Source organism: Brevundimonas sp. NIBR10 (assembly GCF_027912515.1).
Lineage (GTDB): Bacteria > Pseudomonadota > Alphaproteobacteria > Caulobacterales > Caulobacteraceae > Brevundimonas.
The window spans coordinates 221863-334028 of sequence record NZ_CP115464.1 but is presented as its reverse complement, the minus strand read 5'-3'; the positions used below and the strand labels follow the sequence as shown (position 1 = coordinate 334028).

General features: G+C 67.8%; 107 protein-coding genes, 1 tRNA gene and 2 pseudogenes (2 of these 110 only partly in view). 50 read left to right on the top strand and 60 right to left on the bottom strand.

All coding sequences use genetic code 11. The annotated features are described in order from the left end of the window. The 3 genes in view from O5K39_RS01700 to O5K39_RS01690 are tightly spaced (at most 48 nt apart) and all read right to left on the bottom strand, a layout consistent with a single transcriptional unit that may run on beyond the window. Nucleotides 1–943, bottom strand: partial view of a trypsin-like peptidase domain-containing protein gene (locus O5K39_RS01700; RefSeq protein ID WP_271145581.1) — the 5' portion only. It extends 524 nt beyond the left edge of the window; 943 of the gene's 1467 nt are visible here — the first part of the coding sequence; it begins with the start codon at nt 941–943; the stop codon falls past the left edge of the window. A gap of 48 nt (nt 944–991) precedes the next feature. Further along, nucleotides 992–2437: an ATP-binding protein gene (locus O5K39_RS01695; RefSeq protein WP_271145580.1), complete on the bottom strand. Its 1446-nt coding sequence runs from the start codon at nt 2435–2437 to the stop codon at nt 992–994. 6 nt (nt 2438–2443) lie between these two features. Next, entirely contained in the window at nt 2444–3265 is an 822-nt protein-coding gene (locus O5K39_RS01690; protein ID WP_271145579.1) for a response regulator transcription factor, read from the bottom strand. 123 nt (nt 3266–3388) lie between these two features. Between O5K39_RS01690 and O5K39_RS01685 the strand changes: the two genes are divergently transcribed. Then, nucleotides 3389–4162: a DUF3313 domain-containing protein gene (locus O5K39_RS01685; protein ID WP_271145578.1), complete on the top strand. Its 774-nt coding sequence runs from the start codon at nt 3389–3391 to the stop codon at nt 4160–4162. Between the two features lie 30 nt (nt 4163–4192). Here O5K39_RS01685 and O5K39_RS01680 read toward each other — a convergent pair whose 3' ends face one another. Beyond that, nucleotides 4193–5383: an acyl-CoA dehydrogenase gene (locus O5K39_RS01680; protein ID WP_271145577.1), complete on the bottom strand. Its 1191-nt coding sequence runs from the start codon at nt 5381–5383 to the stop codon at nt 4193–4195. A gap of 135 nt (nt 5384–5518) precedes the next feature. Between O5K39_RS01680 and O5K39_RS01675 the strand changes: the two genes are divergently transcribed. Further along, on the top strand, nt 5519–5797 hold the full coding sequence (locus O5K39_RS01675; protein WP_271145576.1) for a DUF6356 family protein: 279 nt from the start codon (nt 5519–5521) through the stop codon (nt 5795–5797). Here O5K39_RS01675 and O5K39_RS01670 read toward each other — a convergent pair. After that, nucleotides 5794–6204 (bottom strand): hypothetical protein, encoded by a 411-nt coding sequence (locus tag O5K39_RS01670; protein ID WP_271145575.1) that lies wholly within the window; start codon nt 6202–6204, stop codon nt 5794–5796. The two genes, O5K39_RS01675 and O5K39_RS01670, sit on opposite strands and share 4 nt — an antisense overlap. 89 nt (nt 6205–6293) lie before the next feature. Between O5K39_RS01670 and mmcB the strand changes: the two genes are divergently transcribed. After that, nucleotides 6294–6740 (top strand): DNA repair putative endonuclease MmcB, encoded by a 447-nt coding sequence (mmcB, locus tag O5K39_RS01665; protein ID WP_271145574.1) that lies wholly within the window; start codon nt 6294–6296, stop codon nt 6738–6740. A gap of 89 nt (nt 6741–6829) precedes the next feature. Here mmcB and O5K39_RS01660 read toward each other — a convergent pair whose 3' ends face one another. After that, complete coding sequence (locus O5K39_RS01660) at nt 6830–7387, bottom strand: ActR/PrrA/RegA family redox response regulator transcription factor (RefSeq protein ID WP_271147207.1); 558 nt, start codon at nt 7385–7387, stop codon at nt 6830–6832. Nucleotides 7388–7481: 94 nt separating this feature from the next. Then, nucleotides 7482–8960, bottom strand: a complete 1479-nt coding sequence (locus O5K39_RS01655) for an ActS/PrrB/RegB family redox-sensitive histidine kinase (protein WP_271145573.1) — start codon at nt 8958–8960, stop codon at nt 7482–7484. 59 nt (nt 8961–9019) lie between these two features. On the opposite strand from O5K39_RS01655, the gene O5K39_RS01650 reads away from it, so the two are divergent. From O5K39_RS01650 to O5K39_RS01640, 3 genes are all read left to right on the top strand, one after another. Next, on the top strand, nt 9020–9646 hold the full coding sequence (locus O5K39_RS01650; RefSeq protein ID WP_271145572.1) for an SCO family protein: 627 nt from the start codon (nt 9020–9022) through the stop codon (nt 9644–9646). 75 nt (nt 9647–9721) lie between these two features. Continuing rightward, nucleotides 9722–11002 (top strand): polyhydroxyalkanoate depolymerase, encoded by a 1281-nt coding sequence (gene phaZ, locus O5K39_RS01645; protein ID WP_271145571.1) that lies wholly within the window; start codon nt 9722–9724, stop codon nt 11000–11002. A 61-nt stretch (nt 11003–11063) separates the two neighbouring features. Then, nucleotides 11064–11723, top strand: coding sequence for a SprT family zinc-dependent metalloprotease (locus tag O5K39_RS01640; RefSeq protein ID WP_271145570.1), 660 nt, complete (start codon nt 11064–11066; stop codon nt 11721–11723). 4 nt (nt 11724–11727) lie between these two features. On the opposite strand, the gene O5K39_RS01635 is transcribed toward O5K39_RS01640, so the two are convergent. Both O5K39_RS01635 and dapF read right to left on the bottom strand, forming a co-directional pair. Continuing rightward, entirely contained in the window at nt 11728–13401 is a 1674-nt protein-coding gene (locus O5K39_RS01635) for an MFS transporter (RefSeq protein WP_271145569.1), read from the bottom strand. A 103-nt stretch (nt 13402–13504) separates the two neighbouring features. Next, entirely contained in the window at nt 13505–14338 is an 834-nt protein-coding gene (gene dapF, locus O5K39_RS01630) for a diaminopimelate epimerase (protein ID WP_271147206.1), read from the bottom strand. A gap of 56 nt (nt 14339–14394) precedes the next feature. Here dapF and O5K39_RS01625 point away from each other — a divergent pair, with 56 nt between their 5' ends. Next, on the top strand, nt 14395–15216 hold the full coding sequence (locus O5K39_RS01625; protein WP_271145568.1) for a potassium channel family protein: 822 nt from the start codon (nt 14395–14397) through the stop codon (nt 15214–15216). Between the two features lie 24 nt (nt 15217–15240). On the opposite strand, the gene O5K39_RS01620 is transcribed toward O5K39_RS01625, so the two are convergent. The 5 genes from O5K39_RS01620 to O5K39_RS01600 form a co-directional block, all read right to left on the bottom strand. After that, on the bottom strand, nt 15241–16623 hold the full coding sequence (locus O5K39_RS01620; RefSeq protein ID WP_271145567.1) for a hypothetical protein: 1383 nt from the start codon (nt 16621–16623) through the stop codon (nt 15241–15243). A 116-nt stretch (nt 16624–16739) separates the two neighbouring features. Next, on the bottom strand, nt 16740–17258 hold the full coding sequence (locus O5K39_RS01615) for a hemerythrin domain-containing protein (RefSeq protein WP_271145566.1): 519 nt from the start codon (nt 17256–17258) through the stop codon (nt 16740–16742). Between the two features lie 36 nt (nt 17259–17294). Beyond that, nucleotides 17295–18707, bottom strand: a complete 1413-nt coding sequence (locus O5K39_RS01610) for a hypothetical protein (RefSeq protein ID WP_271145565.1) — start codon at nt 18705–18707, stop codon at nt 17295–17297. An 88-nt stretch (nt 18708–18795) separates the two neighbouring features. Next, nucleotides 18796–20211: a hypothetical protein gene (locus tag O5K39_RS01605; RefSeq protein WP_271145564.1), complete on the bottom strand. Its 1416-nt coding sequence runs from the start codon at nt 20209–20211 to the stop codon at nt 18796–18798. Nucleotides 20212–20263: 52 nt separating this feature from the next. Then, nucleotides 20264–21034: a YebC/PmpR family DNA-binding transcriptional regulator gene (locus tag O5K39_RS01600; protein ID WP_271145563.1), complete on the bottom strand. Its 771-nt coding sequence runs from the start codon at nt 21032–21034 to the stop codon at nt 20264–20266. Nucleotides 21035–21261: 227 nt separating this feature from the next. Here O5K39_RS01600 and O5K39_RS01595 point away from each other — a divergent pair, with 227 nt between their 5' ends. Then, the gene (locus O5K39_RS01595; protein WP_271145562.1) at nt 21262–21462 is read left to right on the top strand and encodes a hypothetical protein; all 201 of its coding nucleotides are present in this window, start codon (nt 21262–21264) and stop codon (nt 21460–21462) included. Here the strand turns inward: O5K39_RS01595 and O5K39_RS01590 are convergent. Continuing rightward, nucleotides 21459–21890 (bottom strand): thioesterase family protein, encoded by a 432-nt coding sequence (locus O5K39_RS01590; protein WP_271145561.1) that lies wholly within the window; start codon nt 21888–21890, stop codon nt 21459–21461. The two genes, O5K39_RS01595 and O5K39_RS01590, sit on opposite strands and share 4 nt — an antisense overlap. 199 nt (nt 21891–22089) lie before the next feature. On the opposite strand from O5K39_RS01590, the gene O5K39_RS01585 reads away from it, so the two are divergent. Together O5K39_RS01585 and O5K39_RS01580 are read left to right on the top strand one after the other, a co-directional pair. Continuing rightward, the gene (locus O5K39_RS01585; RefSeq protein WP_271145560.1) at nt 22090–22503 is read left to right on the top strand and encodes a BLUF domain-containing protein; all 414 of its coding nucleotides are present in this window, start codon (nt 22090–22092) and stop codon (nt 22501–22503) included. A 61-nt stretch (nt 22504–22564) separates the two neighbouring features. After that, nucleotides 22565–23563: a D-cysteine desulfhydrase gene (locus O5K39_RS01580; protein ID WP_271145559.1), complete on the top strand. Its 999-nt coding sequence runs from the start codon at nt 22565–22567 to the stop codon at nt 23561–23563. A gap of 1 nt (nt 23564) precedes the next feature. Here O5K39_RS01580 and O5K39_RS01575 read toward each other — a convergent pair whose 3' ends face one another. Continuing rightward, nucleotides 23565–24077 carry a hypothetical protein gene (locus O5K39_RS01575; protein WP_271145558.1) on the bottom strand — a complete coding sequence of 171 codons (513 nt, stop codon included), beginning with the start codon at nt 24075–24077 and terminating at the stop codon, nt 23565–23567. Nucleotides 24078–24188: 111 nt separating this feature from the next. Between O5K39_RS01575 and O5K39_RS01570 the strand changes: the two genes are divergently transcribed. Both O5K39_RS01570 and O5K39_RS01565 read left to right on the top strand, forming a co-directional pair. After that, nucleotides 24189–24851, top strand: coding sequence for an amino acid racemase (locus O5K39_RS01570; protein ID WP_271145557.1), 663 nt, complete (start codon nt 24189–24191; stop codon nt 24849–24851). 145 nt (nt 24852–24996) lie between these two features. After that, complete coding sequence (locus O5K39_RS01565) at nt 24997–27459, top strand: PhoX family phosphatase (protein ID WP_271145556.1); 2463 nt, start codon at nt 24997–24999, stop codon at nt 27457–27459. 59 nt (nt 27460–27518) lie between these two features. On the opposite strand, the gene O5K39_RS01560 is transcribed toward O5K39_RS01565, so the two are convergent. After that, the gene (locus O5K39_RS01560; protein WP_271145555.1) at nt 27519–30410 is read right to left on the bottom strand and encodes a pitrilysin family protein; all 2892 of its coding nucleotides are present in this window, start codon (nt 30408–30410) and stop codon (nt 27519–27521) included. Between the two features lie 127 nt (nt 30411–30537). Between O5K39_RS01560 and O5K39_RS01555 the strand changes: the two genes are divergently transcribed. Then, the gene (locus O5K39_RS01555; RefSeq protein ID WP_271145554.1) at nt 30538–31491 is read left to right on the top strand and encodes a nucleoside hydrolase; all 954 of its coding nucleotides are present in this window, start codon (nt 30538–30540) and stop codon (nt 31489–31491) included. Continuing rightward, nucleotides 31488–32333, top strand: a complete 846-nt coding sequence (locus O5K39_RS01550) for a ribokinase (protein WP_271145553.1) — start codon at nt 31488–31490, stop codon at nt 32331–32333. The genes O5K39_RS01555 and O5K39_RS01550 overlap by 4 nt, the downstream gene beginning before the upstream one ends. Nucleotides 32334–32337: 4 nt before the next feature. On the opposite strand, the gene O5K39_RS01545 is transcribed toward O5K39_RS01550, so the two are convergent. Then, the gene (locus O5K39_RS01545) at nt 32338–32586 is read right to left on the bottom strand and encodes a zinc-finger domain-containing protein (protein ID WP_271145552.1); all 249 of its coding nucleotides are present in this window, start codon (nt 32584–32586) and stop codon (nt 32338–32340) included. A gap of 101 nt (nt 32587–32687) precedes the next feature. Here O5K39_RS01545 and O5K39_RS01540 point away from each other — a divergent pair, with 101 nt between their 5' ends. After that, entirely contained in the window at nt 32688–33662 is a 975-nt protein-coding gene (locus O5K39_RS01540) for an ABC transporter ATP-binding protein (RefSeq protein ID WP_271145551.1), read from the top strand. A gap of 12 nt (nt 33663–33674) precedes the next feature. Here O5K39_RS01540 and O5K39_RS01535 read toward each other — a convergent pair whose 3' ends face one another. Together O5K39_RS01535 and O5K39_RS01530 are read right to left on the bottom strand one after the other, a co-directional pair. Beyond that, nucleotides 33675–34067, bottom strand: coding sequence for a YidB family protein (locus O5K39_RS01535; protein ID WP_271145550.1), 393 nt, complete (start codon nt 34065–34067; stop codon nt 33675–33677). Nucleotides 34068–34180: 113 nt separating this feature from the next. Continuing rightward, a complete protein-coding gene (locus O5K39_RS01530; protein WP_271145549.1) occupies nt 34181–34318 on the bottom strand; it encodes an entericidin A/B family lipoprotein in 138 nt (45 codons plus the stop codon). A 93-nt stretch (nt 34319–34411) separates the two neighbouring features. On the opposite strand from O5K39_RS01530, the gene O5K39_RS01525 reads away from it, so the two are divergent. From O5K39_RS01525 to rplS, 4 genes are all read left to right on the top strand, one after another. Further along, nucleotides 34412–36070, top strand: a complete 1659-nt coding sequence (locus tag O5K39_RS01525; protein ID WP_271145548.1) for a thiamine pyrophosphate-binding protein — start codon at nt 34412–34414, stop codon at nt 36068–36070. A 34-nt stretch (nt 36071–36104) separates the two neighbouring features. Further along, nucleotides 36105–37049 (top strand): DUF5655 domain-containing protein, encoded by a 945-nt coding sequence (locus O5K39_RS01520; RefSeq protein WP_271145547.1) that lies wholly within the window; start codon nt 36105–36107, stop codon nt 37047–37049. A gap of 246 nt (nt 37050–37295) precedes the next feature. Beyond that, the gene (gene trmD, locus O5K39_RS01515; RefSeq protein ID WP_271145546.1) at nt 37296–38045 is read left to right on the top strand and encodes a tRNA (guanosine(37)-N1)-methyltransferase TrmD; all 750 of its coding nucleotides are present in this window, start codon (nt 37296–37298) and stop codon (nt 38043–38045) included. A 6-nt stretch (nt 38046–38051) separates the two neighbouring features. Next, complete coding sequence (gene rplS, locus O5K39_RS01510) at nt 38052–38480, top strand: 50S ribosomal protein L19 (protein ID WP_271145545.1); 429 nt, start codon at nt 38052–38054, stop codon at nt 38478–38480. Nucleotides 38481–38561: 81 nt separating this feature from the next. Here rplS and O5K39_RS01505 read toward each other — a convergent pair whose 3' ends face one another. From O5K39_RS01505 to O5K39_RS01460, 10 genes and pseudogenes are all read right to left on the bottom strand, one after another. Beyond that, a complete protein-coding gene (locus O5K39_RS01505) occupies nt 38562–39041 on the bottom strand; it encodes a PA2169 family four-helix-bundle protein (protein WP_271145544.1) in 480 nt (159 codons plus the stop codon). 83 nt (nt 39042–39124) lie between these two features. Next, nucleotides 39125–39943, bottom strand: coding sequence for a tryptophan 2,3-dioxygenase (locus tag O5K39_RS01500; protein WP_271145543.1), 819 nt, complete (start codon nt 39941–39943; stop codon nt 39125–39127). A 47-nt stretch (nt 39944–39990) separates the two neighbouring features. Beyond that, the gene (locus O5K39_RS01495; RefSeq protein ID WP_271145542.1) at nt 39991–41631 is read right to left on the bottom strand and encodes a TadG family pilus assembly protein; all 1641 of its coding nucleotides are present in this window, start codon (nt 41629–41631) and stop codon (nt 39991–39993) included. Between the two features lie 2 nt (nt 41632–41633). Beyond that, complete coding sequence (locus tag O5K39_RS01490) at nt 41634–42068, bottom strand: TadE/TadG family type IV pilus assembly protein (RefSeq protein WP_271145541.1); 435 nt, start codon at nt 42066–42068, stop codon at nt 41634–41636. Between the two features lie 239 nt (nt 42069–42307). Next, nucleotides 42308–42643 (bottom strand): annotated as a pseudogene (locus O5K39_RS01485) (cytochrome ubiquinol oxidase subunit I); the annotation flags it as partial. A gap of 44 nt (nt 42644–42687) precedes the next feature. Next, nucleotides 42688–44418, bottom strand: coding sequence for a sulfate permease (gene sulP / locus O5K39_RS01480; protein ID WP_271145539.1), 1731 nt, complete (start codon nt 44416–44418; stop codon nt 42688–42690). Between the two features lies 1 nt (nt 44419). Continuing rightward, nucleotides 44420–46078: a bifunctional protein tyrosine phosphatase family protein/NAD(P)/FAD-dependent oxidoreductase gene (locus O5K39_RS01475; protein ID WP_271145538.1), complete on the bottom strand. Its 1659-nt coding sequence runs from the start codon at nt 46076–46078 to the stop codon at nt 44420–44422. 34 nt (nt 46079–46112) lie between these two features. Further along, nucleotides 46113–46541, bottom strand: coding sequence for a DUF6691 family protein (locus tag O5K39_RS01470; protein WP_271145537.1), 429 nt, complete (start codon nt 46539–46541; stop codon nt 46113–46115). Further along, nucleotides 46538–46981 (bottom strand): YeeE/YedE thiosulfate transporter family protein, encoded by a 444-nt coding sequence (locus O5K39_RS01465; protein WP_271145536.1) that lies wholly within the window; start codon nt 46979–46981, stop codon nt 46538–46540. The genes O5K39_RS01470 and O5K39_RS01465 overlap by 4 nt, the downstream gene beginning before the upstream one ends. Further along, a complete protein-coding gene (locus O5K39_RS01460) occupies nt 46981–47907 on the bottom strand; it encodes an MBL fold metallo-hydrolase (protein ID WP_271145535.1) in 927 nt (308 codons plus the stop codon). Before O5K39_RS01460 ends, O5K39_RS01465 begins: the two co-directional genes overlap by 1 nt. Before the next feature lie 262 nt (nt 47908–48169). Here O5K39_RS01460 and O5K39_RS01455 point away from each other — a divergent pair, with 262 nt between their 5' ends. After that, complete coding sequence (locus O5K39_RS01455) at nt 48170–48820, top strand: peroxiredoxin (protein ID WP_271145534.1); 651 nt, start codon at nt 48170–48172, stop codon at nt 48818–48820. Then, nucleotides 48817–49212 carry a metalloregulator ArsR/SmtB family transcription factor gene (locus O5K39_RS01450; protein ID WP_271145533.1) on the top strand — a complete coding sequence of 132 codons (396 nt, stop codon included), beginning with the start codon at nt 48817–48819 and terminating at the stop codon, nt 49210–49212. The genes O5K39_RS01455 and O5K39_RS01450 overlap by 4 nt, the downstream gene beginning before the upstream one ends. A 98-nt stretch (nt 49213–49310) precedes the next feature. Here the strand turns inward: O5K39_RS01450 and O5K39_RS01445 are convergent. Both O5K39_RS01445 and O5K39_RS01440 read right to left on the bottom strand, forming a co-directional pair. Further along, nucleotides 49311–49966, bottom strand: a pseudogene (locus O5K39_RS01445) (integrase core domain-containing protein); the annotation flags it as partial. 241 nt (nt 49967–50207) lie between these two features. After that, a tRNA-Arg gene (locus O5K39_RS01440) sits at nt 50208–50284 on the bottom strand. A gap of 183 nt (nt 50285–50467) precedes the next feature. On the opposite strand from O5K39_RS01440, the gene O5K39_RS01435 reads away from it, so the two are divergent. Beyond that, on the top strand, nt 50468–52264 hold the full coding sequence (locus tag O5K39_RS01435; protein WP_271145532.1) for a gamma-glutamyltransferase family protein: 1797 nt from the start codon (nt 50468–50470) through the stop codon (nt 52262–52264). A gap of 21 nt (nt 52265–52285) precedes the next feature. Here the strand turns inward: O5K39_RS01435 and O5K39_RS01430 are convergent, their stop codons facing one another. Together O5K39_RS01430 and O5K39_RS01425 are read right to left on the bottom strand one after the other, a co-directional pair. Next, the gene (locus O5K39_RS01430; RefSeq protein ID WP_271145531.1) at nt 52286–53758 is read right to left on the bottom strand and encodes a HAMP domain-containing sensor histidine kinase; all 1473 of its coding nucleotides are present in this window, start codon (nt 53756–53758) and stop codon (nt 52286–52288) included. Between the two features lie 52 nt (nt 53759–53810). Further along, entirely contained in the window at nt 53811–54533 is a 723-nt protein-coding gene (locus O5K39_RS01425) for a VTT domain-containing protein (protein WP_271145530.1), read from the bottom strand. A gap of 170 nt (nt 54534–54703) precedes the next feature. On the opposite strand from O5K39_RS01425, the gene rpmH reads away from it, so the two are divergent. Genes rpmH through yihA form a run of 4 tightly spaced genes read left to right on the top strand, consistent with a single transcriptional unit; the run spans nt 54704 to nt 57820 of the window. Beyond that, a complete protein-coding gene (gene rpmH / locus O5K39_RS01420) occupies nt 54704–54838 on the top strand; it encodes a 50S ribosomal protein L34 (protein WP_271145529.1) in 135 nt (44 codons plus the stop codon). A gap of 41 nt (nt 54839–54879) precedes the next feature. Continuing rightward, complete coding sequence (locus O5K39_RS01415; RefSeq protein WP_271145528.1) at nt 54880–55305, top strand: ribonuclease P protein component; 426 nt, start codon at nt 54880–54882, stop codon at nt 55303–55305. Between the two features lie 5 nt (nt 55306–55310). Beyond that, nucleotides 55311–57149, top strand: coding sequence for a membrane protein insertase YidC (gene yidC / locus O5K39_RS01410; RefSeq protein WP_271145527.1), 1839 nt, complete (start codon nt 55311–55313; stop codon nt 57147–57149). Continuing rightward, a complete protein-coding gene (gene yihA, locus O5K39_RS01405; protein WP_271145526.1) occupies nt 57146–57820 on the top strand; it encodes a ribosome biogenesis GTP-binding protein YihA/YsxC in 675 nt (224 codons plus the stop codon). The genes yidC and yihA overlap by 4 nt, the downstream gene beginning before the upstream one ends. A gap of 1 nt (nt 57821) precedes the next feature. Here yihA and O5K39_RS01400 read toward each other — a convergent pair whose 3' ends face one another. Next, nucleotides 57822–58322, bottom strand: a complete 501-nt coding sequence (locus tag O5K39_RS01400) for a surface-adhesin E family protein (RefSeq protein ID WP_271145525.1) — start codon at nt 58320–58322, stop codon at nt 57822–57824. A gap of 116 nt (nt 58323–58438) precedes the next feature. On the opposite strand from O5K39_RS01400, the gene O5K39_RS01395 reads away from it, so the two are divergent. Beyond that, entirely contained in the window at nt 58439–59323 is an 885-nt protein-coding gene (locus tag O5K39_RS01395; RefSeq protein ID WP_271145524.1) for an alpha/beta hydrolase, read from the top strand. Here O5K39_RS01395 and recQ read toward each other — a convergent pair. Together recQ and O5K39_RS01385 are read right to left on the bottom strand one after the other, a co-directional pair. After that, entirely contained in the window at nt 59304–61199 is a 1896-nt protein-coding gene (gene recQ, locus O5K39_RS01390; protein WP_271145523.1) for a DNA helicase RecQ, read from the bottom strand. The two genes, O5K39_RS01395 and recQ, sit on opposite strands and share 20 nt — an antisense overlap. Before the next feature lie 728 nt (nt 61200–61927). Then, entirely contained in the window at nt 61928–64237 is a 2310-nt protein-coding gene (locus O5K39_RS01385) for a TonB-dependent siderophore receptor (protein WP_271145522.1), read from the bottom strand. Nucleotides 64238–64385: 148 nt separating this feature from the next. Here O5K39_RS01385 and O5K39_RS01380 point away from each other — a divergent pair, with 148 nt between their 5' ends. Then, on the top strand, nt 64386–65069 hold the full coding sequence (locus O5K39_RS01380; protein ID WP_271145521.1) for a Fe2+-dependent dioxygenase: 684 nt from the start codon (nt 64386–64388) through the stop codon (nt 65067–65069). Between the two features lie 3 nt (nt 65070–65072). On the opposite strand, the gene O5K39_RS01375 is transcribed toward O5K39_RS01380, so the two are convergent. The 4 genes from O5K39_RS01375 to O5K39_RS01360 all read right to left on the bottom strand — a co-directional run bounded on the left by O5K39_RS01375 (nt 65073) and on the right by O5K39_RS01360 (nt 69753). Beyond that, the gene (locus tag O5K39_RS01375; protein ID WP_271145520.1) at nt 65073–66542 is read right to left on the bottom strand and encodes a S41 family peptidase; all 1470 of its coding nucleotides are present in this window, start codon (nt 66540–66542) and stop codon (nt 65073–65075) included. Nucleotides 66543–66566: 24 nt separating this feature from the next. Continuing rightward, complete coding sequence (locus O5K39_RS01370; protein ID WP_348637121.1) at nt 66567–68711, bottom strand: protein-disulfide reductase DsbD domain-containing protein; 2145 nt, start codon at nt 68709–68711, stop codon at nt 66567–66569. 118 nt (nt 68712–68829) lie between these two features. Next, on the bottom strand, nt 68830–69261 hold the full coding sequence (locus O5K39_RS01365) for an OmpA family protein (protein ID WP_271147204.1): 432 nt from the start codon (nt 69259–69261) through the stop codon (nt 68830–68832). Nucleotides 69262–69411: 150 nt separating this feature from the next. Then, nucleotides 69412–69753: a glycine zipper domain-containing protein gene (locus O5K39_RS01360; protein WP_271145519.1), complete on the bottom strand. Its 342-nt coding sequence runs from the start codon at nt 69751–69753 to the stop codon at nt 69412–69414. A gap of 184 nt (nt 69754–69937) precedes the next feature. Between O5K39_RS01360 and O5K39_RS01355 the strand changes: the two genes are divergently transcribed. From O5K39_RS01355 to O5K39_RS01345, 3 genes are read left to right on the top strand one after another with little or no spacing between them, the layout of a single operon-like run. Then, on the top strand, nt 69938–70306 hold the full coding sequence (locus tag O5K39_RS01355; protein ID WP_271145518.1) for a hypothetical protein: 369 nt from the start codon (nt 69938–69940) through the stop codon (nt 70304–70306). Between the two features lie 47 nt (nt 70307–70353). Continuing rightward, nucleotides 70354–71340 carry a diacylglycerol kinase family protein gene (locus tag O5K39_RS01350; protein WP_271145517.1) on the top strand — a complete coding sequence of 329 codons (987 nt, stop codon included), beginning with the start codon at nt 70354–70356 and terminating at the stop codon, nt 71338–71340. Between the two features lie 4 nt (nt 71341–71344). Then, nucleotides 71345–72202 carry a metallophosphoesterase gene (locus O5K39_RS01345; protein WP_271145516.1) on the top strand — a complete coding sequence of 286 codons (858 nt, stop codon included), beginning with the start codon at nt 71345–71347 and terminating at the stop codon, nt 72200–72202. A 5-nt stretch (nt 72203–72207) separates the two neighbouring features. On the opposite strand, the gene O5K39_RS01340 is transcribed toward O5K39_RS01345, so the two are convergent. Together O5K39_RS01340 and O5K39_RS01335 are read right to left on the bottom strand one after the other, a co-directional pair. Continuing rightward, the gene (locus O5K39_RS01340; RefSeq protein WP_271145515.1) at nt 72208–72615 is read right to left on the bottom strand and encodes a GFA family protein; all 408 of its coding nucleotides are present in this window, start codon (nt 72613–72615) and stop codon (nt 72208–72210) included. Between the two features lie 75 nt (nt 72616–72690). Beyond that, nucleotides 72691–73461, bottom strand: a complete 771-nt coding sequence (locus O5K39_RS01335; RefSeq protein WP_271145514.1) for a phosphatase PAP2 family protein — start codon at nt 73459–73461, stop codon at nt 72691–72693. Nucleotides 73462–73718: 257 nt separating this feature from the next. On the opposite strand from O5K39_RS01335, the gene O5K39_RS01330 reads away from it, so the two are divergent. Next, nucleotides 73719–75602, top strand: a complete 1884-nt coding sequence (locus tag O5K39_RS01330; RefSeq protein ID WP_271145513.1) for a ribonucleoside-diphosphate reductase subunit alpha — start codon at nt 73719–73721, stop codon at nt 75600–75602. 113 nt (nt 75603–75715) lie between these two features. Here the strand turns inward: O5K39_RS01330 and O5K39_RS01325 are convergent, their stop codons facing one another. Then, a complete protein-coding gene (locus O5K39_RS01325; RefSeq protein ID WP_271145512.1) occupies nt 75716–76603 on the bottom strand; it encodes an alpha/beta hydrolase in 888 nt (295 codons plus the stop codon). Between the two features lie 47 nt (nt 76604–76650). Beyond that, the gene (locus tag O5K39_RS01320; RefSeq protein WP_271145511.1) at nt 76651–77133 is read right to left on the bottom strand and encodes a Fur family transcriptional regulator; all 483 of its coding nucleotides are present in this window, start codon (nt 77131–77133) and stop codon (nt 76651–76653) included. 102 nt (nt 77134–77235) lie between these two features. Between O5K39_RS01320 and O5K39_RS01315 the strand changes: the two genes are divergently transcribed. Next, nucleotides 77236–79290: a TonB-dependent receptor gene (locus O5K39_RS01315; protein WP_271145510.1), complete on the top strand. Its 2055-nt coding sequence runs from the start codon at nt 77236–77238 to the stop codon at nt 79288–79290. Nucleotides 79291–79520: 230 nt separating this feature from the next. Next, a complete protein-coding gene (locus tag O5K39_RS01310) occupies nt 79521–80318 on the top strand; it encodes a SapC family protein (RefSeq protein WP_271145509.1) in 798 nt (265 codons plus the stop codon). Nucleotides 80319–80429: 111 nt separating this feature from the next. On the opposite strand, the gene O5K39_RS01305 is transcribed toward O5K39_RS01310, so the two are convergent. Together O5K39_RS01305 and O5K39_RS01300 are read right to left on the bottom strand one after the other, a co-directional pair. Next, on the bottom strand, nt 80430–80837 hold the full coding sequence (locus tag O5K39_RS01305; RefSeq protein ID WP_271145508.1) for an acyl dehydratase: 408 nt from the start codon (nt 80835–80837) through the stop codon (nt 80430–80432). Nucleotides 80838–80848: 11 nt separating this feature from the next. Then, a complete protein-coding gene (locus O5K39_RS01300) occupies nt 80849–81868 on the bottom strand; it encodes an NADP-dependent oxidoreductase (protein WP_271145507.1) in 1020 nt (339 codons plus the stop codon). 350 nt (nt 81869–82218) lie between these two features. Here O5K39_RS01300 and O5K39_RS01295 point away from each other — a divergent pair, with 350 nt between their 5' ends. After that, nucleotides 82219–82575 carry a hypothetical protein gene (locus O5K39_RS01295; protein WP_271145506.1) on the top strand — a complete coding sequence of 119 codons (357 nt, stop codon included), beginning with the start codon at nt 82219–82221 and terminating at the stop codon, nt 82573–82575. A gap of 75 nt (nt 82576–82650) precedes the next feature. Here O5K39_RS01295 and O5K39_RS01290 read toward each other — a convergent pair whose 3' ends face one another. Further along, complete coding sequence (locus tag O5K39_RS01290; RefSeq protein ID WP_271145505.1) at nt 82651–83451, bottom strand: response regulator; 801 nt, start codon at nt 83449–83451, stop codon at nt 82651–82653. Between the two features lie 232 nt (nt 83452–83683). On the opposite strand from O5K39_RS01290, the gene O5K39_RS01285 reads away from it, so the two are divergent. From O5K39_RS01285 to O5K39_RS01270, 4 genes are all read left to right on the top strand, one after another. Further along, nucleotides 83684–83893 (top strand): NepR family anti-sigma factor, encoded by a 210-nt coding sequence (locus O5K39_RS01285; protein WP_271145504.1) that lies wholly within the window; start codon nt 83684–83686, stop codon nt 83891–83893. Next, nucleotides 83890–84510, top strand: coding sequence for a sigma-70 family RNA polymerase sigma factor (locus O5K39_RS01280; protein WP_271145503.1), 621 nt, complete (start codon nt 83890–83892; stop codon nt 84508–84510). The genes O5K39_RS01285 and O5K39_RS01280 overlap by 4 nt, the downstream gene beginning before the upstream one ends. 101 nt (nt 84511–84611) lie before the next feature. Beyond that, nucleotides 84612–86303 (top strand): sensor histidine kinase, encoded by a 1692-nt coding sequence (locus tag O5K39_RS01275; protein WP_271147203.1) that lies wholly within the window; start codon nt 84612–84614, stop codon nt 86301–86303. 52 nt (nt 86304–86355) lie between these two features. Next, the gene (locus O5K39_RS01270) at nt 86356–86496 is read left to right on the top strand and encodes an entericidin EcnA/B family protein (protein WP_271145502.1); all 141 of its coding nucleotides are present in this window, start codon (nt 86356–86358) and stop codon (nt 86494–86496) included. A 6-nt stretch (nt 86497–86502) separates the two neighbouring features. On the opposite strand, the gene O5K39_RS01265 is transcribed toward O5K39_RS01270, so the two are convergent. From O5K39_RS01265 to putA, 3 genes are all read right to left on the bottom strand, one after another. Beyond that, nucleotides 86503–87699, bottom strand: coding sequence for an NAD(P)/FAD-dependent oxidoreductase (locus O5K39_RS01265; protein WP_271145501.1), 1197 nt, complete (start codon nt 87697–87699; stop codon nt 86503–86505). Then, a complete protein-coding gene (locus O5K39_RS01260) occupies nt 87696–88382 on the bottom strand; it encodes a DUF4893 domain-containing protein (protein WP_271145500.1) in 687 nt (228 codons plus the stop codon). The genes O5K39_RS01265 and O5K39_RS01260 overlap by 4 nt, the downstream gene beginning before the upstream one ends. Before the next feature lie 95 nt (nt 88383–88477). Next, nucleotides 88478–91603 (bottom strand): bifunctional proline dehydrogenase/L-glutamate gamma-semialdehyde dehydrogenase PutA, encoded by a 3126-nt coding sequence (gene putA, locus O5K39_RS01255; RefSeq protein WP_271145499.1) that lies wholly within the window; start codon nt 91601–91603, stop codon nt 88478–88480. Nucleotides 91604–91718: 115 nt separating this feature from the next. Between putA and O5K39_RS01250 the strand changes: the two genes are divergently transcribed. The 3 genes from O5K39_RS01250 (at nt 91719) to O5K39_RS01240 (ending at nt 94640) form a co-directional block, all read left to right on the top strand. Then, a complete protein-coding gene (locus O5K39_RS01250; RefSeq protein ID WP_271145498.1) occupies nt 91719–92804 on the top strand; it encodes a glycosyltransferase family 1 protein in 1086 nt (361 codons plus the stop codon). A gap of 74 nt (nt 92805–92878) precedes the next feature. Continuing rightward, nucleotides 92879–94189, top strand: a complete 1311-nt coding sequence (locus O5K39_RS01245) for a histidine kinase dimerization/phospho-acceptor domain-containing protein (protein WP_271145497.1) — start codon at nt 92879–92881, stop codon at nt 94187–94189. Further along, complete coding sequence (locus tag O5K39_RS01240) at nt 94173–94640, top strand: response regulator (protein WP_271145496.1); 468 nt, start codon at nt 94173–94175, stop codon at nt 94638–94640. The genes O5K39_RS01245 and O5K39_RS01240 overlap by 17 nt, the downstream gene beginning before the upstream one ends. A 4-nt stretch (nt 94641–94644) precedes the next feature. Here the strand turns inward: O5K39_RS01240 and O5K39_RS01235 are convergent, their stop codons facing one another. From O5K39_RS01235 to phnC, 4 genes are all read right to left on the bottom strand, one after another. Next, nucleotides 94645–95703: a substrate-binding domain-containing protein gene (locus tag O5K39_RS01235; RefSeq protein WP_271145495.1), complete on the bottom strand. Its 1059-nt coding sequence runs from the start codon at nt 95701–95703 to the stop codon at nt 94645–94647. A gap of 184 nt (nt 95704–95887) precedes the next feature. Beyond that, nucleotides 95888–97732 carry a phosphonate ABC transporter, permease protein PhnE gene (gene phnE, locus O5K39_RS19540; RefSeq protein WP_348637120.1) on the bottom strand — a complete coding sequence of 615 codons (1845 nt, stop codon included), beginning with the start codon at nt 97730–97732 and terminating at the stop codon, nt 95888–95890. Between the two features lie 67 nt (nt 97733–97799). Further along, nucleotides 97800–98807 carry a phosphate/phosphite/phosphonate ABC transporter substrate-binding protein gene (phnD, locus tag O5K39_RS01220; protein WP_271145494.1) on the bottom strand — a complete coding sequence of 336 codons (1008 nt, stop codon included), beginning with the start codon at nt 98805–98807 and terminating at the stop codon, nt 97800–97802. Further along, entirely contained in the window at nt 98804–99613 is an 810-nt protein-coding gene (gene phnC, locus O5K39_RS01215; RefSeq protein ID WP_271145493.1) for a phosphonate ABC transporter ATP-binding protein, read from the bottom strand. Before phnC ends, phnD begins: the two co-directional genes overlap by 4 nt. A gap of 310 nt (nt 99614–99923) precedes the next feature. Here phnC and O5K39_RS01210 point away from each other — a divergent pair, with 310 nt between their 5' ends. Both O5K39_RS01210 and O5K39_RS01205 read left to right on the top strand, forming a co-directional pair. Beyond that, the gene (locus O5K39_RS01210; protein ID WP_271145492.1) at nt 99924–101189 is read left to right on the top strand and encodes a type III PLP-dependent enzyme; all 1266 of its coding nucleotides are present in this window, start codon (nt 99924–99926) and stop codon (nt 101187–101189) included. Nucleotides 101190–101301: 112 nt separating this feature from the next. Then, entirely contained in the window at nt 101302–102354 is a 1053-nt protein-coding gene (locus O5K39_RS01205) for a deoxyhypusine synthase (protein ID WP_271145491.1), read from the top strand. Nucleotides 102355–102370: 16 nt separating this feature from the next. Here O5K39_RS01205 and mutM read toward each other — a convergent pair whose 3' ends face one another. Next, the gene (gene mutM / locus O5K39_RS01200) at nt 102371–103234 is read right to left on the bottom strand and encodes a bifunctional DNA-formamidopyrimidine glycosylase/DNA-(apurinic or apyrimidinic site) lyase (RefSeq protein ID WP_271145490.1); all 864 of its coding nucleotides are present in this window, start codon (nt 103232–103234) and stop codon (nt 102371–102373) included. A gap of 182 nt (nt 103235–103416) precedes the next feature. On the opposite strand from mutM, the gene O5K39_RS01195 reads away from it, so the two are divergent. Together O5K39_RS01195 and O5K39_RS01190 are read left to right on the top strand one after the other, a co-directional pair. Continuing rightward, entirely contained in the window at nt 103417–104265 is an 849-nt protein-coding gene (locus O5K39_RS01195) for a phosphatase PAP2 family protein (RefSeq protein ID WP_271145489.1), read from the top strand. 70 nt (nt 104266–104335) lie between these two features. Continuing rightward, a complete protein-coding gene (locus tag O5K39_RS01190; protein WP_271145488.1) occupies nt 104336–106393 on the top strand; it encodes an oligopeptide transporter, OPT family in 2058 nt (685 codons plus the stop codon). Here the strand turns inward: O5K39_RS01190 and O5K39_RS01185 are convergent, their stop codons facing one another. The 3 genes from O5K39_RS01185 to O5K39_RS01175 are packed head-to-tail and all read right to left on the bottom strand — an operon-like array spanning nt 106394 to nt 107620. Beyond that, the gene (locus O5K39_RS01185) at nt 106394–106729 is read right to left on the bottom strand and encodes a transcriptional regulator (RefSeq protein WP_271145487.1); all 336 of its coding nucleotides are present in this window, start codon (nt 106727–106729) and stop codon (nt 106394–106396) included. Beyond that, nucleotides 106726–107064, bottom strand: coding sequence for a type II toxin-antitoxin system RelE/ParE family toxin (locus tag O5K39_RS01180; RefSeq protein WP_271145486.1), 339 nt, complete (start codon nt 107062–107064; stop codon nt 106726–106728). The genes O5K39_RS01185 and O5K39_RS01180 overlap by 4 nt, the downstream gene beginning before the upstream one ends. 25 nt (nt 107065–107089) lie before the next feature. Then, complete coding sequence (locus O5K39_RS01175) at nt 107090–107620, bottom strand: prolyl-tRNA synthetase associated domain-containing protein (RefSeq protein ID WP_271145485.1); 531 nt, start codon at nt 107618–107620, stop codon at nt 107090–107092. A gap of 51 nt (nt 107621–107671) precedes the next feature. On the opposite strand from O5K39_RS01175, the gene O5K39_RS01170 reads away from it, so the two are divergent. The 4 genes from O5K39_RS01170 to O5K39_RS01155 all read left to right on the top strand — a co-directional run bounded on the left by O5K39_RS01170 (nt 107672) and on the right by O5K39_RS01155 (nt 111789). Beyond that, a complete protein-coding gene (locus O5K39_RS01170) occupies nt 107672–108412 on the top strand; it encodes a DUF6065 family protein (RefSeq protein ID WP_271145484.1) in 741 nt (246 codons plus the stop codon). Nucleotides 108413–108510: 98 nt separating this feature from the next. Beyond that, nucleotides 108511–109359, top strand: a complete 849-nt coding sequence (locus O5K39_RS01165) for an oxidoreductase (RefSeq protein ID WP_271145483.1) — start codon at nt 108511–108513, stop codon at nt 109357–109359. Between the two features lie 75 nt (nt 109360–109434). Then, on the top strand, nt 109435–109845 hold the full coding sequence (locus O5K39_RS01160) for a DUF3597 domain-containing protein (protein ID WP_271145482.1): 411 nt from the start codon (nt 109435–109437) through the stop codon (nt 109843–109845). An 84-nt stretch (nt 109846–109929) separates the two neighbouring features. After that, a complete protein-coding gene (locus tag O5K39_RS01155; protein ID WP_271145481.1) occupies nt 109930–111789 on the top strand; it encodes a DNA polymerase III subunit gamma/tau in 1860 nt (619 codons plus the stop codon). 7 nt (nt 111790–111796) lie between these two features. Here the strand turns inward: O5K39_RS01155 and O5K39_RS01150 are convergent, their stop codons facing one another. Further along, nucleotides 111797–112166: the 3' portion of a malonic semialdehyde reductase gene (locus O5K39_RS01150; RefSeq protein WP_271145480.1), read on the bottom strand. It continues 242 nt past the right edge of the window; only the last 370 of its 612 coding nucleotides appear in the window; its start codon lies beyond the right edge, outside the window; the stop codon is at nt 111797–111799.

Here is a 112166-nt window from a genome sequence, read left to right as displayed (position 1 = left end):
TCCGGGTGATGATGTCGCGACGACGCAGGCCCGCCCGCTCGGCGGCCGAGCCCGGGGCCACGTCCTCGACGACGGCACCGCGCACGATGCCCAGGCCGAAGTCCCGCGCCCGCTCGGCGGTCAGGGAGCCCATGATCGCACCCGTCCGGCCGCGCTTGACCTCGCCGTTCTCGCGGATCTGGCCGACCACATAGTTGAGGATCCGGGTCGGCACGGCGAAGGCGATGCCGTCGTTTCCGCCGCCGCCGCCGAACATGTCCGACCCGCCCGACAGGATGGAGGTGTTGATACCGATCAATCGCCCCCGGCTGTCCAGCAGCGGCCCGCCGGAATTCCCCGAGTTCACCGCCGCATCGGTCTGGATATAGTCCTCGACAGCATCGCCAAGCCCTGTGCGACCCAGGCCCGAGATCACCCCCATGGTCAGGGTCTGGTCCAGCCCCAGCGGATAGCCGACGGCGAACGCCAGATCACCGGTGCGCAAGGTGTCGGAATCGACCATCTCGACCTCGGCCAGACCGGTCGCCTTGATCTTGAGAACGGCGACGTCGGTGGCCTTGTCGGTGCCGATCAGTTCGGCGTCGAACAGCCGGCCGTCGCTCATGTCGACCGTGTATTTGGTGCCGCCGTCGATGACGTGGTTGTTGGTGACGATGATGCCTTCGCCTGCGTCGATGATCACGCCCGAGCCGGTCTGCAGAGGCTTGGCCTCGTTGTCGCCCGAGGTCGGCCCGCGCGAGCTTCCCAGGGTCGTCACCTGGACCACGGCGGGAAGCGCATCCTCAAGACCGTTGGCGAAGCTGAACACCCCGCGCCGCTCGTCATAGGGGATGGCGAACCGGGGCAGTCCGCCCGTCTGGGCCTGGGCGAGACTGGCCGAGACCGGCACGAGGGTGAGCGCCAGCGCCATCGCCGAACCCGCCAGAAACACAGTGCGCCGCATCGTCATCCCCCGGGCCGCGCTGGCAATTCCGCGCGCCGATGCGGCAACCTAGCGTGTGAAATGCGCCGTGACGATGGCTCCCGGCGCGGCGTCATCAATCATCATCTCGGCTCCGTGCCGCCGCAGGATGGCCCGCACGAAGGTCAGGCCCAGCCCATGGCTTTCGCGACCCTCGGCATCCGCCGCAGCGGACCTCAGCGCGGCGTCGGCCAGCCGTTCCGGATCGATCCCCGGCCCCTGATCCGCCACCGACAGGGCCGGCCGCTCGCCGTCGTGAAAGGCGCGCAGCGTCACCGTCCCGCCCGGCGGCGAGTATTTGATCGCATTGTCCACCAGGTTGGCGACCGCCCTCTGCAACAGCGAGGACACGCCCAGCACGCTGACCGCCTCGGCCTCGACCACCAGACGGACGCCCTGTTCCTCGGCCAGCGGCTCGTACAGATCGGCGACCGAGGCCAGCATCCGGTCCAGCGCCACCGTCTCGAACCGCCAGGCCTCGCCTTCGCGCAGGGCCATCGCTTCGTTCATGGCCCGGGTCAGGGCGCGCAAATCCTGGGCCGCCTCCAGCCCCAGCCGACTGCGCTCCGCCGTATCCCCGGCCTCGGACAGCCGTTCCAGCCGGGCCGTCGCGCGGGCCAGGGGGGTGCGGAAGTCGTGGGCCAGTTGATCGGCCGAATCCCGCAGCCAGCTCAGCAGTTCCTCGAGCCGGTCGAGGGTGCGGTTGGCCTGAACGGTCAGTTCGGTCAGTTCGGGCGCGACCCCGACCTCGGGCGCGCGTCGGGAAAAGTCACCCACGGCGGCGCGGTCCAGGGCCTGTGACACCTCGGTGATGGCGTGGGTCAGGCGACGCCGCGCATAGGTGGCGGCGGTCAGGCCCGAGATCAGAATCACCGCCCCGGTGATCAGAACCGCCAGCACGGCCCAGCCCCAGGCCTGGCCCGAACGGTCCACGACCCGCCCCACGGCGATGTCGAGCGAGCCCACGCTGCGCCGGACCATGACCACCTCGACCGCTCGGCCGGGACACAGCACGCCCCGGTGCAAGGTGACGCGATAGGTGTCCGGCCCCAGCCCCGGCATCCGGGCGGTGGGCGCGGTTTCCAGCGCCGCCAGACCCGCGGGCTTGCCGACCGGGGCCCTGATGAAGCGCACGCCCGCCCCGCCCCGACCTGTGCGGCAGGTCTGTTCCAGGGTCGCCCCGTCGCGCTCCGGCCCGCTCTGGAAGACGCTGAGCCAGGCCGACAGATAGGCTGCGTCCCCGGCCGTCAGACTGGATGCCGTCAGACTGGATTCGGCCCCCAGCTTGGACACCATGGCGGCATAGTCGGCGGAAGCGGCGAGGGCCGCCTGCTGGCGTTGGTCAGTGCGGACGGCATGGCCCGTGGCGAACAGGGAGCCGGTCAGGGCCACGGCGGCCATGACGGCCAGGGCCGAGGCAAGCTGGGTCGAGGTCCGCTGCCCCAGCCAGTCCCGGAACCCCTGCCACAGCGCCATCGGCGGTCAGCGCCCGATATCGAGATCGCGGAACACCAGGCTCTGGCTGCGCGCCGAGACGATCAGCGGATGCAGGTCCTCGCCCAGTTCGGGGGCCTGTTCCTTCAGCCGACGCCGCAGGGCGCTGATCCGGGCGTCGATGATGTTGACGAAATTATCGGGCAGGAAATTCCACTCGACCCAGCACCGGTCCCACAGCATCTGTTTGGTCACCGGCTGACCCCGCGCGCTCATCAGCTCGCAGACGATGGCGAACTCCAGCGGCGACAGGTCGATCAGATGCGGTGCCTGTCCCGGCATCTCCAGCTTCAGGGTGCGGGCACCCGGCGACAGGCGGAAAGGCCCGTTCAGAATGTCGGCGCCCGCAGGCTTCGCGTGGCGCACCGTGCGCCGCAGCTGGGCCGCGATCCGGGCCAGAAGCTCTTCGTCGCCGACGGGTTTCGACAGATAGTCGTCGGCCCCGCCCAGCAGCCCCTCGACCTTCTGACGTTCACCGCCCAGCGCCGTCAGCATCAGGGCCGGCGCGTCGGACGAGGGTCCGGACGTGCCCCGCAGTCGCTTCAGCGTCTCCAGCCCGTCCAGCCCGGCGGTCAGCCGATCCAGGATCAGCACGTCATAGGCGGTGGCGGCGGCGGCCTCCAGCGCTGCCTCGCCGCGATCGACCCGGTCCACGGCCGCGAACCCGGCCTTCAACAGACGTTCGGCGACGTGTTCCGACAGGGCCGGATCGTCCTCGAGCAACAGGACGTTGCGGCCGGCGAACATGGCCGACAGCGCGATGAACGGATCGCCGTCGGCGTCCGGTCTGAAATCCTGTCCGCTGTCCATCGCCCCGATCGTCTCCGCCCGGTGCTACGATAAATCCCTGAACCGGAATGACAATGCTAAGCTGGCTGATCCTTTCTGACGGTCGCGCGTTCGACGCGGTCTGCCTTCTTGCCGGAATACGCCATGAAATCCTTGCCGCTCATCCTCGTCGCAGGCCTCGCCGTCACCGCCTGCCAGACGGCGCCGGTCGCCAATGCGGGATTCCTGAGCCGCTACGACGGGCTGGTGACACGCGAAGACACCATCCGGGCCTCGATCCGCCAACGCCGCGACGATGCCGAGGCCGCCAAGGTCGAGACCGTCTTCCTGGAACCGTCCGTCCTGGTCGGCGAGGCGAGTGCCGGCCTGAGCGAGGCGGAGAAGGCCCAGGTCCTTCGCGAGGTCGATCGCCAGATCTGCTACGAGGTCAGCGAACGGTTCACCCTCGCCGACGCCCCGGCCGGTTCGGCCCGGCTGCGCACCGCCGTCGTCGGCATCCGTCCGACGGGCGGCGCTGCGGGTGGCGTCTCGGCCGTCGCCAATGCCTTCATCCCCGGCCCCGGAACCTTCCGTGTGCCCGGCACGACCGGTGGTCTGGCCGTCGAGAGCGAACTGCTGAGCCAGAGCGGATCCCAGATCGCGGCCCTGGCTTGGGCACGCAATGCCAACGTCGTGGGCACCGACACCCCGTCCCTGTCGCGCATCGGCGATGCCCTCCAACTGGCCGAACCCCTGGGCGACACCGTCGGCGACACCATCTCCCAGCACGACCGGCCAGTACGCGACATCGCCGATCCCGACCCCTGCGCCGCCTACGGCCCCCGCACCCAGCCCGCCGGCTTCGTCGCCCGCATGGTCACAGGCCTCTATGTGCCCCAGATCAACACGGGCACGGCGGCGGAGAAGCCGAAGGAATAGCCACTCCGTCAGCGCGGCGCGCGGCGCTTCCTAGAACGCACTTTCTCCGGTGATCGCCCGGCCCAGGATCAGGGCGTGGACGTCGTGTGCGCCTTCATAGGTGTTGACGGTTTCCAGGTTCATGGCGTGGCGCATGACGTGCAGTTCGCCGGTGATCCCGGCCCCGCCGTGCATGTCGCGAGCCTCGCGGGCGATGGCCAGGGCCTTGCCGCAGTTGTTGCGCTTCATCAGGCTGATCGCCTCGGGAACCCAGGCGCCCGTGTCGATCAGCCGGCCCAGGGCATAGGCCCCCTCGAAGCCGAGGAAGATTTCGGTCTGCATGTCGGCCAGCTTCTTCTGCACCAGCTGCCGGCTCGACAGCGGGCGGCCGAACAGCATCCGCTCGGCGACATAGTCGCGCGTCGCGTGGAAACAGAACTCGGCGGCCCCCATGGCCCCCCAGGCGATGCCGTACCGCGCCTTGTTCAGGCAACTGAACGGCCCGCGCAGACCCTTGACCCCCGGCAGCAGATTGGCCTCCGGCACGAAGACGTCGTTCAGCCCGATATCGCCGGTGATGGAGGCGCGCAGGGACAGCTTGTCGCCGATCTTGGTCGTGGTGAAGCCGTCGAAATCCCGCTCCACGATGAAGCCGCGGATCACGCCCTCAAGCTTGGCCCAGACCACGGCCAGGTCGGCGACCGGCGAGTTGGTGATCCAGTATTTGCCGCCGTTCAGCCGATAGCCGCCGTCCACGGCGACCGCGTTGGTCTTCATCGAGGCCGGGTCCGAACCGCCGTCGGCCTCGGTCAGGCCGAAACAGCCGATCAGTTCGCCCGCCGCCATCCGGGGCAGGAACCGCATCCGCTGCTCCTCGGACCCGAAGGCATAGATCGGATACATGGCCAGCGAAGACTGCACCGACATGGCGCTGCGGTAGCCGCTGTCGACCGCCTCGATCTCGCGCGCGATCAGTCCATAGGCCACATGGCTGACGCCCGATCCGCCGTACTGTTCCGGCAGGGTCGCCCCGAGGAACCCCATCTCGCCCATCTCGGTCATGATGGCGCGATCGAAGGTCTCGTCGCGGAACGCTGCGACGACGCGGGGCAGCAGTTTCTCGCGCGCATAGGCCCGGGCCGCATCCTGGATCGCCCGCTCGTCCTCGGTCAGCCGGCCGGTCAGGTCGAAGGGATCGTCCCATTTGAAGGTCTGAACAGGGGCGGTGGCGCCGTCGGCCATGAGGTCTTCCCGAGATTGCGGGGGTCTTTCGCCGTCGTCACGCGATGGTGACGGCCGCCCCCTGTTTCAGCGGCCGGTTTAGGCCAGAATGGACCGATGCGGTAGGGGTCGGCCCGGCCGCGAACGGAGGCGCTCTTGATCCGCACCCTGATCCAGACCTCGGCCCGCCTGTTCGCCGACCACCCGCGCGAGGTCGGTGAAAGCTACATCGACCATTTCGCCACGGCCGCCCGCTGCGGTCTGCGGCTGGCGCGGCTGTCGGGAACCGCCTTCCTGCACGCGGTGGTGCCGGGGGTTTGCAAGACCACGGTGTCGGACGAGATCAAGCGGATGGCCGACGACCTCGGCTACCGCGCCCAAATCGCCCGCGAATGCCGGATGCAGGACACCGGCGCCTTCGATCCCGGCCTCTAGCGCAGAACCGCGATGTGTCCGAACACCAGGACCGCGCCGGTGGCGACGCTGTAGACGGCAAAGGCGTTGATGGTCTGGCGTCGCCCCCGGGCGATCTCCTCGGTCTCCGGCGAGTACCAGCGCTGGGCCCAAAGCAGATAACCGGCCTGCAACCCCCAGCACGCCAGAAACGCCGGAACCGCCCAGCGTGTCAGCAGCACCAGAGCGATGCCGGAAACCAGCACCAGCATAGACCCGACGGTCAGGATGATGTCGGCGGCCCGCTCGTTCGCCGGCGTCGGGAAGATCTTGCCGAACGCGGCCTCCAGCCGCCAGTTGAACACCATCTGCCGCAGGGCGACGAGGCCCGCGAACACATAGAAGACCCCGATCGCACGCGCCGCCCATTCCATGATGCCACGGTGCAATGCGGCCCGTTCGGCGGCTACCTACGGATTCTGATAGGTGGTTACCGCGCTGCGTTGATTCGAGAACACACCCGGAACATACTGACCGCATGCCCGCCGCCGCCGTCCACCTCGAACTCGTCTTCAGCCGTCCCGAGACCACCCAGTCGGTGACCCGGGGCGCAGCGCGGTTGCTGGCCGACATGGGCTATGCGCCGTTGCTCGAGGTCTGCCTGCCGAACGGTCGGCGTGCCGACGTCATGGCCCTGGGGCGCAAGGGCGACATCGTGATCTGCGAGGTGAAGTCGGGGATCGAGGACTACCGGGTCGATCGCAAATGGCCCGAGTACGCCCCCTTCTGCGACGCCTTCTTCTTCGCCGTGGCCCCCGAGTTTCCCCAGGACGTTCTGCCGCTGGAACCGGGGCTGATCGTCGCCGACGGCTTCGGCGGGGCGGTGGTCAGGGACGCGCCGGTACTGGCCCTGGCCCCGGCGCGCAGGAAGGCGCTGACCGTCGCGTTCGGACGACTGGGGGCGATGCGGCTCCTGAGAGAGTGATTGGTGATTGGTGACTGCCAGCCCGCAAGCCGGTTATCGCCGGGCATGCCGTGCAGTATCAACCACTAACCACTAGCCACCAATCACCCCTACCGCGGCGCGCGCTTGGCCAATATCCGCTGCAGGGTCCGACGGTGCATGCCCAGCCGCCGCGCGGTCTCGGAGACGTTGTTGTCGCACAGCTCATAGACCCGCTGGATATGCTCCCAGCGGACCCGGTCGGCGCTCATCGGATTTTCGGGCGGTTCGGGCGTGGCGTCGCCGATGGCCAGCAGGGCCTTGACCACGTCGTCGGCGTCGGCGGGCTTGGACAGATAGTCGACGGCGCCGGCCTTGACCGCCGCCACCGCCGTGGCGATCGCGCCGTATCCGGTCAGCATGACGATGCGGGCGTCCTCGCGCCGCTCGCGCAGGGTCTCGACGATCTTCAGCCCGTTGCCGTCGTCCAGCCGCATGTCCAGCACGGCGAAGGCGGGCAGGAGGGTCCTGAGCACCTCGGTCGCCTCTGCCACCGACCCGGCGGTCGTGACCTGGAACCCTCGCGAGTCCAGCGCCCGGCCCAGCCGCGTGCGCAACGCCTGGTCATCGTCCAGCAGAAGCAGGGTGCGATCCGACAGACCGGCGATGCGGTCTTCGATGCTCGACATTTCAATGGTCTCCATCACGCTCAGGTCGGTCGTCGCACGGCCAAGGTCAAGCGGCGCGGCGATCTGTCGCTTGTCCACCTGCCCGCTCCCGGGATCAAGCGGGCGTCAACGCCGCACGGGGCCAGCGCACGGTGACCCGCGCCCCCCGGTTCGGCCCGTGTCCGGCCTCGCCCGTTCCCACCGTGACCACCCCGCCCGTCCGTTCCAGCAGGGTTCGGGCGATGAAGAAGCCCAGGCCCATCCCGCCCTGGCTGGGGATGACCGGTTCAGGCGGGGGAGGCGGGGCCTTTTTGCCCTTGCCGACGGTGATCTTGGGTGGCCGGGTCGCGTCGCGAATCTGGGCGGCCAGGGCCCGGCGCGCCTTGCCCTGCGGCCGACTGGTCACATAGGGCTCGCCCAGGCGCGGCAGGATGTCGGCCGCGAAGCCGGGGCCGTCGTCGATCACCTCGACCTCGATCCAGTCGGCGGCGACCGTGGCGTCGATCTTCACCTCCGAGGTGGCGAAGTCGGCGGCGTTCTCGACGATGGCCGACAGGCCGTGGATGATTTCGGGCAGTCGCAGCACACGCAGTTCCGCCGCGCCCGGCTGTCCCCCGACATAGACCGACATCTCCAGATCGAAGCCGGCGTGGGGTTCGACCACCTCGTTCAGCAGGGCCTTGAGCCCCACGTCGGCATAGAGGGCGTCGCCGTCCTCGGGCCGCTGGGACAGGCGTTTCAGGATTTCACGGCACCGGTCGGCCTGTTGCAGCAGCAGGGTGGCGTCCTCGGCCACCGCCCCGCCGGCCTTGGCGTCCCGCAGCAGCTCCTTGGCCACCACCTGGATGGTCGCCAGCGGCGTGCCCAGCTCGTGCGCGGCCGCCGCCGCCAGACCGCCCAGGGCCGCCAGCCTCTGTTCGCGTTGCAGCACATCCTGGGTGGTGGCCAGGGCCAGCTCCAGCTTCTCGGCGTCCGCCGCGACCCGCCAAGCATAGGCCGAGGTAAAGACCACCCCCGTGATCAGGGCCAGGCCCGTGCCGAACCGGTACAGGATCGGCAGTTCCAGCTCCGTCCCCGATTGCCAGGGCAGGGGCAAAGACCATTTGAACAGTACCCCCGTCGCGATCAGCACCAGCAGCCCCAGGCCGATCGCCTGCCGTCCGGGCAGGGAGGCCGCCGCCACCGTCACCGGGGCGACCAGCAACAGACAGAACGGGTTCTCCAGCCCCCCGGTCAGGGCCAGCAGCACCGACAGTTGCAGGATGTCGAATCCCAGGTGGATCGCGGTCTGGCGTCCGTCCGGCAGGCGGCTGTCGGTCTGACGCAGCCGCGCCACCGAGGTCATGTTGACGATCACGCTGGCCGCGATGACCAGCAGGCACTGCCAGATCGGCAGCGGGAAATGCAGCATCCCGGCGGCGACCACGACGGTGGCGCTCTGGCCCAGGATCGCCAGCCAGCGCAGGATGATCAGGGTCCGCAGCGTCAGACCCCGCCCACGCCGGGGCAGATCGCGCCAGTTGGCGATCGAATAGTCGATCAGGCCGGGTGCCTGACCCGATTGCGACGATGAAGCGTTTTCCAGGATGCTCACCTGCGTTCTATAGACCGCTCGCGCCGTCGTGTCGGCGATCCTGTCGAAGAGAAGCCAAGATGCCGCGTCGTTCCATCCTGCTGTTCGCCGCAGCCTGTATCGTCATCGCCGCGACCCTGGCCGTCATCACCGTCGTGGTCGTGACCAGCCGCGAGCGGGCGACGGTCGAGGCCTCGGGCGGGGCATCGTCCGACGCGGCCCAGGTCGGCGGGCCGTTCCAGCTGGTCGACCAGGACGGTCGGGCGGTGGATCAGACCCTGCTTGACGGCAAATGGAGCCTGGTCTTCTTCGGCTTCACCTATTGCCCGGACTACTGCCCGACCACGCTGAACGGCCTGGCGGCGACCAAGGCGCAGATGGGCGAAGCTGCGAAGGACCTCCAGATCGTCTTCATCTCCATTGATCCGGCCCGCGACACGCCTCAGGCGCTCAAGGACTACCTGGCCTCGGACGGGTTCCCCGAGGGCGTCATCGGCCTGACGGGCACGCCCGAACAGGTCGCCGCCGCCGCCAAGGCCTACCGCGCCTATTACGAGAAGGTCGGAGAGGGTGACGCCTACACCATGAACCATTCCCTGACGGTCTATCTGATGGGTCCCGACGGCCGCTTCCGCTCGGCCCTGGCCTACGATCTGGGACCCGAACGGTCGGCACAGCTGATCGAGCGGGTGATGAAGCGGGGCTGAGGAATAAATCCTTTTGCAGTGCGGCGCGTTCTATGGTGCCCTGCCGCATTCGGTGGGGACCGTCGACAGGATCCTATGCTCTACGCACTTCATGAGATGGCCTACACTTCGGCCCAGCCCTTTCGCCTCGCAGCACAACTGGCGCGGGGCTTCTGGAAATCGCCGCTGAACCCGGCCAGTGAGACGGCGATCGGTCGCACGGCCTATGCCTCGGCCGAACTGTTCGAGAGCGTGACCCGCCGTTACGGCAAGCCGGACTGGGGCCTGGAAACCATCACCATCGACGGCAAGCCGGTGCGGACCGTCGAACAGGTGGTCTGGTCCACACCCTGGGTGCGTCTGGTCCGGTTCGCGCGCAATGTCGGTGATCTGAAGCGCGCCAAGAAGCCGGTCGCCGCCCCCAGCGTCCTGATCGTGGCCCCCCTGTCGGGCCATTACGCGACCCTGCTGCGCGGCACGGTCGAGACCTTCCTCCAGGACCACGACGTCTATGTCGCCGACTGGGTCAACGCCCGCACGGTGCCGGTGCTGGAGGGTCGCTTCGACTTCCACGACTATATCGACCACGTCCGGATGATGCTGGCCCAGATCGGTCCGCGCGCCCACGTCGTCGCCGTCTGTCAGCCCGGCCCGCCGGTTCTCGCCGCCGCCGCCGTCATGGCCGCCGAGAACGACCCAAACCGCCCGGCCTCCATGACCTTCATGGGCTCGCCGATCGATGCCCGCCTGTCGCCGACCGTGACCAACCAGCTGGCCGAGGAAAAGCCCTTCGCCTGGTTCAAGTCCAACATGATCCACACCGTGCCCTGGCCCTATCCGGGCTTTGGCCGCCGGGTCTATCCGGGCTTCGTCCAGCTCTACGCCTTCATGTCCATGAACGAGCAGCGCCACAAGGACGCCCACTGGGACTATTTCAAGAACCTGGTGAAGGGCGACGGCGACGGCGTCGAGAAGCACGACCAGTTCTATGACGAATACCTGTCGGTGCTGGACCTGACCGAGGAATTCTATCTCCAGACCATCGACATCGTCTTCCAGTCGCACCTGCTTCCGCGCGGCCTGCTGGAACATGACGGCAAGCTCGTGGACCTCTCGGCGGTGACCGACATCGGCCTGATGACGGTCGAGGGCGAGAACGACGACATCTCCGGCGTCGGCCAGACCCAGGCCGCCCACATCCTGACGCCGAACATTCCCGTCGAGCGCCGCGTGCTCTATGTCCAGCCGGACGTGGGCCACTACGGCGTCTTCAACGGCCGCCGGTTCCGCGAAGAAATCTATCCGCGCGCCCGGGACTTCATCGCCGCCAATGAAAAGCTCTGCGCCGTACCGAACCAATCAGCGTCTGCCGCTTAACCCGGGCCAAAGCCTTGATAAGGGGGCCGGGGGCGAGGGCGATCAGAGGTTGGTTCTGAGATTGTCCGTCAATCCGCGGGCGCGGCGGATTTCGATACGGATCGATGCGAAGTCGGGTGAGGTCGTCGCCGTCGCACCGTCGGAGCGGCGACTGAGCGAGGCCGTGGCCTTCGCCCGGTCAAAGGCCGGCTGGATCGCCGAACGGCTGGAGGCGCGCGCCCCGTGCGTGCCGCTGGAGCCCGGCACCGTCGTCAGCCTGCATGGCCGCGAGGTCCGACTGGAGGCGACGGGCACGAACGGCGCGGCTCGCCTGACGGAGGATGCCTTAGGCCCGGTGATCCGTTCCGGCGGCGAAGGCGTGGCCTTCGGACGTCGTGTCGAGGCCCTGCTCAAGCGCGAGGCCCGTACCGCCCTCATCGCCCGGACCGATCACCATCTGAAGACTCTGGGCCAGAAGCCGGTCAGGGTCTCGATCGCCGACACCCGCTCGCGCTGGGGCTCATGCAGCCCGCACAACCGTTCGATCCGCTATTCCTGGCGCGTCGTCCTGGCCCCGCCTGCCGTGCTCGACTACCTGGCCGCCCACGAGGTCGCCCATCTGGTCCACGCCGACCACAGCCCAGCCTACTGGTCGGTCGTCCACCGCCTGGTCGGAGATCACCGGCCCTTTCGCGCCTGGCTGAGGGCCAACGGCCAGGCCCTGCATGTGGTGGGGCGGTGAGGGATCAGTCCCCGACCGTATCCAGGTCCCGCCCCTTGGTCTCCGGCAGGAAGAAGATGGCGACCAGGACGGCCACGGCCGTGAAGAAGACCGAATACCAGAGCCCGAAATAGATGTTCCCTGACCAGGCCACGAGCGCGAAACTGGCGGCCGGTAGCAGCCCTCCGATCCAGCCGGTGCCGACGTTGTAGGGCAGGCTCATGCCCGTATAGCGCACCCGCGTGGGGAACAGCTCGACCAGGGCCGCAGCCTGGGGGCCGTACAGGGCGCAGGCCGCGACGATGAAGATCATCAGGATGGCGAAGACCAGCGGCCGGTTGATCTGCGCCGGATCGGCCTTGGTCGGATAGCCGGCCTGGACCAGGGCGGCCTTGACCTGGGTCTCGACGCCCGCGCGGGCGGTCTTCAGATCGGCCTTCGACATCGCCAGCCCGTCGATGGAGGCGATTTCGGTCGAACCGACGCGGACGCTGGCGACCGTGCCGGCCGGGGCCCCGACATTGGCGTAAGAGACCCCGGCGTTGGACAGCACGCTCTTGGCGATGTCGCAGCTGGAGGCGAAGCTGGTCTTGCCGACCGGATCGAACTGCAGCGCACAGGTCGCCGGATCGGCCGTCACCGTCACGGGCGAGGACGCCTGGGCCTGGGCCAGGGCCGGGTTGGCCGCCTTGGTCAGGGCCTGGAAGCCGGGAAAGAAGGCGACGAGCGCCAGGATCATGCCGCCGATCATCACCGGCTTGCGCCCCACCTTGTCCGACAGCCAGCCGAAGAAGACGTACAGCAGGGCCGAGGCGACGGTGATCATCAGCACCAGCTGATCCACGATGGCGACGTCGATCTTGAGCACCCGCTCCATGAAGAACCGGGTGTAGAAATAGCCGCAGTACCAGACCGCCCCTTGCGCGATCATGATGCCGAACAGGGCGATGAGGACGAATTTGCCGTTCTTCCAGGTGCCGAAGGCCTCGCGGAACGGCGCGCGCCGCTCACCACCCTCGGCCTCCATCCGCTGATAGGCCGGGCTCTCGTGCAGCTTCAGCCGGATCCACAGCGACACGGCCAGCAGGAAGGCCGACAGCAGGAAGGGGATGCGCCAGCCCCATTCGTCGAACGCCTCCACGCCGACGATGGCCCGGGTGATCAATATGGCCGACAGGGCGCCGATCAGCCCCAGGGCCGCCGTGGTCTGGATCCAGCCCGTCAGCAGGCCGCGCTTTTCACGCGGCGAATGTTCGGCGACATAGATGGCCGCCCCGCCGTACTCGCCGCCCAGGGCGAAGCCCTGGAGCATCCGCATGACCAGCAACAGGATGGGCGCGAGGATGCCGATCTGGCCGTAGTCGGGCAGCAGGCCGATGGCCACGGTGGCGACGCCCATCAGGGTGATGGTCACCAGAAAGGTCGTCTTGCGCCCCGTCCGGTCCCCGAACCAGCCGAACACCAGAGCTCCGGCCGGCCGCACCACGAAGCCGAGGCCGAACGTCAGCAGCGCCAGGATATAGGCGACCGTCTCGCCCGCATCGGCGAAGAAATGCCGCGCCACGATGGTCGCCAGGGATCCGAAGACGAAGAAGTCGTACCATTCGAACGCCGTCCCCGCCGCCGAGGCGATCACCACGGTCTTAAGGCTCGGACCGTCCTTGGCGGCTTCGGTCGTGGCGGTGTCGGCGGTCGTCATGCGCATCGTCTCCCCCGCGCCGTCTGCGGGCGCGCTGGGTCAGGCTTAGCAGGCGAAACGGCGCGGCGAAAAGCCCGCAGACGATGCGATCGGCGCGGCCTGTTCAGAAGGGCAGCGTGCCCGTGCGCTCGATCTCGACCGGGCCGGTCATGAAGACGTGGTCGGTGGCCTCGTCCCAGCGGATGTGGAGTTCGCCGCCATCGACGTCGATCCGCGCACTCCGGCCCGTCAGCCCGCGTCGTGCGCAGACCACCAGGGCGGCGCAGGCCCCGGTACCGCAGGCCCGCGTCAGGCCTGCGCCCCGCTCCCACACCCGCAGGCGGATGTGGTCGGGTGCCAGAACATGGGCGAAGCCGACATTGACCCCTTCCGGGAACAGGGGGTGATGCTCGACCAGCGACCCCGACCCGCGCACGAAGGCATCGTCCGGCGTCTGGTCCACGAAGAAGACCACGTGCGGATTGCCCATCGAGACCGCGCCCGGCGTATGCAACAGCGGCGCGTCGATCGGCCCGACCTGAAGCTCGATGTTGCGGGTGTCCATCTCTTCGGACAGCGGAATCTCCGACCAGTCCAGCCGGGGCTTGCCCATGTCGACGGTGACGCGGTGGTCGCCCGCCCGGCTGGCCGTGGTCATGCCGCCCAGGGTGTCGATCGCGACCCGCTCGCCTGATCCCGCCTCCAGCAGCATCCAGCCGACGCAGCGCAGGGCGTTGCCACAGTTCTCCACCATGGCCCCGTCGCTGTTCCACACCCGCATGAAGGCGTCGCCTGTTTCCGACGGTTCTATGGAGATCAGTTGGTCGAAACCCTCGCCGGTCTTGCGGTCGCCCAGAGCGCGCACCTGTTCGGTCGTCGGCGTGAACGGCCGATCCAGCGCATTGACCACGACGAAGTCGTTGCCGGCGCCGTTCATCTTGACGAAAGGGCGGGACATCATGGCGACCATATACGCATGGCGCGCCCGGTTCCCAACGTCTAACGATGGCCGTGATGAAGGCCCCCGCCAGAACCCCGCCGCCCCGGACCATGAAGCGTCACGGCCTCGAACTGCGCGCGCGGCTGCGTTACCTCTACCACGGCGCGTCGCCCCTGGCCGTGCGGTTCCGGCTGACCGTCGTCGTGATCGACTTCGCCATCATCGCCTTCTTCATCGCCGCCCCGCTCCTGAAGGAGCAGGGGCGCAGCTTCTATATCATCGACTATGCCATCGCCGCCTTGCTGGCCGCCGATCTGGTGGCGCGGATCGCGGCCTATTCGGACTGGAAGGACTGGTTCAAACGGCCGATCAACTGGATCGACATCGTGGTGCTGGCCACCCTGCTGTTCCCGGCCTGGGCGCTCAATTTTGGCTTCCTGAGGATTCTCAGGCTCTGGACCCTGCTGAATTCCGACCTGTTCTGGCGCACGGTCGGCCACCGGTTCGACAACACCAAGGTGGAGGCGGTGACCCGCGCCCTGGCCGCCCTGGTAACCTTCATCTTCGTGGCGACGGGGTTCGTCTACACCAGCTTCCGCGGCGGGCATCCCGGCCTGGTCGGTTATATCGACGCCCTGTATTTCACCGTGGCGACCCTGACCACGACCGGGTTCGGCGACGTCACCCTGCCGGGGCCGTGGGGACGGCTGCTGTCCATCGCCATCATGCTGGTGGGGATCACCCTGTTCCTGCGCCTTGGCCAGACCCTGTTCCGGCCGCACAAGGTCACCTATCCGTGCGAGGATTGCGGCCTGACCAAACACGACCCCGACGCCGTCCACTGCAAGGCGTGCGGCAACATTCTCTGCATTCCCGATCACGGGGCCGACCACTGAGCCGAACCGATCTGTGGTGCGACTTCAGCGTTTCCGGGCCGATTGGGAGGCCAGCTCTCGTGCCGTCAGAAAGCCCAACAGTACCTGCGTCCGGTATATGCTGGACTGGCCGGCCAGGGTCTCGCGCGCATCGTCGCGGCGTTCGGGTGCAAGCGCATAGGCCTGCAGATTGAGCCCCGCGGCGCGCAGCGTCAGATAGCTGTCGCCCAGCCTCAGATCCCTCATCATGATCGAGGCACGCGACACGTCGAGGATGCCGCGACGTTCGCGAGACATCAAACCGGGTGCCGCGTCGGCCCTTGCGGCCATGGCGTCCATGATCTTCAGGGCCTGATCTCCCTGGTTCGCCACCGAGAGCCAGACCGCATAGTCGACCCGCGAGCCCACCGCCGCCGGGTTGTCGATCCCCAGCAACTGCTCGCGCCGTTCGGCCACCGTCTTCAGCAGGTCGAGGCCCTCCAGGGTCGAGGCCGATGTCGGGCTTTCGCCTGCGCCCGCCAACAGGGTCATCCCCAGCGCCTCCTGGAGGCTGACGTTCATCAAGGGCGTGTCGGCGGCCAGCCCGGCAGCGAGGGCTGAGCGCAAGGATCGTTCGGCCTCGGCGAGATCGGGCGACGCCCCCGGCCCGGACCCTTGCCGGGCCCGTCGCGTCAGCATCCTGGCCCGCTCGGCCAGGGCATAGGCGCGCAGACTGTCTGGGAGATCCTGGCGACGCGGCAAGGCGATCAGGGCGTCGGCGGCGGCGATGGCCGCGTCCGTGTCGCCGCTGTCCGCCGCCTGGCGCAGCCGTGCGAGGTCGGTCATCGGCCCGGTGGGCAGGGTGGCCACGGCCATGGCGTCGATGGCGTCCTGGTTTCGGCCCAAGGTCCGGTATGCCGCCGCCAGCATGACCGACACCTGACCCGCCGTTTCCCGATCGTCGCCGGCCAGGGCCATGTCGACCAGTCCCTTCAGCCGTTCGGCCGCCTCCAGGTACCGCCCCTGGGTGGCAGCGGCGATGGCCAGGACGAAGCTGGCGCGCTGGCGCGCGGCATGGGCGGGCGGCAGGCCACCGAGGTCGATCGGCCGCGCCAACGCCTCTGCCTCCGCTGTCCGTCCGGTCGAGGCCAGCAAGAAGGCCAGCATGCTCGTCACCGCCTCGACCTGATCCGACGGGGTGGAGGGCCGGGTTTTCAGGATGTCCAATGACCGGCGAAACCCGGCCTCGGCCTCTGCGTTTCGGCCTGCCGCCATATCGTTCTGGGCCCGGGCCAGAATCGCGTTGGCACCGCCGTCATCGGCGGGCGGACGGGGTGCGACTGCCGACTGGTTGAGATAGGTCCGGATGCGTACGGGTCCGGCTGAAGCCCCCGTCGGTGTCTGCTGAGCCGCCGCCGGTGCCGGCAGCGCCGGTGGGACAACCGCCACGGTTGCGGCCAATAGTGCGGCGATCGCCGACCGCCCCGCTCGTCTCATGCCGCTCGTACCCATGATGTCGGATACAACGGCGAGGCCGTATGGGCACTGTCGAAATCTGATCCGGATCAGCCGTGCTTTTCGATATAGGCCTCGGGGTCCTTGTTGACCGGCTTGATCCCGAGCAGGTGATCGGCCTCGAAGGCGGCGAACTTGACGGCCAGCTCATGGCGCACGGCGATCGGTGCGCGGCGGCGGAAGTCGGTCAGCCCCTGACGTTCCTCCTCGCCCATATGTTTTGAGTTGACGACATTGGCCTTGCCCACGGCCTCGATCCAGGCACCGGATCCGACCGGCAGACGGTTGGCGGCGGCGACCGCGTCGCGCAGCTTGTTGTGGTCCTCGATGGCGTCCTCGGTCTCGCCCTCGACCGTGCCGTCCTCGGCGTCGTTGGCGCCTTCGCCGCGCTTCAGCAGTTCAGGATAGAAGAACCGTTCCTCGGCCTCGGCATGGACGTCCAGAAACGCCGACAGCCGGCCCCAGACCTTGGTCAGGGCGTCCACATCCGTCGCGTCGATCTGTTCCAGAATGGCGAACAGGCGGCGCTGTTCGGCGTGGTCGTCGAGGATCAGCTGGGTGATATCCATGGGGCGGGGTCCAGGCTTGGCGGTATCGGGCCTGCCTTAATCCGCCTGTGCCGTCGGGGTTCCGGTTGCAGACGCGACGGGCCCGCCGTCCAGAGCGTCGGAATACCGCCACGCCCATTTGACCTGGACCTGGAACAGTCGCCCCCAGTGGTCGAGGTAGGCTCTGCGGCTGTGGTCGATCCGCTCCAGTGCGACGCTCTGCATCGCCCCGGTCGCGCGCGCCATGGCGCGATAGGCACCACCGAGATCCTTCTTCTCACCCAGGACGGCTGCGCGCGCCATCGCGGCGAAGGCGACCGTCTGGGCGTCGAAGGCCCCGGGGTTGGCCTCGATCCAGGCATCCACAATATCGAGCTCCGCCAGGACGATCTCCGGTGGAAGCTGCAGACTGGCCATCATGGCGTAGTAGAGACGGGCGTCGATCGTGCTCTTGTGGTTGTCGCCCATAGTACGCCGTGCGGTCTCCAGACGCTCCAGGGCGATCGCCCGGGCCTGTTCTCCTGCGGCGGCATCCTCATCATCGAGAAGCGCCAGCCCCAGGGCCAGGATCTGGTTTGCCTGGTCCCTGAGTTCCGTCAGCCCGTTTGCCTCGGCATGAGCCAGCAGGGTCCGTGCGCGGGCGACGGCTTCTCGCGCGGGTCCGGGATCCTCCGCACTGCCCGACATGGCCAGGGCGAAGGCCAGTTTGACCTCCACATCGGTCCGTCGCGCGTCGTCGGCCGGCAGGGCGTCGAGAACCCGTTGCCAGGCCCGGGCCTCGTCGGCCGGATCCTCGGTTCGCTCGGCGTCGTTGAACAGCCGACGTATGGGGTCGTCGCCCTCGACGAGCCGCATGACCGCCCGGGCCTCGTCGGGCCGGTCCAGACGATCGTAGATCAGGGCCAGTGTGGCCGCGATGTCGGCCGCGTCCTGATCGCCGCCCGTGCGCCTCAGATAGTCGAACCCGGCCCGGGCATAGGGTTCGCTTTCGGCGTAGCGTTCCAGATTGGCCAGGCTGCTGGCCATCGCCATGCGCAGGTCGTGGGTGGTGGCGTGGTCTGGGCCATACAGGGCCAGAGCACGCTCATAGGCCGGCAGGGCGATCTCGGCCGCTTCCGCCCACTTTTCCTGTCCCAGTCGGGCGTTGGCGATCTGGGACTGGATCGCGATCAGGTTGCGGTCATCCGCGCCGAGTCTCGGCAGCAGGATCGCCTCAAGGCCGCGAAACTCGGCCTCACCCTCTGCGAACAGGCTGTTCTCGACCAACTGGGTGGCCAGGGTCCAACGGGCGTTGATCGCCGCCGTCCCCTGTTCGCCCTGCGGTTCTTTCAAGGCCTTGGCGTACAGCCGGCGCGCCGCCATCAGGGCGGGGGTTTCGGCGGGCGCGACGGCCTGAGTGGCCGCAAGGGCGCCGGATGGGATTAGCGTCCCGGCGGACAGCAGAACGATCAGGGCCGGCAGGGCGCGCATGCCGCAGTCATGCCTCCGCCGGATCAGCCGATCAACCGACCGGACCTGACGTCTCCGGACCGGCCGTTCCTGCCCGGAAGGCCTCTGCTCATCCTGCCTTCGCAAGACGACCGGAATATCCCCAGGCCGCACTGACCTGAGCGCGATAGACCTCGTTGAACCCGTCAAGCGAGGATCGCGCCTCCCGCCTTTGCGCAGGTTGGCGGACGTAGTCGAGATAGTCGCGACCTGCAGACCTCAGGACCGCATAGGCCCCTGGCGGATCCCCGGCGTCGGCGCGCAGGATCGAGACGCCGATTGACGCGTACATTCGATCCTCGGCGGTGGTCAGATCGCGCGGAGCCCCCAGCACGGTCCGAAAGACGCGTTCCGCCATGTCCGCACGGCCGGCGTTCTTGAGCGCGATCGCCTGACCCAGTCGCGCCGACCAGGTCAGTCGAGCGTTGTCGCCCAATGTGTTTCTTCTGAGATCGACGATGGCCGTCCAGACCTCAACGGCGCGATCCAGGTCCTGGTGTCCCGGCCATAGGGCGTAAACATCGGCCTGATGTGTCAGTGTGCCGGTCAGACCCGATTTCGTCGGGTCGGCCTCCTGCTCCGTGCGGACCCGATCCAGCACCGTCACCGCCGTCGCGTAGTCTGCCGGTCGTCCGCGCCGGGCCAGATGGATCATGGCGTTAACTCGCGCCAGATCCGCCGACTGGGCGTCGGAAATCGCGGCAGGCGTTGCGTCCTGGCGGCGTTTCGCGGAATAGGCGGCCGCTGCCGACTCAAGAGACTCCCAGTCCTCTTGAAGCTCCAGGAGTTTCAGCCGGTTGGCCTCCGTATAGGGCCCGCCCTCCGGTCCCGCGCTACGGATCAGGATGGCGCGCGCATCTGCGGGCCTGTTCGCCTCGATCAATATGTCGGCGGCCGAGCCGCCAAAGCCGGCTGTGCGATCGCTCGGGCCGGTATCCGCGATCTCGGCTTCCACGGTCTCGACAAGCCATCGCGCCGCCGCGTCGAAATCTCCAACCCTCAGGGCCTGTTCGGTGAGCGCCCCCCGGATACGGTCGGTATACCGCTGGTCCGAGACGCCGAACATCCGCACCGACTCCTCGTAAGCGGCCTGGGCCAGGGGCTCGCCCCGAACCCTGTCGCCCAGCTTCAGCATCGCCTCGGCCAGGAAGATGCGCGCCAGGGTCAGCATGCGGGGGTCTTGCGGCGCGGTCGCCGGCTTTGAGAACACCCCCACCAGCCGTCTCCAGCGAAACATCGCCGTGTCGAAGTCCCCCGCGTCGCTAAGGGTCATGGCGAAGATCGCCTCACGGTCCAGGCTCACCGGATGGTTCGGTCCCAGCTCGTCCACCGCCGCCATCCAGGAGAGCTGCTCCTCACTGAGGTCCAGCGCCGCCGCCACGTCGAAGCCGGAACGCTGCTGCTCCGTCTGGCCGAGGGCAGGCGATCCGAGGGCGAGGGTGGTGACCAGCAGGAGGCCGGCGGCCCAGCAGTGCGACGTTGTCATCGTCGCAGCCTGCGCCGAACCGCCGGCCGCCACCAGCCCACGGGACCTGACGTCAGCCCAGCTTGGCCAGGTCCTCGTCCGAGATGCTTTCGTTGGAATAGACGTTCTGCACGTCGTCCTCGGCGTCCAGGGCGTCCAGCAGCTTCATCAGGGTCGTGACGTGCTCGCCCGTGATCGGCACCTCCGACTGGGGCTTCCACACGATGGCGGTGGACTTGGCGTCGCCCAGGATCTTGGACATGGCCTCGGCGACCTCGTTCAGGTCCTCGAAGGCGGTCCAGATGGTGTGGCCTGGCGCGTCCTCATAGATGTCGGGCTTGACCAGATCGCTCTCGACGTCCTGGGCGCCGGCCTCGATGGCGGCCTCCATCACGGCGTCCTCGGTGCCCGCTTCGGCGCGGTAGATGATCTGGCCGACCTTGTCCCACATGAAGGCGACCGAGTTCATCTCGCCCAATGCCCCGCCGTTCTTCTTAAAGGCCGTGCCGATGTTGGAGTTGGCGCGGTTCCGGTTGTCGGTCAGGGCCTCGACGATGATGCCCACGCCGCCGGGGCCACGCCCCTCGTAGCGGACCTCTTCCATCGTATCGACGTCGCCGCCGGCCGCCTTGTTGATGGCGCGCTGGATCACGTCCTTGGGCAGGCTCTCGGCCTTGGCGTTGTTGACGGCCAGGCGCAGGCGCGGGTTCAGGGCCGGATCGGGCATCCCCGACTTGGCCGCCACGGTGATGTCGCGCGACAGTTTGGAGAACAGCTTGGACCGCACCGCGTCGGCGCGTCCCTTGCGGTGCATGATGTTCTTGAATTTGGAATGACCGGCCATGCTTGTCTCTTTAGGGCGCTATCGCTCGCGACGCGGTCGCTCGCTGCTTGAGCGCGTTCCGTGTTTGGATCAGGCAGCGCGTCTAGCCGATGGCCGTGCGCCTGTCACCTTTGCGGAACCGCCAAGCCTGACGTGGATTAAGCGAGGACGACCACACTACCGCAAAGGGCGCTCAAGCAGCGAGCGACCGCGTCGCGAGCGGTAGCGCCTCCCGAAGGGAAGAAACGATGTCCGCACCCGATTACGCCTCCGAAGCCGACAACTACGCCGACGACGACCTCGATGAGGCCGACATCGTCGAATGGTACGAGGCCAGGCCCATCAACGTCTCCACCGCCGTCGCCACCGGCTCCATCGTCGCGGCCTTCGCTCTGGGCGTGCTGACGGCCGTCGGGGCGCTGACCCTGATCGGCTATCTGGACGACTAGGTCAGGCGAGTTAGGAAGGCACGCATTGCCTCCCCCAGCGCCTTGGGCCTCCGCGTCTCGCGATCCACATAGACGTGGACGAAGAAGCCGACCGCCGCCGCCTCGTCCTCGTCACCCCGGAACAGGCCTATCTCGTAGCGGACGCTGCAGGTGCCCAGCTTGGCCACCCGGATCCCGGCCGTGATCGCGTCGGGAAAGGCGGTCGAGGCGAAATACCGACAGCCCGTCTCGACCACGAGGCCGATGCTTTCGTCGCCGCCCTGGATATCCAGCAACCCCTCGGCGATCAGCATCCGGTTCACCGCCGTGTCGAACCAGGCGTAGTAGACGACGTTGTTGACGTGGCCATAGACGTCGTTGTCCGACCACCGCGTCTCGATCGGCTCGAAGCGGCGATAGTCGGCGCGGCGTGTGCGTTCCAGCGTCATGGCGGGCTCCGTGGGTCTGCGGCCACGCTAGCGGCGAAACGGGTCCAACGTCACCTCGCGCCTTCAAGCGCTAGGATTTGCGCCCGTGTCAGCCGCCGTACAGACTGGACACCCTGCATTTTTCCTCTTGGAAACAGCTATTTGCGAGGTCTAGTCTCGCCGCCAGTAATTTCCGTTTCTGTTCAGTCCGAGTGAGTCCATGCCCCACCGCCTCGAACGCCTCGTCTACGAAAGCCGTGCCACGGGCTCGACGGGATCGCTGCTCAACCTGGCGACCATCCTGGCGGAGTCGCAGCGCAACAATGATCGGGACGGCCTGACCGGTGCCCTGGCGGCGCACGAGGAGAGATATGTCCAGGTCGTCGAGGGTCAGGGCGAAAGGCTGGATGCCCTGCTGCGTCGGCTTGAAAGCGATCCCCGTCATCGCGATCTGAAACTGCTCGACCGCTATCCGATCGAGGCCCGAACCTTCGCCGGATGGAGCATGGCCAGCCCCCGGATCGAGCCCGCGACCGGTCGGGCCCTGACCGATCTGATGGCCGAGAATGCGCCGTCCGCGGCCCGGGTCGTGGAACTGCTGCGTGACGCGCTTACGGCCAAGGGCAGCGCCTGAAAGGCCTTCGCGCCGCCCTCCTGACGGGCTAAGCACGGGGCCCCGACCCGGAGCGTCCCCCATGCATCTCGCCCGCTTTCCCCGCGTCCGCCTGGCTCATCTGCCGACCCCGCTGGAGCCTCTGCCGCGTCTGTCCGAGGCGCTGGGCGTAGAGCTCTGGATCAAGCGCGACGACTGCACCGGCCTGGCCGGGGGCGGCAACAAGACCCGGAAGCTGGAGTTCCTGCTGGGTCAGGCCATGGTCGAGGGTGTCGACACCCTCGTGACCCAGGGCGCGGTCCAGTCCAACCACGTGCGCCAGACGGCCGCGGCCGCCGCGGCCCACGGCCTGAATTGCGAGATCATCCTGGAGGAACGGACGGGGTCGAAGGCCGAGGACTATGTCTGGAACGGCAACGTCCTGATGGACCGGCTGTTCGGGGCCACGATCCGGCGCGTGCCGGGCGGGTCCGACATGGTCGCCGAGCTCGAAACCACGGCCGCCGATGTCAGGAAGCGCGGCGGGAAGCCCTATGTGATCCCCGGCGGCGGATCGAACGCCATCGGTGCCCTGGGCTATGTCGATTGCGCGCGCGAGATCGTGGTCCAGGCCGATGAACTGGACATGCCGATCGACCGGATCGTGACCGCGACCGGCAGTGCCGGAACCCACGCCGGACTGGTGGCCGGTCTGGCCGTCATGGGGGCCGACATCCCGGTGCTGGGCATCGGCGTCCGGGCACCGAAGGAAAAGCAGGAGGCGAACGTCCTCAAGCTGGCGCGCGAAACCGCAGCCCTGCTGGGCCGCCCCGATGCGGTGACCGATGACATGGTCGTCGCCGACTGCGACTATGTCGGCGAGGGCTACGGCCTGGTCGATCAGGCGGTGATCGACGCCCTGGTGCTGGCGGCGCGCACCGACGCCATCGTGCTGGACCCCGTCTACACCGGCAAGGCGATGAAGGGTCTGATCGCCCTGGCCCGCGCCGGCCGTTTCGAGAACGAGACCGTCGTCTTCCTGCACACCGGCGGGGCCCAGGGCCTGTTCGGCTATGGCTCAGAAATCGGTCCGCAGCTTTAATCTACTGTCCGATCGCACCGTCCAAAGCCCACGCTATGCGCGCAGAGCCGAGGGCTATACCCCAGCTGGAGGCGGGTTCGGGCTTGCGGAAGGCCTCGGGATCACAGGCGGCTTCGACGACCACAGCCGGCCAAGTCTCAGCGGCGGGCGCGGCCATCGAGACTTCCAGCGGGCCGCTGTCCGACACGATCTCGAACGGGCGCGGAGACTGAAACGGGTCGTCGCCCGACATCATCAGCAGGATGTGGCTCGCGCCCAGGGTCCGCGCGCGGCAGTCGACCTCGACCTTCTGACCCACGGCGTCAAACACATGGCCATTGGATACGAGCGGACTGGGCATCAGATCCAGCCGGTAAACGGTCGTGACGCCGGCCCGACCGGGCTGTGGGTCGCTGATCAAGAGTGACCGATCAGCGGTGTCGCTCACACGATGCATCCCGATGTTGAACCATGGATGCTCCGCGCGGACCTGAGCCACGGCGAGGGCTGACAAGGCGAGAAGTTCGACGACCATTCTGCTGACTCCGAGATTGGCGACACTCTAGACTTGGCTCCCGCGCCGATGGACAGACGGTTCCTGACGGCGATAGACCGGCGTCGGCGATGATCGCCCGGAGACGCGACCGTGAAAACTCTCGGGGTTCTAGGCGGCATGGGCCCGGCCGCGACGGTGGCCTTTTTGGCCCAGGTCCAGGCCCTGACCCCGGCTCAGGGCGATGCCGACCACATCCGCGTCCTGATGGACATGAACCCCCAGGTGCCCGACCGAAACACCCGGCCGGGCGAGGCCGAGGCGGAACTGGCGACCATGGCTCTGCGTCTCAAGGCGGCCGGTGCCGATATCCTGGCCATGCCCTGCAACACCGCCCATGCCCAGAAGGCGGGCGTAGAGGCCGCCGGCCTGCCCTTCATCGACATGATCGCCGAGACGGTGGCGGTCGCGAGCGCGACCGGGGCGACGCGGATCGGCATCCTCGCGACGCCGGGTGGCGAGGCTCTGTATCGACAGGCCCTCACCGACGCGGGTCTGGAGCCCGTGCTGATGCAGGGCGACGCGCGAACCGGCTTCATGGACTGCATCTATGCGGTCAAGAGCGGCGATGCCGGCACCGACCAGCGGGCAGCGATGCGGTCCCTGGCCCAAGGGCTGATCGATCTGGGTGCACGTTCGGTGATTGCGGGGTGCACGGAGGTTCCGCTGTTGCTGGCCGCCGCAGATGTGACTGTTCCCCTTGTGGATTCCGCCGAGGTACTGGCCAGGATCTGCGTCGATCGCTGCTTGAGCTGACTGTGACGATGTTCCGGCCACGGAATGACTGTATTCAAAGCCTTTTTTGAGAATTGTTCGCAATACAAAACAGTAAGAAACCTGACGCATCTTCCTCAAACACTTCGGATACCCGTGACCTCCTGACATCCAGGGGGAGACCACCATGACCGAGCTGAAGCGCGCCGGAACCCACGACGACGGCGACATCTGCGTCAATTTCTCGTCCAATCCGCACATCGACGACATCATCCACGCCCGGAACTCGCGTCGCCAGATCCTGGGCGGCATGGCGGCGGTGGCGGGCCTGTTTGGCTTGTCGGCCTGCGACAGCGACGGCGGCGAGCCTCAGTCGAACGTCACTGTGTCGGCCGGGGCCGCGGCGACGACCACGACGGGCAAGAACGTCAACCTGATGGGTACGGCGACCAATGCCACCAGCGTCCAGTGGGTTCAGGTCTCAGGCCCCACGGTCACCCTGACCAACCCGAACACCAACAACGCCAGCTTCATCGCCCCGGCCGTGGCCACCTCGACCCCGCTGGTCTTCGCCTTCACCTCGCCGGGCAACAACAATCAGCTGGCCATCGCCAGCACCACCGTGACGGTCAATCCGGCGACCCTGGACTTTACGGCCGTTCCCAAGCTTCTGAACGACGTGGTCACGGTGCCGGCCGGCTATACGGTCTCGGTCCTGTACGCGCTCGGCGACCCGATCGCCCCGGGCGTCCCCGCCTTCGGCAACCAGGGCAATGACACCAACTTCGCCCAGCGCGCGGGTGACCACCATGACGGGATGTATTTCTTCGGCTTGAGCGCCGCCGGGACGCGCGACGACAGCGCCAACGGTCGCGGCATCCTGTGCATCAACCACGAGAACGTCACCGAGCAATACCTGCACGCCGGCGGAACCCTGACCGTCGTCGGCGGCGCCCGGACCAGCCAGGTCGAGGTGGACCGCGAGATCGAATGCCACGGCGTCGGCATCATCGAGGTGTCTCGCGGCACGACCGGCACCTGGGCCTACAGCCAGACCTCGACCTTCAACCGGCGGATCACGCCCAACACGCCGATGGCGATCAACGGCCCGGCGCGCGGCTCGGCCCAGATGCGGACCCTGTATTCGCCGACGGGCGTGGCGGGGCGTGGCACGGTCAACAACTGCGCCAACGGCTATGCGCCCTGGGGCACCTATCTGACCTGTGAAGAGAACTGGGCCGGCTATTTCAACCGCGCGACCGGCGACAACGCCAGCCGCCCGGCCAAGGTCAGCCAGGCCTTCACCCGCTACGGCGTTGCGGGCGGCCCGGTCGCCGGGCTTAACTGGGGTACGCTGGTGGTCTCGGACCCGGCCGAGACCAAATACCGCAAGTGGAACGCTTCGGCGATCGCCGGCCAGCCGGCCGACGGCACGGGTGACTTCCGCAACGAGCCGAACCAGTACGGCTGGGTCGTCGAGATCGATCCTTACGACCCGGCCTCGACGCCGCGCAAGCGGACGGCTCTTGGCCGCCTGGCGCACGAAGGCGCCTGGCCCGCCAACTTCGTCGCCGGTCGCCCGCCCGTCTATTACATGGGCGACGACTCGCGCGGCGAGTATTTCTACAAGTTCGTCTCGGCCACGCCCTGGGATGCGGCCGATGCTCTGCGTACGGATCGTCTGGCCGTTGGCGACAAGTATCTGGACAACGGCACCATCTATGTCGCCCGCTTCGACGCCACGGGCCAGGGCGTGTGGATCCCGCTGGTGTTCGGCACGGGCGTTCTGACCGCCGCAAACACCCTGTACAGCTTCGAGAGCCAGGCCGACGTCCTGATCAACGCGCGTCTGGCGGGCGACGCCGTCGGGGCGACCAAGATGGATCGTCCGGAATGGTGCAGCGTCAATCCGGCCAACGGCGAGGTGTATCTGACCCTCACCAACTCCAACGCCGCCTTCCGGCCACTGGCCGGCACGGACGCCGCCAATCCGCGCCACTACAACGACCCGCGCGGCGCGACCAACACCGCCCAGACCGGCAACCCGAACGGTCACATCATCCGGCTGCGCGAGACCGGCGACAATCCGGTCGCCCTGACCTTCCAGTGGGACATCTATCTGTTCGGGGCCGGGTCCGATTTGAACGCCAACATCAACCTGTCGGGCCTGGACGCCACCAACGACTTCGCCAGCCCGGACGGCCTGTGGTTCGGCCGGCCGACCAATCCGTCGGGCCAGATCAACCCCCTGCTGTGGATCCAGACCGACGACGGCTCCTTCACCGACCAGACCAACAACCAGATGCTGCTGGCCCTGCCGGGACGCGTCGGCGACGGGGCGGCCCGGACCATCACCAACACCGACGTGGGCGGCGCCACCCGTCAGCAGGCGACGTTCGTCGGCAAGACCCCCGGTCTGACGCTGAAGCGGTTCCTGGTCGGTCCGCGCAACGCCGAGATCACCGGGATCGACTCGACTCCCGACGGCCGCACGGTGTTCGTCAACATCCAGCACCCCGGCGAGGGCGGCCCCACGGCGACCCCGTCGTCCAACTGGCCGACCAGCCAGTCCGGCGCCGGCAACAACGCCCGTCCGCGCTCGGCGACCATCGTCATCACCAAGAACGACGGCGGGGTGGTCGGCCTCTAGGCCGCCAACTCTCTACGGAAACGGCCGAGGGCGCGTCGGCGACGGCGCGCCCGCTTCCGTTAGCGGTCCGCCGCCTCCAGCCGCTCGTTCATCATCACCGGCGCGCCATAGCCCAGCCCTTCCAGCCGCGCCGCTTGCGTCGCCGCATCCCCGACGACGACATAGATCATGCGGTCGGTGTCGATGTAGCGGTCGGCCAGGGTTCTGATCTGGTCGATCGTCATGGCGTCGATGACGGCGGCCTCGCGGGTCAGATAGTCGGCGGGCAGGCCGATCTCTCCGACATTGGCCAGGACGCCCAGCTTTGCCCCGGCCGTCTCGAAGGCGCGAGCGCGGCTGCGGCTCATGGCGGCGCGTGTGACGTCCAGGTCCTCGGCCGTGAAGGTCCCGCCATAGTCGCGCATGATGTCGCGAGCCAGGGTCGAGGCTTCCAGGGTCACGTTTGACCGCACCGGGCTGGACAGGGTGAACTCCCCGAACCGTTCCGCCCCGGCGAAGCCCGACCGGACACCGTAGGTATAGCCCTGACCTTCGCGCAGCTGCTGGGTCAGGCGCGAGGCGAAACCGCCCCCACCCAGCCGGTAGTTCATCACGGTCGCGGGATAGAAGTCCGGATCGCCGCGCCGCAAGGCCGGGCCACCGAACACCAGCACCGACTGTTTCGCGCCCGGCACGTCGTAGAAATAGACCTTCGACGCCGCAGGCGCCGCAGGCGTCGGCCAGGAGGGAACGGCGACCTCGCGCGGGGCCCAGGCGCGACCCAGGCCGGCGACCGCTTGCGTCACCGCCGCCTGGTCCAGCGGCGAGACGATGCGGAAATGGGCCAGGCCGGGGGCCAGGTTCCTGGCGTGGAAGGCCTTGAGGTCGTCCATGGACAGGGCCGCGACCGAGGTCTCGGTGCCCAGGGCGCTGGTCGCCAGCACATGGTCGGGGCCGTATTCGACCAGGTCGAAGACACGGCCGGCGATGGCGTTGGGCTGGGACTTCTGATCCTGGATATCGGACAGGGCGGCGGCGCGGGCCAGTTCGAACTCGGCCGGATCCCAGCGCGGATGCAGCAGCATCTCCTCGACCAGGGCCAGGGTCGGCGCCAGGTTGCGGTCCAGCGTCCGGCCAGAGATCGAGAACCGCTCGTCGCCCGCCGACACCGCGATGGTTGCCCCGAGCGCCTTGAACGCATTCTCCAGCTCGGCCGGGGTCCTGGTCGCCGTGCCGCGATCGAAGACGCGGGCCAGCAGCGAGGCCGCGCCGGGTTTATTGGGATCATCGAACAGTCGCCCGCCCTCGATCGACAGTTCGAAGGTGGCGAGCGGAACCTCGGTCGAGACGATGCCGGAAACATTCAGGCCATTGGGCAGGGCCGCGGTCCACAGGGCGGGCGGGGTCAGGACCGGTGCCGGCCCGGACGGCGGCTCGACCGTGCGGTCGAAGCTGGAGGCCGTCCGCTCATAGGGCTTGTCGTCGGCGCGCTGGTTCACGGCGGGTTCGGCGCCCGCGACGATGACCTCCTCGGCGACCACAGCGACCTCTGACCTCTCGAGCGCCAGTTCCGGCTTGCCCTTGGGCACGAAGGAGGTGGCGATGTGGGGCTTGCCGGCGACGTACTGGCGATAGACCCGCATGACGTCGGCGGCCGTGACCGCGCGGATGGCGGCCAGGTCGGCGTCGGCCGAACCCCCGGCATAGTCATAGAAGGCCAGGGTCTGGGCCTTGGTCAGGACGCTGTCGATGCCGGCATAGAAGCCGGCCTCCATCATCGTCTTGATGCGGGCGACCGTCTCGGGGTCCACGCCCTCGGACTCGAACCGGGCGAAGCCCTCGTCCAGGGCCGCCTGCACAGCGTCCAGATCGACGCCGTCGAAGGCCCGAACCGCGAGGCCGAAGGTCCCGGCGATCAGTTCGTTGTCCGTGTAGCTGCTGACCTCGGCGGTCAGTTTCTTGTCATCGACCAGGATCTGGTTGAGCGGGGCATCCTTTCCGTCGCTGAGCAAGGTCGCCAGCACATCGAGGGCGGCCACGTCGGGATGGTTGCGTTCCACCCCGGGCCAGGTCAGCGTCAGCTGGGGCAGCTGGGCGAAATTGTCCTCGTGCATCAGCCGTCGGGTCTCGGCCAGGCCGGACGCGCGGGGAGCGGGTCGCGGGGCACCGGAGCCGCGCGCGATCTCGCCGAAATATTTCTGGATCCAGACGCGGGCCTGGGCCGGGTCGAAGTCGCCGGAGATCACCAGGGTCGCGTTGTCCGGGGTGTACCAGCGCGCGTAGAAGGCCCGCACATCCTCGAGCGTCGCCGCGTTCAGATCGGCCATCGAACCGATGACCGGCCAGCTGTAGGGGTGGTCCGCCGGATAAAGGGCGGCGGCGGTGACCGGCCATTCCTGACCATAGGGCTGGTTGTCGTAGGACTGACGCTTCTCGTTCTTCACCACCTCCTTTTCCTTGGTCAGGACGGCGTCGGTGACGGTGTTGATGAAATAGCCCAGCTTGTCCGCCTCGGCCCAGATCATCTTCTCCAGCGCGTCGTTGGGCACGGTCTGCAGATAGACGGTGATGTCGTTGGTGGTGAAGCCGTTGGCCCCCGACCCGCCGATCCGCGCGCTCATCCTGTCCAGGCCGCCCGTGCCGAGGTTCTCCGAATCCAGGAAGAACAGGTGCTCGAACATGTGGGCGAAGCCGGTGCGCCCCGGCGTCTCGCGCGCCGAACCCACCTTGGCGGCCAGGGCCACGGCCACCACAGGATCGGAGCGGTCGATGTTGAAGATCACCGTCAGGCCGTTGTCGAGCCGATAGCTCTCCTGCGGGATCAGGGTTCCGGTCGGGGCGGCGGGCGCGACGGCGACGGCCGCAGCGGGCTCCGACGCCTGGGCGGCTCCGGCTCCGGCTCCGATCCCGGACAGGAGCGCGGTCGCGGCGACCGAGGCGAACAGGGTACGGGCGGTCGGACGGGCAATCATCAGCGAAACTCCTGAGGGTTGTGACGACGTTAGAAGGGTTGCGCGGCCTCGGTAAAGACGGTTTGGCGTTACAGTCCTGTCATGGTGCGGCTTGCCCAGGCCGGGTCACCGCGCCTATCGAGGGGCGATGACGCGACAGGCCCTCATCATCGATTGCGACCCCGGCGTGGACGATGCGGTGGCCCTGATGCTGGCCTTCGCCTCGCGCGAGCTGGAGCTGCTGGCGATCACGACCGTGGGCGGTAACGCGGGGGTCGAGAAGACCGCGCGCAATGCCCGGATGATGCGCCAGATCGCCGGGCGCGAGGATGTGCCGGTCTTCGCCGGGGCGGCGCGGCCTCTGGTGCGCGATCCGATTGACGCGGGAGACTTCCATGGGCCGGAGGGGCTAGGGCATCTGGCACCGTTCGAGCCGGAGGCCCCCCTGGCCGAGGGCCATGCAGCGGACGCCATCGTCGATCTGGTCATGGCCCGGCCGCAGGGGTCGGTCGCCCTGGCGGTCATGGGGCCGATGACCAACCTGGCCCTGGCCCTGCGCCAGGCCCCGCATCTGGCCGAGCGGCTGGGGCCGGTGGTGGTCATGGGCGGGGCGCGCAGCGAGGGTGGCAACATCACCCCCTCGGCGGAGTACAATATCTGGGCCGACCCGGACGCGGCCGCCGAGGTGTTCGCCAGCGCCTGCCGGATCACCGCCATCGGCCTGGACGCCACCCATGTGGTCCGCGCCACCGAAGACCGGATCGCCCGGATCGAGGCAATCGGCACGCCGTCGTCCGTTGCGGCGGCGGCCATGCTGAGGTTCTCGCAAGGCGTCGAGCGCACCATCGTCGGCTGGGACGCGGCACCCCTGCATGACCCCTGCACGATCGCCTTTCTGCTGCGGCCCGACCTGTTCGAGACCCGGCCCTGTCGGATCGCGGTCGAGACGACCTCGGACCTGACGCGGGGCCATACGGCGGTCGAGTTCCGCGTCGATCCGGACACGGCCCGGCATCACTGGGCCCTGTCGGCGGACGGGGAGGGCGTGTTCGATCTGATCGCCACAACGCTGGAGGCGGCAAGGCTCGAGGCGGCGCGATGAACATCACCGTGGTGGGCTCGATCAACCTGGACCTCGTCGCCTCGGCACCGTCCCTGCCGGCGGCCGGGGAGACGGTGACGGGGGCCACCCTGGCGCGTCATCCCGGGGGCAAGGGTGCGAACCAGGCCCTCGCGGCCGAGAAGCTGGGGGCCGAGGTCTGTCTGATCGGCCGGGTCGGCGACGACGCCATGGCCGGCGAGGCCCTGGCCCTGCTGGAAGAATTCGGCGTCGATCTGTCCGGCGTCGAGACCGATATCGCTGCCCCCACCGCCGTCGCCCTGATCGCCGTGGACCCCTCGGGCGAGAACCAGATCGTGGTCGCCGCCGGGGCCAATCACCTGGCCACGCCCGAACAGCTCCCCGCCCGGATCGAGACGGCCCTGGTCGTCCAGCTTGAACTGCCCATTGCGACGGTCGAGGCGGCGGTGGGGAGGGCCACGGGCTTCGTCTGCGCCAACCTGGCCCCTGCCGCCCCGGTGTCGGAACAGTTGCTACGCCGGGCCGACCTGATCGTCGTCAATGAGGTCGAGGCCGCCTTCTATGGCGAGATCCTGCACCACGGCGGCGGCCGGGTGGTGGTGACGCAAGGGGCCAGGGGCGCGGAGATGTATCATCGCGGGGTCAAGGTCGCCTGGGCCACCCCGCCCGCGATCGTGGCCGTCGATGCCACGGGCGCGGGCGACGCCTTCGTCGGCGCGATCACCGTGGCCCTGCTGGAAGGGATGGAGCCGGCCGACGCCCTGCGCTTCGCCTGTGCGGCCGGTGCGGTCGCGGCCACCCGCGCCGGGGCCCAGCCGTCGCTTCCGACCCGCGCCGAGGTCGAGGCCCTGCTGGCCGTGTGAATCCTCAGTGCGCCTCGGGCGGACGTGCCGCAGGGTCCAGGTATTCGCTCTCGGAATGGGCGTCGGCAGACAGCACGAAGCGGCGGTCGCAGTATCCGCATTCGACGAAATCGTCCTCGCCCATGTCCAGATAGACCAGGGGATGGCCCAGGACCGCTCCGGTATGACCGTTGCCGCCGTCGCAGGCGACGCGCTTGGAGCTGACGACCACTTCTTCGGGCGGGGCGATGACGGAGGTGGCGGACTGGACCATTTTCGACGCGTGACCTTGGCGGGACGGGGAGGTGCGCATAACTAGGGCCGAGGCCCCGCCCCCGTCAAACGAACCTCTGCGTGGCTCTACCGAAAGACCGCATGACCGACACCGAAGCCCTCCCCGTCAACGCCATCGAGGTGCGCGGGCTGGAAAAGACCTACGCCGGCACCAAGAAGGCGCCGCCCAAGACGGCATTGCGCGGCGTCGACCTGGTCATCCCGCGCGGCTCGATGTTCGGCCTGCTGGGCCCCAACGGCGCGGGCAAGTCGACCCTGATCAACATCCTGGCCGGTGTGGTCAACAAGACGGGTGGCACCGCCGCCGTCTGGGGGCGCGACATCGACCAGCGCCCGCGTGACGCCCGCGCCGCGCTCGGCGTCGTACCTCAGGAGATCGTGTCCGACGTCTTCTTCACCCCGCGTGAATCGCTTGAGGTCCAGGCGGGGTTCTATGGTGTGCCGGCCTCCGAGCGCCGCTCCGACGAACTGCTGGCCGCTCTGGGTCTGTCGGACAAGGCCCATGCCTATGTCCGCGCCCTGTCCGGCGGCATGAAGCGGCGGCTGATGGTGGCCAAGGCCCTGGTCCACAACCCGCCCGTGCTGATCCTGGACGAGCCCACGGCCGGTGTGGACGTCGAGCTGCGTCGCCAGCTGTGGGACTATGTCCGGCGCATCAATGCCGAGGGCGTGACCATCCTGCTGACCACCCACTACCTCGAAGAAGCCCAGGCGCTGTGCGACACGATCGCCATCATGAACCGGGGCGAGGTCGTGGCCTGCGAGCCGACCCCTGTGCTGCTGCGCCGGCTGGATACGAGGAACGTCATCGTTACCCCCGAGGGTGAACTCAGTGCCCTGCCGACCGTGCCCGGCTTCGACGTCGTCGCCCGCCCGAACGGCGCGTTTTCGATCACCTACAAGAAGGGCCAGTCCTCGGTCGAACAGGTGCTGGCCGCCGTGCGCGCAGCCGGTGTCACCATCGCCGACATCACCACCGAGGACCCGGACCTGGAAGACGTCTTCCTGGCCCTGACCTATGGCGACACCAGCCGCGTCAGCCCCACGAAGGACTGACGCGGCCGGCGGCTATTTCTTGAGGAAGCCGCCGATCATGTCGCCCAGACCGCCCGGCAGCTGATCCAGCAGGCCGCCGGCCTCGGCGGCATTGCCGTTCGGGGTCAGACGATCGATCGCCTCGGGCAGAAGACCGGCCAGGGTCTGGCTGGCCTGTTCGGGCGACACGCCCAGCTTTTTCGCGAAGTCGGCGATTGGGCCCTGGCCGATCACCGACTGGATCTGTTCGGGCGTGATGCTGATGTTGCCGCCCGTGCCGATCCAGGACGCCGCGACGTCGCCCAGACCCTTCTGGCCGAATTTTTCGGCGATCCCTGCGACCCCGCCCTGACCCTTCAGCAGGTCGGCGATCCCGCCGCCCGCCTGTTCGCCCAGTCCGCCCAGGACGCTGTCCAGAATACCCATCTTCGTGCTCCACAGAAGGTCAGGGCCGCGACCCTATCCCGATACTGTGACGCTTGAAACGCAGAAAGGCCCGCCGTGGGGCGGGCCTTTCCATCCTCGAACCGGGTCGAAGATCAGTTCTTGGCGGTCTCGGCACCCTGGGTCACGGCCGAACCGGCGGCGGAGACGTCACGGCCGACGCCAGACACGGTGTTGCAGGCCGAAACGGCCAGGGCGGCGGCGACGATGGAGAGGGCGATGATCTTGCGCATGGGGAGAACTCCTGAATGGTGACGCTTCCACAACGGCGAGCTTGGCCGCAGGTTCCATCGCCAAGCCGTCCGGTCCTCTGCTAATCCTGCTTCATGTCCGAGAAAGCACACGTCACCACCGCCCGCCGCCTGGTCGAAACCCTCGTCATGAACGGTATCGACCGGGTCTTCTGCGTGCCCGGCGAGAGCTATCTGGCCGTCCTGGACGCCCTGGCTGACGTCACCGACCGCATTCAGGTCATCACCTGCCGCCACGAGGCCGGCGCGGCCAACATGGCCGAGGCCTATGGCAAGCTGACCGGCCGCCCGGGCGTCTGCATGGTCACGCGCGGGCCGGGCGCCACACACGCTTCGATCGGCGTCCATACGGCGCATCAGGATTCGACCCCGATGATCCTGTTCGTGGGCCAGATCGCCATCTCCGATCGCGGTCGCGGCGCCTTTCAGGAGGTAGACTACCGCGAAGTCTTCGGTGGCCTGGCCAAATGGGCGACCGAGCTGGAAACGAGCACGCGCACGGTCGAGGTCGTCGAGCGCGCCTTCGCCACCGCGCTACAGGGCCGAATGGGCCCGGTCGTCATCGCCCTGCCCGAGGATGTGCTGGAGGCCGACGGAGGCCCCGCCGCGATCCGCCCTGTGACCCCCGCCCGGTCGGCGCTGGATCCCGCCTTCGTCGCCGAGGTTGGCTCGCATCTGGCGAAGGCGGAAAGGCCGCTGCTAGTTCTTGGCGGCTCTGGCTGGACGCAGGAAGCCACGACCGCCATCGGCGACTGGGCCGAGCGGATCGGCCTGCCGCTCGCCCTGTCGTTCCGCAGGAAGGACCTGATCTCCAACGACCGGCCCAACTATGTCGGCGACCTGGGCCTGGGTCCCAATCCGGCGCTGGTCCAGCGGGTCCGGGACGCCGACCTGATCATCGCCGTCGGGGCCCGGCTGGGGGAGAACCCGACCCAGGGCTACACATTGCTGGATCGCGAGGTGACCCCGACCTCCCTGATCCACATCCACCCGGGCCCCGAGGAACTGGGCCGCGTCTGGCCGCCCCTGATGAGCGCCGCCGCCGACGTGTCGCTGGCCGCCCTGGCTCTGTCGGAAATCGAGCCCGGCCGCACCTGGCACGATCAGGCGAACGCGGGCCACGCCGCGTGGGAAGTCTTCACCACGCCCATCCCGGTCACCGGCGCGGCGAACATGAGCGAATGCATGGCCCATCTGCGGGCCGTCCTGCCCGCTGACGCGATCATCACCAACGGCGCCGGCAACTACGCCGCCTGGCTGCACCGGTTCTTTCCGCACACCGCCATGCACACCCAGCTGGCACCGACGTCGGGGGCCATGGGCTACGGCTACCCCGCCGCCGTCGCCGCCAAATGCCTGTATCCGGATCGCGACGTGATCTGCGTCGCCGGCGACGGCGAATATCTGATGACCGGCCAGGAGCTGGCTACGGCGGTCCAGTACGGGATCAACACCGTCACCGTCATCGTCGACAACGGCACCTACGGCACCATCCGCATGCACCAGGAACGCGACTATCCCGGCCGCGTCATCGCCACCGACCTGAAGAACCCCGACTTCGTCCAGTACGCCCGGGCCTTCGGTGCCTTCGGCATCCGATGCGAAACCACGCAAGGCTTCCCCGCCGCCCTCGCCGCCGCCCGCAACGCCGGACAACCCGCCATCGTCCACCTGATCACCTCGGCCGAGGACATCGCACCGGGCCGGACGATCACGGGGTTGAGGGGCGGATGATCATGTCTCATGAGGTCGAAGTGGGGAAAACATCATGAGCGATATCAAACTATTTCGGCTTGGCCAGCCCGGCGTGACCGAGTTGCCGACACAAAGTCCGCAAGTCGAGAAATCACTTCAAAACCTGTTTGAGAAGAATCTCGAAACGATACTCGGGGTTCGCTTCCTTGCGTCCGAATACAGCACCGGCCCCGTGCACGGCGGCCGGATCGACTCGTTGGGAATCGACGAAGACGGCAGCCCCGTCATCATCGAATACAAGCGTTCCCTCAATGAGAACGTGATCAATCAGGGCCTGTTCTACCTCGACTGGCTGATGGATCACAAAAAGGAGTTCCAGTGGCTCGTCATGGACGTTCTCGGCCAGGATGTGGCGACCAAGGTGGAGTGGAGCGCGCCGCGCCTGATCTGCATCGCGGGCGACTTCACCCGCTATGACGGCCACGCCGTGAAGCAGATCAATCGAAGCATTGAACTGATCCGCTATCGGCGATTTGCGGACGAGCTATTGATGATCGAGCAAGTCCACACGCCTCGGATAGCCAAGATCACTGTGCCGGCATCGAGTTCAGTTGAGGTGGCGTCCGTTCCCGCCAATGCGATCAGCAAAGGTCCATCACAATCGCAACTGATCGCCTACCGGATTGGCAATGCCTCCCCGGAACTGCGGGAGATTTACGATAGCTTGGCCGCGTCGCTGCTTGGCATGGGCGACGACGTTCAGATGAAGGAAGTGAAGCTCTACGTTGCCTTCAAGCGGATCAAGAATTTTGCGTGCGTTGAAGTTTTTCCTCAAGCCAAGGTCGTTACCGCCTTCCTCAAGCTCAACCCTGACACCGTGGTGTTGGAAGAAGGGTTCACACGCGATGTCCGCAAGATCGGCCACTTCGGCACCGGGGACCTGGAGGTCTCCATGCGCACTCTGGATGACCTCGCTAAGGCCCAGCCCCTTCTCCAACGCGCTTACGAGGGCGGGTAGTCTCGGGCCGATCAGATCATGATGACTGCCCAGTCGCGCACCCAGCCTCGATCAACAAGCCAAAGCTGCTGGATTTTCTGTTTATAAAACAAAGCTTGAGCAGAATTCTGGTGCCTTCGACATAGCGTAGCTTCCGGCTCGACTATAATGGCGTCTCGCGCCTGAGTGGACCGGGGCCGCCCGGCGATTTCAGACTATTCGGACCATTCAGACCCTGTTTTTCTCTTCGGCTCCCCGATCCTCCCCATGCCCTTCACCGCCACCGTCCTGACCATGTTCCCGGAGGCCTTTCCGGGGCCGCTCGGCGTGTCGCTGATCGGCACGGCCTGGCGCGAGAAGGGGCTGTGGAGTCTCGATCTGGTTGACATTCGGGCCTTTTCCGAGGATAGGCGCGGCTTCCTGGACGACACCCCTGCGGGTGGCGGCCCAGGACAGGTTCTGAAGGCGGACGTGGTGGCCCGGGCACTGGACAGTGTCGAGGGGTCGTCCCGGCCGCTTTTGTACATGAGCGCACGCGGTCGGCCCATGACCCAGGCGAGAGTGAAAGAGTGGGCTGCGGCGGACGGGATCACCGTCCTGTGCGGCCGGTTCGAGGGGGTGGACCAGCGGGTGCTCGACGCACGCGGGTTCGAGGAGGTCTCTGTCGGAGACGCGGTTCTCGCCGGTGGCGAGGCGGCGGCGATGCTGGTGATCGAGGCGTGCGTACGACTGATCCCCGGAGTGCTCGGCCAGGCGGACAGCCTGTCCACCGAAAGCTTCGAGGACGGCCTTCTGGAACACCCGCAGTACACGCGACCACGGACGTTCGAGGGGCTGGAGATCCCCGAGGTGCTGTTGTCCGGCGACCATCGCAAGATGGCCGCGTGGCGGCAGCAACAAAGGGAGCAAACTACGCGGGAGCGTCGGCCGGATCTCTGGGCGGCGCATCTGGCAAATCAACCTGCGGAATCTTCCGCCAAATCAAAGCTAAAGGGCGCCAAAGCCCGAGGAGAATAGAAGACCATGGCCAACATCCTTCAGACCATCGAAGCCGAAGAAAAAGCCCGCCTGATCGCCGTCCGCGCGATCCCCGACTTCCAGCCCGGCGACACCCTGCGCGTCATGGTCAAGATCAAGGAAGGCGAGCGCGAACGCATCCAGGCCTTCGAAGGCGTCTGCATCGCCCGCGACGGCGGCGGCGTGAACGAGAGCTTCACCGTCCGCAAGATCTCGTTCGGCGAAGGCGTCGAGCGCAAATTCCCCATCCTGTCGCCGAACATCGACGCGATCGAAGTCAAGCGTCGCGGCGTCGTCCGGCGCGCCAAGCTCTATTACCTGCGTGACCGTCGCGGCAAGTCGGCCCGGATCGCCGAACGCCAGACCGTCCGCCCCGCCAAGGGCGCCGTCGTCCCCGTCACCGGCACCGCCGACAAGTCGACCGACGAAGCATGATGTTGCGGGTCGCGTGACCCGTCCAAATGACAGAGGCCCCGATCTCGCGATCGGGGCCTTTTTTCATTGCACATCAGTGAGTTACTGAGGGTAGAGGCCCGAACTCACATCCCTCTGGCTCTCCAGGCTGGTGTGCAGGTCGTGGACCTCGCGGGTCTCGCGGTGGATGGCTGCGTGGGCCCGGCGCAGGGTCTCGCGCGTGGTCGCGGCCAGCCGCTCGTCCTTGATGGCGGCCTCGAACCGGCGGTCCAGCTCGGTCTCGCCCCGGTCGGCGGCACCGACGATCCCGGCCTCGGCGGGCATGATCGCCTGGCTGATGTCCATCACGGCCCGCTGCGCCTTGGCCAGGATCGACCCGCCGTCGTGCGGCTGGCCCCCCAGGGCCCGCACCGTATCGGCCAGGCTCTGGGCCATCTCGCGCCGCTCGGACGCCAGGCTCGCGAACAGAGTGCTGTGCCCCGTGCTGTCACTGTCGCCGGAGACCTTCTCCAGCCGCTCTGCGCTGTCGAGGGTCGCCCCGATCAGCTCGTTCAGAACATGAATGTCGTGCTTGTTGGACATCGTAACCTCCGGTCTTGATGACGGTAACGGTCACGCTGGCCCTCGGTTGCGGCGGGATCGGGGCTGCGACGATCAAGCCGCCATCACAGCTTCGTGCGGAGCGACCACAGTTCGGGGAAGCACCGCTTCTCCAGCGTCGAGGTCAGATAGGCCACGCCCTCGGTGCCGCCCGTGCCTCGCCTGCGCCCGATGATCCGCTCGATGGTGACCACATGCTTGTGCCGCCAGGTCAGCAGGGCGTCGTCCAGGTCCACCAGCTTCTCGGCCAGCTGATAGAAGGCCCACCACCGCTCGGTGTCGCGATAGACCTCAAGCCAGGCCGCCTCGACCCCTTCCGACGGCTGGTAGGGCCGGCTGACGTCCCGGCCCAGTACGTCGGGCGGAACCGGCAATCCCGCCTTGGCCAGCTGTGCCAGGGTGTCGTCATACAGGCTGGGGGCGGCGATCGCCTCGGCCAGAGCGGCATGCGCCTCGGGCCGGTCCTCCTGAAAACTCAGGAACCTCGCGTCCTTGAGCCCCAGCATGGCCTCGAAGCGCCGGAACTGGTCGCTCTGGAAGCCAGAACTCGACCCCAGCACGCCCCGGAACCGCAGATAGTCGGCGGGGGTCATGGTGGCCAGGATGTCCCAGCTCTGGGTCATCACCGACTGGATGCGGCTGACCCGGGCCAGCGACTTGTAGGCCGGAACCAGATCGCCGTTCCGCACCAGCGACTGGGCCAGGGCCACCTCATGCAGGATCTGCTTGAGCCACAGTTCCTTGGTCTGGTGGATGATGACGAACAGCATCTCGTCGTGTTCGTCCGAGAATGGGTCCTGGGCCGACAGCAGACGGTCCAGCCCCAGATAGCGGGCATAGGTCATGTCGGACGGTGTCGCCGGGGGCGTGTCGATCTGGGTCATGCCCGTCTATCGCACCCAGCCGCGCCCTGCCTCAAGCCTTGGCCACCTCAACCCACCAGCGCCGCGCGTCCCCCGGCCTTGGGACAGGTCGCGCCATGCACCGTCACGTCAGCTTCACCGAACGACAGGCCCAGCAGGTCCAGGACCGGATTGATCGCCGCGTCCAGCACCGGGCCCAGCGGTGCCAGCAATGTGCCCAGCGCCTGCACGATACCTGCCAACCCCAGGCCGAGGCCGACGACCTGAACGTTGACCTGAAGCCGCTGCAACAGACTGACCACGATCCCGTTCAGGGCCCCGGTCGTCCGCACGGTCCGGGTCGTTTGGGCCGTGATGTCGGCGTCCGAAAAGGGCACTGCCGTGAACCCCTGATCCGCCGCCTCGACCTCGGCCGAGCCGGTCAGGCTGACCAACCCCAGGACCGACATCAGGGTCGCGGGGGTAGGGTCCAGGATCTGTTTGAAATCCCCCAGCCGGGTCTCGTCGATCACCCCGATCGAGGCCCTGGCGATCCCCGGACGCACGCCCAGCGTCACCGAGCGCCCGGGCGTACAGTCGATGGCGTCCAGCCGGGCCTCCGACGAGGCCAGCTCGATCAGAATGGGCAGGTTGACCTGGGCGAGGCCCGACAGCTTCTGCGATGTGCGGGCCTTCAGATACAGCCGCGCCTGGGCGGTGCGGACGATCGGCGATCCCTCCCCCGTGACCGTCAGCCAGGGCGACCGGTTGGGCCGCTCCCCGATGGCCAGCGAGACCTTCAGTTCGGCCAGCCCTGTCTGGGCTCCCAGATCGAGTGCCACCTGCCGGTCTCCGCCGCCGATCTCGGCCATGGCCACGACCAGATCCAGGGCATTGACCGAGGCGTCGAGCGCACCGGCCAGACCGTCTTCGGCACCGGCCTCCGCACCGATCAGGTCGCCCAGCTTCACCTCCACTCCGGCGCCTGCCGACGTCAGTCTCGACAGGGCGCTGGACGCCTGGCTGCCGACCAGGGGCCGCATGACGTCCAGCGCCCGCCCGAGGTCGACGCTCTGTTGCAGCAGGCCGTCATAGTCGCCCGCTTGGAGATGCAGGTCGGCGATCATGGCGTCGCCGAGGGTCTTCAGATTGACGTCGGCCTTGGCCAGGGCGTCATAGTCCATGACGCTCAGCGAAACCGATCCGCCGGTCAGCCCGCCTAGCAGCTGGTTGGCCAGCCCCCCGTTCAGGGCCGCCAGCCGCGATCCGATCGAGAACATCGCGCGCGGCGGTTCCGCCGTCGCCGCCGAGGTCGCGGACCGGGTCAATGTCACTGCGTCCCGGCCCATCACGAACCGCCCGAAATACAGCGGCGACGGCTGGCTGAGGGTTACACGCACGGCGTTCGGATCGACGTCACCGGCGCTGAACCGCGCCGCCGGGGCCACCGCACGATCGGCCGTGTAGCGCCCCCGGACCACCGCCACACTGACCGTACCACCGGTGTTCGCCGTCGCCGTCGCCTGGGCCGCCGCCTCCGCACGGGGAATGTCCATGGCCGCCGACATCGCCGCCAGATCGGCCGCCCCCTGAAGGTTCCTCGCATGGAGCGCCAGGGATCCGACATCGACCGTCAGGGCCGCCAAAGCGCACGCAAGTCCTCCGCCGAGGGCCGCAATGATCGCCACCCCGCCCCGCCGGTCGGCCCGGAATGTGGCGAGGCGGCGCATTCTCAGTAGCCCCCGATCCGCACCACGGCCGTCCGCTCGATCAGGGTCGGCGGCTTGGGCAAGGGTCCGGCCAGTTGCAGGATCGGATGCGCCTGCGCGTCATAGGCGACGCTGACCCTCACCGCCTCGGCGTCGCTGGTGACCGTGGTAGTCACCAGAGCGGGATCGAGTCCCGACCCCGTCGTGGCCTCGCGGGCGACAAAGGCGGCCGCCAGGTCCCGGCGTTCGGCATCGTCCATTCCCCCCAGCGCCGCCCGCGCACTCTCGGTCGCCAGCGACTGCACCGACTGCGCCAGCCAGAACCAGCCACCATAGACGACCATCCCCGCCAGCAGCAGAACCAGCATCGGTGCCACCAGCGCGAACTCGATCGCCGCCGATCCCTCGCGAGGACCTGCCGGTCGGCTGCTTCCTATCTGGATGGAGTTTCGCTTCATAACAACGATAATAAATACATGATCGTCATTAAATGATCGTTTAGCCGCATGCCGAAGTTGACGGGACCTCATACCCGGCCCGCTTTTCCTTCCGTCCTTCCCTGATCGGAAACAGGATGCCGATCCCGAGATCGAAGCCGTCCATGACGACATGGGCGAAGACGATGATGAAGGCCCAGATGACCGAGCAGCCGGAAGGGAAGCTGGAATTAAAGATGATCGCCAGCCATGACACGAGGACCGGCTTGGAGGAAGAAGGCCATCAGAACGTCATAAGCCATCAGCGGGCCGAGCACCGGCCCGGCCTTCACAGCGAAGACCAACCAGTTTGTGCCGAACTGGCAGGACATGACGATGCCAGACACGACGCCCGTTGCGAACACGACGGCGAAGATCTTGAGCCAGTATTGGGACAGGTCCAGATGAACGGGCTTTCCCGTTCTCAGCCAGAGCCCCTCCAGCGCTGCCAAATAGCCGGCGAGGTCGATCGAGAAGGAGTGAAAGATGAGGTGGAAGCTGACGGTGAAGGCGAACTGGATGCGCGCCAGCAACACGGCGTCCAGATGATCAAACATGGCCGGTCGCCTCGATTGTCGGCTGAGACCAGCGGGATTGCGCGTTATGGCGCGCGGAGAAAGGCTCCAGCGGTCAGTTCGTCAAAGGCCTGATGCTGCGACAGGAAGACCTTGCCGCCGAGGGCTTCCAGCAGATGTGAACGTTGCAGCGCGTCCATGACCGGTCCCTTCACCTCGGACAGATGCATCCGGACGCCTGCGTCGATCATGCGGTGATTGATGGCTTCGAGGCTTTCGAGCGCCGAGGCGTCGATGCCGTTCACCGCCGAACACATCAGGATGAGGTGCCGCAGGTCGGGATGTTCGGCGACCTGCTCCAGCACGAACTCCTCCAGCCACCGGGCATTGAGGTAGGTCAGGCTTTCGTCGATGCGGATCGTCAGGACGTTCGGATCGGTGATCACGGCGTGGCGCTTCACATTGCGGAAATGTTCGGTGTCGGGCACCCGCCCCACGATCGCCGCGTGAGGCCGTGAGGCGCGCCAGAGGTAGAGCGCCAGACTGAGCACCACGCCGGTCACGACGCCTGGCTCGACGCCGGCCAACAGGGTGACCGCGATGGTCGCCGCCAGGGCGGCGAAGTCGGGCTTCGAGAATCTCCAGATCGCGCGAGGGGTCTTGAAGTCGACGAGGCTGAGAACGGCCACGATGATGGTCGCCGCAAGTGTCGCGATAGGCAAGGCGTAGAGCAGCAGTGTCAGAAGCAGCGCAGCGATCAGGATGCCGATGGCGGTGAAGGCTCCGGCGGCCGGCGTCTCGGCGCCGGCGTCGAAATTGACGACCGATCTCGCGAAACCGCCCGTGACGGGATAGCCGCCCGAGAATGCGGCGGCGACATTGGCGGCGCCGAGGCCGATCAGTTCCTGGTCCGGATTGATCCTCTGCCGACGCTTGGCGGCCAGGGTCTGGGCGACCGAGGCGGACTCGACGAAACCGATGACGGCGATCAGCAGGGCCGGCACGGCCAGTTGCTGCCAGAGCGCGAGATCGATCAAGGGCACTGTGAAGGGCGGCAGGCTCTGGGGGATAGTTCCGACCACCTTCACGCCCTGGGCCTCGAGATCGAACAGGATCACGGCGAGGGTGGACGCCGCGACGGCCGCGATCGGGCCGGCCTTGGCGATCAGATCGGCCGGACGAGCCGCCAGGCCGAGGCGCATCAGGAGCGGCTTCAGGCCCTTTCGGACCCAGAACAGAAAGGCCGCGCTGGTCACCCCGATGATCAGGGTTGGAACGTTGATGTCGCCGAGATTGGCGATCAGGCTGGTCACCAGCTCAGGCATCGCCTCGCCGTGCGCGCTGACGCCGAGGATCGACTTCAACTGGCTGGTGGCGATGATGATGCCGCTGGCCGTGATGAAGCCCGAAACCACGGGATGCGACAGCAGGTTGCCGAGGAACCCGAGGCGCAGGACGCCCATGACCACGAGGATCAGGCCGGACAGCAAGGCCAGGATCAGGGCCGCCGCGATGAACTCCGCGCTTCCCGGCGTCGCCACGCTTCCGGCCGCTGCCAGGGTCATCAGGGACACCACGGCGACGGGGCCAACGGCCAGCGTGCGGCTGGTGCCGAAGACGGCATAGGCGATGATCGGCAGGATGGACGCGTACAGGCCGACTTCGGGCGGCAGCCCCGCCAGCATGGCATAGGCCAGGCTTTGCGGGATCAGCATGATGGTCACGATCGCCGCCGCGACCAGGTCGCTGGTCAGGGTCGCGCGGTCGTAGCGTCGGCCCCAATCGAGGACGGGAAGGTAGCGCGCAAGGGATGACATTTCAGGCCGCGTCACGATGCTGGGGTTGGGCCATCCACTCGTGGCCCTTGAGCATGCCGTTCCAGTAGATCCACGGCAGGGCTTCTGACTTCAGCAGCCAGGACAGGCGCTGAGGCCTGGTTCCCTCGATGATCCAGCTGGGGAAGCTGGGCAGCAACTTGCCGCCATAGCCGAACTCGGCGAGCAGGATCTTGCCCCGCTCGACCGTCAGCGGACAGGAGCCGTAACCATTGTAGACTGCCGTGGGCACCTTGTCGGCCAGGATGGCGATCACGTTGTCGGCCACGACCGGTGCCTGTTTGCGCGCTGCCGCCATCGTCTTGGCGTTGGGGGTCGAACCGCCGTCGCCCAGGCCGAAGACGTTGGCGTGGCGGACGTGCTGGAGGCTGGCCTGATCGACGTCGACGTAGCCCGCCTCATTGGCCAGCGGGCTGCGGGCGATGAAGGCCGGTGCCTTTTGCGGCGGCGTGACGTGGATCATGTCGAAGGATTTCGTGACCTCGCCCGCCTTCTCCTTGAAGGTGGCGGTCCGGTCGGGACCGTTGACGGCGATCAGGGTGGATTCGAACTGAAGGTCGATGCCGTAGCGGCTGACGTACTCCATCAGAGGCGGCACGAACTCCTTCACGCCGAACAGGACCGCGCCCGCGTTGTGGAACTGGACGTCGATATCCTTGAGCGCGCCGGTCCGTAGCCAGTGGTCACAGGACAGATACATCGCCTTCTGCGGTGCCCCGGCGCATTTGATCGGCATCGCAGGCTGGGTGAACAGGGCCGTACCGCCCTTCAGGTTCTGAGCCAGGTCCCAGGTGTAGGGGGCGGTCTCGTAGCTGTAGTTGGAGGTGACGCCGTTCCTGCCGAGCGTTTCGGGCAGGCCGTCGATCGCGGCCCAGTCCAGGGTGTTGCCGGAAGCCACGACCAGGGCGCGGTAGCCGACCGTGCTGCCGTCTTCCAGGGTGACCTGGTCCTGCTCCGGTTCGAAGCTGGCGACCGCGCCCTTGATCCAGCGCACGCCGGCTGGAATTACAGACGCCTCGGCCCGGCGAGTGTCCCTCACGTCGAAGACGCCGCCGCCGACCATGGTCCAGCCGGGCTGATAGTCGTGGGTCTCGCGCGGCTCGATCACCACGATGTCCAGGTTACGATCGCGTTCCTTCAGGGAGGCGGCCGTGGCCAGACCCGCCGATCCGCCGCCGACGATGACGACGTCGGCCTGCTGGGGGCGCGCGCCCGTCGGTGCGGTCATTCGGGTTTCCAGCCGGGGGCGCAGCGCCGAAAGATCATAGCCCGCTCCGGCGGCGATCGCGATCAGGGCCTCCGCCGGTTGCGCCCCGGCCTGGGTCAGGGCCCAGAGTGTGGTCGAGCGAGTGCCGGTGCGGCAGTAGGCCAGGATAGGTCCGTCGAGGCGCATCAGGGCGTCGGCCATGCCGGCGACGTCGCCGTCGGTGATCTTGCCGCCCACCGTCGGCACATGGGCGAAGCTCATGCCGTGCGCGGTGGCCAGGGCCTGCATCTCGGCGGCGCTGAGCTGACTCGGCTCCTCACCATCCGGCCGATTGTCGATGATCGCGCGAAAGCCGTCGCGGGCCGCCTGGGCGACGTCCGCCTCGCTGAGTTGTGGCGAGATCGAGAGGGAGGGCGTGAGGGCCTTGAACGGCATGATAATCCTCAGTGTTGGATGCGGCTGGCGGCGATCAAACCTTCGCCGAAGTGGCGGGCAGCAGGCGATGCAGGATCATCCCGCCCAGCATCGCCACGACGAAGATGGCGGCGGGGACAGGGGCAATGGCGAGGTCGGCGATGGCGGGGCCGGGGCAGAGGCCGGCGACGCCCCAGCCGATGCCGAACAGGGCAGCCCCGCCGACCAGGCGGGGGTCGAGATCGCGGGCTGTGGGCAGGGCGAACCGCTCGGCCGCCATCGGCGAAGGCATCCGCTTCTGGATTCGCCAGGCGATGGCCATGGGGATCAGGGCCCCGCCCATGACGAAGGCCAGCGTCGGGTCCCAGGCACCGAACAGGTCGAGGAAGCCCCGCACGCGCTGCGGATCGGCCATGCCGGACACGGCCAGACCGGCCCCGAACAGGGTGCCCGCGATCAGGGCGAAAAAGATCGAGCGCTTCATTGTCCCAGCCCCATCGCGTTCATGGCGGCGACCGTAGCGAAGCCCGTAAGCATGAAGCTGGCGGTCGCCACCAGCGACCGGGCCGACAGTCGGGACATGCCGCAGACGCCGTGTCCGCTCGTACAGCCGCTGCCGAGCCGGGTGCCGAAGCCGACGACGAGACCGCCGATGACGAGGGCGGCGAAGCCTTGCTCAAACCGTGCCTCGACGGGGCCGAGGATCAGCGCCACGAGCAGGGCACCCAGAGGCAGTCCGACCACGAAGGCGATCGACAGTGGCCGCGGCGCGCCATCGACGGTGATCCCCGTGGCTCGCGCCGCCAGCCCGCTGACGCCCGCGATCCGGCCGAGGCCCAGCAGCATGATGGCCGAGGCCGTGCCGATCATCAGGCCGCCGATCAGCCCCTGAAGCGGCATGGCGTTGGCAAGAAGGTCGCCCATCACAGCACGTCCAGCGGGATCTTGAGATAGCGGGTGCCGTTGGATTCCGGCTCGGGCAGGTGCCCGCCGCGCATGTTCACCTGGATCGAAGGCAGGATCAGCTTGGGCATGGACAAGGTGGCGTCACGGGCATCGCGCATGGCCACGAACTCGTCCTCGCCGACGCCTTCATGGACGTGGACGTTGCCTGCGCGCTGGGCCCCGACCGTGGTTTCCCACGCGAAGGTATCGCGCCCGGCGGCCTTGTAGTCGTGGCAGTGGAAAAGTCGCGTGCGCTCGGGCAGCGCCATCAGGCGGCGGATCGAGCGATACAGCTGCCGGGAATCGCCGCCGGGGAAGTCGGCGCGCGCCGTGCCATAGTCGGGCATGAACAGAGTGTCGCCGGTAAACACAGCGTCGCCGATCACATAGGCCAGGTCCGCCGGCGTATGTCCGGGCACATGAAGCGCGACGGCTTCCAGCCCGCCGATCTGGAAGCGGTCGCCGTCCTCGAACAGCCGGTCGAACTCCGACCCGTCGCGGGCGAACTCGGTGCCCTCGTTGAAGATCTTTCCGAAGACGTTCTGGACGTGGATGATCTCGCGACCGATTGCCAACTGCCCACCCAGATGCTCCTTCAGATAGGGCGCAGCCGACAGGTGATCGGCATGGGCGTGGGTTTCCAGCAGCCAGGTCACGGTCAGGCCTTCCGCCTTCACATGGGCGATGATGGCGTCGGCCGAGGCGAAGGAGGTCCGACCCGCCGCCGCGTCATAGTCCAGCACGCTGTCGATCACGGCGGCCTCGCGGATTGCCGGATCGTGGACGACATAGCTGACGGTGTTGGTCGGTTCATCGAAGAAGCTCTGAACGACCGGAACCTGCCCGGAGCCGCTCCGGGCCCGCTCGATGATCGTCGTTGCCGCGCCGAGGTGTGCGCCGATCATAGTGGACTCCAGCCGACTGGGGAGAGAGGGGGCGTTCATGGGCGGCACACTCCTGCCGTGAGCGGGAAACAGACAGGCATGTCCGCCATCGGTCGTTGACGCAGATCAACCGCAGGCCGGAGCTCTCTCGTGAAGGTCGAGATCCGCAGAAGGGCAGAGGAAGGAGTCACTGTCGTCTCGTCTCAACATCATAATTACAATATCTGTGTAATCGTGTATATGAGTTGCGTCAACCCGGCCGGGGTGGCAACGAGAAATAATGATGGATTCGCCTGCTACCCCCGCCGCTACGGACCAGCGCCCGCTGCGCATGGGCGACATCGCACCCGACTTTCAGGCCCGCTCTACGCTTGGGCCGGTCAAGCTGTCGGACTATCGCGGCCGATGGCTGGTGTTCTTTTCGCACCCGGCTGACTTCACCCCGGTCTGCACCAGCGAGTTCGTGGCGATCGCCAAGGCTGCCGAGGCCTTCGCCGCGCTGGACTGTGGGTTGCTGGGACTGTCAGTGGACAGCCTCTATTCTCATCTGGCCTGGGTTCGGGCGATCCGCGACGGGTTCGACGTCACCATCCCGTTCCCCATCGTCGAGGACCCTTCGATGGCGATCGGCCGCGCCTACGGGATGATCGACGCGGACTCCGCCGATTCATCCGCTGTGCGGGCGACCTATTTCATCGATCCCGACGGCGTCATTCGTGCCATGACTTGGTATCCACTGAACGTCGGCCGTTCGGTCGACGAGACGCTGCGCATGGTGGCGGCGCTCCAGCGAACAGCCGGGGGCGATGCCCTTGCGCCCGAAGCGTGGCGTCCGGGCGATGATCTTCTGGCGACGGCACCGCAAGATCAGCAGGCGGTCCTCGCCGGTAGCAACAGGGCATGGTTCTGCCGCACGGAGGTGGACGCCCGATGACACTCTATGCCTCGCGTCCCGCCGCAGATGCCGCTGCCGAACGGCTCAAGACCTACGCCCAGCCTCAGCGCCTGATGATCCTTTCCCGTCTGATCGAGGGCGAACGCACAGTCAGCGAGATCGACGAAGCCACCGGCATCGGCCAACCGGCTCTGAGTCAACAGCTGGCCGAGCTGCGACGCGCCGATGTGGTCAAGACAAGGCGCGAAGCCAAGCAGGTTTACTATCGCCTGGCCGACGACAATGTGACGGTCTGCGTGAAGGGGATCGAAGCGATGTTCGGCGGCTCACGTGACGCGGCCGCCGCGCTCTCAGTCGCTATCGGCAGCATGCCTGCCCCGATTACGCCTTCAGGGATGCCCGGCGCTGCCGCCTTTGCGCGTATGGCCTAGCAACGAGGCGGTTCTTCAACCTACGCCGAAACCTTGACCTGCCCCCCTCTGGTCCCGCGGTCATAATGGGAGTCCGCGTAATTCAGCCGCACTGTTTCCGGTGCGAGCCCACCGTGGGCGGAGTGCGGTCGGACCTGGTTGTAGTCGTGCCACCACCCGTCGATCACCCGCCCGGGCTTCCGTCAGGGTCGTGAACACCTGCTCGTCCAGGCACTCGTCCCGGAACTAGTAGTTGAAGCTTTCGACGAACCCGTTCTGGTGGGGCTTGCCGGAATCGATGTCGTGCCAGCCGACCCCGGTCCTGTTGGCCCATTCCAGCACGGCTTTCGACGTCATCTCCGTGCCGTTGTCGCTGACGATCAGCACCGGCGCGCCTCGCCGGGCGATCAGCGCATCCCGCTCGCGCGCCATGCGGCCGCCGCCGATCGAGGTGTCCACCACCAGCGCCATGGCCTCACGCGTGAGGTCGTCTACGATGCACCGAATGCGGCAGCGTCGATACCACGACAGGGCGTCGGCAACGAAGTCCAGGCTCCACCGCCGGTTCGGGCCGTCCGGCACCGCCACAGGCGTCCGCATCCCGGTCGCCCGCTTGCCCCCCCCCCCCCCCCCCCCCCCCCCGCCGTCGCCGTCGCACCGCTAGGCCCTGTTCCCGATAGAGCCGGAACAGCTTCTTCTTGTCAGGCTGACGCCCTCCCGCTCCAACCGGATGCCTAGCCGCCGATGCGCAGAACCGACGGCGTTCGCCAGCCAGACTCCAGTTCGCGCAGTACGCCAATGATCTGCGCCTTGGTGAACCTGCTCTTCTTCATGTCCGTCCCCTTGAGGTTGAAGGACTCTCTCAAACCGAGGGATCAGGAAGGGGGCGTGTCACAGTCTGCGAAGTGGCTGGAGATCCAGAACTGCTGGGGATGTGGTTCTGAGCTCGCGATTACTGGCTTACGAGTCCAATTTTCTTTGACGACGTCCAATTGGGTGTGACGTCCGACAGAAAATGGCGCGCCCGGAACGATTCGAACGTCCGACCCTCAGATTCGTAGTCTGATGCTCTATCCAGCTGAGCTACGGGCGCGCACAGGCCTTTCGGCGAGGGCGGGTCTTTAGCGGAGCGGGTCGGGGGGCGCAAGCGGGTTTTGAGGGGATTCTGGCGATCGTGGCGGCACCTTTGCGTGGGGGCGGGGTGGTGGCAGGGTTGGCGCGGGGCGGGGATCGGCCTAGTCGTGGGATCTCCCCTCGATCCAGCGTTCGGACCCTGATGCGTCTTTCCCGCCTTCGTCGTCCTGTGCTCAGCCAGCCCCTGGCCGCGCTCCTGCTTCTGTCGCTGGCCGCCTGTCAGGGGGTGTCGGGCGGTGTCGGACCGGTTGATCCGGGCGCAAGGGTTGAGGCCGGTGCGGTACCGTCACGCGTGGCCAGCCCCGTCGAGGGTGCGCCCCAGGCCGTGGGGCCGTTTGTGGCGGCGGCCAATCCGCTGGCGGTCGAGGCGGGGCTGGGCGTGCTGCGGCGGGGCGGCTCGGCGGTGGATGCGGCGGTGGCGGTGCAGGCGGTTCTGGGGCTGGTCGAGCCCCAGTCGTCGGGGCTCGGCGGCGGCGCCTTCATGATGGTCTATGACGGGGCGACGCAGGCGGTCACCGCCTATGACGGTCGGGAGATTGCGCCGGCCTCGGCGACGCCGGAGATGTTCCAGGAGGACGGCCGACCGCTGCCCTTCGTCCAGGCGGTGCTGAGCGGCCGGTCGACGGGGGTTCCCGGGGCGGTGGCCATGCTGGCGATGGCGCAGAAGGATCACGGCTCCCTGCCCTGGAGCGCCCTGTTTGACGACGCCGAGCGGCTGGCCCGCGATGGGTTCGTGGTCAGCCCCCGGTTGGCGGGGATGATCGCCAGCGCGGCTCCCCAGGGTCGAACCCCGGCGGCCGAGGCCTATTTCAGCCTGCCGGACGGACGACGGGCCGTGGCGGGCGACGTCCTGACCAATCCGGCCTATGCCGCGACCGTGCGAGCCCTGGCAGCGCAGGGGGCGCAGGCGCTTTATTCGGGGGAGATCGGCAAGGCAATCGTGGCGGCGGTGCAGGCGGAGCCCCGTCCGGGCGGGCTGACCGAGGCGGATCTGGTGGCCTACAGGCCCATCGAACGCGGGGCCCTGTGCCGGCCGTTCCGGGTCTATGTGGTCTGCGTGCCGCCGCCGCCGTCCAGCGGTGTGGCGCTGTTGCAGTTGCTGGAGATGGCGGAGGTCACGCCGTCGTTGGCGGGCGGGCCCCAGGATGCGCAGGCCTGGGTCGCCTTCGCCCAGTTGCAGCGTCTGATGTATGCCGACCGGGATCGCTATGTCGGCGACCCGGCTTTCGTCGGCGTGCCGGTGCAGGGGTTGCTGGACGAGAGCTACGTCGCCGAACGCGCGGCCCTCGCGCCGGGCCTGACCGGGGCGGCGACGGCGGGGACGCCGCCGGGCGGGGTGTTCATGGCCCCGGATCGGACCACCGAGCCCGCCGGGACCAGTCACATGGTCATCGTCGATGCGAAGGGAAACGCCGTCAGCATGACCACGACGGTGGAGAGCATCTTCGGCTCGGGCCGGATGGCGGGCGGGTTCTTCCTCAACAACCAGCTGACGGATTTCTCGTTCGCGCCTACGGCGGCGGACGGGTCACCCATGGCCAATGCCGTGGCGGCGGGGAAACGGCCCCGGTCGTCGATGTCGCCGGTGATCGTGCTGGATCATCAGGGGCGGCTGGTCGGGGCCCTGGGGTCGCCGGGTGGGTCTTCCATCCTGGCCTACAACGCCAAGGCCCTGATCGGTGCCTTGGTATGGGATCTGCCGATGCAGGCGGCGATCGACCTGCCCAATCTGGTGGCCAAGGGGCCGGGGTTCGGAGCGGACACGGAGATGTTCTCGCAGGCCCTGCGCGACGGCATGGCGGCACGGGGCATCGCGATCCAGCCCAATACGACCGAGAATTCGGGCCTGCACGGGGCCCTGTGGCGGCGCGGAGCGAATGACTGGGGCTGGGACGGCGGGGCCGATCCGCGCCGCGAGGGGCAGGCCCGGACCCACTGAGCGCCCGACGCGGCCGTGGCGTCAGCCCGGCAGACGCAGCTCGAAGGTTGTGCCCTCTGGGCCGGTGCGCAGCAGGCGCAGTTCGCCCCGGTGGTTGGCCGCCAGCTCGCGAGAGATGGTGAGGCCCAGGCCAGAGCCGTCCGAGGCCTTGCCGCTGACGAAGGGCTCGAACAGGCGTTCGGACAGGCGCTGGGGGATGCCCGGGCCGTCGTCCTCGATGCGGATGATGTCGACGCCGCCCTCGTGCGCGGCGCTGAGGCGGACCGTGCCCTTGCCGCGCCCGGCGTCACGCGCCGGATCACCCTCCACGGCCTGACGGGCATTGCGCATCAGGTTGACCAGGATGCGGTGCAGCTGATCGGTGTCGGCATTGACCATGAAGCGGGCCGGGATGGCCTTGACCAGCCGGACGCCGGAGGTCTCGAGGCCTGCGTCCTCTCCGGCGGCGGCGGCGGCGGCGGCCAAGGGGATGCGGGTCAGGACGGGCGGCGGCTCCTCGGACTTGCCGTAGTCGAGGACGTTGCGGGTCAGGGCGGCGGCGCGGCTGAGCGCCCGCTCCAGACGCGGCATGGCCTTGGCCACATGGGGATCGTCGGAGGATGCCAGCCGCTCGGACGCGATCTGGGCCGAGGTCAGCATGTTCCTGAGGTCGTGGTTGATCTTGGCCACCGCTTCGCCCAGCGCGACGAGGCGGGAGCGGGCGCGCAGGGACTGGCGCACCTCGTCCTGCATCCGTGCCAGTTCTCGTTCGACCCGGCCGATCTCGTCGTGGCGGTCGGACGGGGTGGGGGCGACGGTCTCGGGGTCGGCGGCAAAGCCCTCGATCGAGCGGGTCACGCGGCGCAGGGGCTGGAGGACCAGATAGGCCAGGCCGGCATAGAGCAGCGCCCCCGCCACCAGGGAGATGACGATCGAGACCAGCAGGCTGTTCAGGAGGAAGGCGCGCAGCTCAAGCTTCAGCGGCTGGGCCGGGGCCACCACGTCGATGAAGTCGCCGGAGCGATAGCGCGGTTTCGCCCGGACGCGGATCTGGCGATCGGGATGACCGATCAGGGTCACGACCGGGTCCCACAGGCGGGTGGCGAAGCTGCGGCCCCGCAGGTCGATGAAGTCGGGCGCCCGGGGCAGGTTGGGGGCCTGGAGCAGCTGGCGCATCACCCCCTGGTCCGAGATGGCCACGGCCGAGACCCCGCCGATGCGCAGCAGTTGTTCGGCCGTATCGTCGTCGACGGCGTTGTAGGGCAGGGCCTCGACCCCGACCGAGGCCAGTTCGGCGCCCTGTAGCCGATCCATCAGCCAGCGCTCGTGGAACGACGCAGCCGAGGGGCCGACGATCAGGGCCTCGACCGCCAGGGTGAAGACGACGGTCAGCAGCAGCAGGCGCGACGACAGGCCGTCCGGCGCATGGGGCGTCAGTTTCTCGGGCCAGGACAGGCGTCCGCCCGGGCTTACCGCCCGCCTGATCTTGTCGAACAGATCCTCGCCCCCGCTCATGGGGCGGGTCTCGCAAGGTTTGGGCCAGTGTTGAAGGAGGTGAGACGACGCATCAGGCGGCCTTCCCGCGCGACATCCGGGCCTGGGCCGTCTTCAGCGCCAGTGGCAGAACGACGGCGAGGACGAAGACGCCCAGCATCGGCGCCCAGAACTGACCGAACAGGGCCTGAAAGTCGGGGTCGGGGTCGGTGGCCAGAAGGGTGCTCAGCCGCGACCCGATCCAGCAATAGATGATGTGGGCGGGCAACAGACCGATCACGGTGGCGGCCGTATAGGGTGTCAGCCGCACCGCCATGACCCCGGCGGCGATGTTGATCATGTGGAACGGCACCACGACCGCCAGCCGCGAGGCCAGCACATACCAGAAGGTGTCCTTGTCGATGGCGGCACAGACCCGGGCCATCAGCCCGGCGTCGCGCTCAGCCTTCTGGCGCAAGGCCTGACCCAGGGCCGACCGGGCGACGGCATAGACGATCAGGGCCCCCAGTGTAGCGGCGATCGAGGTCGCCACGCCCCCGACCCACGGCCCGAACAGATAGCCGGCGGTGATGGTCACGAAGAAGACGCCGGGCACCACGCTGGCCGTCGCGATGGTGAAGATCGCCATCAGGGCCAGAAGGCAGAGGATGTAGTGGTCGTGGGCGAAGGCGGTCAGCGCGCCGCCGTGGACACGCAGGGTGTCCAGCGACAGATAGCGGTTCCAGCCCATGCCGAAGATCAGGGCGATCACTCCGGCAAGGATGATGAGGGGCGCAAAACGCCTGATCCGGTTCATTGACCTGTCCTAGACGGGTTCGTGTCCGGTGGGGAGGCCCAGCCTGAATGAAGGCGGCCTGCGCGAGCGTGAGCGGCGTTGACACAGGAGGCCTCGCCCCTTATACGCCCGCCTCCGGCTGTGGACGCCTTCTTGTCCATGCGCCAAACCCTTAGCCCCAGGAGCCGACCGTGAAGCGGACCTATCAGCCGTCGCGTCTTGTTCGCGCTCGCCGTCACGGCTTCCGTTCGCGGATGGCCACCAAGAACGGCCAGAAGATCGTCGCCCGTCGTCGCGCCAAGGGCCGCAAGAAGCTGACGGCCTAACCGTCAGTTTCTTGAAAGTCCTCTCCGCCCGGAGGGGATCCATGACGAACCTTCTCAAAATCGAGCGCCTGACGTCGCGGCCCCAGTTTCTGGCGGCCGCGAAAGGCGTTTCCCAGGCACGCGGTGCCGTGGTGGTCCAGAGGCTGGATCGTGGCGACGGCGACGATACCGTGCGCGTCGGCTTCACCGCCACACGCAAGATCGGCGGGGCCGTGGTCCGGAACCGGGCCAAGCGCCGTCTGCGCGAGGCGGCCCGGGCCCTGGTCGGGACACATGGCGAGGCGGGCAGCGACTATGTGCTGATCGCGCGCATGGGCACAACGGCCCGTCCCTGGGACCGATTGCTTGACGATGTGAAATCGGCGCTTACAAGGCTCGCGACCTCGACGACGGCGGGCCCCGCCCCCATTTCGGCGGTGACGCCCGCTTTCCCCACGACCGGCTCTACGCCCGGCCAGGACCACTGATCCGCATGAAATCCGAGAACGCACGCAATACGGTGATCTTCATCGCCTGCACGGCGGTGATCCTGATCCTGTACCAGGTCTTCGTGATGCAGCCCCAGGCAGACGCCAGGAAGGCCGCCCAGGCCGCCGCGGTTGCCTCGCAGCAACAGGTTCCGGGTCAGACCGCGGGGGCGGCGGCTCTGCCGGGCGCCAGCCCTGCACCGTCCAGCGCGATCTTCCTGACCAACCGCACCCAGGCCCTGGGCTCGGCTGTGCGCGTGCCGATCGACACGCCGACGCTGCAAGGCTCGCTGTCGCTGAACGGTGGCCGCATCGACGACCTGTTCCTGAAGCGCTACCGCACCACGATCGATCCGAAATCCCCCTATGAGGAGCTGTTCCGGCCCTCGGGCATGGAGCACGCCTATTTCGCCGACTTCGGCTGGCTGGCCACAAACGTTCCCGGCGGCGTTCCCGGCGACAATACGCCGTGGCGCCTGACCAACGGGTCGCGCCTGACGCCGACGACGCCGGTGACCCTGACCTGGGACAACGGCCAGGGCCTGCGCTTCACGCGGACCATCTCGATCGACGACCAGTATCTGTTCAGCGTCCGCGACGACGTCCAGAACCTGGGCACCCAGGCCATCACCATCCGTCCCTACAGCCGCGTCCAGCGCCAGGGCGTGCCCGAGACCCTGGGCAAGAACCAGATCCTGCACGAGGGGGCCATCGGCACCTTCTCCAAGGGCGACGGCTATGCGACCCAGCAACTGAAGTACAAGGACTGGACCAAGAAGGAGGTCGTGGCGACCGAGTCGACTGGCGGTTGGCTGGGGATCACCGACAAATACTGGATGGCCGCCCTGATCCCGGATCAGAAGGAAGCCGTGTCCACCGAGTTCCGCATCCGCGACGCCTCGACCTACAATATCCACGAAGCCAGCCTGTCGGGGGCGCTTCGTACCATCCAGCCGGGCCAGAGCGCGACCGAGACCCAGCGCCTGTTCGCCGGTGCCAAGCGCAACGAGATCCTGGCCGGATACGAGAAGTCGCTCGACCTGCCGCGCTTCATCTATGCGATCGACTGGGGCTTCCTGTTCTTCCTGACGCGGCCGATCTTCACCATCGTGGAGTTCTTCTACAACTGGGTCGGAAACTTCGGCGTCGCCATCCTGCTGCTGACCCTGTCGATCAAGCTGATTATGTTCCCGCTGGCCAACAAGAGCTACGAGAGCCTGTCCAAGATGCGTCTGCTCCAGCCCAAGATGGAGGAGATCAAGGCCAAGCATAAGGACGATCCGGCGACCCAGCAGAAGGAGACGATGGCCCTCTATCAGCGTGAGAAGATCAATCCGCTGGCGGGCTGCCTGCCCATCCTGGTCCAGATCCCGGTCTTCTATGCCCTGTACAAGGTGCTGTACGTCACCATCGAGATGCGGCACGCGCCCTTCTTCGGCTGGATCCGGGACCTGTCGGCACGCGACACGACGAACATCTGGAACCTGTTCGGCCTGATCCCGTGGGATCCTTCGACCGCGCCCCTGATCGGCGATCTCATCGGGTCCGACTCCACCGGCGGCATGTTCACCCTGGGGCTCAGCGTCCTGGCCATCTTCTACGGCCTTACGATGTGGCTGCAGACGGCCATGAACCCGCCCGCCGCCGATCCGGTCCAGCGTCAGATCTTCATGTTCATGCCGCTGATCTTCACCTTCATCATGGCACCCTTCCCGGCGGGCCTGCTGGTCTACTGGTCGTGGAACAACATCCTGTCGATCATCCAGCAGTATTTCATCATGCACCGCTTCAAGGCCGAGAACCCGATCGACCAGTTCTTCTCGCGCCTGAAGAAGGCGACGTGACCGACGCCGCACCAATTCCCGACTTCAAGGTCGGCGAATATGACGAGGCCGAGGTCGAGGCCGCGCGGGTGCTGTTCGCGCGGCCCGCGACCTTCGTCATGGGGGCCGCCAAGATCGAGCAGCTGCCCGAGCCCAACCTGCCGGAGATCGCCTTTGCCGGCCGGTCCAACGTCGGCAAGTCCAGCCTGATCAACGGCCTGGTGGGGATGCACAAGCTGGCCCGGGCCTCCAACGAACCGGGGCGCACCAGAGAGGTCAATTTCTTCGACCTGGACGGCAAGATGCGGCTTGTCGATCTGCCGGGTTACGGCTGGGCCAAGGCGTCCAAGACGACGGTGAAGAAATTCCAGGACCTGGGCCGCGACTATCTGCGGGGCCGGGTCACGCTGAAGCGGGTCTATCTGCTGATCGACGCCCGCCATGGGCTGAAGTCGGTGGACAAGGACGCGCTGGACGCACTCGACAACGCCGCCGTCAGCTATCAGATCGTTCTCACCAAGGCCGACAAGATCAAGGCCCATGAGCGCGAGACGGTGCGCGAGGCGACGCTGAAGGCCATCTCCAAACGCCCGGCCGCCTTTCCCGCCGTGATCGTCACCTCGGCCGAAAAGGGTCTGGGGATGCCCGAACTGCGCGCCGAGATCATGCGCACGACCGGGGCCGTACTCTAGGTCAGCGACGGCCTGCGTCGATGAAGGCCTTGATCGACGGATAGGTCGGTGGCGTGCCCCGGGCCCCTTCGCAGGCCACGGTGGCGATATAGCTGTCGAGAGAGTTGTCGTCGTAGGGCGTGAAGTCCTCGCCGAGCTCGTACCGCCCGGTCACGGCACCGGTCGCATCATGCTCGGTCTCGGCGAGGGCGCGGGACTGTTTGGCGCGGCATTTGAACTCCATCTCGACGGTGATGTGGCTCTGATCGCCGGCCGCTTCGGCGCTGAGCGGGACGCGGGCCAGGGTGATCGAGGTCATGTCACCCGTGATCTTCAGGCTGGACACATCGACCATGTAGACCCGGGTGGCGCTGCGCGAGACCGCGTTCCAGTCCTGGCCGGCAGTTGCCGCCGGCACCTCTTGTGCCGGTGCAGGCGTTGCGGGCGGCGGCGTGTCCTGGGCGAAGGCTGGGCCGGCCGCCAAGGCTGCGAGCGTGGCGATGATGACGGATGTGGATCGCATGGATGTTTCCCCTGACGCCCCTGTCGTTGCGGCGATATCATCAGCGTGCGGCCCGGTTGGCAAGCGCGACGATGGCTGCGCGACTTCCGCCACGATCGCGCGTTAGGGGCCTTGATATGACCCGCCTGTTCCTTGCCCTTCTTGCGATCCTGACGCTGGCTCCCGTTCTGGCCCGGGCGCAGCCGGCGGATGCACCCTTTCAGTCGGACCGGATTGTGGTGACGGTCCAGGGTCAGGGGCCCGACGTCATCCTGATCCCCGGCCTGGCCTCGACCAGCGAGGTGTGGCGCAGGACGGCCGATCGGCTGGATGACCGGTACCGGGTGCATCTGGTTTCGATCCGGGGCTTCGGCGACATCGCACCGGCGGGCAATGCGCAGGGCGCGGTAATCGGCCCGACGGCGAACGAGGTCCGTCGCTATGTCGCCGACCGGCGTCTCGATCGGCCGTCCGTCGTCGGCCATTCGCTGGGCGGGCTGGTCGCGCTGCGGATGGCGGCGGACGGGGGCGACCGAATCGGCCGGGTCATGGTGGTCGATGCCGCTCCCTTCTTTCCGGCCCTGATCAGCCCGGGGGCCACGGTCGGCGATGTCGAGCCCCTGGCCCGTATCGCTTATCAGGCCCTGACCTTCCTCGGCGACGAGGCGCTGCGGATGCAGGGCACGGCCATCGGCGACCAGCTGGGCGGGGCGTCGGACAGTCTGTTCAACTCGGTCGGCTGGCAGGGCGGCGACCGCCGGACCCTGGCGCAGGGCCTGTACGAGGTGATGACCACCGACCTTCGTGCCCGCCTGCCGGCCGTCCGGGCCCCGGTTACCGTGGTCTATGGCTGGAGCCCCGACGACGCCTCGCCGCGCGCCCGTGTCGACCGCCTGTTCCGCGACAGCTACCGCAACCTGCCCCGTCCCGCCCGTTTCGAGCCGATCGAGGGCGCCGAGCATATGGTCATGATCGACCAGCCCGCGCGTTTCATGGCGGCCCTCAACCGGTTCCTTCAGTAAGGGCGGCGAGAACGCCCTTTCCGTAGCGGTCCAGTTTGGATTGACCGACGCCGGAAATCGCGGCCAGGGCATCGGGTGTCGAAGGCTGGCGAGTGGCGATTTCGAGCAGGGTCTTGTCCTGGAAGATGACGTAGGGCGGGACGTGCTGTTCGGCGGCGCGGTCGCGGCGCCAGGCGCGAAGGGTCTCGAACCGGGCGCGGACGTCGGCGTCGAGGGTCTCAAGCGCGGCGTTGCGATCATTCCGAACGCGGCCGGCGCGCGGATTGCCCGACCGGGTCGAGGCGTCGAAGCCGGCGGGCGCGCGGCGCACCTCGATCGTCCGCTCTCCCCGGTAGACGGCGCGTACCGCCTCCGGTTCGCCGAGACCCAGCAGGGGCTTGCCGTCGTTGGGGTCCTCCAGCAGCAGGCCTTCGAACAGCAGGTGGTCGATAATGTCGCGCCAGCTGTTCGGAGACGTATCCTTGCCGATACCCCAGGTGGACAGGGCGGCTTCCCAGGGCTGGACCTCCTTGTTCTTGCCCAGCAGGTGATCGACGACCCGGCCGCGCCCGAACCGGCCGCCCAGACGCTGGACCGCCGCGAGCGCCTTCTGGGCGGGGATGGAGGCGTCGAACATCATGGGCGGGTCGGCGCAGACGTCGCAGACGCCACAGGGTTCGGCCCCGACCTCTCCGAAATAGCGGCGTACGGCCTGGGGCCGGCAGATCGCACCGTCCAGCATGGCGAACAGGCACCGCGCCTTTTGCGTCTGCACCGCCTTGACCTCCTCGGCCATGGGCCGGCCCTCGAGGCGTTTCAGGGTCCAGGCGATGTCGGAGGGGCCATACAGGGTGATGCCCTCGGCCGGTTCGCCGTCGCGCCCGGCCCGGCCGATCTCCTGCCAGTAGGCCTCAAGGCTGCCCGGCGGATCGGCGTGGATGACGAAGCGGACATCGGCCTTGTCGACCCCCATGCCGAAGGCGATGGTCGCCACCATGACCGCGCCGTCCTCGGCCAGGAACCGCTCAAGCCGCCGGTCCCGCTCGCGGTTGTCCATGCCGGCGTGATAAGCGATGGCGTTGGTGCCGGCGCTGCGCAGGGCCTCGGCGACCCGGTCGCAGCCGTCGCGCGAGCCGCAATAGACCACGCCTGAGCGGCCCTTGCGCTGCCGGACCAGATCGATGACGGCGGCGTCGGTTCTGGCCCGTGACGCGCTTTCCTTGCGGATGGCGGACAGTTGCAGATTGGGCCGGGCGAAACTGTCGACGAAGACCTCGGCACCCTCCAGCCGCAGGGAGCGCAGGATGTCGTCGCGGGTGCGAGCGTCGGCGGTCGCGGTGACGGCGATGCGCGGCACGCCCGGGAACATCTCGGCGAGGCGACCCAGCGTCCGGTAGTCGGGGCGGAAGTCGTGGCCCCACTGGGAGACGCAGTGGGCCTCGTCGATCGCGATCAGCGACAGCGGGAGTTCCTGCAGCCGGTCCAGCAGGGCCCCGGACGCCAGGCCTTCGGGCGAAACGTACAGCAGGTCCAGCTCGCCCGCCCGCGCCGCCCGCCAGATGGCCGAACGGTCGTCCATCGACACGCCGGAATCCAGCCGCGCCGCCGCCACCCCCTGCTGCTTCAGCGCCTCGACCTGGTCGGTCATCAGGGCGATCAGGGGCGAGACGACCAGACCCAGGCCGGGCCGCAGCATGGCCGGGATCTGATAGCAGACCGACTTGCCCCCACCGGTCGGCAGCACCGCCAGCACGTCGCGCCCGGCCATGACGGCCTCGACCACCCCGGCCTGAAGCCCCCGGAAATCGGCATGACCCCAGACGCGGTCGAGCGTCTCGCGCGCCTGGTCCAGGCCCGGCCGGGCCGGTGGATCGCGCAGGATTGAGTCGGGGAGCATCGGCGGGTTGTGCCCGATCTGTTCCGGGGTGTCACGGGATGGGTTGGTGGTTAGTGGCTGGTGGCTGGTGGTTGTCGCATCCTCGACGCCACGCCTATCGGGGTCAGCCCGCGCGCTGCCAAATCCAGCAGTCACCAGCCACCAATCACCAGTCACTCTCTACTCACACCTCTTTGCCCTCACGCGATCACTCGCTGAAGCGATGGGAAGGGCCGGCGGAGCGTCCGGGCCTTCGCCCGGAATAGGGGTAGTGATTACCGTTTCGGCGAAAGACAGACGCTCCGCGCATGTGGTTTTCGCAGGAGCTGTACGGCTCGGTCTCCCGAACCAGCGGGGCTCTTAACCCCTTGCCGCTACCGCGCCCCCGGCGGGAAGGCGGGCGCCTTGCGTGCCCGTCCCCTGAACGATCCGACTCTCTGCGCCAGACCCTTTGTACGATCCCGGCCTGACACGGGCGCTTACGACCGTGACGCGACCGGTACCGATCCCGCTCCACACACCCCCGTCGCAACAAGATCGCAAGGCCTTGTGCCCTTCCCCGCGACGGGACGAAGGGCAGTATAGGCGGCTTTTGGACCTGGGCGGGTTTGAGAGGGTCAGAAATCTGCAATCCCTTGCCGGGCAAGGGATTGGTGGCTCGAAGTTCGCAAGTTCGAGGCGTCGGACAAGCCAATTCCTTCCCCCGCAAGGGGGGAAGGAGTGTTCCCGGCGTCCGAAGCCCGGCCCCTCTAGAACCGCATGTTCAACGCCAGGGTGGCCGAGCGGGCGGGGGCGGGGTCGGCGTGGTGGACGCCGTTGGTGCGCAGGATGTATTCCTCGTCCGTCGCGTTCTGGACGTTGAGTTGCAGGGTCGCCCGGTCGGTCAGGTCGTAGGAGGCGAACAGATCGACGCGGGTATAGTCGGGAGCGTAGATGCGGTTGGCCCCGCCGCCGGCGCCGCCCTGGTTGCCGCCGAAGGTCTTGCCCACATAGTAGACCCCGCCGCCCACCGTCAGTTTCGACGTCACGCGATAGGTCGAGAACAGGCTGATGTTGTGCTCGGGCGTGTTGGCCAGGGGATCGCCGGTATTGATGTTGTTGTAGGCACCGCGCACCAGTTCGCTCTGCTGATAGGTATAGCCGCCGAACACCTGCCACTGGGCCGTGATGTTGCCGGAGACGCCGATTTCCAGACCCTTGACCTCGACCTCGCCGACCTGGGCCGAAATGCCGACATCGACCAGGACCACGGCGTTCTCACGGGTCGTCTGGAAGAGCGCCGCGCTGAGTTGCAGCTGTTCGCGGAAGAGGGCGGCCTTGGCGCCGATCTCGAAGCTGGTGGTCTCTTCCGGGTCCAGCAGGACCGTGGCCGCCGTGCCGGCCGCGTTCTGGTCCCCGGCCGAGATGGTCGGCGGCGTCGAGGAGGTCGCCCAGGAGGCATAGACGCTGGAGTTGGACGTCGGCCTGTAGACCAGGCCGACCTGATAGTTGACGAAGTCCCAGTCGCCGCGCGGGGCCGGGGCATAGACGGGTGCGACGGGCGTACCGGTCGCATTGGTCCCCTCGGCGCTGTATTCGTCATAGCGGACGCCGAGGTTCAGCAGCCATTTGTCGCCGATCTCGATCGAGTCGAAGGCGAACAGGCCCAGGGTCTGGGTCGTCGAGTCGCTGACCACGCCCCTGACGATCGTGCCGGTCCAAGGGTCCTTCGGGTCGGGATCATAGACGCGGGTACAGTCAAAGCCGATCAGGGGCGCCGGGCAGGCCGACCCGGACAGGGTGGTGACGGTGTAGGAGGCGTTCTCATTCTTCTCCGACGTCAGTTCCAGGCCCAGATCGAAGCTGTGCCTGAGCATGCCGGTCTGGGCCGTGCCGAACAGTTCGGTGACGTTGGCCAGGGTGGTGGTCGGATTCCAGCGCGACTTCAGACCTCGCTTCATCCAGTACTCGCCGCTTATCAGTCGAACCCCGGCCGTCGCCGACGGCACGGTGGTGATGTTGCCGCCGTCGCCCGGATTGGTGACGACATAGTCGTTCAGGGTTTCGGAATAGCGGGTGACGTTGCGCAGGGTCAGGTTGGGCAGCAGGCGGTGCTCCACCTCGAAGGTGGCGGAGCGGGTCTCGTTGTTCAGATAGTCGCGCGCCTCCAGGCCGTAGAAGCTGTCGTAGGGCACGTCCAGAATGCCGGTCTCGGTCGTCCGGACCCCGATCTTGGTGAACAGGGGAATGCCGTAGTCCGGCATCTGGTCCGCATCCAGATAGTAGAGGCTCAGCGTCGCCGAGGTGTCGGTGTCCAGGCCGACGGCCAGGGCGGCGGCGACGCCGAGCTTCTCGTAGTCCACCGAATCGCGACCGGCGATGTCGGCCGAGGCGCTCAGCACGTTCAGGCGCAGGGCCGCCGTCTCTCCGATCTGCCAGTTCTGGTCGATCGTGCCGCGGAAATAGCTGTCGGTGCCGCCGCCGAGCGAGACGTTGGTGAAATCGGTCAGGTGCGGCGCCTTGGAGCTGAGGTTGATCGAGCCGCCGCCCGAGCCCCGGCCGGAATAGACCGAGTCAGGCCCCTTGATGATCTCGACCTGCTCCAGGTTGAAGACCTCGCGTTGCTGGCCGCCGGTGTCGCGGATGCCGTCGACGAAGAAATTGTTGCCCGAGGCCTGGCCCCGGATGAAAGGGCGGTCGGCGAGTGGCTGGCCGCCTTCGCCCGCGCCGAAGGTGATGCCGGGCGAGGTCCGCAGCAGATCCTGAAGCGAGGTGGCCCCGATCTGTTCGATGACCTGTTGCGAGATCACGGTCACCGAGCGCGGCGTGTCGACCAGGGGGGCGACGAACTCCGGCGAGGTCGGTTCGCGGCGCAGGCGGCGGCCGTTGACGTCGACGGCGTCCACCTCGGTGGCCTGTTGCAGGTCGATGTCAGGGGCGGTGACGATGGGAGCACGCGTCGCCGCAGAGTCCGGCGCGCCGGTCGCCGCCTGGACGGATCCCGCCGACAGGACGACGCCGCCCAGCATGGCGAAGGCCAGGGTCGAAACGGCGGTGGGGCGGGGCGAGGGGGAGGACATCGGGGAGGGCCTTGAGTTGCACTTGCGAATAAGTCGCGTTTACGGCTGCTCGATTGCGGCTTTGCAATACCTCTGTCAATGAGAACCATTCACAAAAACGATGGTGCGATGTTTGTGCGTCACCACGTCGTCGTCAGGGTCTTTCGTCATGCTGGTCCGCGTTCCCGCTCTGTTGTCGCCTGAAGATGTGGCGCGGTTGCGCGGGCTGATCGACGCCGCCGACTGGACCGACGGCAATGCGACCTCGGGGCATCAGTCGGCCCTGGCCAAGGTCAATCGCCAGCTGCCGGAAGGTTCGGCCGCCGCGCGTGAGGCGGGGAGCCTGATCCTGGACCGGCTGGGCCAGAGCCCGCTATTCGTTTCGGCCGCCCTGCCGTTCAAGGTCTATCCGCCCCTGTTCAACCGCTATGAGGGCGGGGAGGCGTTCGGGGTCCATGTCGACAACGCCGTCCGCGCCCAGGCGGGATCGGACTTCCGCATCCGCAGCGACTTGTCGGCGACGGTCTTCCTCAGCGACCCGGAGAGCTATGACGGCGGCGAACTGGTTATCCAGGACACCTATGGCGAACAGCGGGTCAAGCTGGGGGCCGGGGACATGGTGCTGTATCCGGCGTCCAGCCTGCATGAGGTGACGCCGGTGACCCGGGGGGCGCGGGTCGCCTCCTTCTTCTGGGTGCAGAGCATGGTGCGCGACGACGGCGACCGGCGGCTGTTGTTCGAGCTGGATGGGGCGGTTCAGGCCCTGACGGCCCGGCACGGCGGCCGCGATCCCGAGGTCATCCGCCTGACCGGCCTGTACCACAACCTGCTGAGGAAGTGGGGCGAGCTGTAGGGCTCAGCGGGCCGCGATCACGGCGAGGGCGGTGGCCAACTGGGGGTCGCGGCCGAGGCGGATGTCTTCGGGCGTGGTCTCGACCACGACGTCAGGCAGGACGGCGGCGTCCGGCTGGGGCGTTGCGGGGAAGGTCGCGATCAGAGGCAGATCGACCTCCAGCCCCGAGGCCGGCAGGCGCAGGAAACAGAAGGCTCCGCCGTTGATGCCGCGCAGGTTGCCGCCGGTCGGCTGGCCGATCAGGGTCGCCGCGCCGGCGGCCTGGGTGGTTCGCGCGAACTGGAAGGTCGCCGAGCTGTTGGAGGCGTCACACAGGATCACGACCGGGCCGGAGAACCGCCGTCCCTGGGGCCGGATGACCGAGCCGTCGGCGTCGTCGTCATAGCGGGTCAGGCGATAGAAGCCCGGACGGTCGTCGGAGGCCTGAGCCGCCTCGCCCCAGTCGAGGAAACTCTTGTCCCAGGTGTCGAGATAGGGGTGCAGGACCTCGGGCGCGCGGCGGTAGCGCGTCCAGCGCTGATCCTGCGACAGGGGCAGGTCGCGTTCGATCAGGCGGCTGAGGATGACGTTGCCGCAGTCCAGCCCGCCCTCGTTGCCGCGCAGGTCGACGATCAGGCCGCGCGCGCCGTCCTCGGTCAGACCGTCCATCGTCTGGCCCAGCCAGGCCTCCCAGGCGAAGTCGGAGTTGTACAGGGCCCAGCCCGGCATGGTCAGGATGCGGACGCCGTCGTCGCGCGACGCCAGGGTCCAGGGATTGGCGTCGCCGGTGGGACTGGACGCCGGTGACAGCTTCGCCTGGCGTTCGGCCAGGGTCAGCAGGGGCGCGGTGACGCGGCGGCCGTCGGCCAGGGTGAAGACCGCCTCGTCCCTCAGCGACAGGATCAGCGGCAGGTGGATGTCGAAGGTCTCGAACCGGTCGTCGCCGCGCACCTCCATCAGACTGATCCGCTTGGCGTCGTTGCCGCCGTCGGCGCGGGCCAGCGGTATCAGCTGGGCCAGCAGGGCGCGGGTGTCGCGGCCGTCGATCGCCGTGATAACGCTGCCGCGCGGCAGGAGGTTACCGGTGCTGTGGTCGTCCGTGACGACGATCCGCCCGTCGATCCAGCGGAACCGGAACGGGACCAGGGCCCGGTCGGGATAGAGGGCGTCGGCGACCTCGTCGGGGCTGTTGTAAGGGCTGGGATAGGTATGGCCGCAGCGGACCGAGGCCGTGACCCGCGACAGGGCCAGGAACCGCTCGCGGAACGAAGCTGGACTGCGCCAGGTCTGGGCCAAATCGTCCAGCCGGGCGGTGATCTCGGCGGGGGTGCTGTAGCGATACAGGCCCGGATGCATCGTCTCCCAGGCCTGGCGCAGGATGGCGACGTCGGGGCTCCAGTCGTCGGCAAGATCGCGCGACCAGGCGGGCGTGACGGCGGCGGCGCAGGCGGCACCCGAAAGCTGCAACAGGCGACGGCGGTTCAGCGGCGACATGGGCAGGCTCCGGACGATGGCGGTCTAGGCTGGTCCGGGGGTCTGAAGGGCTTCGGCGACCACCCCCGCGGTCAGCAACTGAGGGAGGATACGCGGGCCGGGCGTGTTCGGATGATAGACGAGATAAAGCGGCACACCGGAGCGGCCGTGGCGGGACAGTTCGCGGGCGATGACGTCGTCACGGCGGGTCCAGTCGGCGACGAGATAGACGGCGTTGGATCGCTCCAGGGCGCGGCGGGTCGCGGCCGTGGACAGAGCCGTGCGCTCGTTGATCTTGCAGCTGACGCACCAGTCGGCGGTGAAATTGACCAGGACCGGTCGCCCCTGGGCGAGCGCGGCCTCGACCCGCGCCGGGGACCAGGCGTCGGCGGGGATGGGGCGTTCGGCCTCGAGCGCGGGGACGGCACGAACGGCGAGGACGGCGAGGGTCAGGGCGACGACGACGCCGAGGCGGCCGACGATGGGGGCCCAACGCTGGCGCGGGGCGATCCGGTCGGCGAGGGGGCCCATCGCGATGGCGGCGAGGGCGGCGACGACACAGGCGGCGGCCAGCCAGGTGGTGGCCAGGGCGTCGGTCTGGCGCGCGAAAACCCAGACCAGCCACAGGGTGGTGGCGAACATCGGCAGGGCCAGCAGCCGTTGCAGTCGCACCATCCACGGGCCGGGTCGGGGCAGGCGGCGCAGCAGGCCCGGCGACAGGCTGATCGCCAGATAGGGCAGGGCCAGACCCAGCCCGAGCATCCCGAAGACCGCCAGGGCCGCCGGGGTCGGCATCAACAGGGCCGCGCCGAGCGCAAAGGCCATGAAGGGGGCGGTGCAGGGGGCGGCGACCACGACCGCCAGCATGCCGGTGAAGAAGGCCCCTGCTGCACCCGACAGTCTGGACAGCCTTGATCCGCCCAATCGCTGAAGGCCGGCTCCGATCTCGAAAGCGCCCGAAAGGTTGAGCGCGACGGCCAGCATCAGCAGGGCAAGGCTGGCCACTACGGCCGGTGACTGGAGTTGAAAGCCCCAGCCGATCGCCTGGCCGCCCGCACGCAGCGCCAGCAGCGCCGCCGCCAGGGCGAGGAAGGTCGTCAGCACCCCCGCAGTGAAAAGAATGCCGTCGCGGCGGGCCTCGGCCGGATCATGTGCGGTCCGGGTCAGGGAGGCCGCCTTCATGGCCAGGACGGGAAACACGCAGGGCATCAGGTTCAGGATCAGTCCGCCCAGGAAAGCGAGCAGGGCCGCGTGCAACACGGCGGTCCAGGTCGTCGCGCCCGGGCCGGTGGTCTGGCCGAAGGCGTCGGGGATGGCGGTCAGGCCGCCGGTGCCGCTTGCGCCCGGCAAGGGTGGGCCCGGTTCGGCGGTGATCTCCCAGGCCCCGGCGTCGGTGGCGAGGACGCCGATGACGGGGCCTGCGAGGCCCGTGCCGAGCACGCCCGGTTTGGCGGCGAGCGACAGGGTCACGCCTTGCGACCCGCGCTGGCCGAACTGGGCGGCGGCGTGGTCCATCACATCGGGATCGTAGGGGAAGAAGGCCGCCTGGGTCAGGTCGGCACCGGCCAGTGGCCCGCCGGTCGCCGTGAGGCGCAGGGTCTGGCCGTCGAGGGTGGCATGGGCGGTGATCCCGGCCGGGCGCGGGGCCGTCTCGACGATCGACTGGACCCTGCGGCCCCAGGCTCCGGCCGGGGGTGCGGCACCCTCGCGGATCGGCAGGTCCAGCGTCAGGGTCAGGGTGTCGGGGACGCACATCTCGTCGCTGCACACGAAGAAACCGGCTTCGACGGTCAGCCGAACGGTCGAACCCGGTCGGGCCGATGCCGGGATCTCGACCGGGACGGGCAGGAAGACTTCGCCCTCATAGCCATAGTTGGTCAGGCCCTGGAGCCGCTGACGCTGGGGCAGGGGCCAGACGATGTCACCGGCGCGGACACCCTGCGGCAGGCGCCACGACAGGGTCGTCGGGCCGCCGGAATCGCCGGGATTGCGCCAGTAGGTATGCCAGCCGGGCTGGACCTTCTGGCGGACGGCGACGATGGCCGTGGAGCCCGGCGCGGCCCAGGCGGACATGGGCACGAGCTCGGCCTCGATCCGCTCGGTGCGCTGGGGGCCGGGCTGGACCGGTTGAGCACCCGCCGGTGCGACGAGCGTCAGCCAGGCGGTGAGGAACAGCAGAAGCAGGCGCAAGGGGCGACGGTCCGGCGCAGGAATGCGGGGTTCGACCTATAGCCAGCCGCCCGCGCCTGCGCCATCGCGCCGAAACGCCTCAGGTTCGTGATGCGGTTGAGCCGCGGGGCCGTGAGGATCATAGGCGGGGCGCGGCCTCGACCAGAACCTCTGTGCGACGACGCAGGGGTTCACGAATGCCGTTGGGATCGGCCGCGCCCTCGTCGCCGACGGCGGTGACATCGAACACGGGGGCCGGCCAGCCGGCGCCTTCCAGGGCCTCGACCACGGCCGTGGCGCGGCGGGCCGACAGTTGCTGATTGGCTTCGGCCCCGCCCCGCGCGTCGGCAAGGCCGACGACCCGCACCGACCTGATGTCGCAACCCTGAAGCTGGGTCGCCGTCATGCCGATCGCCTGACGGGCCGGTTCGGTCAGTCGCGCCTCGGAATCGGCGAAATAGATTTCGAACTTCATGGGGATGCAGGTCGGAGCCGCCGCCACGACCGGACCCCGGTCGAGCATCCCCTTGGCCGTCCCGCAACCCGCCAGCCCCACCGCCAGCAAGCCCATAGCGATCACGCCCCTCATCATGCCAGCCCGCCCCATCGTCCGCATCTCCCAAAGGCCGCATAGGCCTGTTCATCTCGCCATAAGGGCGGCGCGCCGTCCCGACGCACCGCCCTCAAGACATCTTCGTATCAGCCGAGAGGCTGACGACGACTACTGGCGGCGCTGGCCGTTTTCCCAGTAGCACTCATTCTGGCGACCGTCGTAGCAGTAGTAGTAGTTGCCCGAATTATCGCGGTAACGTTGCTGGTTGTTGCGGTCCTGTTGCGAGCCGCGGATGGCACCGACGGCACCGCCGGCGGCTGCACCAATGAGAGCGCCGGTGGCGGCGTTACCGCTGCCGACGTTGTTGCCGATGATGGCACCGGCGACGGCGCCGAGGCCGGCGCCGATGGCACCCTGGCGGACCGTCTGGTTCGGTGTGCCGTACGGGTCGCTGGCGCAGGCGGAAGCCAGCAGGCCGGCGGCGCCAATGGCGATGATTGCCTTGTTCATGATCTCTGATCCTTCATCCCGGATGAGGCCCGGTTCAGGGCCCTATGTTCGCCCCGAGGGGGAGAACGCTGGATTATGGCACAGGTTCCCTCCCTATGCGCGGTCAGAACGATGCCATAGTCTGTCCTTGGGGGGCCGGCGGGGTGAAAACGGTCCGGGGCACGTTCGACGAGAGGGGTAGATTATGCATTTTCCTGAGCCGGTCCGTATGACCGACAGCGACACCGGACACAGCCCGGTCTGGGCGCGCAGCAAACGCCGCCGCAGCAGTGGTGGGGGCGGCGGCGCCTTCTTCGGGTTCCTGGTCTTCCTGCTGGCCCTTTTCGGGGCCGTGGTGATCGGGATGTCGATCAAGGAACGGTCCGTCGCCGGGGGTGGCGCGGCCATCGACGGCTGGATCGCGACCGGCAAGGCCTCGGTCATGCAGGCCATCGGCAAGGCGCCCGCCGCCGCCGACGTCGCGGTCGAGAAGGCCGGGGACGCCGCCGCCGCCACCGGCGACGCGGTCCAGGCCGAAGCCGCCCAGACGGCCGACGCGCTCAAGAAGCAATAGTCACGCTTGGCGGCGGAACGGCGGCGGTCACGGCGCGTTCGTGCGCCATGACCGAGACATTCACCGACCGGCCGACCGCATCGACGGCGGATGATTCATCGACCGATGCGCAGATGGCCGAGGCCGCTGCCATGGAGGTCCGCACCCTGACGACCCACGTCGAGATCAAGCGGGTGGTCGTTCTGGTCAATCCCTTGTCCGGCTCGGTGGGGCCAAGGGCGGCCGGAGAGGTCGAGACCATCCTGGCCGAGTATCCGTGCGAGTCCGAGGTGGTGTCGCTGGACGGCAGCCGGATCGACGCCCAGATCGACGAGGCCCTGACGTCGAAGCCCGATGTACTGTTCGTGCTGGCCGGAGACGGTACGGCCCGCGCAGTCGCGTCGAAGGCCGGACCCAAGGGCCCTCTGGTCGCCCCCCTGCCCGGCGGCACGATGAACATGCTGCCCAAGGCCCTGTACGGCACCACGGACTGGAAGGCGGCCCTGCGCAGCGCCCTCGAGGACGGCGCGCCCCAGTCCGTCTCCGGCGGCATGGTCCAGGGCGAGGCCTTCTATTGTGCGGCGATCCTGGGGTCGCCCGCCCTGTGGGCACCGGCGCGGGAAGCTATGCGGACCGGCAAGCTCTCCCTGGCCTGGGCCTATGGGCGACGCGCCCTGCGCCGCGCGTTTACCGGCCGGTTGCGGTTCTCCTTGGATGGCGCGCCGAGGAAGAAGACCGAGGCCCTGGTCCTGATCAGCCCGATGATCTCTCGCGCCTTGGACGAGCCGGTCGGGCTGGAGGCCGCCGCGATGGACCCGTCGGATACGTCTCAGGCCTTCCGTCTGGCGGCGACGGCCCTGTTCAGCGACTGGCGCAAGGATGCCTCGGTCACCACCAAGCCGGCGCGCATCATCGACGTCTGGGGGCGCTCGAAGATTCCCGCCGTGATCGACGGCGAACCGACCCTGTTGCCGCACGAGACGCGCATCACCTTCATCCCCCGCGCCTTCCAGGCCCTGGCCCCCAATCCGCCGGCGGCGGAAGACAGCGTTTGAGCGGGTGAGCAGTGGCCGCCTGATCCAGTTTTCCGACGTTCACTTCGGTGTCGAGCACAAGCGCGCCTGCGCCGCCGCGCTCGACTATGCTCACGCCGACCCGGTCGACCTGATCCTGATCACCGGCGACGTGACCCAGAAGGGCCTGCCCGACGAGTTTCGCGCCGCCGGCGAGTGGATACGGGCCATGCCGGAACCCAGCTTCGTTGTCGTCGGCAATCATGACGTGCCCTATTACAGCGCCCTGGACCGGCTGTTCTGGCCGTGGCGGGCGTTCGAGGCGGCGACCGGCCATCCGGCCCACGACGGCGAGTTCCGCTCGGACACCCTGATGGTGCGCGGCGTGACCACGGCGCGGGGATGGCAGGCTCGGCTGAACTGGTCCAAGGGCGTCATCGACCTGGGCCAGACGCGACGGGCGGCGACGGCCCTGCGTCAGGCCCCGCCCCGGGCCCTGCGTATCCTGGCCTGTCACCACCCGCTGATCGAGATGATCGGCACCCCCATGACCGGCGACGTCAAGCGCGGCGAGCGCGCCGCCGTCATCTTCGCCGAGGCGGGGGTCGATCTGATCATGACGGGCCATACCCACATCCCCTTCGCCCTGCCGATCGACCTGTCGGACCGCTGTTCCTATGCGGTCGGGTGCGGAACCCTGTCGCACCGCGAGCGGGGCGCGCCGCCCAGCTTCAACGAGGTCGTGTGGACGCCGCACGAGATCATCGTGACGGTGATCCAGTGGACCGGCTCGGTGCTGGAACGCGGCCAGACCTGGCGTCTACCGCGCCGCCAGGACACGCGCCACGCCGAGACGGCTCCCGATCCGCAGGCGGCAGGCGTGCTGGAGACGGCGGCGAGCTGAATCCGTCAGTCGGGATCGCGCTCGAACACCTCGACGTCGGCCGGCAGGACGACCCAGGGGTGACGGCGGATGTCGTAAACGCTGTCGGACGGCGGCGGGAACTGCGGGTCTGCGAAACAGCCCACCGCGATCGAGACCGAGCGATCCTCGTAGCCGTCCTCGGTATGGAAGACGTTGGAGCCGCAGGTCGGGCAGAAGCGAAAGCGGAACCGCGCGCCCTGGTCGCCGGTACGGACGTACTCCGTGGCCTCTCCGGTGACGGTCCAGGGCGGTCGGAACCCAGCCAGGGTCGCGAACACGCTGCCGGTCCGGCGTTGGCAGGACAGGCAGTGGCACAGGCCGACGCCGCGCGGCTCGCCCTCCACGGTGATCGACAACTGGCCGCAGTCGCAGGCGGCGGTGTGGGTGGTCATGGGCTGCGCCTGGGTTTGGGCCTGGGGGCTGGTTTTAGCCTTCTGCCGGGAGATCAGTCGCGACTTCTCCTGATCTCAGGCGACAGACCCGCTCTCGGCCGTCGGGGACGGGGCGTCCTGAAGCGCCGCGTGGTGGGTCTTCTGGCGGCGCTCGATGGCGTAGGAGACCAGCCACAGGGCCATGGCCCAGGCGGCGCCCACGCTCCAGCCCGCAAACACGTCCGAGGCCCAGTGGGCACCCAGATAGATCCGGGTCAGGCCGACCAGAAGGGCGATCAGGATGGCGACGCCCAGGACGTAGGCCTTGAAATGCTTCTCCGGGAAGGCGCGGGTCAGCATGACGCCGAGCGACAGGTAGAAGACCGCCGACAGAAGGGCATGGCCCGAGGGGAAGCTGGCATTGATGGTCTCGGTCGCCTGATAGATCGCGGGCGGGCGGGCGCGCGCGAAGACGGCCTTCAAACCCTCCGACAGGGCGACACCGCCGATCAGGCCCAGCACCAGCAGCAGGGCCGACAGGCGTTTTCTCTGGCTGATCAGGAACACGATCACGATGGCGGCGAACAGGGTCAGGACCGATATCCCGCCCAGCGACGTCAGGTCGGCCGCCGCCTCCTTCAGCCACCACGGCCCCCAGGGGCGACCCGGATCGTCGGCGAAGGGGCGCAGGGCGGACAGCACCATCTGGTCGAAGGCCTGGCCGTCGGCCTCGGTCATGTCGTCGGCGACCTCGATGAAGGTCATGATCCCGAAGGCAATGATGAGCAGGGCACCGAGGACGGCGAATTCGGTGCGGGCGAGGCGGTAGGCGCGGCGCGCGAAGGGCATCAGGTCGGAACTTTGCATCGTCGCCTAACGGCCAAGCTGGCCCGCCGTTCCCCTCACGCGCTCGTGATCGCGGGGTCGTATGCGCGTCACCGTGTTTCCACAGGCTTGTCCCGCCTTCCCTGACTGATTCGCGAACAAAGTGATCGTCAACCCCGTTGACGGGTCGTTAGCCATCTGTGCCCTATATGTGGGCTCAGGGGATGGTTCGGCCACAAGATGCTGTGTCCGGCCATGAGCGGCTTCACTTGCGATTTTGTTCAGGACGTTGACGAAACATGGCTGGCCTAGAAGCGTACAAGACCTCGGAATTCGCTTCGCTTTCGGGCGATCGAGGGACGGCCAGGCCGCAGCTTTCCGTGGTCCGCAGCCTGGATCTGGACCGCTCGCGTGACGACCTGCTGACCGACTTCGGCAAGAAGACGCTGGAGGATCGCTACCTGCTGGCCGGCGAAAGCTATCAGGACATGTTCGCCCGGGTGGCCACGGCCTATGCCGACGACCATGACCATGCCCAGCGGGTCTATGACTATATGTCCAGGCTCTGGTTCATGCCCTCGACGCCGGTGCTGTCGAACGGCGGCGCGAACCGCGGCCTGCCCATCTCCTGCTTCCTGAACGCGGTGTCCGACAGCCTGGACGGCATCCAGCAGGTGTGGAACGAGAACGTGTCCCTGGCCTCGAACGGTGGCGGCATCGGCACCTACTGGGGCGGGGTCCGCTCCATCGGCGAGAAGGTCAAGGGTGCCGGCCAGACCTCGGGCATCATCCCCTTCATCCGCGTGATGGATTCGCTGACGCTGGCGATCAGCCAGGGGTCGCTGCGCCGGGGTTCGGCGGCGGTCTATCTGGACGTCCACCATCCGGAGATCGAGGAGTTCCTGGAGATCCGCAAACCCTCGGGCGACTTCAACCGCAAGTCCCTGAACCTGCACCACGGGCTGAACATCACCGACGAGTTCATGGAGGCAGTGAAGGCCGGCGCCCAGTTCGGCCTGCGTTCGCCCAAGACCAACGAGGTCCTGCGCCGCGTCGACGCCCGCACCCTGTGGCAGAAGATCCTGGAGATCCGGCTCCAGACCGGCGAGCCCTATCTGATCTTCTCCGACACGGTGAACCGGCAGATGCCGCAGCACCAGAAGGACCTGGGCCTGAAGGTCAAACAGTCGAACCTGTGCAGCGAGATCATGCTGCACACCGGCATCGACCACCTGGGCATCGACCGGACGGCGGTCTGCTGCCTGTCGTCGGTGAACGCCGAGAAATTCCTGGAGTGGCGCGAGGAGCCCCGCTTCATCGAGGACCTGATGCGGTTCCTGGACAATGTGCTGGAGGATTTCATCACCCGCGCTCCGCCCGAGATGAAGGCGGCGGTCTATTCGGCCAAGCGCGAGCGGTCGGTGGGCCTGGGCCTGATGGGTTTCCACTCCTTCCTGCAGGCGCAGGGCGTGGCGTTCGAGAGCGCCATGGCCAAGTCGTGGAACATGCGGTTGTTCAAGCATCTGCGTCGCGAGGCCGACAAGGCCAGCCGCGTCCTGGCCGAGGAAAAGGGCCCCTGCGAAGACGCGGCCGAGCGCGGCGTCATGGAGCGGTTCAGCCACAAGCTGGCCATCGCCCCGACCGCCTCGATCTCGATCATCTGCGGCGGCACCTCGGCGGGCATCGAGCCGATCCCGGCCAACATCTATACCCACAAGACCCTGTCCGGGTCGTTCGCGGTCAAGAACCCCTACCTTGAGGAACTGCTGGACCTGAAGGGCCACAACACCGATGCGGTGTGGAACTCGATCCTGGAGAACGAGGGCTCGGTCCAGCACCTCGACATCCTGAACGACGACGAGAAGGGCATCTTCAAGACGGCGTTCGAACTGGACCAGCGCTGGGTGGTCGAGCTGTCGGCCGACCGGACGCCCGAAATCTGCCAGGCCCAGTCGATCAACCTGTTCATCCCCGGCGACGTCAACAAATGGGACCTGCACATGCTGCACTGGTCGGCCTGGGAAAAGGGCGTCAAATCGCTCTACTACCTGCGCTCCAAGTCGGTGCAACGCGCCGCCTTCGCGGGCGCCGAGGACAAGGCCGAGGCCGAGATCGACCCGGACCAGCCGGACCTCTTTTCGGCCGCCCAGACCGACTACGACGAGTGCCTGGCCTGCCAATAGGCTTGGGCGGCTTCGCAGCGCGCTGACGCTCGGCCCGCGGTGCCTCGCTGCTTGAGCGCAAGCGGGCCGTGCCTTCTCCTCCCCATCGGCCAAGTGGCTGGCGTGGAGGAGACCTACACCGCTGCGTCGAACAGGGCGTCTCTGGCGATGTCGGGGTGGGTCATGGGAAACAGGTGGCCGCCGGCGATCGTGTCGACGGTGAGGTGGGGCAGGCGGCGCGGATCTGGAGCGAGGCTGCAGACCGAGCCCTTTTCGGCCTTCAGCACCCGGACGGGTTTGTCGAAGCGGCGCAGGGCCCGCCACGGGTCATGGCCCTGGGCGGCGTAGTTCGAGGCCTCCCACTCGGGTGGGCAGGCCAGACGGACGCCGTCCCCGTCCGGGGTGAACGCGCCGGACACATAGTCGGCCAGCATCATGTCGGACCAGCCCCTGAAAGCCCCGCGACCGCGCCAGGAGTCGAGGGCCTGCTGCGGGGTGTCGAACCGCTCACGGCGTCGGATCGCGCCCTTGGTGATCGGCCAGTGGCGCGTCCACTGGCGAAGACCCGGGATCGCCATCATCAGGTTCAGGCCGCGCGGCAGGACGACCGGGTCGAACATGACCAGGCGCGCGACCTTGTCCGGTCGCTCGGCGGCGGCCAGCAGGGACGAGGTGCCGCCCATCGAGTGGCCGGCCAGGGCGACCGGCGGGCCGTCGAGCGTGTCGAGCAGGGCGACCAGATCCTCGCGGTGGTCATGCCAGGTCCAGCGGTTGCGGGTCTCGGTCGGCAGGGCGGTCTGGCCGTGGCCGCGCAGGTCGGGGGCGAGAATCCGCAGCGAGGCCGACAGGGGCGCCAGCAGGGACCGATAGGTGGCGGCATTGAAGCCGTTGGCATGGACGAAGACCAGATCGACGGGACGGCGCGCATCGCCGAAATCCAGCACCGACATCTCGCCGGCCCCCCAGCGGTGGCTGACCGGGATGGTCATGCGGCGGGGCGGGGTCAGGAGGGCGGCGTCCATGGGCTCAATCTAGGCGCGCCGGGTCGCGTGCGCCAGCATCGCCGGGATCAGGCGGTCCGGCAGTCGGAACACCGGCCGTGGCCCTCGATGGTGATGCGGTCGATCGCATAGCCGGCGGCGTCGGCGGCCAGGGCGAAGGTCTGGCCGACGGGAGTGGTGACTTCCTGCGCCGCGCCACAGCAGTCGCAGATCAGGAAGGCGGCGGCGTGGTCGGCCCCGTCGCTGGATCCCGCGCAGGCGACATAGGCGCTGATCGAGGCGATCCGGTGGGCCATCCCCTTGCGCTCAAGGAACTCCAGCGCGCGGTAGACGGTGGGCGGCTTTGCGGCCTGGCCGTCGGTGCCATAGCGGGCGATCAGGTCATAGGCCTTGACCGGCTCCCCGGCCGCCAGAAGCAGTTCCAGCACCCGGCGGCGCGGCGCGGTCATCCGCTCGCCCTCGGCCGTGCAGCGGGCCTCGGCCGCCCCCAGGGTCCGGTCGATCGCGGCGGCGTCGAGGGTATCGTGGTCGTGGTCGTGGCCGCAGCTCATGGGTTGAAGCTAGGGGCTCCGCCGCCCCGCCGCAACCAAAGGCGCTTGACGTCGTGTGATGTTATCTCATAACACTTGATCGTCTCCCCGACCGAGGTTCCCATGTCCGTGTATCGCCCCGCCGTCTCGACGGCCCGTCTTCTCCTGCTCACGGCGGCGGCGTCCGCCCTGGCCGGCGTCGCAGCGGCCCAGTCGAACCCGCCCGCCCAGCCCGACGCCGTGCTCGACGACGTGGTGGTGACCGCATCCCCGTTCGGAGTCAGCCAGCGCGCCTCGACCATCGCCACCGACGTCATCGACGAACAGGCCCTGGCCACCGCCCCGGCTCAGTCCCTGGGCGATCTGCTGGCCGGCCAGCCGGGCCTGCGCTCGACAAGCTTCGCGCCGGGGGCCAGCCGGCCCGTGATCCGGGGCCTGTCGGGGCCGAGGGTCCAGGTCCTGACCAACGGCATCGGCCTGATCGACGCGTCCTCGGTGTCGCCAGACCATGCCGTGGCCACCGACCCGGCCGAGGCCAATCGCATCGAGGTGGTGCGCGGGCCGTCGACCCTGATCTACGGCGGCTCGGCCATCGGTGGGGTGGTCAACATCCTCGACAACCGGATTCCCACCGAGATGCCTGAGGGCGGCATCGACGGCGTGATCTCGACCCAGGCCTCCAGTGTCGACGACGGCCGTTCGATCTTCGGTCGGGTGACGGTGGGCGCCGGCCCGTTCGCCTTCAACATCGACGGGGTCAGCCGGTCCACCGACGACTATGACATCCCCTCGCCCGCGCGCTCGCAGCGTCTGGCGGACGAGGACGGCGAACCGCGCGGACCGGGCGGAACCCAGCCCAACTCGTACACGGATCTCAAGGCCTGGGGCGTCGGCGGCAGCTATATCGGGGACAAGGGGTTCTTCGGCGTCTCCTACAAGGACACCGAGAGCGAATACGGCACGGTGGCCGAGCCCACGGTCTTCATCCAGCTGCATCAGACGCGCGAGGACGTGCGCGGCGAATACAATTTCGATGCAGGCCCCTTCCGCACACTGCGGGGCAGCTATGGCCATGCCGAATATACCCACACCGAGTTCGAGGGGCCGGGTGAGCCGGGCACCGTCTTCAACTCCGACGGCCAGGAGGGCCGGGTCGATCTGATCCAGCGCAAGAGTTCGCTGTTCGGCGGCGAGTGGAACGGGGCGATCGGGTTCCAGGGCCTGACGCGGACCTTCGAGGCGATCGGCGAGGAAGCCTTTGTGCCGACCTCCACGACCGACGAAGCAGGGATCTATACGGTCCAGCGCATCGATAGAGGCCGTGTCGGGTTCGAGGGCGGGCTGCGCTACGACCGCCACACGGTGTCGGCGACGCCCCTGGGCGGCGTGACCGAGCTGAAGCGGGAGTTCGACAATGTCTCGGCCTCGATCGCCGGCTTCCTGCGGCCGGCACCCGGCCTGTCCCTGGGCCTCAGCCTGGCGCACAATGAGCGGGCACCGTCCGAGGTCGAGCTGTTCGCCGACGGCCTGCACATCGCCACCGGCGCTTATGAGACCGGCGACCTGACGCTGGACACCGAGAAGGTCAACACGTTGGAGGCCACGGCTCACTACGACGACGGGCGCTTTTCGGGCGACCTGCATCTGTACGGATCGAAGTACGACGGCTTCATCGACGAGCGGCCGACCGGCGGGGTCTTCACCTCCGACGAGGGCGAAGAGTTCCCGATCTTCCAGTTCGTGCAGACCGACGCGACCTTCTACGGCTTCGAGGCCGAGGGTGAGTATGCGTTGTGGGAGGCGGGCGCGTCGAAACTGGCTCTGGAAGGCGCGGTCGATTACGTCCACGCCGAAACCGATCTGGGGCCCGCAGCGCGCATTCCGCCGTGGTCGGTGACCGGGCGACTGGCCTGGACGTCCAGGCCGTTCGATACGACGCTGGAGGTCCGTCACGTCGCCGAACAGGACCGGGTCGCCGATCTGGAACGGCCGACCGACGCCTATACATTGGTCAATCTGACGGGAGCGTGGAGGCCGCTGGCGGATCGCAACGTCACCGTCTTCGCAGAGGCGCGGAACCTGACCGACGAGGAAGCGCGCGAGCATGTGTCCTTCCTCAAGGACATCGCGCCGATGCCGGGCCGGAATTTCCGCGTCGGGGTGGCGTACCGGTTCTGATGCGGCTTCTCCCTCCCCCTCGGGGGAGGGTGGTCGAAGCGCAGCGAAGACCGGGTGGGGAGGGCAGAGCGAAACGGCGCTGATTTGGCTTGCCGCCCCCACCCGGTCGCTACGCGACCTGCCCTCCCCCGAGGGGGAGGGAGATGCAGCGACTGAACCGTCCCGTTTGCGACCTCGTCCGCGATCCGCTAGACAGCCCGCCTTCCTCTTAATCCAGAGCCTGCGCGTCCATGACCGACACCACCGCCCCTACCGCCGAAGGCCAGCTGGCCGGGACTGTCCTGTTCTACAATCGGCCCGAGCCCCTGTCGGCCGACACCCACGGTTCGCTGGGCGCCAACCCGGTCGAGAAGCCCTATGCCTTCGTGGCCCAGACCCACGTCGTGCCGCTGACGGTGACCGAGTTCGCGCCGGCCGCCCTGTCCTTCCCGGTGGTCTTCCTGGGCGACAACAAGCAGCCGGTCGCCGTCATGGGCCTGCGCCAGTCGGAAAACCTGTATGTGGACGCCGCCGGCGACTTCAAGTCCGACGCCTATATTCCCGCCTATGCCCGTCGCTATCCGTTCGTCTTCGCCAATGACGAGCAGCAGGGCCGGATGATCCTGTGCATCGACCGCGACGCCAAATTCATCGTCGAGGGCGGCCAGGTGCCGCTGTTCGAGAACGGCCAGCCGTCGGCCTACGTCAACCAGGCGATGGAGTTCTGCAACAATTTCGAACAGGAGCGCCAGCGCACCGAAAGCTTCGTCAAGCTGCTGACGGACCTGGACCTGTTCCACACCCGCGAGGCCGTGTTCACGCCGCGCGATGAGCAGGGCAACCCCGGCACGCCGCAGAAGCTGGCCGACTATTTCGCCGTGTCGGAAGAGAAGCTGAAGGAACTGCCGGCCGAGAAGCTGGCCGAACTGCGCGACAACGGTGCCCTCGGCCAGATCTATGCGCACCTGGTGTCGCTGCTGGGCTGGGACCGGCTGATCGCGCTGGCGTTTGCGCGCGCGGCGGCGATGCCGACGGCGGCCAATGCGTGATTGGTGATTGGTGATTGGTGATTGGTGGCTGGTGGCTGGTGGTAGGTGATCGGCGCGGCCGACACGCTACGATCCACTAGCCACTAGCCACTAGCCACTAGCCACCAGCCACTATCTCCTGACGAACAACGCCCGGGTCAGGCAACTGAAGACCAGCCGGCCGCCTTCATCCAGCAGGTCGTGCTGGGCGATGACGATGCCCTTTTCGTCGCCGACCGGGTCCTTGCCCATCACGGTCATGCGGCCGCGCAGCAGTTCACCGGCCGGCGGATTGCGCATGAAACGCAGGCCGTCGACGGCCAGGACCTTGGACTGGGCCCAGCCCGCCGCCTTCTCCGCGGCCAGCCGAGACCACAGGGCATAGGTCATGGCGTCGGGGGCCCCATAGGCGACGTCCCAGCCCGGCGCGAACCGTTCTGCGAAGGCCTCGATGGCCGGTTCGTCCACGGCGACGGCCCCCAGCTGGATCACCTGTCCGTTCTCGAGATCCTCGAAATGGACATGGAGGGCGTCGCTCATGGGCAGGGTTCCTAAGCGGCCGGTTCTTCCGACACGCGAACCAGCAGCTTGCCGTCATGGTCGCCGGTGAACAAGCGATTGAGCGAGGTCACGGCGCCTTCCAGGCCATTATCGACGTGGACCTTCCACTTGACCTTGCCCTCGGCCAGCCAGGGGCCGAGCTCGGCGACCATTTCCCGGGCGCGGGGCGAATAGTCCATGACCAGGAAGCCCTGCATGGTCATCCGGTGGGTGATCAGGCGGCTGAGGTCCGGCGTGGGCGGGCGCTTCGTCGCGTTGTAGGCCGACACCATGCCGCAGACGGCCATGCGAGCCCCGATGTTCAACCGGTTCCACACCGCCACCATGATGTCGCCACCGACGTTCTCGAAATTCAGATCGACGCCGTTGGGGGCCAGCCGGTCCAGCGCCTCGCCGACATCCTCGCCCTTGTAGTCGATGGCGGCGTCGAAGCCGAGATCCTCGACCAGCCAGCGGCATTTGTCGGGCCCGCCCGCAATGCCGATGACGTGGGCGCCCTTCTGTTTGGCGATCTGGCCGGCGATCGAGCCGACGGCCCCGGCGGCGGCCGAGATGACCATGACCTGGCCGGGGGTGGGCCTGAGCACGTCGGTGACGCCGAAATAGGCGGTCATTCCGGTCATGCCCATGACCGACATATTGGCCGTCAGCGGCAGGCCGGGCGCGCGGTGGACCTTGGACACGCCCGTATCGGGCACCACGCCATAGTCGGCCCAGCCCCCCATGGCCGTGGTGACGATGTCGCCGGTCCTGAACCGGTCCGACCGGCTGTCCTCGATCACGCCCAGGGTCAGGCCACGCATGACGTCACCCAGCCCCACCGGCGGCAGATAGCCGACCGAATCGTTCATCCAGGTGCGGTTGGTCGGATCGAGCGACAGATAGAGGGTGCGGATCAGGACCTCGCCGTCCTTCAGCGCGGGCGTCGGGCTTTCGATCAGTTCCAGGTCGTCGTGCTGGACCAGACCCTGCGGCCGCTTCCTGAGAATCCATTGACGATTGAGGGGCATGGTCGTCTCCCGTGAAGCGCCCGGCCGTTCGGCCCGATGCGCGTTGCGTTTCCAGACCCACTTGTCCTGCAACGTGACCCGGCTGTCGAGAGGACAAAGAAAAAGGCGACCCTTGCGGATCGCCTTCAAGTGGCATCATCGAGAATGAGGCGCGGAGGCGACAGACTGGCTCTCGCCAGTCTCAAGTCGGGGGGCGTCGCCGCCTCCGCAGACATACAACGAGGTCCGCCGACTCTCGTTCCCCCAGAACCGAACTTTTTTCGCCCGCCGCGTGAGCGGCAGGGGGAGCGGAACGGCAACGCTCCCCATCCGTTTGCTCGTCAGCTTCAATATCAACGGGCGGAACGACCATGACCCCAGAAGAAACCGATCGCGCGACCAAGACCGCCGATGCCGTCCACGAACTGCGTCCCGTCGGCTCCGAATATGTCCGGGGCGGGCGACCGGGCGGCCGTATCCTGCTGATCCTGATCGTATCCGCAGGCGCGGCGGCCGTGCTGCTGCTGGGGATGTGGTTCCTGTCCAACGGCGGCTTCGCCAGCCAGAACCCGAACAACGGCCAGCAGGCGGTCGATGCCCAGGCCTTTTCCGACGACGCCCCGACGCCCCCTGCCGCCGATGCCCCGACGACCGCGACCGGTCAGGCCGCGCCGGTCGCGACCGGGGACGCGCCCAACGTCAACGCCCCGACCCAGCCCTCGAACTGAAGTCTGGCTGAGCGCAAGAAAAAGCCCCGGTCGCGTGAGCGGCCGGGGCTTTTCGTATCGGGTGTTCGCCTTGGGTCAGGCGGCTTCCTTCTGGCGCGAGGGGTGGAAGAACAGCGCCTGGGAGATGGCGGCCTTCACGGTCTCGGGCTGGAACGGCTTGGTGATCAGGAAGGTCGGCTCGGGACGCTCACCGGTCAGCAGCCGCTCGGGGAAGGCGGTGATGAAGATCACCGGCACGTCGAAACGCTTCAGGATGTCCTTGACCGCATCGATGCCCGACGAGCCGTCGGCCAGCTGGATGTCGGCGAGGACCAGGCCCGGCCGGTGACGGGCGACCGCATCGACGGCCTCGTCATGGGTCGTCGCCGTGGCGGTGACATTGTGGCCCAGTTCCTTGACCAGGCTTTCGATGTCGGCCGAGATGATGGCCTCGTCCTCGATGATCAGGACGTCGGTGGCCAGTTCGGCGTCGATCTCGGCCTGGGCCGAACCGATCAGCCGCTCGACGTCATGAACGTCGGCCGACAGGATCTGGGCGGCCTCGGAGGGGGTGAAGCCTTCGAGCGCGGTCAGCAGGAAGGCCTGGCGCGAACGAGGCGCGATGCGCATCAGGCGGCCCGAGGCGTCGTCGCCGCTGCGGCTTTCGAGACCGCTGGCGTCTTCGAGCTGGGCACCGGTCGAGGACCAGATGGCGTGGAAGACCTGATACAGGGCGACGCGGGGCGTCATGTCGGGCGACAGCTGGCGCTCACCGGCAGCCAGCGCCTCCAGGGCGACACGGACGTAATTGTCGCCCGTCGCCTGATCGCCGGTCAGGGCGCGGGCGTAGCGGCGGACATAGGGCAGGTGCGGCGCAAGTCTGGCCAGTAGGCTCATATCGTAGAAATCCCCGACATATCAGTCATGCACGCCGGGAACCCGGCCGTGCGATGGGCGTCAAACGTATCACAACCGCCACGGTTCCATGGCTGAGCGTCAACCTTGACCATAAAATGCGTTGTTGTCAGGAACTCTGTCCAGCGGCCGACGTTGGGAGGTCCACAAGCAGCCGGCGAGATAACGTCGGCGGTCTTTCTGAATGCGTGCAACGGGTGGCGGCGACTTGTCCATGATCGATAATCCAGACTCTTCACGGCGCAAGCCAACCCCACTGGGCGGCGAAGCCGGGCTGGAGGAGGCGCGTCTGCGACAGCAGGCGATCGGCGTGAAACTGCGTCACCTGTTCGACGAAGTGGTCAATGAGCCGGTGCCGGACGAGTTCCTGGCCATCCTGCGGTCGGCAGACGACAAGGCCAACGGCGACAAGGGCGGCGAATGAGCACGGCCGTTCCCAAGCCCCCCGCCCCGCCCAAGCCCCCATCCGCCGATGACGCCGGGTTCAAGCGCGAGCTGGTCACACTGATTCCGCACCTGCGCGCCTTTGCACGCACCCTGACCGGTGATCCGACGGCCGCCGACGATCTGGCCCAGGATGCCATGATGAAGGCCTGGGACGCACGGGCCAGCTATCAGATGGGCACGAACATGAAGGCCTGGACCTTCATGATCCTGCGCAACCAGTTCTACTCTGAGAAGCGCCGGTCCTGGCGTCAGTCCCAGCTGGACCAGGAAGCGGCCGAACGCACCCTGGTGGCCGTGGACGATCCCGAGGCCCCGGTCGCTCTGGACGAGCTGCGCATGGCCCTGAACACCCTGCCCGAGGAACAGCGCGAAGCCCTGATCCTGGTCGGTGCCGGCGGCTTTGCCTACGAAGAGGCGGCCGAGATCTGTCAGTGCGCGGTGGGAACGGTGAAAAGCCGCGTCAGCCGGGCCCGGAAGGCCTTGCTGGCCACGCTGGAGCGCGGCGGATACGCCCGGGACGGCCGTGCGGCGGGTGACGCCATGCGTTCCATCCTGGCCGATGCGGATCGTCTGAGCGCCGTCAGGCAAGGCTGAGCGTGGGCAGGCTGACCCGGTCCTGGGGGCGCGGCCTGGGTCGTGGTCTCAGGCCCCAATCGACACGCTTTCAGGGCATTCGGTTCCGGCTGGGCTTTGCCATGGCCCTGGCGTTGTTGCCGATCGTCCTGCTGGGTGCCGTCCAGACCCAGGCTGACTTCCGCCGGCAGGATGCCGATCGCCGCGCCGACCTGCAGCTTGCCGCAGGGCGAACGGCCGCGACGACGAAAGCCCGGCTCGACAGCGCATTCGTGCTGCTCGAGGCGCTCAGCCCGGAGTCGCTTGGTGCCGACTGCAGTCCTCGACTGACCGCCCTGGTCGATCGGCTGGACGGTTATGAAGCCCTTTACCGGGTCTCGGCGACGGGTGAGCCGATCTGTGGTTCCCGGTCCTTTTCCCCCACGACCACAGCCGAGACTGTACGCGCCCGGGTCTGGTTCCAGCGCGTCCGGGCGGGCGAGGACACGGTCGCCGTTCGATCCATCCGCGCCAATGGTGAGGAGCCCGCGCTCGTCGCGGCCGTTCGGATCGAGCGGCCAATGGGGCGGTTCGACGGGGTCATGACGGCGCTGCTGCCGCTGCAAAGTCTCCAGCCCGACATCACCGATCCGGCCCTGCCCAAGGGTGCGCAGGCGGCGCTGACCGACGCCGACGGCAATCTGCTGATCGCGACTTACCCGGAGGCGTTCGCGCTGAAGGGTGACACGCCGCTGACCGGTTGGGTCGAGCGGGCACGCACCAGTGGGTCGGGACTGTTCGAGGCAGATGACGTGCGGGGTCAGCACCGGGTCTATGCGGGCGCGGCCCTGGCGGGGCGCGATGTCTATGTGCTGCTGTCCGCACCGGCACCGGGACTGCTGTCCTGGGCGCGGCTGAATCCGATCGGGTCGCTGCTGCTGCCGCTGGGAGCCTGGCTGACGGCGTTTGCCGCGGTCATGCTGGTGTCCGAGCGGATCGTGGTGCGGTGGCTGGACTATCTGGAGCGGATCGCGGCCATCTATGCGCGGGGGCGGTTTTCCGTGCGCCCGGTGCAGGCGGCCCACGCCCCCTCCGAGATTCGCCTGCTGGCCCAGACCCTGGACGAGCTGGCCGAGAACATCACCAGCCGCGACGCCATGCTGAACGAGAGCCTGGGCGAGAAGGACGCGCTGATGCGCGAGATCCATCACCGGGTGAAGAACAATCTACAGATCATCTCGTCCCTGCTGTCGATGCAGCAGAGGGCCCTGACGGACGGGCCGGCCAAGGCGGCGCTGGGCGATACGCGCCAGCGGATTTCGGCCCTCGCCCTGATCTATCGGACGCTTTACCAGTCGGACAACATCCGCCACGCCGACGCGCGCGAGTTCCTGACCGAACTGGTCGGACAGCTGGTCGCCTCGGACGCCGGGCGGGGTCCGGTGGTGTCGAGTTCGATCGAGGCCGACAGCCTGGTCGTCGATCCCGACAAGCTGGCACCCCTGGCCCTGTGGCTGGTCGAGGCGGTGACCAATGCCCAGAAGCACGCCTTTGCGGGGCGGGGCGGCGATCTGCAGGTGCGGTTCAAGGTCGACGGCGCGACCAGCGTGCTCGAGGTCCAGGACGATGGGCCCGGCCCGGACGAGGAGGCCGTAAAGGGCGGCGTCGGGCGCACCCTGATGGGGGCCTTCGCCAAACAGCTGAGGGGCGAGGCGGAAACCCTGCGTGCGCCGAACGGCGGCACCATCGCCCGGATGACCTTCGCCACGCCCGAAGCCGTCACCCCGACCGATCCCGGCGATGTGGTCGGAACGGAGCGTCGCGCGCGGCGTTGATCCGCCAGATGCGACAGGCTCCTCTTCGTCGCCAGTTCCGAGAGTATTCGCCATGCGCAAGCTGTTCGTCCTGTTCGCCGCCGCCGCCGCCCTGACCACCGCCGCCTGCAACACCGTCGCCGGCGTGGGCGAGGACACCACCGCAGCCGGTCAGGCCGTGACTGGTGCCGCCAACGAAGCCAAGGGCAACTAGGCCGGGCTAAGCCTTAAGGCGCGGATCGAGCAGAAGGCCCGACACCGTCGCGGCCAGCAGTCTCGGCGCGAACGGCATTCGCGCCGCCTTGCCCAGGATGTGATCGCGCACCCAGGGCAGCAGTCCGCCGTCGGCCTGATAGAAGGGCGTGAACCCCAGGCTCAGCGCCTGATACAGCCGGATGTGCCAGCGGCGCGTCCGGCCGTAGGCCGTCAGGGCGTCGCCGAGATCGGCATGGGTGTTCAGCGCATCACCCAGCGCCATCGCATCCAGCAGCCCCATGTTGACGCCCTGACCCAGTTGCGGACTGGTCGAATGGGCGGCGTCGCCGACGATGGCGAGGCGGTCGGCGACCGGCCGGGCCAAGGTGTGGTGGCCGTAGCGGGCCAGGGTCAACATCTCGGGATTGGTGATCTCGTCCAGGATCGGTGCGACCTGGGGCCAGAGCGACAGCACCTCCGCCTTCCAGACATCGAGACCGGCTTCGAGCCAGGCGTCGTGGTCGCCGTGCTTCAGGCTCCAGAAGAAGGTCGCCAGACGATCAGGCGCGTCCGGTCGGGCACCACAGGGCAGGACGCCGATCATCTTGGACGCACCGCGATAGACCTGTTGCAGGGCCCCTTCGTCGAAGGGCGCGCCCGGCCAGGCGACCGTGCCCCACAGGGCACCCCAGGCCAGATCCATCCGCCGCGCGCCATGGGCTTTTGCGATCGGCGAGCGGGCACCCGAGGCATCGACGATCAGGTCGAAGGCGGTGCCGGTCCGACCGGCGCTGTCGGTCAGGCGACCGGCGGATGCGGACGCGGCCTGATACCCCGTCTGGAATTCGACACCCTGCGCGACACAGGCCTGATGCAGTACATGGAAGATGGCGGAGCGGTGGACGCCCAGGGCCGGTCGCGGCGACCTCAGATCGTCGAGTCGAACGTCCAGCACGACCCGGCCCCGCCGCGCCTCGCGGCCGATGACATGGATCAGGGGCTGGCCCAGGGCCTCGACCTGTGCGGTCAGGCCCAGCCGGTCGAGGACATGCAGGCCCGTGGGCTGGAGCATGAAGCCGGCGCCGACGGGTTTGGCCTCATCGAACCGTTCGTGGACCACGACCTGCCGGCCCTGCCGCGCCAGGATCAGGGCGGTGGCGAGGCCGGTGGGACCGGCACCGACGACCGCGACCGACCGCGGACCTGATCCAGACTTGTTCACGAGGCCGGGATCAGCTCGATCAGGTCGAGGTTGGACTCGTTCTCGGGCCAGGGGATGACCAGGCGCCAGCGCGCCGGACCGATCCGCTCCAGCACGGCGACCAGATCACGCTCGGGCCGCTGACCATAGGAGTTGGCGGCGGGCTCCGACGCCAGGGACATCGACCCCAGCATGACCATGTGGCCGCCGTCCTCGGGGAACAGCAGGCCGGACGGACGCTGGGAGCCCGTGACCTTGGTGAACTTCAGCCCGCGCGGTGTCTGGTCGATGCGGCAGGCGAACCAGCCGTAGACGACGTAACCAAGCCCTTCGGGGCCCCCTTGCGACCCCAGCTTGACCGTGCGGCAGCGATAGTCGCCGGGCGACAGGGCCGGGCCGCGCAGGGCGGCGCGCGGATCGATCAGGGTGCCGACCTCGGCCAGATCGCCCGATCCGGGCTGACGCCGCGCCTGGTCCAGCGCCAGGGCCCAGGCGGCACCACGACGCTGGTACCGGTCCCGGTCGGCCGAGGTGATGATCGCCCGCCAGTCCAGTTGGGTCGCGCCGGGTCCGCCGGGCGGCGGAGGAGGGGGCGGTGCCGGATAGGCCGGCGACATCGGCGGGGGAGGCGGCGGTGGCGGCGCGCTCGCACAACCGACCAGCACCAGCGAGAGACCTAGACCGGCCAGGACGGCGAGACGCATGGGACGGGCTCCGAAACCGCAGGGAAGCGTTGCCGTCTTTAGCGCGTGGAGCGCCTTTGCCGTCAAGACGGTGGGGGCAATTCGTCGCTGCGCCCTTACAGATTGAGCAATGCCGGATCGCCGCCCTGGGCGGAGATGTTGTTGCTGATGGCTTTTTCCGAGGCGTAGCGGATCAGGGAGTTGGGGCCGCCGGCCTTGGGGCCGGTGCCGGACAGGCCTTCGCCGCCGAAGGGCTGAACACCGACCACGGCACCGGTGACGCCGCGGTTGATGTAGACATTGCCGGCGGGGACGAGGCGGGTGACCTCCTCGGCGAAGGCCTCGATGCGCGAGTGGACGCCCAGCGTCAGGCCGTAGCCGCGCGCGGCCAGCTTGCCGGCGACCGTGTGCAGGTCCTTCGGATGATAGCGGACGACGTGCAGGATCGGGCCGAAGACCTCGCGTTCCAGATAGTCGGCGGTCGGGACCTCGGCGATGGTGGGGGCGAAGACGTGGCCCTTGGCATCCGGATGGACCGTGGCTCGGGCGATGATCCTGGCGTCACCTTCCAGGCGCTTCAGATGCGCCTCCAGCAGGGACTTGGCGTCGGCGTCGATGACCGGGCCGATGTCGGTGGCGGGATCGGCGGGGTCGCCGACGACCTGGACCGCCAGCGCGCCCTTGAGACCCTCGATCAGGCTGTCGGCGGCGTCGTGGGGCACATAGAGCAGCCGCAGGGCCGAGCAGCGTTGACCCGCGCTGCCGAAGGCCGAGTTGATCACGTCGTCGATGACCTGTTCACGCAGAGCCGTGGTGTCCACGAACATCCCGTTGAGCCCGCCGGTCTCGGCGATGAAGGGGACGATGGCACCGGGCCGCTCGGCCAGGGACCGGTTGATGGCCCGCGCCGTGTCGGTGCCGCCGGTGAAGGCCACGCCATCGACCAGCGGGTGGGAGACCAGCGCCGCCCCGACCGTCTCGCCGCGACCGGGCAGCAGGGACAGCAGGTCGGCATCGAGCCCCGCCTTGTGGAAGAGGCGCACGGCCTCGGCAGCGATCAGGGGCGTCTGTTCGGCGGGCTTGGCCAGGACCGCATTGCCTGCGGCCAGCGCCGCCGCGATCTGGCCGGTGAAGATGGCCAGGGGGAAGTTCCACGGGCTGATGCAGGCGAACACGCCCCGCCCGTGCAGGACCAGGCGGTTCACCTCTCCGACCGGGCCGTTGAGCGTCTGGGGGCCGCCGAAATCGCGTTCGGCCAGCAGGGCATAGTAGCGACAGAAGTCGGCGGCCTCGCGCACCTCGGCGACGCCGTCGTTCAGGGTCTTGCCGGCCTCGCGGCTGAGCAGGGCGACGAGGCGGTCGAGGTCGGCCTCCAGCGCATCGGCCATGGCGCGCAACGCCGGCGCCCGCTTCGATCCGCCCATCCGGTCCCAGGACGCTTGCGCGCGCGCGGCGGCGTCGGCGGCGGCGTCGATGTCGGCCTGCGTCGCCTCGGAAACGTGACCGAGCACGGTCACGCCGTCATAGGGATTTACCACGTCGGTCGGGTTCGTCCCGGCGCGCAGGCCCCCGCCGATGATCGGGCCACTGGTCAGCTTTTCGGCATCGACCTTTTCCAGCGCCAGGCGGTGGCGCTCGCGGTCGGCGGCCTGAGAATAGTCCCGGCCGAGCGAGTTCTGGCGGTCCATGTACATGTCCTTGGGCGTAGGGATCTTGGCGTGGCGGTCGGGGTGGGCCTCGACCGAGGCGATGGGGTCGGCGGCGACGGCCGAGGCGGGCACCCGCTCGTCCAGCAGGGCGTGGACGAAGGAGGAGTTGGCGCCGTTTTCGAGCAGGCGGCGGACCAGATAGGGCAGCAGGTCCTCGTGCCCGCCGACGGGGGCATAGGCGCGCACGGTCATAGGGCCGAAGGTCGCGCGCGCGGCGTCATACAGCGCCTCGCCCATGCCGTGCAGGCGCTGGAACTCGATCTTGACCGCCTTGTCGCGCGCCATGCGGTGGACGGCGGCCAGCGAGTGGGCGTTGTGGGTGGCGAACTGGGAATAGAGATGCGGCGCCGCATCGATCATGGCGCGCGAGCAGATCAGATAGTTGAGGTCGGTCGCCGCCTTGGTGGTGAAGACCGGATAGTCGGTGCGGCCCATGACCTGGGCCCGCTTGATCTCGGTGTCCCAATAGGCGCCCTTGACCAGCCGGACCATCAGCCGCCGCCCCGATGTCCGGGCCAGCGCGGCGACGCGTTCGATGACCTCCGGTCCCCGCTTCTGATAGGCCTGCACCGCTAGCCCCAGGCCGGTCCAGGCACCGAGGTCGGCCTCGTGCGCCAGCCGGTCCAGCAGCTTCAGCGACAGGGCGAGGCGGTCGGCCTCCTCGGCGTCCATGGTGAAGTTGATTTCGTATCCGGCCGCGATCTTCGCCAGCCGATGGATGCGCGGATACAGTTCGTCCCAGACGCGATCCTCGTGCGTCGCCTCATAGCGCGGCGACAGGGCCGACAGCTTGACCGAGACGCCATGGCCGGCCTCGGGGCCCTGGCCCTTGGCTGTCTTGCCGACGGCGGTGATGGCGTCGGCGTAGATCCGTTCGTAGCGTTCGGCGTCGGCGGTGGTGCGGGCACCCTCGCCCAGCATGTCGAAACTGCATAGCCAGCCCTCGCGGTTGGACCGCTTCAGCGCCGCCTCGATGGTGCGGCCGACCACGAACTGTTCGCCCATGATGCGCACGGCGGCGGCCACGGCCTGGCGGATCACCGGCTCGCCCAGACGGCCGGCCACACGGGTCAGAAAGCCGGGCAGGTCGGTCTTGGCCTGTTCGTCGGCGTCGACCAGCTTGCCCGTCAGCATCAGCCCCCAGGTCGAGGCATTGACGAACAGGCTGTCGGACTGACCCAGATGGCTGGCCCAGTCGGCCGAGCCGATCTTCTCGGCGATCAGCCGGTCGCGGGTGTCTTCGTCTGGCGTGCGCAACAGGGCCTCGGCCAGGCACATCAGGGCCAGGCCCTCGCGGGTGCCGAGCGAGAACTCCTGCAGGAAGCTCTCGACGACACCCTGTTTTTTCTGGCTGGCGCGGGCGTGTTCGACCAGGGCCGTCGCCTTGTCCACCACGGCCTGGCGGCCGGCGGCGTCGAAGGGGATGCGGGTCAGATTGGCGCGGACCGCATGAGTTTCGTCGGCGAACTTGGCGTGATCCAGCGTGTCCCAGTCTTGAGACAGGGCGACGGCGGGGGCGACATGTGCGTTCATCGCGGCTCTCTACTCCTTTCGACGGGGCTCGGGAAAGGGCTGCGATCCGTCTCGCCATCGTCGCACGGACCCGCTAAAGCTTGCGGCTGGATAACGGCGGAGCCTCCCGGCCCTCATGCGCATCGTACTGGCCACCGACGCCTGGGAGCCCCAGGTCAACGGCGTCGTCCGCACCCTGACCCGCACCGTGGCCGAATGCCGCGCGATGGGCCATGAGGTCGAGGTCATCGAACCCAGCCAGTTCAAGACCATACCCTGCCCCACCTATCCCGAGATCCGGCTGGCCCTGGGCGCGGAAGAAGAGATCCGCGAACGGCTGCGCGCCTTCGAGCCCGAGGCGGTCCATATCGCGACCGAAGGCCCGATCGGCATCGCCATGCGGCGTATCTGCGTGGAGTGGAAACTGCCGTTCACGACCAGCTACCACACCAAATTCCCCGAGTACGTCTCGGCCCGTTTCCCGATCCCGGTCCAGGTCGGCTATGCCTATATGAAGTGGTTCCACAAGCCGTCGGGGCGGCTGATGGTGGCGACGCCGACGCTGCGCGACGAGCTGGTGGCGCACGGGTTCAGGAACGTCTCGCCGTGGACGCGGGGCGTGGACACCGAGCAGTTCAACCCGGACCTCGAGCGCATCTATGACCAGTTGGGCGGTGCCGATTGGCCCCGGCCCTTCTTCCTCAACGTCGGCCGGGTGGCGGTCGAGAAGAACATCGAGGCCTTCCTCGAAACCGACCTGCCGGGGACCAAGATCGTGGTCGGCGACGGCCCGGCGCGGGCGGACCTGGAGGCACGGTACCCTGAGGCCAAATTCCTGGGGGCCCGGTTCGGCGAAGAACTGGCGCGATGCTTCCGCGACGCCGACGTCTTCGTCTTCCCCTCATGGACCGACACCTTCGGCCTGGTGATCCTGGAAGCCATGGGTACGGGGACGCCGGTCGCGGCCTATCCGGCGCACGGTCCCATCGACATCATCCCGGGCTCGAACGCGGGCGCTATCGACGACGATCTGAAGGTCGCCTGTCTGAAGGCGCTGGAGTGCGATCGGGGCGCGGTCCGGGCCTATGCGGAAAAGTTCAGCTGGCGCGCCTCGGCCGAACAGTTCGTCGAGAACCTGGAACCCTATCCCGAGCCCCTCCGCGGCCGGTTCTGGCGCCGGCTGAGACGGATCGCGCGGGTACGGCGGCGCGCGGCGGCGTAGGCGAAAGTCACAACGGTCGCTGAAGTTTACCGGGCTTGAACCAAATCAGGCGTTTCCTGTCGCGGGGGAAACCGATGACGCCTGAACAGAAGCGGCAGATCGCCCAGGCGATGCTCAACCGCTCCCGGCAATGGAAACTGCGCGTCGGCGTCGCCGGGGTGGTTTCACTCGTGTTCTTTTCCCTGGCGGGAATTCCGGCAACGGCCGCCTGGTTTGCGGCCTATGCCCTGCTGCATGCTCTCGAGCTCACCATGGGGCCGAACGGCTGGCTCGCGGCCCGGCTCAGAACTGCCTATCCGGCCGCATGCCTCGGCATGGTGATCGCGAGCAATGTGCTGTTCGGGTCTCTGGGAGTGCTTCAGATCTTCTCCGGCTCGATGGCCGGCCTGATCTGCGCCGGCCTGTTGCTGAGCGGCTCTATCGTCAACTCCGTGCTGAACAACCCGGGATCGCGGCAAATGATGCTGGCGGCTGTCCTGCCCCAGGTCTTCTACGCCCTGATGCTGCCGGTCGGCGCGGTGGTGGTTCACCACGATCCTCTCTTCGCCTTGCAGCTTCTTGTGGCCGGCGGCCTGTTGATCGGGTCCTGCTCGGCGACCTGGCGCCATCTGGCTGAGACCTTCGTCGCCATGGAGGCCGCCCAGGCGCTGGCCGAGGACGCCAACCGGGCCAAGAGCGACTTCCTGGCCACCATGAGCCACGAGATCCGCACGCCTCTGAATGGCGTGCTGGGGATGGCCCAGGCCATGGCGGCGGACGAACTGTCAGATCGCCAACGGGAGCGGCTGGATGTCGTGACCCAGTCAGGACAGGCGTTGCTGGCCATTCTCAGCGACGTCCTGGACCTGGCCAAGATCGAGGCGCGCAAGGTGGAGCTTGAGGTGGCCGACTTCGACCTGGAGAGTCTGGTCGAGACGGCCCAGGCGACGTTTCGCGTCAATGCCGAGGCCAAGGGGCTCGTTTTCCAGACCCGGATCGACACGGATGCCCTGGGGACATGGCGCGGGGACCCGACCCGACTCTGTCAGGTCCTGTCCAACCTGATCTCGAATGCGGTCAAGTTCACGGAGACCGGGCGGGTGCTGGTGACCGCCGGTGTCGTGGCGGGGCGCCTGCGTCTGGTGGTCGAGGATACAGGCCCGGGCGTGACCCGGCCCAGATGCAGCAGCTGTTCGCCAAATTCGTCCAGGCCGATGCGTCCACGACGCGGAAGTACGGGGGACAGGGCTGGGCCTGTCGATCTGCCGCGAGCTGGCCCTGCTGATGGACGGATCGATCATCGCCGATCATGTGGTCCCGCACGGTCTGCGTTTCACCTTCGACGTTCCGCTGATCCGCATCGCCGCGCAGCGTCCCTCCCGGGCGGCCGTGGCCGTGATCGCTGAGGAAGACGTGCCGTCAGACCCGGGGCGGACCCTGCGTGTCCTGGCGGCGGAGGATCATCCGGTGAACCGGCAGGTGCTGACGCTCCTGCTCGGCCAGGTCGGCATCGTTCCCCATATCGTCGAGGATGGCCAACAGGCGGTTCAGGCCTGGCGAGACGGCGCGGTGGACGGCCCCTGGGACCTGATCCTGATGGATGTGCAGATGCCGGTGATGGACGGGCCCACGGCGGCGCGCCTGATCCGCGAGGCCGAACGGACCGGGGGTTGCGCGCGGGTGCCGATCATCGCCCTGACGGCCAATGTCATGACCCACCAGCTTGACGATTACAGACAGGCCGGGATGGACGGTTTCGTCGCCAAGCCGATCCAGGTCGAGGCCCTTCTGTCCGGGATCGAGACTGCGCTGGCACGGCGGGATGCGGCCACCCCCGTGGCCCGGGCAGCCGTCTGACGCCCTATTTCGCCGGTGCGGACATCGGCGTCAGCGCCATGGCGATGGCGCGTTGCTCGGCCAGTTCGGGCGCGGGCAGGGGGACCAGACCCCGGTCCTGCATATAGCCGCCACGCCCGGCCGAGGCGTCGCTCATCAGTTCGGCGACATAGAGTTGCAGCCCCGGGATGACCCCGACGTGGGCCTTCTTCACATAGATGTAGAGGCTGCGGGCCAGGGGGTAGGAGCCGTCGGCGATAGTGTCCACGCTGGGCATCACGCCGTCGATGGTCTCGGCCTTCACCGTATCGAGGTTCTGCTCCAGGAAGGAAAAGCCGAACACGCCCAGCGACCCGGGCGTCCGGGTCAGGGTCTGGACGATGGCGTTGTCATTCTCGCCGGAATCGACCCAGGCGCCGTCCTCGCGGATGGTGTGGGTCAGGCTCTCGAACCTTTTCGAGTCACCGGCGAAGGCGTTGGTAGCCGGCACCAGCTTGCCGCCCGCCGCCATGCCCAGTTCCAGGAAGGCGTCGCGGGTGCCCGAGGTCGGGGGCGGGCCATAGACCTGGATGCGCTGTTCGGGCAGGCCGAGATTGACGTCGCGCCATGTCCGCTTCGGATTGGTGACGAACTGACCGTTCGCGTCGGGAACGGTCTGGGCCAGGCCTTCGTACAGGTCGTTGAGCTCGAAGTTGAAGCTGTTGCCGTTCCGGGCCGTGGCCACGACGATGCCGTCGTAGCCGATCTTGAGCTCGACGATCTCGGTGACGCCGTTCTTCTGGCACAGCTCGAACTCGGACTTCTTCATCGGACGCGAGGCGTTGGCGATGTCCGGGGTGGTCGGACCGACGCCCTGGCAGAAGGCCTGGATTCCGCCGCCGGTGCCCAGCGATTCGACGCGGGGGCTGGCGTTGCCGGGATTGTTGCGCGCGAAATTCTCGGCGACGCGGGTGGCGAACGGGAAGACGGTCGAGGACCCCGCCGCCCAGATGCCGGTGCGTTGGCCCGAGCCGGTGTCGCAGGCGGCGAGGCTGATCAAGCTGAGGCCCGCGATCGCGGAGAGGGTGCGAAGTGTCAAGTTCATGGCTTGTGACGCATTAGATCAGCTTTGTGACGCTTTGAACTTTCACCTCCGCTCATCCTGGCGAAAGCCGGGATCCAGAGCTTTCGTGAGTCAGTGCGCCGGATCAGGACCTCGTCTCACCACGCCCGCTGATCGCCCAAGGAACTGGGTCCCGGCTTTCGCCGGGATGAGCGGGTTCCAAGGATTACAGCAGCCGCTTGCGCATCGCCTGGCTCAGCATGTCGATCAAGGTCACGGCGACGATGATGATCAGGGCGATGGTCGAGACGGTGCGGTATTCGAACGCCTGAAGGCTCTCGAACAGGGCCTGGCCGATGCCGCCGGCGCCGATCAGGCCGAGCACGGTCGCCGCCCGGCTGTTGGACTCGAATCGATACAGGGCGAACGAAGTCCACAGGGGAGCCACCTGGGGAATGACGCCCCAGACGATCTCGTGCAACCGGTTGGCGCCGGTCGCCTTGACGCCTTCGATCGGGCCCTTGTCGATCGACTCGACCGCCTCGGAGAACAGTTTGGCGAGAACGCCTGCGGTGTTCAGCGCGATGGCGAGGACGCCGGCGAGCGGCCCCAGGCCCACGGCGACGATGAACAGGGTGCCGATGACCAGGTCGGGGATCGAGCGCAGCAGGTCCATGACCCGTCGCACGGGCCAGACCAGCCAGGCCGGCGACAGGTTGCGCGACGCCATCAGGGCCAGGGGCACGGCCAGGAAGACCGCCAGGAAGGTGCCCCACAGGGCGATCTGCACCGTCAGCCACATCTGGCCGACCAGGGGCTTCCAGTCGGTGAAGTCGGGATTGAGGAAGTCCCGGCCGTAGTTGCTCATGTTCTCGGTGTTGGAGAACAGGGTGGTGATGTTGGGCAGGTCGACCCGGTTGAAGGCGGCTATCAGGATGATGGCGAACCCGCCCCACAGCAGGATGTCCAGCGACCATGCCGCCAGCGGTTTGGTCGGCGGGGCCGGAACGACGGACGGGTCGCCGACGACCGCCGCCCTCTTGGGCAGCAGGTTCATGATGATGGCGAAGACGGCCAGCAGGCCGATCAGCAGGAAGGGCGTCGACTGGAACAGGGTCTTCGTCGCATCCACCTTGGGCGGCGCGACGTCGGAGGCCCGGCCCTCGCGCCGGGCCTGGTCGGCCTTCATCTCGCGGATGGGGTTCAGATAGGTGTCGTCAGCCTCGCGGAACTGCGAATAGTTGAGGCCTTCCATGACCGTGCGCTGACGCGCGGAGTCAGGCCCGGCACCCTGGCCGTAGGTGACGAAGAACTCGCGGATCTTCGCCTTCAGGTCGGCGGGCAGGTCCTTGCGCAGGACGATGCCGGATTCCGGGATCGGCGGCGACTCCCAGATGGTCTCGATCTGGTCGGCGATCTGGGGGTTCTGGCGGCGCAGGAAGATCAGATTGACCGAGTTGGACGTCGCCACATCGACCTGGCCGTTGGCGATCGAGAAGGAGTTTGCCTGATGGTTGGCCGAACGGACGGTCGAGAAACAGGCGCTGGGGGTGATGTTCCGGGGGCCGAAGAAATAGGTCAGGGGGGCCAGGGTGCCCGAGGTCGACTGGGCGTCGCCGATGCCGAAGGTGTAGCGTTTTCCGCACCGGGCCACGTCATCGACGGTGATGCCCGAACCCTTCTTCACGATCAGGGTCGAGGTGTAGGAATCCTTGCCTTCGGTATCGACGGTGCGGGCGATGACCTCGCCCTGCGACCGGTCGATGGCCTGGACGGCGGGCAGAGCCGAGAACCAGCCGATCTGGGCCTGGTTGGCGCGCATGGCCTCGACCAGAACGCTGTAGTTTGTGGCGAAGATGGGCTCGACCGGAATGCCGATCTCGCGCTCCAGATCATCCAGCAGCGGTTGCCACAGCGGGCCGGACGACGCCTGGCCCTCAGCCGACAGGACGGTGAAGACGATCTTGGTCGGCCGCTCCGGCTGGGCCTGGGCGAGTGCGGCCGGAACCGGGCCGAACATCAGGGCGGCGGCCGCAAGAAGGCCGAAAACGAGAAGGCGAAGTCGGGTCATGCCGAAGGTATCCCGGGTGCGGCCTGATCCAGGTCGCGTATGAAGGTCAGAGGGGCGCCGATCGCCGTCATGGCTGGATTTCCCGCTTGGCGCGCAGGGCCTTGAGGCCCGCTTCGGCACGCGCCGCCGCCGCCTGGTCGCCCGAGGCGCGCGCAGAGGTCAGGGCCTGGTCGGCCGCCAGTTCGCGCACCGGGTCCAGATAGTCGTCATCGGCGGCGATGAAGCGGGAATAGTTGAGCGCGGCCAGTACCTGGCGCTGACGGGCGGCCCGGCTGCTGTCGCCGCGTCCATAGGCGAGGAAGAAGGTACGGATCTTTTCCTTGACCACTGGATCGATGTCCGGGCGCACCAGGATGCCGCTTTCGGGGATGGGCGGGGACGACCACAGGGTCTCGATCTGGGCGGCCAGAACCGGGTTCTGGCGTTCCAGCGCCGCGCTGGTCGCCGTGTTGGAGGTGGCCACGTCCAGGACGCCCGTGGCGACCTCGAAGGCATTGCGCTCATGGTTGGCGGTGCGGACCGACTTGAAGCAGGCCTCGGGGCGGATGTTGCGCGGATTGAACAGGAAGACCTGGGGCGCCAGGGTGCCGGAGGTAGACTGGGCGTCGCCGGAGCCGAAGCTGTAGCGCGCGCCACAGGCCAGGACGTCCTGGAGCGTGATGCCCGCGCCGCGCCGCACGATCAGGGTGGAGCGATAGCTGGCCTCGCCGTCGGCATTCACCGTGCGCGCGACCACCTCGGCCGATCCGGCATCAACGGCTTGGACCGCCGGGCCGGGCGACAGCCAGGCCGCCTGGACCTGTCCGCGCCCGAGTTCGCCCAGCAGTTCGGCGTAGTCGGCGGTGAAGCGGGGCTCGACGGGCACGCCGATGGTCTGCGACAGGTCATCCAGCAGGGGCTGCCACAGGGGCGCGGCCGAGGCCTGGCCCTGGGCCGACAGGATGGCGAAGGCGATGCGTTCGGGCGCGCGCGGATTGGACGACGACCGGTCACCACATCCCGCCAGAAGCAGGCCGGCAGCGGCCACCAGGGTTCCTGCGACGAGGCCCCAGCCGGACCTGTGGCCTCGGTTCACGCCGTGGCTTCCCAGAAGGCGTCCTCGAACTCGGGGCCGTAGATGTCGATGAGGGTCCTGGTGTCCAGACCGGTCGAAGGACCGTCATAGACGACCTTCCCGGCCTTCAGGGCGATGACCCGCTCGCAATAGCGGATCGCATAGTCGACCTGGTGCAGGGTGACGATGACGCCCATGCCGTCGCGCCGGTTCAGCTCGACCAGAAGTTCCATCACCTTGCGGGCCGAGACGGGGTCCAGGGATGCGACCGGTTCGTCGGCCAGGATGGCGTGGGCCCCCTGGACGATGGCGCGGGCGATGGCGCCGCGCTGCTGCTGGCCGCCCGACAGGGTGTTGGCGCGCTGGGCGGCATAGTCGGACACGCCGACGCGATGCAGGGCCGCCATCGCCTTCTGCTGGTCCGCAAGAGGCCAGACGCCGATCAGACCCCGCCAGGACGGCAGGCGCCCCAGTGCACCCAGCATCACATTGGCGAACAGGCTGAGACGGCCGACCAGGTTGAACTGCTGGAAGATCATGCCCAGCCGGACGCGGCAGCGGCGCACGGCACTGGTGGTGCGGCCGTCCTTCTGGACCGTCGTGCCGAACACCTGGATCGTGCCTTTGCCGCCGTCGATCGACTGAAGGCCGGTGATGGACCGCAGAAGGGTGGACTTGCCCGACCCCGACGGACCGATCAGGGCGACCATCTCGCCGTTGGCGACGCTGATGGACACGCCGTCGAGCGCCTTGCGCGCACCGAAGGTCTTCGAGACGTCTCGCGCCATGACGAGGCCGGCGTCGGCGGCTGGGCTTGAGGCGGTCATCAGGCTCGCTGGATCGGCTGGAAAGCTCGGGAGCCGGGGCGCGACGTGGGCGATCCGGCAAGTCTTAATGCCACGCGGGCCGCTGCGGCGTCCAGTGGCGTGGCACGGCGCGACCTCCGTATTGTCCGGTCCCGGAGTTTTTCAGGCCCGGCAAGGGTTTGGCGGGCGTCACCATTCGCGCAGGCCACGAAAAAACCGCTTTACATGACAGTCCCGTGACCCTAAATCGCGCCTTCCGGCGGACCCCGTAGGTCTACACGTTGCGCTGCTAACGCCGGCTGGGTTTAACAATTACAGGGGTTTACGTGAATTGCGCACGTATCATTTTCCCCTGGACCTGGTCCGCGAGCGGTCCCCTGAACGCCCCGTCGCACTCGTGCGGCCGCGTTCGGTTTCCGTAGCGGCGCGCTGGTTCCAGGATAATCTCAAGGCCGACGTCTTCTATGCTGTGAAGGCCAATCCGTCCGCGTGGGTCATTCAGACTCTCGTCGACGCTGGCGTGACCGGGTTCGACGTCGCATCGCTTGCCGAAATCGAGCTGGTCCGCTCGGTCAGCGCCAATGCGCGTCTGGCCTTCATGCATCCGGTCAAGAGCCGGTCGGCGATCACGCGCGCCTATTTCGATCACGGCGTCCGGACCTTCTCGCTCGACTGCGAAGACGAGCTGCAGAAGATTCTCGACTGCACGGGCGGGGCGACCGATCTGAACCTGATCGTGCGCATGGCGGTGTCCGCAGAGGGCGCGGCCTATACGCTGTCGGGCAAGTTCGGCGTGTCGACCGATCAGGCTCCGGCCCTGCTGCTGTCGGTTCGCCGCGCGGTGGTCGACGGCCTGATGGGCGTGTCCTTCCACGTCGGGTCGCAGTGCATGCGTCCGACCGCCTACCAGGCCGCCATGGCCCAGGTCGGGCGTTCGATCAGCCGTGCCGGCGTCATCGTGGACATCGTGGATGTCGGCGGCGGCTTCCCCTCGGTCTATCCGGGCATGGTCCCGCCGGACATGAGCGAATATGCCGACGCCATTCATCGCGGCTTCAACGAGATGCCCGTGTCGGAAACGACCGAGCTGTGGTGCGAGCCCGGCCGGGCCCTGGTCGCCGAATCCTCGTCGATCCTGGCGCGCGTTGATCTGCGCAAGGGCGACGCCCTGTATCTGAACGACGGGTCCTACGGCTCGCTGTTCGACGCGACCCACTCGCGCTGGCCCTTCCCGACCAAGCTGGTCCGGGACGGCGAGGCCTCGGCCGATCTCAAGCCGTTCCAGTTCTATGGACCGACCTGCGACTCGATCGACCACATGCCCGGCCCGTTCTGGCTGCCGGCCGACATCCGTGAAGGCGACTTCATCGAGATCGGCATGCTGGGTGCCTATGGTGTGGCGATGTCGACGGGCTTCAACGGCTATGGCGAGCACGATCTCGCCGTCGTCGAGGATGCCCCGATGGCCTCGCTGTACGGCCTGGCCCCGCGCTCCATCCCCACCGTGCGCACCACGGCAGAAGAAGCGGCCCGCAAGGTCGTTCGTCTGTCGCGGCCCAAGGGCAAGGCCGGTCAGCGCAAGAAGGCCCGCCGCTAGGGCCTGGCGCTAAACCGTCATGTTTCGGTTCTAATCAGCAGCGGCCCGTCGCTCCGTCCGGGCCGCTGCTTACTTTGACGACGGGCGCTCAAACCAAAGGGAAACCCTTGCAATGAACGCTCCCGTTCAGTCCAACACCAAGGCTCAGCTGCTCCAGAACGTCGTCGAGCACATCGACATCACGTCCTTCGACGCCCGCCCGATCATCGATTCGATGCGCAAGATGAGCTTCAGCTCGCGCGACACGGCCCGGGCCGCCGACATCTTCTCAATGGCCATCGAGGACGCCGACTGCTCGCCTTGGCTGATCCTGGCCGGTTCGACCTCGGCCGGCGGCTGCATGCATGTGTACCGCGACATGGTGAAGTTCGGCATGATCGACGCGATCGTGGCCACCGGCGCCTCCATCGTCGACATGGATTTCTTCGAGGCCCTGGGCTTCAAACACTATCAGGCCGCCGGTGAGGTGGACGACAACGTCCTGCGCGACAACTACATCGACCGGATCTACGACACCTATATCGACGAGGAAGAGCTCCAGAACTGCGATCACACCATCCTGGAGATCTGCAACGCCCTGGAGCCCCGCGCCTATTCCAGCCGCGAGTTCATCTGGGAGATGGGCAAATGGCTGTCGGAAGGCAACGCCAAGAAAGAGGGCTCGCTGATCCAGACCGCCTATGAAGAAGGCGTGCCGATCTTCTGCCCGGCCTTCGTCGACTCTTCCGCCGGTTTCGGTCTGGTCAAGCACCAGAAGGAGCGGATCGCGGCGGGCCAGCCCTATCTGATGATCGACGCGGTCGCCGACTTCCGCGAACTGACCGACATCAAGATCGCGGCGGGCGTCACCGGCCTGTTCATGGTCGGCGGCGGCGTTCCGAAGAATTTCGCCCAGGACACGGTCGTCTGCGCCGAGATCCTCGGCATCGAGGCCGAGATGCACCGCTATGCGGTCCAGATCACGGTCGCCGACGTCCGCGACGGGGCGTGCTCGTCCTCGACGCTGAAAGAGGCGGCTTCGTGGGGCAAGGTCCAGACCACCCACGAACAGATGGTCTTCGCCGAGGCGACCACCGTCGTGCCGCTGATCGGCTCCGACGCCTATCATCGCGGTGCCTGGAAGAACCGCGACAAGCGCCGCTGGGCCAAGCTGTTCGGAAAATAATCCTCTGTCGCCCCGGCTACCGTTTCTGGCAGCTGGGGCAGTAGAAGGTGGATCGGCCGGCCTGCACGATGCGTCTGACCGCACCGTTGCAGGCCTCCGCCGTACAGGGCTCTCCTTCACGGCCATAGACGTCGAACCGGTGCTGGAAATAGCCCTGTCCGCCGTCGGCATTGGCAAAGTCGCGCAGGGTCGAGCCCCCTGCCGCGATGGCGTCGTTCAACACGTCGCGCACGACGCGAGACAGGGTCTCCAGCCGGGGTTTTGACACCTTCCCCGCCGCGATCAGGGGCGAGATGCGCGCCCGGTACAGGGCCTCGCAGACATAGATGTTACCCAGACCCGCCACATTGCGCTGGTCGAGCAGACTGACCTTGATGTTCTGCTTCTTGCCGTCGAAGGCCTGAGCCAGATGCACGCCTGAGAAGGCATTGCCGAGGGGTTCGGGCCCCAGGGCCCTGAACCACGGATGATCCTCCACGGCCCCGGTCGGGATCAGGCCCATGAAGCCGAAGCGTCGGGCATCGGCGAACCCCACCCGGGTCGTCGTGTCGCCGCGCACGGCGCAGAAACTCATGTGCTCGTGTTTGCCCGCGATCGGGGCCGGTTCCTCGAACTCCCCGACCTGGGCCCCGTCCAGGGTGAAGCGGCCGGTCATGCCCAGATGGGTGATCCAGGTCTCGCCGGTCGACAGGGCAGCCAGCAGATATTTGGCGCGCCGGTCGATCCGTTCGACGATCGCCCCCTCCAGCCGATCCACGAACCGCTCCGGGAACGGAAACCGCAGGTCCGGCCGGTTCTGGCGCACGCGGGTCAGCCGTGCCCCGACCAGAACGGGCTCCAGGCCACGCCGGACGGTTTCGACCTCGGGAAGTTCAGGCATGTCCGTACCCTAGACGGGGCCGTCTTCGGGGAGAAGTCGTCTCAAGCTTGACCATTCGGACCGGGGCGGAGCAACCGTCGCGGGACGGTCGACAAACCGCCTTGGCCACGTCGTCGAACCGTGGCGCCCCTGACGCCGAACCCCGTCACACGATCCCGGAGTGCGCGGTTCGGGGGGATCGGTTGGACATACCCATTCACGGTGAGGTCGTCAGGCCGGACAGGGCCCTGATCGCGGCGGCGGCGCGTCGCGCGCGTCGGATGCTGGCCCGGCTGCGGGTCTCGGTCGAGGCGGGGCTGAGGCCGGGCGACCCGGTCGCTTTGGCCCTAGTGGCGGTCGTGGTCCTGTCGGTCTATTTCCTGATGTTTCCGGGCGTGGATCTGGCGGTCACGGCAGCCTTCCATCGTGCCGACGAGGGCTTTCCGCTCTCCGGCGATCCCCTCCTTCGCGGCCTGCGCAAGAGTTCGACCTGGGTCTTGGCCGGTCTGCTGGTGGTCGCGGCGGTGATCCTGATCCCGCGTCGATGGTCGGCCCGGGCGGCGGGTCGGACATCGCCGGGCCGGCGACGCAACGGACTCTTTTTGTTGGTCGGGCTCGTGGTCGGACCCGGATTGGTCGTCAACAGCGTCTTGAAGTCCGCATGGGGGCGCGCGAGACCGATCCAGACCGATCTGTTCGGCGGCGACGCCGCCTTCACCGAGGTCTGGCGGATCAGCGATGCGTGCCGGGACAACTGTTCGTTCGTTTCGGGCGAGGCGTCATCCGCCACCTGGATGGTCTGCGCCGTCCTGCTGATGACGCCCAAACCATGGAGGCTGGCCGCCGTCTCGGTGGCCTGTGTCTACGGCGCCGCGCTGTCGCTAAACCGTGTCGCATTCGGCGGTCACTATCTGTCGGACGTGCTTCTGTCCTGGGCCATCACCGCCCTGGTGCTGGCGGTTCTGCACCGAGTGATGGCCGCCGCCCCGATGCGTGGCCGGCGACCCCTGCCGGTGCTGAAGCGCCGCGTTTCCGGCATCGCCGTCGCCTGAGCCGCAAGACCGGGCGTTGCGCCGGACCGGAATTCCGGCTTACCTCCGCCGTTCGAGAGGGACCCACGACATGACCGACACACTTGCCCCCGCATCGACCGTCAAACGCGTCGAACTGACGATCCGGGCCCTGGTCCTGGGGTGTCTGCTGGCGGTGATCTTCACGGCCGCCAACACCTATCTGGGACTGAAAGTGGGGCTGACGTTCGCCTCGGCCATTCCGGCGGCGGTCATCTCCATGGCCATCCTGAGGATGTTCAAGACCTCGACCATCTGGGAGAACATGACCGTCCAGACCGTGGCGTCGGTCGGCGGGGCCATGAGCTCGATCATCTTCGTCCTGCCTGGACTGGTCATGGTCGGGTGGTGGCTGGAGTTTCCGTTCTGGGAATCGGTGCTGATCTGCGTGTTCGGCGGCGTGCTGGGCGTGACCTTCTCCATTCCCTTGCGCCGTGCGCTCGTGGTTGATGCGGGCCTGCCCTATCCCGAAGGCGTCGCGGCGGCCGAGGTCCTGACCGTGGGCTCGCGCGGTGCCGAACAGACCGACGCTGCCGTGCGCGAGAACAAGGCCGGACTGTGGGTGGTCATCACCGGTGCCGTCATCTCGGCCGGATATGCCCTGCTGGTCGCGGGCCGGGTGTTCGCGGGCGAGGCGGCGCGGTTCCTCAAGCTTCCGGCGGCGCTCGGCGGCGGGGCGACGGGACTCGGATTCGGGATGCAGTTCGCCCTGCTGGGCGCGGGCCACCTGATCGGCCTGACCGTGGGTCTGGCCCAGGCGTTCGGCCTGCTGCTGGCCTGGGGTATCGCGGTGCCGATCCTAACAAGCCCCGATACCATCGCCTGGCTGACGGCGCACGGCATTCCCTCCATCGCCACCACGCTCGAGCCGGGCGTGGCCGCCGAGGAACTGGCCTCCACCGTCTGGCGGCGTGAGGTCCGGTTCATGGGGGCGGGCGTCATCGGCGTCGCGGCGATCTGGACCCTGATCAAACTGGCCGGGCCATTGATCGGCGGGCTGACCTCGGCCCTGGCCGCCAACCGCCGCCGCAACTCGGGTGAGGTTCTGGCCCGGACCGAACAGGATATCCCCATCAACATCGTCGCCGGCCTGTCGGTCGCCTGTCTGATCGGCATCGGCGGCCTGCTGGCCTGGTTCGCCCAGGGCAACGCAACCCTGGCGGGATCGACGGCGCTGCTGGTCGCCGGCGGCCTGATCTATGTGGTCATCATCGGCTTCGCGGTGGCGGCCATCTGCGGATACATGGCCGGGCTGATCGGGTCGTCGAACAGCCCGGTGTCGGGCGTCGGAATTCTGGCCATCGTCATCGCCTCGGTGCTGATGCTGGGGGTGCTGGCCATCGCGGGACTGCCCGCCGATCCCTCGGTCGTGGCCTTCGCCCTGATCGTCACGGCGGTGGTCTTCGCGGTCGCCGTCATCGCCAACGACAACCTTCAGGACCTGAAGACCGGCCATCTGGTCGAGGCCACACCCTGGCGGCAGCAGACCGCCCTGATCGTCGGCGTGGGCGCCGGTGCCATCGTCATTCCCCTGATCCTGAACCTGCTGAACAAGGCCTTCGGTTTCGAGGGCGGGCCGGCGGGGATCGCCGACGCGCCCTTGGCCGCGCCCCAGGCGACGCTTATCTCGGCCCTGGCCAAGGGCGTGATCGAGGGCGGCCTGCGCTGGGACCTGATCGGCATCGGCGCGGTGATCGGCGTCGTCATCATCGTGCTGGACATCGCCCTAAACGCCACGACCAAGGGCAAGATCAAGTTGCCGCCTCTGGCCGTGGGGATCGGCTTCTACCTGCCGGCCGCCGTGACCACGATGCTGGTCATCGGCGCGGTCTGCGGCTGGGTCTATGACCGGGCCATCAAGACCACCCGGTTCGCCGACGTCGGCCGCCGGATGGGGGTTTTGCTGGCATCCGGCCTGATCGTGGGCGAGAGCCTGTTCCTGGTCATGACGGCAGGGGTCATCGTCTTCACCGGCAATGACGCGCCCTTCGCCATGCTGCCCGAGGACTCGGCCTGGCCGGCCATGCTGTCGGGCATCGTCGTCTTCGCCGCACTGGTGTTCGGCCTCTACAGCTGGATCAGGAAGGTGTCGGCGAAGGTCGAGGGCTGATCAGGCGGTCAGCAGGTCGTCGATCACGTCAGGTCGTCGCTCGATGATGGTGAGCAGCAGTCGGTTGGCCTTTTCCGGAGGCTTGCGGTTCTGCTCCCAGTCCCGCACCGCACCGGGCGAGAAACCGTATCGGGCCGCGAACGCCACCTGCGACAGGCCGGTTCTGGACCGGATCGCCTTGACGTCCACCCGGTCGGGGACAGCGACCCTGTGAAGGACATAGCTGTCCGAGGGCGCGACGCCGTCCAGAATGGCCTTGGCCTCGGCCAGTCCGGCCATGATGCGATCGTGGTCTTCGTCGCCGATGTCGATGGCGGGTCGTCTCGTCTTGCTCATGGTCGCTTTCCGCTTTTCAGGGTCTTGGCCGCATCCTTCATCGCCGCCAGCGCGCGCGGGGTGAAGTTGGCCGCATTGGATTTCGACAAGACCGCCAGCAGGACCACGGGGGCATTGTCGCTCACATAGAGTGTCACCACCCGATAGCCGCCCGACTTGCCGCTGCCTTCACGAGGGACGCGGACCTTGTAGAGGCCACCGCCCAGGGACACGCCGCCGGTCGGGTTGGCGGCAATGATGTTGATGGCCGTCGTGATCTCCGCTTCCGTCATGCCTTCGGCCCTGGCCTGGGCGGTGAAGGCGGCGGTCTGGGCGACAACGATCAGCACAGGCACAATGTACGGCCGGGCCGTACTTCCGTCAAGCGCCGGTAGGTCGATCGAAATCCGCCACGATCGGCTCGCGGTCCAGCAGGGCCAGGAACCGCCGGAACGCCGCCTGATCCAGCGCGGTGGTCGCCGTGTTCACGAGCGGGTGGAAGTTGACGATGTCCGCGTCCCAAAGGCGGCGGTCGAGGACGAAGGTGACCTGTCGCTCTGTGTCGTTGATGAGGCCCAGGGCTGTGACGGAGCCGGGGCGGACGCCAAGGGTCGCCCACATCAACTCCGGACTGGCGAACGAGAACCGGCCCGTGCCCGGCGGCGCGCCGATCAGGGCGGGGACGCGGTTCAGGTCGATCACCGTGTCCTGGGCCGCGGAGATCAGCCACAGCCTGGACTTCTTGTCCTTGAGGAACAGGTTCTTGGTGTGCAGACCGGGCATCCCGGCCTTGAGTTCAAGGCCCTCCTCGACCCTGAACACGGCCGGGTGGTCATGCGTCGTCTGGGCGATGGCGTTGTCGGCCATCCAGGCCAGCAGGCCGTCGCGATCACAGGCAGGTTGAGGGATCATGCGCAGCCGGGCTAAGGGTTGAGCGACCTCGATACCGACTGGAGACGCGTCTTGGAACTGGAATGCTATCCGATGACCGGGACGCCGCCGGATCTGATCCCGGGGCGGCAGTCGCGCAACTGGATGGACGCCTTCATCTCGCGGCACCCCTATCGCTGCCTGCCGCTGAACATGGCCAATACGACGGGGTGGGAAATCCTGTGCCCGTTCGGTTTCTCGGCCGAGTGGAACGGCGGGCCCAGCCAGAACGACATCACCATCACCCCCGACCGGCCCAACCCCCAGGCCGACCATTTCGTGACCTCGCACTTCTCGCGCGGGGTGCTGACCATGCACCCCCAGTATCTGTTCAGGACGCCGCCCGGCTGGGGCATGACCTGTTCGGGGTCGCCAAACCACGTCAAGGACGGGATCCAGGCCCTGGTCGGGCTGATCGAGACCGACTGGCTGCCGTTCCCGTTCACGATGAACTGGATCTTCACCCGGCCGGGCCGGATCAAGTTCGAGAAGGGCGAGCCCTTCTGCTTCATCAACCTGGTCCAGCACAAACAGGTCGAGGAGTTCCAGCCGGTGATCCGCTCGCTGGAGTCCAACCCGGTGATGAAGGGTCAGTTCGAGGCCTGGAACCGCCAGAGGACCGACTTCAACAAGCGGCTGGCGTCGGGCGATCCCGATGCGGCCAAGGAGGCCTGGCAGCGGTTCTACTTCAAGGGCGAACTGCCTGAAGACCTCGGCGCGGCCCCGGAAAGCCATTCCAACAAGCGACGCCTGAAAATGCCCCGCGTGGGATGAGGCCTGGCTTCGCCGGGTTCCGCGATACGGACGACGGACGGTTGCCAGATTCGTTGTCCTTCCCCACCTGAGCGGCTTGCCGCAAACGGAGCTCGCACATGGCCGACCACGACACCCCCGTCTGGCTCATTACCGGCTGCTCGACCGGGCTCGGGCGCGAACTGGCCGAGGCGTTGATCGCCGGCGGCTATCGCCTAGTGGCGACGGCCAGGAACACCGAAGACATCGAAGATCTGGCGCGGATGGGGGGTGATCGGGTGCTGGCCCTACCGCTCGACGTCACCGACGACGCCCAGGCCGAGGCTGCCGTCGCCCAGGCGCTGGCGCGGTTCGACCGCATCGACGTGCTCGTGAACAACGCCGGGATCGGCTATTTCGGGGCCATCGAAGAGAGCGTCGAGGCCGAGGTTCGGCGGATATTCGAGATCAATTTCTGGGGCCTGGCCCGGATGACCGAAAAGGTCCTGCCGTCGATGCGCGTGCGGCGGGCCGGGACGATCGTCAACATCTCGTCGGTCGGCGGCATCCGGGCCTCGGCGGGCGTTGGCTATTACAACGCGACGAAATTCGCCGTCGACGGCTGGTCCGAGGCCCTGGCGACCGAGGTCAATCCGCTAGGCATCCGCGTCCTGATCGTCGCGCCGTCGGCGTTCCGTACGGACTGGGCCGGACGTTCCGCCAACGAGATCGTCGATCCGATCGAGGACTATGCCGCCACCGCCGGCGCGCGACGGGCACAGGTCCGGGGCTGGTCCGGGGCCCAGCCCGGCGATCCCAAACGCGCGGCCAAGGCGATCATCGACGCCGTCGAGGCCGAGACCCCGCCGCTCCGCCTGCTGCTCGGCAAGATGGCCCTGCAGGGCGGCCGGGCCAAGATCGAGGCGCTGAGGGCCGATTTCGACGCCTGGGCCGATGTGACGGAAGGCGCGGACTTTCCGCCGACTTAGGTTCCCTCTGTCTTCGGAGAGGGAACCGTTACGCTTGCGGATCGCTCCTGTCGCTCAACGGCAGGAGCGGACTTCATGAGCATTCTCGGCAACATCCTCGGCGGCATCTTCGGGCGCAAGAAGGACGACGAACCAAAGGCGGCCCCGGCCCCTACGCCTCAGCCCGCACCAACCGCCCCGGCTGCCTCGACGCCGGCCCCGGCTCCGACATCGCCGGCTGCCGCTGAACCGATCGACGTCGCCGGCATCCTCGACTTCAAGAACAGCGTCCGCGACGAGAAGCTGAACTGGCGCACCTCGATCGTCGATCTGATGAAACTGCTGGGGCTGGAAAGCTCGCTGGCGGAGCGCAAGGAACTGGCCGACGAACTGGGCTATACTGGCGATAAGTCAGACTCTGCCAGCATGAACATCTGGCTGCACAAACAGGTGATCCAGAAGATCGTGGACAACGGCGGGCAACTGCCCCGCGACCTGACCCCCTGATTCAGGGGTGCTACGGGGCGGCGTCTGGCGGCTTGAACGCGTTCGGAGTCGCATCGTCGGGCGGGTTCGCGGTAGGTTCGCCGCATGACCGACATCGACCTTGATTCCGGCGATCCGCCCTGGGCGGAAGACGACGCGCCCGAGCGGGACGACAACACCGACGACATGTTCGGTGCGCCTGCGGCTGCGCCGGTCGCGGCGGTAGTGGCTGACCTCAAGTCAGCACCCGCGCCGGTTCCCGTCACCTCGCCCGTGCCCGTGCCCGTCGAGGGCGACGGCGAGGCCTATACGGTCCTCGCGCGCAAGTACCGGCCGCGGACCTTCGAGGACCTGATCGGGCAGGAGGCGATGGTGAGGACGCTCACCAACGCCTTCGCCACCGGCCGGATCGCCCACGCCTTCATGCTGACCGGGGTGCGGGGGGTCGGCAAGACGACCACCGCGCGGCTGTTGGCCCGGGCGCTGAACAACGAGACCGACGTCATCGACCGGCCCTCGCTGGAGCTGACCGCCTTCGGTCGCCACGACGCGGCGATCATGGCGGGCCAGCATATGGACGTCATGGAGATGGACGCCGCCAGCCATACCGGCATCGAGGGCATTCGGGACATTATCGAGAGTGTCCGCTATGCCCCGGTCGAGGCCCGCTACAAGGTCTATGTGCTCGACGAAGTGCACATGCTGTCCAACAACGCCTTCAACGCCCTGCTGAAGACGCTGGAAGAGCCGCCGCCCCACGCCAAATTCATCTTCGCCACCACCGAGATTCGCAAGGTGCCGGTGACGATCCTGAGCCGCTGCCAGCGGTTCGACCTGCGCCGCGTCGAGCCCGAGATTCTGGTCGAACACCTGTCGCGGATCGCCGGCAAGGAGGGCATGAAGGTCGAGGACGACGCCCTGGCCCTGATCGCGCGGGCCGCCGAGGGGTCGGTGCGCGACGGCCTGTCCCTGCTGGATCAGGCCCTGGTCCAGGGCGAGCGCGGCGAGACGGTCAAGACCGAGGTCGTGCGCGACATGCTGGGTCTGGCCGACCGCAGCCAGACCATCGCCCTGTTCGAACAGATCATGGCCGGCCGCACGCCCGAGGCGCTGGAGAGCTTCCGGACGCTCTACGGCTACGGCGCCGATCCGGTGCAGATCACCAACGATCTGCTGGAACATTGCCACGCGGCCTCGGTGGCCAAGATGCTGGGGCCCGATGCGACGCGGCTGCCGGCCGATCAGGCGCGGACCCTGGCGGCGCTGGGAGCGGCGATCTCGGCCGGGACCCTGTCGCGCACCTGGCAGATGCTGCTCAAGGCCCTGGACGAGGTGCGGCGTGCGCCGAGCCCCGCCGATGCGGTCGAGATGGCCATCGTCCGCCTGGCCTATGCCGCCGACCTTCCGGGACCGGAGGAGGCGCTGAAGGCGTTGCAGAACGGGGAGGTTCCGGGTGGCGCGGGGCCGCGTGGTGGTTTGGGCGGCGGTTCAGGTGGCGGTGGGGGAGGGGCCTCGGCCCAGATGGCCCCGCGCGCGGCGGCCCGACCCAGCCTGCCCGACCCCCAGACGTTCGAGGCCACGGTCGCCCTGATCGGAGAGAAGCGCGAGATCGCGCTGAAGCTCGACGTCGAACGCTATGTGAAGCCGGTGTCGTTCAAGCCGGGGGCCATCGTCTATGAGAGCGGCCCCGGCGCGCCCGTCGGCCTGGCCCAGCGGCTGGCCGGGCGGCTCAAGGAGTGGACCGGCCGAACCTGGCTGATTGCCGCCAACGGCCAGGGCGGCGGCGAGACCCTGATCGAACAGGAAAAGCGCGGCCGGGCCGAGGAACGTGCCGAGGTCGAGGCCGACCCCTTCGTCACCGCCGTCATGGCCGCCTTCCCGGGCGCGAAGATCACCGACATCAAGGCCCTGGCCCCCGCCGTCGAAATGCCGGCGATCCCGGACGACGACGGGGACGAGGACTGAACGAGGTTCAGAGAATCTTCGCCGCGTCCTCGAACGCCAGCCGCGGCGAACGGGGGAACAGGTTCACGTCGGTGCCGTAGCCCAGGTTGAGGATGAAGTTGGGCTCGACGTTCGGCTCGGGGAAGAACTCGGCCTTCACCCCCGCCGCGTCGAATCCCGACATCGGGCCGACGTCGAGGCCCAGGGCCCGGGCCGCGATCATGAAATAGCCGCCCTGGAGCGAGGCGTTGCGGAAGGCGCCTTCCTTGCGCGCGGCCTCGTCGGCGAACCAGTTCTTGGCGCCCGGCGCATGCGGGAACAGATAGTCCAGATGTTCGTGAAAGGCGTTGTCGGTGGCGATGATGACGTTGACGGGGGCCTTCAGCGTCTTGGCCTGG

Coding starts and splice junctions, on each gene's coding strand:
- O5K39_RS01205 (WP_271145491.1), top strand. CDS start 101,302: ATGAACGCTCCCGTTCAGTCCAACACCAAGGCTCAGCTGCTCCAGAAC.
- phnE (WP_348637120.1), bottom strand. CDS start 97,732: ATGACCCGACTTCGCCTTCTCGTTTTCGGCCTTCTTGCGGCCGCCGCC.
- O5K39_RS01245 (WP_271145497.1), top strand. CDS start 92,879: ATGACGCCTGAACAGAAGCGGCAGATCGCCCAGGCGATGCTCAACCGC.
- O5K39_RS01190 (WP_271145488.1), top strand. CDS start 104,336: ATGACCGACACACTTGCCCCCGCATCGACCGTCAAACGCGTCGAACTG.
- O5K39_RS01585 (WP_271145560.1), top strand. CDS start 22,090: ATGCCCCACCGCCTCGAACGCCTCGTCTACGAAAGCCGTGCCACGGGC.
- O5K39_RS01695 (WP_271145580.1), bottom strand. CDS start 2,437: ATGGCGCTGTGGCAGGGGTTCCGGGACTGGCTGGGGCAGCGGACCTCG.
- O5K39_RS01395 (WP_271145524.1), top strand. CDS start 58,439: ATGACCCGCCTGTTCCTTGCCCTTCTTGCGATCCTGACGCTGGCTCCC.
- phnC (WP_271145493.1), bottom strand. CDS start 99,613: ATGACCGCCTCAAGCCCAGCCGCCGACGCCGGCCTCGTCATGGCGCGA.
- O5K39_RS01350 (WP_271145517.1), top strand. CDS start 70,354: ATGACCGAGACATTCACCGACCGGCCGACCGCATCGACGGCGGATGAT.
- O5K39_RS01300 (WP_271145507.1), bottom strand. CDS start 81,868: ATGCCCCTCAATCGTCAATGGATTCTCAGGAAGCGGCCGCAGGGTCTG.
- rplS (WP_271145545.1), top strand. CDS start 38,052: ATGGCCAACATCCTTCAGACCATCGAAGCCGAAGAAAAAGCCCGCCTG.
- O5K39_RS01415 (WP_271145528.1), top strand. CDS start 54,880: ATGACGAACCTTCTCAAAATCGAGCGCCTGACGTCGCGGCCCCAGTTT.
- O5K39_RS01325 (WP_271145512.1), bottom strand. CDS start 76,603: ATGGACGCCGCCCTCCTGACCCCGCCCCGCCGCATGACCATCCCGGTC.
- O5K39_RS01285 (WP_271145504.1), top strand. CDS start 83,684: ATGATCGATAATCCAGACTCTTCACGGCGCAAGCCAACCCCACTGGGC.
- O5K39_RS01685 (WP_271145578.1), top strand. CDS start 3,389: ATGAAATCCTTGCCGCTCATCCTCGTCGCAGGCCTCGCCGTCACCGCC.
- phaZ (WP_271145571.1), top strand. CDS start 9,722: ATGCTCTACGCACTTCATGAGATGGCCTACACTTCGGCCCAGCCCTTT.
- O5K39_RS01235 (WP_271145495.1), bottom strand. CDS start 95,703: ATGAACTTGACACTTCGCACCCTCTCCGCGATCGCGGGCCTCAGCTTG.
- O5K39_RS01475 (WP_271145538.1), bottom strand. CDS start 46,078: ATGCCGTTCAAGGCCCTCACGCCCTCCCTCTCGATCTCGCCACAACTC.
- O5K39_RS01660 (WP_271147207.1), bottom strand. CDS start 7,387: ATGTCGAGCATCGAAGACCGCATCGCCGGTCTGTCGGATCGCACCCTG.
- O5K39_RS01545 (WP_271145552.1), bottom strand. CDS start 32,586: ATGGTCCAGTCCGCCACCTCCGTCATCGCCCCGCCCGAAGAAGTGGTC.
- O5K39_RS01535 (WP_271145550.1), bottom strand. CDS start 34,067: ATGGGTATTCTGGACAGCGTCCTGGGCGGACTGGGCGAACAGGCGGGC.
- O5K39_RS01375 (WP_271145520.1), bottom strand. CDS start 66,542: ATGTCGCCGCTGAACCGCCGTCGCCTGTTGCAGCTTTCGGGTGCCGCC.
- O5K39_RS01560 (WP_271145555.1), bottom strand. CDS start 30,410: ATGATTGCCCGTCCGACCGCCCGTACCCTGTTCGCCTCGGTCGCCGCG.
- O5K39_RS01165 (WP_271145483.1), top strand. CDS start 108,511: ATGGCCGACCACGACACCCCCGTCTGGCTCATTACCGGCTGCTCGACC.
- O5K39_RS01540 (WP_271145551.1), top strand. CDS start 32,688: ATGACCGACACCGAAGCCCTCCCCGTCAACGCCATCGAGGTGCGCGGG.
- O5K39_RS01365 (WP_271147204.1), bottom strand. CDS start 69,261: ATGGGCTTGCTGGCGGTGGGGCTGGCGGGTTGCGGGACGGCCAAGGGG.
- O5K39_RS01295 (WP_271145506.1), top strand. CDS start 82,219: ATGACCCCAGAAGAAACCGATCGCGCGACCAAGACCGCCGATGCCGTC.
- O5K39_RS01335 (WP_271145514.1), bottom strand. CDS start 73,461: ATGCAAAGTTCCGACCTGATGCCCTTCGCGCGCCGCGCCTACCGCCTC.
- O5K39_RS01380 (WP_271145521.1), top strand. CDS start 64,386: ATGCTGGTCCGCGTTCCCGCTCTGTTGTCGCCTGAAGATGTGGCGCGG.
- O5K39_RS01550 (WP_271145553.1), top strand. CDS start 31,488: ATGAACATCACCGTGGTGGGCTCGATCAACCTGGACCTCGTCGCCTCG.
- O5K39_RS01385 (WP_271145522.1), bottom strand. CDS start 64,237: ATGTCCTCCCCCTCGCCCCGCCCCACCGCCGTTTCGACCCTGGCCTTC.
- O5K39_RS01280 (WP_271145503.1), top strand. CDS start 83,890: ATGAGCACGGCCGTTCCCAAGCCCCCCGCCCCGCCCAAGCCCCCATCC.
- O5K39_RS01275 (WP_271147203.1), top strand. CDS start 84,612: ATGGCCCTGGCGTTGTTGCCGATCGTCCTGCTGGGTGCCGTCCAGACC.
- O5K39_RS01260 (WP_271145500.1), bottom strand. CDS start 88,382: ATGCGTCTCGCCGTCCTGGCCGGTCTAGGTCTCTCGCTGGTGCTGGTC.
- O5K39_RS01520 (WP_271145547.1), top strand. CDS start 36,105: ATGAGCGATATCAAACTATTTCGGCTTGGCCAGCCCGGCGTGACCGAG.
- O5K39_RS01455 (WP_271145534.1), top strand. CDS start 48,170: ATGGATTCGCCTGCTACCCCCGCCGCTACGGACCAGCGCCCGCTGCGC.
- O5K39_RS01610 (WP_271145565.1), bottom strand. CDS start 18,707: ATGCGCGCCCTGCCGGCCCTGATCGTTCTGCTGTCCGCCGGGACGCTA.
- recQ (WP_271145523.1), bottom strand. CDS start 61,199: ATGCTCCCCGACTCAATCCTGCGCGATCCACCGGCCCGGCCGGGCCTG.
- O5K39_RS01320 (WP_271145511.1), bottom strand. CDS start 77,133: ATGAGCTGCGGCCACGACCACGACCACGATACCCTCGACGCCGCCGCG.
- O5K39_RS01270 (WP_271145502.1), top strand. CDS start 86,356: ATGCGCAAGCTGTTCGTCCTGTTCGCCGCCGCCGCCGCCCTGACCACC.
- O5K39_RS01315 (WP_271145510.1), top strand. CDS start 77,236: ATGTCCGTGTATCGCCCCGCCGTCTCGACGGCCCGTCTTCTCCTGCTC.
- O5K39_RS01355 (WP_271145518.1), top strand. CDS start 69,938: ATGCATTTTCCTGAGCCGGTCCGTATGACCGACAGCGACACCGGACAC.
- O5K39_RS01595 (WP_271145562.1), top strand. CDS start 21,262: ATGTCCGCACCCGATTACGCCTCCGAAGCCGACAACTACGCCGACGAC.
- O5K39_RS01680 (WP_271145577.1), bottom strand. CDS start 5,383: ATGGCCGACGGCGCCACCGCCCCTGTTCAGACCTTCAAATGGGACGAT.
- O5K39_RS01530 (WP_271145549.1), bottom strand. CDS start 34,318: ATGCGCAAGATCATCGCCCTCTCCATCGTCGCCGCCGCCCTGGCCGTT.
- mmcB (WP_271145574.1), top strand. CDS start 6,294: ATGCCCGCCGCCGCCGTCCACCTCGAACTCGTCTTCAGCCGTCCCGAG.
- sulP (WP_271145539.1), bottom strand. CDS start 44,418: ATGTCATCCCTTGCGCGCTACCTTCCCGTCCTCGATTGGGGCCGACGC.
- yidC (WP_271145527.1), top strand. CDS start 55,311: ATGAAATCCGAGAACGCACGCAATACGGTGATCTTCATCGCCTGCACG.
- O5K39_RS01465 (WP_271145536.1), bottom strand. CDS start 46,981: ATGGGCGACCTTCTTGCCAACGCCATGCCGCTTCAGGGGCTGATCGGC.
- O5K39_RS01305 (WP_271145508.1), bottom strand. CDS start 80,837: ATGAGCGACGCCCTCCATGTCCATTTCGAGGATCTCGAGAACGGACAG.
- O5K39_RS01575 (WP_271145558.1), bottom strand. CDS start 24,077: ATGGTCGTCGAACTTCTCGCCTTGTCAGCCCTCGCCGTGGCTCAGGTC.
- putA (WP_271145499.1), bottom strand. CDS start 91,603: ATGAACGCACATGTCGCCCCCGCCGTCGCCCTGTCTCAAGACTGGGAC.
- O5K39_RS01555 (WP_271145554.1), top strand. CDS start 30,538: ATGACGCGACAGGCCCTCATCATCGATTGCGACCCCGGCGTGGACGAT.
- O5K39_RS01635 (WP_271145569.1), bottom strand. CDS start 13,401: ATGACGACCGCCGACACCGCCACGACCGAAGCCGCCAAGGACGGTCCG.
- O5K39_RS01505 (WP_271145544.1), bottom strand. CDS start 39,041: ATGTCCAACAAGCACGACATTCATGTTCTGAACGAGCTGATCGGGGCG.
- O5K39_RS01425 (WP_271145530.1), bottom strand. CDS start 54,533: ATGAACCGGATCAGGCGTTTTGCGCCCCTCATCATCCTTGCCGGAGTG.
- O5K39_RS01565 (WP_271145556.1), top strand. CDS start 24,997: ATGACCGAGCTGAAGCGCGCCGGAACCCACGACGACGGCGACATCTGC.
- O5K39_RS01310 (WP_271145509.1), top strand. CDS start 79,521: ATGACCGACACCACCGCCCCTACCGCCGAAGGCCAGCTGGCCGGGACT.
- O5K39_RS01330 (WP_271145513.1), top strand. CDS start 73,719: ATGGCTGGCCTAGAAGCGTACAAGACCTCGGAATTCGCTTCGCTTTCG.
- O5K39_RS01460 (WP_271145535.1), bottom strand. CDS start 47,907: ATGATCGGCGCACACCTCGGCGCGGCAACGACGATCATCGAGCGGGCC.
- O5K39_RS01450 (WP_271145533.1), top strand. CDS start 48,817: ATGACACTCTATGCCTCGCGTCCCGCCGCAGATGCCGCTGCCGAACGG.
- O5K39_RS01340 (WP_271145515.1), bottom strand. CDS start 72,615: ATGACCACCCACACCGCCGCCTGCGACTGCGGCCAGTTGTCGATCACC.
- O5K39_RS01175 (WP_271145485.1), bottom strand. CDS start 107,620: ATGATCCCTCAACCTGCCTGTGATCGCGACGGCCTGCTGGCCTGGATG.
- O5K39_RS01430 (WP_271145531.1), bottom strand. CDS start 53,758: ATGAGCGGGGGCGAGGATCTGTTCGACAAGATCAGGCGGGCGGTAAGC.
- O5K39_RS01495 (WP_271145542.1), bottom strand. CDS start 41,631: ATGCGCCGCCTCGCCACATTCCGGGCCGACCGGCGGGGCGGGGTGGCG.
- O5K39_RS01625 (WP_271145568.1), top strand. CDS start 14,395: ATGAAGGCCCCCGCCAGAACCCCGCCGCCCCGGACCATGAAGCGTCAC.
- O5K39_RS01155 (WP_271145481.1), top strand. CDS start 109,930: ATGACCGACATCGACCTTGATTCCGGCGATCCGCCCTGGGCGGAAGAC.
- O5K39_RS01590 (WP_271145561.1), bottom strand. CDS start 21,890: ATGACGCTGGAACGCACACGCCGCGCCGACTATCGCCGCTTCGAGCCG.
- trmD (WP_271145546.1), top strand. CDS start 37,296: ATGCCCTTCACCGCCACCGTCCTGACCATGTTCCCGGAGGCCTTTCCG.
- dapF (WP_271147206.1), bottom strand. CDS start 14,338: ATGTCCCGCCCTTTCGTCAAGATGAACGGCGCCGGCAACGACTTCGTC.
- O5K39_RS01470 (WP_271145537.1), bottom strand. CDS start 46,541: ATGAAGCGCTCGATCTTTTTCGCCCTGATCGCGGGCACCCTGTTCGGG.
- O5K39_RS01185 (WP_271145487.1), bottom strand. CDS start 106,729: ATGAGCAAGACGAGACGACCCGCCATCGACATCGGCGACGAAGACCAC.
- O5K39_RS01615 (WP_271145566.1), bottom strand. CDS start 17,258: ATGGATATCACCCAGCTGATCCTCGACGACCACGCCGAACAGCGCCGC.
- O5K39_RS01435 (WP_271145532.1), top strand. CDS start 50,468: ATGCGTCTTTCCCGCCTTCGTCGTCCTGTGCTCAGCCAGCCCCTGGCC.
- O5K39_RS01290 (WP_271145505.1), bottom strand. CDS start 83,451: ATGAGCCTACTGGCCAGACTTGCGCCGCACCTGCCCTATGTCCGCCGC.
- O5K39_RS01250 (WP_271145498.1), top strand. CDS start 91,719: ATGCGCATCGTACTGGCCACCGACGCCTGGGAGCCCCAGGTCAACGGC.
- O5K39_RS01160 (WP_271145482.1), top strand. CDS start 109,435: ATGAGCATTCTCGGCAACATCCTCGGCGGCATCTTCGGGCGCAAGAAG.
- O5K39_RS01500 (WP_271145543.1), bottom strand. CDS start 39,943: ATGACCCAGATCGACACGCCCCCGGCGACACCGTCCGACATGACCTAT.
- O5K39_RS01600 (WP_271145563.1), bottom strand. CDS start 21,034: ATGGCCGGTCATTCCAAATTCAAGAACATCATGCACCGCAAGGGACGC.
- O5K39_RS01690 (WP_271145579.1), bottom strand. CDS start 3,265: ATGGACAGCGGACAGGATTTCAGACCGGACGCCGACGGCGATCCGTTC.
- O5K39_RS01360 (WP_271145519.1), bottom strand. CDS start 69,753: ATGAACAAGGCAATCATCGCCATTGGCGCCGCCGGCCTGCTGGCTTCC.
- mutM (WP_271145490.1), bottom strand. CDS start 103,234: ATGCCTGAACTTCCCGAGGTCGAAACCGTCCGGCGTGGCCTGGAGCCC.
- O5K39_RS01605 (WP_271145564.1), bottom strand. CDS start 20,211: ATGACAACGTCGCACTGCTGGGCCGCCGGCCTCCTGCTGGTCACCACC.
- O5K39_RS01490 (WP_271145541.1), bottom strand. CDS start 42,068: ATGAAGCGAAACTCCATCCAGATAGGAAGCAGCCGACCGGCAGGTCCT.
- O5K39_RS01400 (WP_271145525.1), bottom strand. CDS start 58,322: ATGCGATCCACATCCGTCATCATCGCCACGCTCGCAGCCTTGGCGGCC.
- O5K39_RS01580 (WP_271145559.1), top strand. CDS start 22,565: ATGCATCTCGCCCGCTTTCCCCGCGTCCGCCTGGCTCATCTGCCGACC.
- O5K39_RS01525 (WP_271145548.1), top strand. CDS start 34,412: ATGTCCGAGAAAGCACACGTCACCACCGCCCGCCGCCTGGTCGAAACC.
- O5K39_RS01650 (WP_271145572.1), top strand. CDS start 9,020: ATGCCGCGTCGTTCCATCCTGCTGTTCGCCGCAGCCTGTATCGTCATC.